At 51.8% G+C, this 115,343-nt stretch carries 105 protein-coding genes, 1 pseudogene and 1 riboswitch (1 of these 107 only partly in view); of the genes and pseudogenes, 19 read left to right on the plus strand and 87 right to left on the minus strand.

Annotation, left to right across the window (positions count from 1 at the left end; all coding sequences use genetic code 11):
* Together P0X86_RS19175 and P0X86_RS19180 are read right to left on the minus strand one after the other, a co-directional pair.
* Positions 1–168 carry the 5' end (the start) of a hypothetical protein gene (locus P0X86_RS19175; RefSeq protein WP_090908544.1) on the minus strand. It extends 483 nt beyond the left edge of the window, so the window shows 168 of its 651 coding nt (coding positions 1–168); it begins with the start codon at positions 166–168; its stop codon lies beyond the left edge, outside the window.
* A 367-nt stretch (positions 169–535) separates the two neighbouring features.
* Positions 536–937 carry a NusG domain II-containing protein gene (locus P0X86_RS19180; protein WP_096774234.1) on the minus strand — a complete coding sequence of 134 codons (402 nt, stop codon included), beginning with the start codon at positions 935–937 and terminating at the stop codon, positions 536–538.
* A gap of 168 nt (positions 938–1,105) precedes the next feature.
* Between P0X86_RS19180 and P0X86_RS19185 the strand changes: the two genes are divergently transcribed.
* Entirely contained in the window at positions 1,106–1,468 is a 363-nt protein-coding gene (locus tag P0X86_RS19185) for a helix-turn-helix domain-containing protein (RefSeq protein WP_192571484.1), read from the plus strand.
* A gap of 39 nt (positions 1,469–1,507) precedes the next feature.
* Here the strand turns inward: P0X86_RS19185 and P0X86_RS19190 are convergent, their stop codons facing one another.
* From P0X86_RS19190 to P0X86_RS19225, 8 genes are all read right to left on the minus strand, one after another.
* A complete protein-coding gene (locus P0X86_RS19190; protein WP_213579014.1) occupies positions 1,508–1,978 on the minus strand; it encodes a hypothetical protein in 471 nt (156 codons plus the stop codon).
* A gap of 14 nt (positions 1,979–1,992) precedes the next feature.
* The gene (locus tag P0X86_RS19195) at positions 1,993–2,532 is read right to left on the minus strand and encodes a redoxin family protein (protein ID WP_277746222.1); all 540 of its coding nucleotides are present in this window, start codon (positions 2,530–2,532) and stop codon (positions 1,993–1,995) included.
* An 11-nt stretch (positions 2,533–2,543) separates the two neighbouring features.
* Positions 2,544–3,071 carry a MauE/DoxX family redox-associated membrane protein gene (locus P0X86_RS19200; protein WP_277746223.1) on the minus strand — a complete coding sequence of 176 codons (528 nt, stop codon included), beginning with the start codon at positions 3,069–3,071 and terminating at the stop codon, positions 2,544–2,546.
* A 27-nt stretch (positions 3,072–3,098) separates the two neighbouring features.
* Complete coding sequence (locus tag P0X86_RS19205; RefSeq protein ID WP_277749064.1) at positions 3,099–3,731, minus strand: hypothetical protein; 633 nt, start codon at positions 3,729–3,731, stop codon at positions 3,099–3,101.
* Between the two features lie 230 nt (positions 3,732–3,961).
* Positions 3,962–4,561, minus strand: a complete 600-nt coding sequence (locus P0X86_RS19210; RefSeq protein ID WP_277746224.1) for a GNAT family N-acetyltransferase — start codon at positions 4,559–4,561, stop codon at positions 3,962–3,964.
* A 15-nt stretch (positions 4,562–4,576) separates the two neighbouring features.
* Positions 4,577–5,257, minus strand: coding sequence for a DUF6320 domain-containing protein (locus tag P0X86_RS19215; protein ID WP_192571480.1), 681 nt, complete (start codon positions 5,255–5,257; stop codon positions 4,577–4,579).
* Positions 5,254–6,525 carry an alcohol acetyltransferase gene (locus tag P0X86_RS19220; RefSeq protein WP_277746225.1) on the minus strand — a complete coding sequence of 424 codons (1,272 nt, stop codon included), beginning with the start codon at positions 6,523–6,525 and terminating at the stop codon, positions 5,254–5,256. The genes P0X86_RS19215 and P0X86_RS19220 overlap by 4 nt, the downstream gene beginning before the upstream one ends.
* Positions 6,526–6,603: 78 nt before the next feature.
* Positions 6,604–7,248, minus strand: coding sequence for a YkoP family protein (locus P0X86_RS19225; RefSeq protein WP_481858152.1), 645 nt, complete (start codon positions 7,246–7,248; stop codon positions 6,604–6,606).
* A gap of 351 nt (positions 7,249–7,599) precedes the next feature.
* Between P0X86_RS19225 and P0X86_RS19230 the strand changes: the two genes are divergently transcribed.
* Entirely contained in the window at positions 7,600–9,996 is a 2,397-nt protein-coding gene (locus P0X86_RS19230; protein ID WP_277746226.1) for an Ig-like domain-containing protein, read from the plus strand.
* 362 nt (positions 9,997–10,358) lie between these two features.
* Here the strand turns inward: P0X86_RS19230 and P0X86_RS19235 are convergent, their stop codons facing one another.
* From P0X86_RS19235 to P0X86_RS19285, 11 genes are all read right to left on the minus strand, one after another.
* Positions 10,359–11,822 carry a chitinase gene (locus P0X86_RS19235; protein ID WP_277746227.1) on the minus strand — a complete coding sequence of 488 codons (1,464 nt, stop codon included), beginning with the start codon at positions 11,820–11,822 and terminating at the stop codon, positions 10,359–10,361.
* Between the two features lie 296 nt (positions 11,823–12,118).
* Positions 12,119–12,658, minus strand: coding sequence for a hypothetical protein (locus tag P0X86_RS19240; protein ID WP_277746228.1), 540 nt, complete (start codon positions 12,656–12,658; stop codon positions 12,119–12,121).
* Positions 12,659–12,687: 29 nt separating this feature from the next.
* Positions 12,688–13,245: a hypothetical protein gene (locus P0X86_RS19245; protein WP_277746229.1), complete on the minus strand. Its 558-nt coding sequence runs from the start codon at positions 13,243–13,245 to the stop codon at positions 12,688–12,690.
* 26 nt (positions 13,246–13,271) lie between these two features.
* Entirely contained in the window at positions 13,272–13,799 is a 528-nt protein-coding gene (locus P0X86_RS19250; RefSeq protein WP_277746230.1) for a 2-phosphoglycerate kinase, read from the minus strand.
* Between the two features lie 81 nt (positions 13,800–13,880).
* The gene (locus P0X86_RS19255) at positions 13,881–14,753 is read right to left on the minus strand and encodes a hypothetical protein (RefSeq protein ID WP_277746231.1); all 873 of its coding nucleotides are present in this window, start codon (positions 14,751–14,753) and stop codon (positions 13,881–13,883) included.
* 66 nt (positions 14,754–14,819) lie between these two features.
* Positions 14,820–15,416, minus strand: coding sequence for an HAD-IA family hydrolase (locus P0X86_RS19260; RefSeq protein ID WP_277746232.1), 597 nt, complete (start codon positions 15,414–15,416; stop codon positions 14,820–14,822).
* 159 nt (positions 15,417–15,575) lie between these two features.
* The gene (locus tag P0X86_RS19265; RefSeq protein ID WP_192571471.1) at positions 15,576–16,340 is read right to left on the minus strand and encodes an SDR family NAD(P)-dependent oxidoreductase; all 765 of its coding nucleotides are present in this window, start codon (positions 16,338–16,340) and stop codon (positions 15,576–15,578) included.
* Between the two features lie 172 nt (positions 16,341–16,512).
* Positions 16,513–17,331, minus strand: coding sequence for an SPL family radical SAM protein (locus P0X86_RS19270; protein WP_213579025.1), 819 nt, complete (start codon positions 17,329–17,331; stop codon positions 16,513–16,515).
* Between the two features lie 84 nt (positions 17,332–17,415).
* Positions 17,416–18,129, minus strand: a complete 714-nt coding sequence (locus P0X86_RS19275) for a 2OG-Fe(II) oxygenase (RefSeq protein WP_192571469.1) — start codon at positions 18,127–18,129, stop codon at positions 17,416–17,418.
* Positions 18,122–18,667 (minus strand): methylated-DNA--[protein]-cysteine S-methyltransferase, encoded by a 546-nt coding sequence (locus P0X86_RS19280; protein ID WP_277746233.1) that lies wholly within the window; start codon positions 18,665–18,667, stop codon positions 18,122–18,124. Before P0X86_RS19280 ends, P0X86_RS19275 begins: the two co-directional genes overlap by 8 nt.
* Positions 18,657–19,250 (minus strand): bifunctional transcriptional activator/DNA repair enzyme AdaA, encoded by a 594-nt coding sequence (locus tag P0X86_RS19285; RefSeq protein WP_192571467.1) that lies wholly within the window; start codon positions 19,248–19,250, stop codon positions 18,657–18,659. The genes P0X86_RS19280 and P0X86_RS19285 overlap by 11 nt, the downstream gene beginning before the upstream one ends.
* A 147-nt stretch (positions 19,251–19,397) precedes the next feature.
* Here P0X86_RS19285 and P0X86_RS19290 point away from each other — a divergent pair, with 147 nt between their 5' ends.
* Positions 19,398–20,384, plus strand: a complete 987-nt coding sequence (locus P0X86_RS19290) for a DNA-3-methyladenine glycosylase family protein (RefSeq protein WP_481858153.1) — start codon at positions 19,398–19,400, stop codon at positions 20,382–20,384.
* Between the two features lie 96 nt (positions 20,385–20,480).
* Here P0X86_RS19290 and P0X86_RS19295 read toward each other — a convergent pair whose 3' ends face one another.
* The 27 genes from P0X86_RS19295 to P0X86_RS19425 form a co-directional block, all read right to left on the minus strand.
* Complete coding sequence (locus tag P0X86_RS19295; protein WP_096774253.1) at positions 20,481–20,954, minus strand: DUF3574 domain-containing protein; 474 nt, start codon at positions 20,952–20,954, stop codon at positions 20,481–20,483.
* A gap of 225 nt (positions 20,955–21,179) precedes the next feature.
* Positions 21,180–22,226, minus strand: coding sequence for an ATP synthase beta subunit C-terminal domain-containing protein (locus P0X86_RS19300; RefSeq protein WP_277746234.1), 1,047 nt, complete (start codon positions 22,224–22,226; stop codon positions 21,180–21,182).
* The gene (locus P0X86_RS19305; RefSeq protein ID WP_277746235.1) at positions 22,214–23,002 is read right to left on the minus strand and encodes an alpha/beta fold hydrolase; all 789 of its coding nucleotides are present in this window, start codon (positions 23,000–23,002) and stop codon (positions 22,214–22,216) included. The genes P0X86_RS19300 and P0X86_RS19305 overlap by 13 nt, the downstream gene beginning before the upstream one ends.
* A gap of 56 nt (positions 23,003–23,058) precedes the next feature.
* Positions 23,059–24,015 (minus strand): acetamidase/formamidase family protein, encoded by a 957-nt coding sequence (locus tag P0X86_RS19310; RefSeq protein ID WP_192572609.1) that lies wholly within the window; start codon positions 24,013–24,015, stop codon positions 23,059–23,061.
* Between the two features lie 409 nt (positions 24,016–24,424).
* Complete coding sequence (locus P0X86_RS19315; RefSeq protein WP_277746236.1) at positions 24,425–25,438, minus strand: LacI family DNA-binding transcriptional regulator; 1,014 nt, start codon at positions 25,436–25,438, stop codon at positions 24,425–24,427.
* Between the two features lie 98 nt (positions 25,439–25,536).
* Entirely contained in the window at positions 25,537–26,619 is a 1,083-nt protein-coding gene (locus tag P0X86_RS19320; RefSeq protein WP_145037917.1) for a glycoside hydrolase family 172 protein, read from the minus strand.
* 14 nt (positions 26,620–26,633) lie between these two features.
* Complete coding sequence (locus tag P0X86_RS19325; RefSeq protein WP_277746237.1) at positions 26,634–28,652, minus strand: glycoside hydrolase family protein; 2,019 nt, start codon at positions 28,650–28,652, stop codon at positions 26,634–26,636.
* Between the two features lie 160 nt (positions 28,653–28,812).
* A complete protein-coding gene (locus tag P0X86_RS19330; RefSeq protein WP_277746238.1) occupies positions 28,813–31,038 on the minus strand; it encodes a DUF6259 domain-containing protein in 2,226 nt (741 codons plus the stop codon).
* A gap of 29 nt (positions 31,039–31,067) precedes the next feature.
* On the minus strand, positions 31,068–31,895 hold the full coding sequence (locus tag P0X86_RS19335) for a carbohydrate ABC transporter permease (RefSeq protein WP_277746239.1): 828 nt from the start codon (positions 31,893–31,895) through the stop codon (positions 31,068–31,070).
* Positions 31,896–31,912: 17 nt separating this feature from the next.
* Positions 31,913–32,800, minus strand: coding sequence for a carbohydrate ABC transporter permease (locus P0X86_RS19340; protein WP_277746240.1), 888 nt, complete (start codon positions 32,798–32,800; stop codon positions 31,913–31,915).
* Between the two features lie 84 nt (positions 32,801–32,884).
* On the minus strand, positions 32,885–34,285 hold the full coding sequence (locus P0X86_RS19345; protein ID WP_228468889.1) for an ABC transporter substrate-binding protein: 1,401 nt from the start codon (positions 34,283–34,285) through the stop codon (positions 32,885–32,887).
* Between the two features lie 75 nt (positions 34,286–34,360).
* On the minus strand, positions 34,361–35,476 hold the full coding sequence (locus tag P0X86_RS19350; RefSeq protein WP_277746241.1) for a glycoside hydrolase family 183 protein: 1,116 nt from the start codon (positions 35,474–35,476) through the stop codon (positions 34,361–34,363).
* A gap of 53 nt (positions 35,477–35,529) precedes the next feature.
* Entirely contained in the window at positions 35,530–36,639 is a 1,110-nt protein-coding gene (locus tag P0X86_RS19355; protein ID WP_277746242.1) for a glycoside hydrolase family 172 protein, read from the minus strand.
* A gap of 159 nt (positions 36,640–36,798) precedes the next feature.
* A complete protein-coding gene (locus P0X86_RS19360) occupies positions 36,799–38,499 on the minus strand; it encodes a ribulokinase (protein ID WP_277746243.1) in 1,701 nt (566 codons plus the stop codon).
* Between the two features lie 12 nt (positions 38,500–38,511).
* Positions 38,512–40,308, minus strand: coding sequence for an L-fucose isomerase (locus tag P0X86_RS19365; protein ID WP_277746244.1), 1,797 nt, complete (start codon positions 40,306–40,308; stop codon positions 38,512–38,514).
* A 41-nt stretch (positions 40,309–40,349) separates the two neighbouring features.
* The gene (locus P0X86_RS19370) at positions 40,350–41,357 is read right to left on the minus strand and encodes a LacI family DNA-binding transcriptional regulator (RefSeq protein ID WP_277746245.1); all 1,008 of its coding nucleotides are present in this window, start codon (positions 41,355–41,357) and stop codon (positions 40,350–40,352) included.
* A 233-nt stretch (positions 41,358–41,590) separates the two neighbouring features.
* Positions 41,591–42,223 carry a ThuA domain-containing protein gene (locus tag P0X86_RS19375; RefSeq protein ID WP_096774259.1) on the minus strand — a complete coding sequence of 211 codons (633 nt, stop codon included), beginning with the start codon at positions 42,221–42,223 and terminating at the stop codon, positions 41,591–41,593.
* Positions 42,224–42,250: 27 nt separating this feature from the next.
* On the minus strand, positions 42,251–42,973 hold the full coding sequence (locus P0X86_RS19380; protein WP_277746246.1) for an SDR family NAD(P)-dependent oxidoreductase: 723 nt from the start codon (positions 42,971–42,973) through the stop codon (positions 42,251–42,253).
* A 162-nt stretch (positions 42,974–43,135) separates the two neighbouring features.
* On the minus strand, positions 43,136–43,966 hold the full coding sequence (locus P0X86_RS19385) for a phosphotransferase family protein (RefSeq protein WP_277746247.1): 831 nt from the start codon (positions 43,964–43,966) through the stop codon (positions 43,136–43,138).
* An 82-nt stretch (positions 43,967–44,048) separates the two neighbouring features.
* On the minus strand, positions 44,049–44,612 hold the full coding sequence (locus P0X86_RS19390) for a histidine phosphatase family protein (RefSeq protein ID WP_277746248.1): 564 nt from the start codon (positions 44,610–44,612) through the stop codon (positions 44,049–44,051).
* 241 nt (positions 44,613–44,853) lie between these two features.
* On the minus strand, positions 44,854–45,255 hold the full coding sequence (locus P0X86_RS33175; protein ID WP_347177509.1) for a hypothetical protein: 402 nt from the start codon (positions 45,253–45,255) through the stop codon (positions 44,854–44,856).
* A 24-nt stretch (positions 45,256–45,279) separates the two neighbouring features.
* Positions 45,280–45,630: a VOC family protein gene (locus P0X86_RS19400; RefSeq protein WP_015736006.1), complete on the minus strand. Its 351-nt coding sequence runs from the start codon at positions 45,628–45,630 to the stop codon at positions 45,280–45,282.
* Positions 45,631–45,869: 239 nt separating this feature from the next.
* Positions 45,870–46,277, minus strand: a complete 408-nt coding sequence (locus P0X86_RS19405) for a DUF6220 domain-containing protein (protein WP_192571453.1) — start codon at positions 46,275–46,277, stop codon at positions 45,870–45,872.
* 14 nt (positions 46,278–46,291) lie between these two features.
* Positions 46,292–47,014, minus strand: coding sequence for a VOC family protein (locus P0X86_RS19410; RefSeq protein ID WP_192571452.1), 723 nt, complete (start codon positions 47,012–47,014; stop codon positions 46,292–46,294).
* Positions 47,011–47,445 (minus strand): sigma-70 family RNA polymerase sigma factor family protein, encoded by a 435-nt coding sequence (locus P0X86_RS19415; RefSeq protein WP_192571451.1) that lies wholly within the window; start codon positions 47,443–47,445, stop codon positions 47,011–47,013. Before P0X86_RS19415 ends, P0X86_RS19410 begins: the two co-directional genes overlap by 4 nt.
* Positions 47,433–47,531, minus strand: coding sequence for an NAD(P)-binding protein (locus P0X86_RS19420; protein WP_481858155.1), 99 nt, complete (start codon positions 47,529–47,531; stop codon positions 47,433–47,435). The genes P0X86_RS19415 and P0X86_RS19420 overlap by 13 nt, the downstream gene beginning before the upstream one ends.
* 394 nt (positions 47,532–47,925) lie before the next feature.
* Positions 47,926–49,806, minus strand: a complete 1,881-nt coding sequence (locus tag P0X86_RS19425) for a beta-L-arabinofuranosidase domain-containing protein (protein WP_192571450.1) — start codon at positions 49,804–49,806, stop codon at positions 47,926–47,928.
* A gap of 166 nt (positions 49,807–49,972) precedes the next feature.
* On the opposite strand from P0X86_RS19425, the gene P0X86_RS19430 reads away from it, so the two are divergent.
* A complete protein-coding gene (locus P0X86_RS19430; RefSeq protein WP_277746249.1) occupies positions 49,973–50,863 on the plus strand; it encodes a helix-turn-helix transcriptional regulator in 891 nt (296 codons plus the stop codon).
* Positions 50,864–50,896: 33 nt separating this feature from the next.
* Here the strand turns inward: P0X86_RS19430 and P0X86_RS19435 are convergent, their stop codons facing one another.
* From P0X86_RS19435 to P0X86_RS19445, 3 genes are all read right to left on the minus strand, one after another.
* A complete protein-coding gene (locus P0X86_RS19435; protein WP_192571448.1) occupies positions 50,897–51,691 on the minus strand; it encodes an SDR family NAD(P)-dependent oxidoreductase in 795 nt (264 codons plus the stop codon).
* A gap of 119 nt (positions 51,692–51,810) precedes the next feature.
* Positions 51,811–52,656, minus strand: a complete 846-nt coding sequence (locus P0X86_RS19440; RefSeq protein WP_096774266.1) for an aldo/keto reductase — start codon at positions 52,654–52,656, stop codon at positions 51,811–51,813.
* Between the two features lie 111 nt (positions 52,657–52,767).
* Positions 52,768–53,991 (minus strand): MFS transporter, encoded by a 1,224-nt coding sequence (locus P0X86_RS19445; RefSeq protein ID WP_096774267.1) that lies wholly within the window; start codon positions 53,989–53,991, stop codon positions 52,768–52,770.
* Between the two features lie 192 nt (positions 53,992–54,183).
* Between P0X86_RS19445 and P0X86_RS19450 the strand changes: the two genes are divergently transcribed.
* Entirely contained in the window at positions 54,184–54,582 is a 399-nt protein-coding gene (locus P0X86_RS19450; protein ID WP_096774268.1) for a winged helix-turn-helix transcriptional regulator, read from the plus strand.
* A gap of 284 nt (positions 54,583–54,866) precedes the next feature.
* Complete coding sequence (locus P0X86_RS19455) at positions 54,867–55,493, plus strand: dihydrofolate reductase family protein (RefSeq protein WP_096774269.1); 627 nt, start codon at positions 54,867–54,869, stop codon at positions 55,491–55,493.
* A 155-nt stretch (positions 55,494–55,648) separates the two neighbouring features.
* Here the strand turns inward: P0X86_RS19455 and P0X86_RS19460 are convergent, their stop codons facing one another.
* From P0X86_RS19460 to P0X86_RS19475, 4 genes are all read right to left on the minus strand, one after another.
* Positions 55,649–56,647 carry an ABC transporter substrate-binding protein gene (locus tag P0X86_RS19460; protein WP_277746250.1) on the minus strand — a complete coding sequence of 333 codons (999 nt, stop codon included), beginning with the start codon at positions 56,645–56,647 and terminating at the stop codon, positions 55,649–55,651.
* A 34-nt stretch (positions 56,648–56,681) separates the two neighbouring features.
* Positions 56,682–58,397 carry an ABC transporter ATP-binding protein gene (locus P0X86_RS19465; protein ID WP_096774271.1) on the minus strand — a complete coding sequence of 572 codons (1,716 nt, stop codon included), beginning with the start codon at positions 58,395–58,397 and terminating at the stop codon, positions 56,682–56,684.
* Positions 58,398–58,487: 90 nt separating this feature from the next.
* Positions 58,488–59,522 (minus strand): FecCD family ABC transporter permease, encoded by a 1,035-nt coding sequence (locus P0X86_RS19470; protein ID WP_096774272.1) that lies wholly within the window; start codon positions 59,520–59,522, stop codon positions 58,488–58,490.
* Positions 59,523–60,578, minus strand: a complete 1,056-nt coding sequence (locus P0X86_RS19475; RefSeq protein ID WP_277749067.1) for a FecCD family ABC transporter permease — start codon at positions 60,576–60,578, stop codon at positions 59,523–59,525.
* A gap of 228 nt (positions 60,579–60,806) precedes the next feature.
* Positions 60,807–60,867: riboswitch (Fluoride riboswitch) on the plus strand.
* 72 nt (positions 60,868–60,939) lie between these two features.
* Here P0X86_RS19475 and P0X86_RS19480 point away from each other — a divergent pair.
* Positions 60,940–62,265 (plus strand): voltage-gated chloride channel family protein, encoded by a 1,326-nt coding sequence (locus P0X86_RS19480; RefSeq protein WP_277746251.1) that lies wholly within the window; start codon positions 60,940–60,942, stop codon positions 62,263–62,265.
* A gap of 17 nt (positions 62,266–62,282) precedes the next feature.
* Here P0X86_RS19480 and P0X86_RS19485 read toward each other — a convergent pair whose 3' ends face one another.
* Genes P0X86_RS19485 through P0X86_RS19495 form a run of 3 tightly spaced genes read right to left on the minus strand, consistent with a single transcriptional unit; the run spans position 62,283 to position 64,221 of the window.
* On the minus strand, positions 62,283–62,966 hold the full coding sequence (locus tag P0X86_RS19485; RefSeq protein ID WP_096774275.1) for a hypothetical protein: 684 nt from the start codon (positions 62,964–62,966) through the stop codon (positions 62,283–62,285).
* A complete protein-coding gene (locus P0X86_RS19490) occupies positions 62,963–63,853 on the minus strand; it encodes an ABC transporter ATP-binding protein (protein ID WP_096774276.1) in 891 nt (296 codons plus the stop codon). Before P0X86_RS19490 ends, P0X86_RS19485 begins: the two co-directional genes overlap by 4 nt.
* Positions 63,853–64,221: a GntR family transcriptional regulator gene (locus tag P0X86_RS19495; RefSeq protein ID WP_009591066.1), complete on the minus strand. Its 369-nt coding sequence runs from the start codon at positions 64,219–64,221 to the stop codon at positions 63,853–63,855. Before P0X86_RS19495 ends, P0X86_RS19490 begins: the two co-directional genes overlap by 1 nt.
* Before the next feature lie 232 nt (positions 64,222–64,453).
* Here P0X86_RS19495 and P0X86_RS19500 point away from each other — a divergent pair, with 232 nt between their 5' ends.
* From P0X86_RS19500 to P0X86_RS19510, 3 genes are all read left to right on the plus strand, one after another.
* The gene (locus tag P0X86_RS19500; RefSeq protein WP_192571444.1) at positions 64,454–65,587 is read left to right on the plus strand and encodes a phosphodiester glycosidase family protein; all 1,134 of its coding nucleotides are present in this window, start codon (positions 64,454–64,456) and stop codon (positions 65,585–65,587) included.
* A gap of 340 nt (positions 65,588–65,927) precedes the next feature.
* Entirely contained in the window at positions 65,928–67,916 is a 1,989-nt protein-coding gene (locus P0X86_RS19505; RefSeq protein ID WP_277746252.1) for a restriction endonuclease fold toxin, read from the plus strand.
* Between the two features lie 19 nt (positions 67,917–67,935).
* Entirely contained in the window at positions 67,936–68,337 is a 402-nt protein-coding gene (locus P0X86_RS19510) for an immunity 7 family protein (protein ID WP_096774279.1), read from the plus strand.
* Between the two features lie 169 nt (positions 68,338–68,506).
* On the opposite strand, the pseudogene P0X86_RS19515 reads toward P0X86_RS19510, so the two are convergent.
* The 4 genes and pseudogenes from P0X86_RS19515 to pxpB all read right to left on the minus strand — a co-directional run bounded on the left by P0X86_RS19515 (position 68,507) and on the right by pxpB (position 71,702).
* Positions 68,507–69,144: pseudogene (locus P0X86_RS19515) on the minus strand (pyroglutamyl-peptidase I).
* 65 nt (positions 69,145–69,209) lie between these two features.
* Positions 69,210–69,971, minus strand: coding sequence for a LamB/YcsF family protein (locus P0X86_RS19520; protein WP_277746253.1), 762 nt, complete (start codon positions 69,969–69,971; stop codon positions 69,210–69,212).
* 7 nt (positions 69,972–69,978) lie between these two features.
* Positions 69,979–70,986: a 5-oxoprolinase subunit C family protein gene (locus P0X86_RS19525; RefSeq protein WP_277746254.1), complete on the minus strand. Its 1,008-nt coding sequence runs from the start codon at positions 70,984–70,986 to the stop codon at positions 69,979–69,981.
* A complete protein-coding gene (gene pxpB / locus P0X86_RS19530; protein ID WP_277746255.1) occupies positions 70,983–71,702 on the minus strand; it encodes a 5-oxoprolinase subunit PxpB in 720 nt (239 codons plus the stop codon). The genes P0X86_RS19525 and pxpB overlap by 4 nt, the downstream gene beginning before the upstream one ends.
* 238 nt (positions 71,703–71,940) lie before the next feature.
* On the opposite strand from pxpB, the gene P0X86_RS19535 reads away from it, so the two are divergent.
* A complete protein-coding gene (locus P0X86_RS19535) occupies positions 71,941–72,117 on the plus strand; it encodes a hypothetical protein (RefSeq protein WP_009591058.1) in 177 nt (58 codons plus the stop codon).
* A gap of 124 nt (positions 72,118–72,241) precedes the next feature.
* On the opposite strand, the gene P0X86_RS19540 is transcribed toward P0X86_RS19535, so the two are convergent.
* The 6 genes from P0X86_RS19540 to P0X86_RS19565 form a co-directional block, all read right to left on the minus strand.
* Entirely contained in the window at positions 72,242–73,453 is a 1,212-nt protein-coding gene (locus P0X86_RS19540; RefSeq protein ID WP_277746256.1) for a VWA domain-containing protein, read from the minus strand.
* A 3-nt stretch (positions 73,454–73,456) separates the two neighbouring features.
* Positions 73,457–75,811: a DUF5682 family protein gene (locus tag P0X86_RS19545; protein ID WP_277746257.1), complete on the minus strand. Its 2,355-nt coding sequence runs from the start codon at positions 75,809–75,811 to the stop codon at positions 73,457–73,459.
* Positions 75,808–76,911, minus strand: a complete 1,104-nt coding sequence (locus P0X86_RS19550; protein WP_009591055.1) for an ATP-binding protein — start codon at positions 76,909–76,911, stop codon at positions 75,808–75,810. Before P0X86_RS19550 ends, P0X86_RS19545 begins: the two co-directional genes overlap by 4 nt.
* A gap of 18 nt (positions 76,912–76,929) precedes the next feature.
* Positions 76,930–78,786: a HEAT repeat domain-containing protein gene (locus P0X86_RS19555; protein WP_277746258.1), complete on the minus strand. Its 1,857-nt coding sequence runs from the start codon at positions 78,784–78,786 to the stop codon at positions 76,930–76,932.
* A 27-nt stretch (positions 78,787–78,813) separates the two neighbouring features.
* The gene (locus P0X86_RS19560; RefSeq protein ID WP_277746259.1) at positions 78,814–80,244 is read right to left on the minus strand and encodes an SWIM zinc finger family protein; all 1,431 of its coding nucleotides are present in this window, start codon (positions 80,242–80,244) and stop codon (positions 78,814–78,816) included.
* A gap of 311 nt (positions 80,245–80,555) precedes the next feature.
* On the minus strand, positions 80,556–81,287 hold the full coding sequence (locus P0X86_RS19565; protein WP_277746260.1) for a metallophosphoesterase family protein: 732 nt from the start codon (positions 81,285–81,287) through the stop codon (positions 80,556–80,558).
* A 481-nt stretch (positions 81,288–81,768) separates the two neighbouring features.
* On the opposite strand from P0X86_RS19565, the gene P0X86_RS19570 reads away from it, so the two are divergent.
* The 3 genes from P0X86_RS19570 to P0X86_RS19580 all read left to right on the plus strand — a co-directional run bounded on the left by P0X86_RS19570 (position 81,769) and on the right by P0X86_RS19580 (position 84,905).
* Positions 81,769–83,025: an extracellular solute-binding protein gene (locus P0X86_RS19570; protein ID WP_192571434.1), complete on the plus strand. Its 1,257-nt coding sequence runs from the start codon at positions 81,769–81,771 to the stop codon at positions 83,023–83,025.
* Between the two features lie 81 nt (positions 83,026–83,106).
* Positions 83,107–84,066 carry a carbohydrate ABC transporter permease gene (locus P0X86_RS19575; protein ID WP_015736035.1) on the plus strand — a complete coding sequence of 320 codons (960 nt, stop codon included), beginning with the start codon at positions 83,107–83,109 and terminating at the stop codon, positions 84,064–84,066.
* Between the two features lie 17 nt (positions 84,067–84,083).
* Positions 84,084–84,905 carry a carbohydrate ABC transporter permease gene (locus tag P0X86_RS19580; protein WP_009591051.1) on the plus strand — a complete coding sequence of 274 codons (822 nt, stop codon included), beginning with the start codon at positions 84,084–84,086 and terminating at the stop codon, positions 84,903–84,905.
* 74 nt (positions 84,906–84,979) lie between these two features.
* Here the strand turns inward: P0X86_RS19580 and P0X86_RS19585 are convergent, their stop codons facing one another.
* Entirely contained in the window at positions 84,980–86,572 is a 1,593-nt protein-coding gene (locus P0X86_RS19585; protein ID WP_192571433.1) for an MDR family MFS transporter, read from the minus strand.
* 207 nt (positions 86,573–86,779) lie between these two features.
* Between P0X86_RS19585 and P0X86_RS19590 the strand changes: the two genes are divergently transcribed.
* Positions 86,780–87,163 (plus strand): MerR family transcriptional regulator, encoded by a 384-nt coding sequence (locus P0X86_RS19590; protein WP_009591074.1) that lies wholly within the window; start codon positions 86,780–86,782, stop codon positions 87,161–87,163.
* 39 nt (positions 87,164–87,202) lie between these two features.
* On the plus strand, positions 87,203–88,432 hold the full coding sequence (locus P0X86_RS19595; RefSeq protein ID WP_277746261.1) for an aminopeptidase: 1,230 nt from the start codon (positions 87,203–87,205) through the stop codon (positions 88,430–88,432).
* 152 nt (positions 88,433–88,584) lie between these two features.
* Here the strand turns inward: P0X86_RS19595 and P0X86_RS19600 are convergent, their stop codons facing one another.
* From P0X86_RS19600 to P0X86_RS19645, 10 genes are all read right to left on the minus strand, one after another.
* Entirely contained in the window at positions 88,585–93,795 is a 5,211-nt protein-coding gene (locus P0X86_RS19600) for an S-layer homology domain-containing protein (protein ID WP_277746262.1), read from the minus strand.
* A gap of 780 nt (positions 93,796–94,575) precedes the next feature.
* Positions 94,576–95,148, minus strand: a complete 573-nt coding sequence (locus tag P0X86_RS19605; protein WP_096774295.1) for a DUF1697 domain-containing protein — start codon at positions 95,146–95,148, stop codon at positions 94,576–94,578.
* Positions 95,145–96,542 (minus strand): protoporphyrinogen oxidase, encoded by a 1,398-nt coding sequence (locus P0X86_RS19610; RefSeq protein ID WP_277746263.1) that lies wholly within the window; start codon positions 96,540–96,542, stop codon positions 95,145–95,147. Before P0X86_RS19610 ends, P0X86_RS19605 begins: the two co-directional genes overlap by 4 nt.
* 533 nt (positions 96,543–97,075) lie before the next feature.
* Positions 97,076–97,819, minus strand: coding sequence for a GTP pyrophosphokinase (locus P0X86_RS19615; protein WP_277746264.1), 744 nt, complete (start codon positions 97,817–97,819; stop codon positions 97,076–97,078).
* Between the two features lie 250 nt (positions 97,820–98,069).
* Positions 98,070–99,809 (minus strand): RNA polymerase sigma factor, encoded by a 1,740-nt coding sequence (locus P0X86_RS19620; protein WP_277746265.1) that lies wholly within the window; start codon positions 99,807–99,809, stop codon positions 98,070–98,072.
* A gap of 174 nt (positions 99,810–99,983) precedes the next feature.
* Entirely contained in the window at positions 99,984–101,354 is a 1,371-nt protein-coding gene (locus tag P0X86_RS19625; RefSeq protein WP_277746266.1) for an LLM class flavin-dependent oxidoreductase, read from the minus strand.
* A 48-nt stretch (positions 101,355–101,402) separates the two neighbouring features.
* Positions 101,403–102,212 carry an ABC transporter permease gene (locus tag P0X86_RS19630; protein ID WP_277746267.1) on the minus strand — a complete coding sequence of 270 codons (810 nt, stop codon included), beginning with the start codon at positions 102,210–102,212 and terminating at the stop codon, positions 101,403–101,405.
* On the minus strand, positions 102,209–102,961 hold the full coding sequence (locus tag P0X86_RS19635) for an ABC transporter permease (RefSeq protein ID WP_481858308.1): 753 nt from the start codon (positions 102,959–102,961) through the stop codon (positions 102,209–102,211). The genes P0X86_RS19630 and P0X86_RS19635 overlap by 4 nt, the downstream gene beginning before the upstream one ends.
* A gap of 147 nt (positions 102,962–103,108) precedes the next feature.
* The gene (locus tag P0X86_RS19640) at positions 103,109–104,128 is read right to left on the minus strand and encodes an aliphatic sulfonate ABC transporter substrate-binding protein (RefSeq protein ID WP_277746268.1); all 1,020 of its coding nucleotides are present in this window, start codon (positions 104,126–104,128) and stop codon (positions 103,109–103,111) included.
* A gap of 65 nt (positions 104,129–104,193) precedes the next feature.
* Complete coding sequence (locus P0X86_RS19645; protein WP_096774302.1) at positions 104,194–104,970, minus strand: ABC transporter ATP-binding protein; 777 nt, start codon at positions 104,968–104,970, stop codon at positions 104,194–104,196.
* Positions 104,971–105,350: 380 nt separating this feature from the next.
* On the opposite strand from P0X86_RS19645, the gene P0X86_RS19650 reads away from it, so the two are divergent.
* Both P0X86_RS19650 and P0X86_RS19655 read left to right on the plus strand, forming a co-directional pair.
* Positions 105,351–105,923, plus strand: a complete 573-nt coding sequence (locus P0X86_RS19650; protein WP_277746269.1) for a thymidine kinase — start codon at positions 105,351–105,353, stop codon at positions 105,921–105,923.
* 48 nt (positions 105,924–105,971) lie between these two features.
* Entirely contained in the window at positions 105,972–106,184 is a 213-nt protein-coding gene (locus P0X86_RS19655) for a hypothetical protein (RefSeq protein ID WP_009592426.1), read from the plus strand.
* Positions 106,185–106,286: 102 nt separating this feature from the next.
* Here P0X86_RS19655 and P0X86_RS19660 read toward each other — a convergent pair whose 3' ends face one another.
* Entirely contained in the window at positions 106,287–107,153 is an 867-nt protein-coding gene (locus P0X86_RS19660; RefSeq protein WP_009592439.1) for a YitT family protein, read from the minus strand.
* A 335-nt stretch (positions 107,154–107,488) separates the two neighbouring features.
* On the opposite strand from P0X86_RS19660, the gene P0X86_RS19665 reads away from it, so the two are divergent.
* Complete coding sequence (locus P0X86_RS19665) at positions 107,489–108,142, plus strand: TVP38/TMEM64 family protein (protein ID WP_213579069.1); 654 nt, start codon at positions 107,489–107,491, stop codon at positions 108,140–108,142.
* A gap of 87 nt (positions 108,143–108,229) precedes the next feature.
* Here the strand turns inward: P0X86_RS19665 and P0X86_RS19670 are convergent, their stop codons facing one another.
* The 7 genes from P0X86_RS19670 to P0X86_RS19700 form a co-directional block, all read right to left on the minus strand.
* A complete protein-coding gene (locus P0X86_RS19670; RefSeq protein ID WP_277746270.1) occupies positions 108,230–109,111 on the minus strand; it encodes a GNAT family N-acetyltransferase in 882 nt (293 codons plus the stop codon).
* A 196-nt stretch (positions 109,112–109,307) separates the two neighbouring features.
* Entirely contained in the window at positions 109,308–109,703 is a 396-nt protein-coding gene (gene mnhG, locus P0X86_RS19675) for a monovalent cation/H(+) antiporter subunit G (protein ID WP_015736053.1), read from the minus strand.
* The gene (locus P0X86_RS19680) at positions 109,687–109,980 is read right to left on the minus strand and encodes a Na(+)/H(+) antiporter subunit F1 (RefSeq protein WP_036661249.1); all 294 of its coding nucleotides are present in this window, start codon (positions 109,978–109,980) and stop codon (positions 109,687–109,689) included. The genes mnhG and P0X86_RS19680 overlap by 17 nt, the downstream gene beginning before the upstream one ends.
* Entirely contained in the window at positions 109,977–110,456 is a 480-nt protein-coding gene (locus P0X86_RS19685) for a Na+/H+ antiporter subunit E (protein WP_015736054.1), read from the minus strand. Before P0X86_RS19685 ends, P0X86_RS19680 begins: the two co-directional genes overlap by 4 nt.
* 5 nt (positions 110,457–110,461) lie before the next feature.
* Entirely contained in the window at positions 110,462–111,943 is a 1,482-nt protein-coding gene (locus tag P0X86_RS19690; protein WP_277746271.1) for a Na+/H+ antiporter subunit D, read from the minus strand.
* Entirely contained in the window at positions 111,936–112,274 is a 339-nt protein-coding gene (locus tag P0X86_RS19695) for a Na(+)/H(+) antiporter subunit C (protein ID WP_096774307.1), read from the minus strand. The genes P0X86_RS19690 and P0X86_RS19695 overlap by 8 nt, the downstream gene beginning before the upstream one ends.
* Positions 112,275–112,276: 2 nt before the next feature.
* Positions 112,277–115,135: a Na+/H+ antiporter subunit A gene (locus P0X86_RS19700; RefSeq protein ID WP_277746272.1), complete on the minus strand. Its 2,859-nt coding sequence runs from the start codon at positions 115,133–115,135 to the stop codon at positions 112,277–112,279.
* Positions 115,136–115,343: the final 208 nt, after the last annotated feature.

Consider the following 115,343-nt stretch of genomic DNA (forward strand, 5'->3'; position numbering starts at 1 on the left):
GTGTTCCGACGGATGGCATATGGTCACATGCTTCTCGTTGAATAGATCGCATTGATAATAGGTGCAGCTGTAATCCTTCGCCAATTTTTCGGCAATCGTCGACTTGCCCGAGCAGGGGGAGCCTCCGATCCAGTATACATGGGAGTAGTCTTTTTTCTCGCTCTGCATCGTATCACGCCCCTCTGTCGCCATCACTTCTTAACTCGTTTCGAATGTCCAGCAACACGTTCCAAATTGCCCTCAAATATACCACAACGAACAAAAAGCCCACAACTAGTATCAGTGCGACCAGCTCCATGTTAACTCCCCACCTTTACTCTGCGACTGGGCATCCCGTCGACCTAAGATCTACGGATCTTATGCCCCGGAAGCATGTGGTTACGCAACTTTATCCCTTCATTTATTATAACTGTCTTTTCTGCGACAAAGTTACGCTATCCTTGCATTCATACCAGATGTCCTAAACAACAAAAAGAACCGGTTCAAAACCCGGTTCTTTCATTTAAGCCTATGATACTTACTCTTCTCCCTGAGCCTAGCTCACCACGGCATCCAGTTCGGACTCGTTCCGTTCATGCTCAGGTACCAGCACCTCTACCACCACTCTGGTCGGCACACAAATAATCTGTTGATAAGGTTCCGAGATAAAACCCATGTCCAGCGCGATTCGCTTCGGAGCATCCGAATATATCATCTGGATCCCGTAGTCATAAACTTTCAATGTATTGTGTCCAAACTTGGTCTTAATGTCGATGATGCGTTCGTCCCCGTTCAGCGGGACGGTTTCGTATTCTTTGCCATTCACCGTGATCAGCGCCTGAAGCTGACCCTGCTGATATTCCACGTGACTATGCTTCCACCATTGCAGCCCCGTGAAGGATCCAAGGATCAGGATGATGGCGAACAAAATCATATCCCCGCGTCTTATTCTGGACAAGGTGCTCCCTCCCGACGTGCAAAGTCTTCGGAACCCAAGTATGAACGATGCTCGAAGCCGTGGAAATGAGTTTTGTCACATTCGCTATCCGGGTTAAACGGCTGCCCGGTTTTATGAATTGATGACTGTTTTGCTCCAGCAAAATATTCAGGACGGCCAATCGCGACCTTGGCACAAACCTTTGAAAACGTCCTTCACTATGTAGACGAGCATTACATGGATCCTGATTTGACGGTAAAACAGCTGGCGCACATGGCTCGATTATCTTCGACCTGGCGTTTCACGCCTATATTCCAGGAACTCACAGGGAAGAAACCATTGCATTACGTAACCGATTTGCGTATTAACCGTGTCAAAGAACTTCTGCTACGGAAAAATGAGCCGATGCGATCCATTGCTCAAGAAGTGGGATACACGGATGAGTACTGCTTCAGTCGCCGTTTCCGCCAGATCACGGGGATGTCGGCTTATCGACAGGGCTGTACCAAACACGAGGGTTTCAGCCGACGGAACCTGTCCGTACGGTTCTGAGCGACGGGATGGGTATTCTATGCATGCCTCATTCTTCGATCAATACATTTCCGTTGAACGGCATGCACAGATTACATACCGCCCATAGACTCTGGCCCCCTGGTAACACCAGTCCCGTCCGACATAAGGATGTACGTATTGCGAGATGCAATCCTGACACTTGGCCCGATGTCCCACCGGATCGCTTGTATACCACCACCCGGAAGGATAAGGACATAAGCCCTTGCAATCGTTGATCACCGTCTTTGGCGTGCAAATGATATAATCGGACGGGCAGGAGGCATCTGCGCCGCAGCCCGTGCAATATTGTCCGTGCGGAGGTCTGCAAGGCCCCGCGGCAAACGCTTGTTTGAGGATATCGTCATCGTTGGGCCGTACCAACACTTTGGCGAGCGCCTCGGCCGTCCTTTGCGCGACTTTATTCAGGATCGTCTTGCGGTTCATTTTCCGGGTAACCCGGCTGATCAGCACCTGCGTCTCTTCGTCCTTGCTCTCCGGCTTCCTCCACATGCTCTCACCTCGTCTTAGGAAACTCTTGATGCTTTCGCATACGCTTCAAGCTGTTCCCGGCTGTTGACCAGACCCTTATGCCGGATGATGCCGTTTGTATCCACCGCATAGGCGTAAGGCGTGACCTGTACATCCAAGTGATTTGCGAACTCCGAGCTTACGATCAGCACCTCATCGTCATATGCTATTTTGCGGACATAATCCGAAGCCAAATCCGCGGACGAAAATAACAGCAGGATCGGTTTCACGTTATTCATCATGGCGATCCGCTGAAAATCCGGCAGGATCTCGGCGCATTCCTTGCACGTCGGTGATCCGAACAGCATGAGGGATGGCGTGCCAATCAGCTCGCTGGTGGACCACTCGGCTCCTTGCAAGGTTGTCGTTGTGGCTCCGGGCATTTTGTTGCCGACCGGGATACCGGACTGATTCACTCCTCTTGCGGTGCCCATTACCATAATCCCGAGCTGCCGGAACAGGACCAAATTCAGAATCACCAAAGGCACGACCAAAATCCACAGTATGGCATATGAGATCCAGAAGAACGTGTTCATCGCGGCCTCCTCTACCTTCTTTTTATCTTTGAAATATGCGGTGCGGCAATTCCGCGGTATATTCGGATCGCGTGTAAGGCATCCGGAACCCCTACTACAACAAACAGCGCAAGCAGTAATATCATGCCTTCCATAAGCAGACCCGTTACTGTGAACGACGGATGAAACGCAAGCCTTGCGTTATAGCTGCAAACCAGTCCCGCAAAGCCCATCGCCAGATTAAACCCAATCAACGGAAACCCCAGCCTGGAGCTGATCTGAGGCCCGAAGCAGCCGCAGTCCACCCTTCCTTTTATTCGGATGAAATAAGCCACGCCCAGTCCTTGAATGAAATAGAGCAAGGAAATGCCCAGGAAGCTGATCAACGACGGAAAGCTGTATACCAAGGTCACCGTCAAAATTTGCAGAAGAATGAGCAGCACATGCAGCCCGGCTCCCCCGGGGAATGGATCCGGATCACCGAAGGCACGGCCCCAGGCATAACTTGCCACCGACAATAGCATGGGAAGCGTAACGAATATCGCGAGAACATCGTACATGGACCTGTATGCTCCTTTTTGGCATCATCAGCTGATGATGCAGATGATGGCTCCAATTATCAGCAGCATGGAAGCCGTCAGCCGCACCGCCGTCAGCAGCGTGAAGCTGTATACTCTTCTTTTAAGCATGCGGTATACGATGGACCGCATCAGCGGAAGGCTGAACAAGGTGCCTCGAACCATTCCAAACGTCGCGCCTGCCAGCAGGCTCAACCACCATGGAGCCGCAAACAAGGAAACCACGATGTAGGCATGAAAGAGGACGCCCACTTGCAGCGTGATGAAACCCAAGCCCAGAATCAGGCCCCATAACGCCGCGGATCGATACCCTGCAGCCTTGATCCATTCCGAGGGAACGATGAAATTGCCGGAGGGCAGGATTCCCGATTTTTGAATCAACTCCAAGACCAGAAACACGACCAACAGCACAACGATGACGTAGTTTTGATATAAGCCCGCGGGGGTTAATTTCAGCACATAATTGATGCCCCCGACCGCAAGCCCCGTTACGGCGCCGCCAAGGGTACAGGTCACGATATAGACCAGCGCATATTTGAATTTACTGACCTTCGTGCTGTCCAGGCTGCCTAGCACGTTCAGTCCGCAAGTGGTATCCACGCTGGCCATTGCGGCACCGACCGCAAACATAAAGAGCAGCATCGTTAACAAGCCAGGCCACCTCCCCACAATCCCGTTACATGAATCCTTAACACTTCATCTTATGAACGATAGCCTGTCGATTATTTGCACGAATCTCCGATGGCTTGGGCATATTTGCCCGTGGCAATCTTATCCAGAAAAAAGATACCGTCCACGGATGATCTCCGTGGACGGTTTTTTCTGTAAGCTATTCACTTTTTCTAATTAAAACCAAAACATAACACGCTTGCCTAACCGCGTGGAGCCGATTTGGTCCACTCCATATAAATCCGGTCGTTGAAGCCTTTCTCATCCGAATCCTCGGATATACGCTTAAACTCCCGAAATCCTAATTTCTGATATAATCGAAGCGCGGTTTGGTTGCTGTCCGTCACTTCCAGAACGTAACGCCTGTATGGCAGCTCCGTCATGACGTGTTTCATCAAAGCGGTTGATACGCCTTTGCCGCGTGCTTTTTCGGTTGTGGCCACGCATTCGATATATCCGGTCTCGTCATCATAGGGCAATGCCGGGTTGAATTCGTCCTTCATGACGTTATATGCAAGCTCTCCCGTCTTGTCTCCAAAAGCATCCTGAAGCGGGGCTAACGCGACCGGCATGGCCCGCTGCCCATTATGGGAACAAGCCAAGATTCCGACTATGATTCCCTGGACCTCCGCCACATAAAACACCTCCGGGCTGAACAACGTCCGGAAGGCGTTCTCCAGCATGTTCCGGTCTCGGGTGAAATAAGACAACTCCTTATAATACCCGTTAACAAACACCTCGGCCACTTCGCCGCGAACATCGCGTTCGTAATCGGCCATGCTTCTAACCGTGATCGCGCACATCGTGATTACCTCCTGTCAAAAATGTAGTCTACGCTTCATTTCCTTGCGGAATCCCTTGTCTGCAATCAGGCACATCCCGCCGAATGTCAGCAAGGCGTACACCGCCGCAGCTACGGCTGTCCATAATACATGCGACATGCCAACGGCATACAGCAATAAGGGAACGATACCAAGAAGGATCAGAGTTAATAAGTAACCTGCGAACTCCCGCCAGCCCATTTTTCGCGAACAGCATATAACGGTAATGAGCAAGGTTGCCGCCATCATCAGGAACGGAATGACATAGCCGGTCGACCAGTAAGACGTTCCCGACGCCACGTTGATCCACAGCAGCATACCGGACAGCCCGAGCAGCTGAACGATAATTTTGCCGCCGAGATGCGACCCGGACATCAGGGTATGCCTGATGGACAGCCACGCATACAACACGCAGGGTATGAGAGTTAAACTCCACCATACCTCGCGATTTCCAAGTAGGTTAATCAGGACGGATATCACCATGACGGATACCGCAAGAAAGGTAAGCCACTTGGATACAAGACTGCTGCTCGCATGCTGCTCCTCCGCAGCCTCATAGACGGGATACCATGAATTACTTACGAGGTACTTATCATCTTTACCTTGCACATTCCTGCGGCATAAGGGACACGCTTGATGCGCCGGATCTACGGATACGCCACAGTTTTCGCATCTCATGCGCCCATCCCCCAATCATTGCTGACAATCGTAATGTCCAAATCGCTTAGGCTGGCAAGCTGGCGAAAAAAGCGCATGATCACATCGCTTTCGACGATATTTCGCGCAAACGTGATGGTGAGCTGATCGTTGATCGAGCTGACGGCACAGTTCATGGGACTTTTGGCTGTGGGATACATCGTGGTTTCCATCGCCTCGATTTGCGAGGCCATGCTAGCTGGAATGTCGACTCGACCTAGGTTGGTAAGCGTAAGCGTTTTGGCTTCTTCCCCGAAATGGTCAAAGCCGTAACGGATTGCCAGATCCTTTAATTTCAGCGGCGTGAATCGGGAAAACAGGTTTTTTTCGTACTTCATGCTGCCGGCCATCGCTTGGCTTAAATAAGACTTGGTCGTTTTCTCTTTCATCTGTGCATGAACGATTTCGAGCACCTGCTCGAATGTCATGCCTTCCTTTAGTTGCACGCCAATGTTGATGACCGCAAAAAAGTTGCGGAGGCTGCTGGAAGGGAACATTTTTCGCAGGTTCACCGGCATGCTGATCACGACCGGACGGTTATCCTTATTGAAAGGCAGTGTGGTATCGTAAACCGCCATAATCAAAATTGCCGTCAGGTAAGCGGTAAGGGTTGCTCCCTTCTGCTTGGCTGCCGCATTCAGCCGCGATGCGTGAACCATCCCGTGTATGACGTTGTGTCCATAAGGCGAGAAACGGGTGCCCGGAATTTGAAGTGCATCCGGCATCCTGGCGTCGGGAGTGGCCGAAGTATAATGCGCTTGAAAGCTATCTTGAGCTTCAGCATATCGGGCAAATGAAGCGGGCGGCAGAATCAGGCCTTCCTTGTCCTCCACGTCCTCGCCGAGCAGAGATAAATACTGGAATACCAAGGTTTTGAGGAACTCCAATGCCCCTCCTCCGTCAGTTAGAGCATGAAAAATTTCCACGCTGATCTTGCTGCCGTAATACAGAACCCTTACCAAGCTTCCGTTCTCATGCGAAAGAGTAACGGGGGCACAGGGATAGGCGGATTCCGGCTCCACCGTCAAGCGTGTCTCCTTCTCCCGCAGAAATTTCCAGAACAGTCCATTTCTTAGCTCGACATTGAGTAGAGGAAATCTCTTAATCACGCTATCGAGCGCCTCTTGCAAAACCGATGGTTTCACCCGGCTTGTCAGCATCATCGACAGCCGGTAGGTGGATGAGTTCTCCCTCCCCGCAACCGCGGGGAACAGCTTTCCCGCGTGGTCAAGTTTATACCATTCTTCCATGTACGTTCTCCCCGTTTCTTCATGTTCTCCCGTTTAAACAGCATACCGGTCTACTATATGGATATATCGCCCTTATACTCAACCTTCTACCGCAGCCGATACGAAGACCGCGTTCCCCTCTTCATGTGGCTGTCTCCGATCTCCCATCGAAAATCGCTTCCTTAAAGAGGATCGGGTATGAATCAACTTCATCGGTACGAGCAATTCGGTTCTTCGATCGATGCGGCTCTTCCCCTCCGGGTGCATCACGGACAACAGCATGCGCAGATAGGAAGTGGTCAGCTTCTGGAACAGATCCGGTTTCATTGCTTGATGCTCAAAACCAAGTCCATGCGTTAATCCCCGGTGAAGCAGCGTAATCCCGACCAATGCGTTAACCTCGCTGAACTCGGACTGGCTTTCGTAAGCCCGGCTAATCTGCTGCATGGATTTTCTTCCAAGTCTCGCAATCTTCAGGGCCGCGCGGTCCGGCCCTTCTGCTCGAATGAGCTTCAGCACCGTCTCATTATCCAAATGAAGCTCGCCTACCAGATCCCCATCCTGAATGACCGTGGAATCCTCGCAGACGATGCACTCCCCCCGATGCTTCTTGATCATGACCGTGCATATGCCAAAGCGCGAGATATGCGAGCTGTGGAATCTGGAAATAAAGCTGAAGAAGCGCTCCCATATCATCCATGTGCTCTGCATGATGGTTTTAAATGATTTTTGCAGCAGATCCAACACCCCATTTTTTGATGAATATTACATTCCATCATTAGTCAGGAAAAAATCGTTACTCACATCTTAATGGAGATCTGCGCAGGTTCACACCGCCTCAGGTATAGAGTTTTACTCGGTCTCCAGGCGGAGGTCCATTTCAAACTGCTCTTGTCGATTGAATGGACGCCCATTCGAACACAACAAAAATAACCTGACACATGCCAGGCATCGGTTCTAATCGATCTTTTTCGTAATATTTAAAAAGTAAGCGCTTTAAATTTGCGCAGCATGGTATTTTTAGGCTCTTCCGATCATGATGGCTGCCGTTGAGTCCATTTGGTTTACATCAAAACTGACAAGGATGTGACTAAGATGATGCTTTCACATTTACGAAGGTGCGGGCTTTTGTTTCTGGCGGCCGTTCTGTTTACTACACTCTGCGTTCCATTGCCGCAGGTTAAAGCGGCAGCGTTCATTACGATTGACTCCCATCAGGACGGGCAAGCAATACAGCTAGGCGTAACGGAGTTATTCGGAACCTATTCCGGGGTGTATGAGCTTCAACTCATCGTGAACGGTGAGTTCATGGCGGATGTTCAGATGGAGGATCCAAACGGCGATGACAGCGGGAACTGGTCCTATAAACTCGACACAAGCCGACTTGACGGCCCCGTCGAAATGGTCCTGAAAGGCAATGACGCGATAACGCGTTATGGCATCTGGTCTCCTTGGATTCACTTGAACATCGATAATCCTGCAGCTGATACACCGGAAGTGGAGATTACCAGCCCAACCGAGTCTACGCTGCAGCGCAACAAAATGAAAATCAACATATCCGCAGAAGGGAAGAATCCGATTGCGCTGGTTGAGCTCCGCATCGACGGCGGCGACTGGCTGCAGGTTTCCCCTGCCAAGAACGGATATCAATATACATTGGATCTACGACAATCCCCTCGCCAGGTTCACAGTCTGGAGGCAAGGGCAACCGATTCACGCGGCAATACAGGTTATAGTCTGACGGTCTATGCAAGAACCGGGGGACAGACGTCGGCTCAGCAAGATCAGGATTTCGCTGCGGTTACGAATACCGTTTATATGTCGGATGATCATATCAACCCACATCTCGCTAATGTAATGGGTGATGTTTACAATCCCTCGGCGACGAATCCTGAGACGGTGACCAGCAGCACGTATGACCCGGAACCGCTGCCGGATCAGGATCGTGCGATCTGGATCTGGGAGAATGCCTCCTATCCTCTGGTCCTGAATCCGAATTCCCGAGCCGTTCTCTCTTCTATGGCGAAGGATGTTACGACTTTTCATCAACGTCCCATCACGACCCTCTATTTGGCTGTGGGGCAATATAATGGAGCAAAAATGTTGGAGGATTACCGGAGCGAAGTCCAACAGTTCGTCGAGTGGGCTCACGCCGAGGGTTTTTATGTTCAAGCTTTAATCGCCGGAGGCACCGTACCGCCTTACTTCGGAGCCTACAGCCGATATCAAACACACGCCGTGCGGGAATTTGAGCAAATCCTGAATTACAACCTGGCTTCCGGCGAATCCGCTCGCTTCGACGGCGTGAACGTGGATACGGAGCCGTATATCCTGCCGGACTTCAAAACCGCAAAGCCCTCCGTCCAGATTCAGTATCTGGATATGCTGCAGCTGCTCATGGAACGCAAACAAGCATCGGGACTCACCTTGTCGGTTGGCGCAGCGATCCCGAGATGGTATGACACTTCGGCCGATGCGAGCAATATCCCGTGGAACGGGCAAACCAAGTGGCTGTCTGAACACATTCAGGATACCGCCGATTACATCTCGATCATGAATTACCGCGATCAGGCGGATGGCAGTGCAGGCATTATCGCGCAAGCGCTGAATGAGCTGGCCTACGCCAATCTGATCGGCAAGCCGAAGTCGGTTGTGATCGGTGTCGAGACCAAAGACATCGCGGATGGCGGGGATCCCGAAACCATCAGCTTCCATGAAGAAGGACGAATTTATATGGAGTCGGAGTTAAACAAGGTGTACGACGCTGTTCAGAATGACCCGGCGTTTGGAGGCATTGCCCTCCACCATTACTCCTCAATCTTGGATTTTCCAAGCGAATGGGGACCTGGCGGCTATACCTGGCAGCCTCCTGCGGACCATGAACCGCCAAGCGCGGTCAGCGGAGCAGCAGCTATAGCATTTGATTATCAACGGATCAATATAACCTACGATATGGCTATGGATAACAGTGCCGTAAATGCATACCGGATCTATCGTGGGACCGAAGCCGGCTTTGAGATTGGATCCGCTACTTACGCCGGAACCTCGAAAGGACTTTCTTATAAAGATACAGGGCTGCTGCCGGACACCACCTATTATTACAAAATCACTGCAGTTGATATCAGCGGCAATGAAGGAGCTCCCAGTTTGGCTGCATCCGCATCAACGATGCCGTCTGCGATGAAACCGATGGTGATCGACCAGATGAACATCACTTACACCGCCGGCATCGCCAAAGTCACTTTTAAGATGGTTGATATGGAGACAAGAATGCCTGTTGCGGCCAAGATCAGCGGACGATTCACCCATATGGCAGGCAAATACGTTACGGCCGCAACGAGTGCGGAAGGCATATTCCAATCGCAGTCCGAGCTCGTCACCGTATCCCGCGGCGAGATCGGCTTCCTGCCGAGGCGAATCATGGGGGACTCCTACTACTGGGCAAGTGCTTATGACCAACTCCCGTATCCAACGGTGATATGGGAGCCGTGAAACTCAGTTTGTATTTCAAAGCTATATTCAGATAGAAGATGCGCCCTGGCTTTAGGCCGGGGCGTATTGCTGTTATTGCACTGTCTGCTTCATTTCTTTACTAGGCAATGCAGCACTACGCATGCGGATCATGCTTCCGATCCCTGTTGCCCCCAGATTTCTTATGATCCTATTATATGGTTGAAATCCGGGGACAAAGGGGACCTCTCTGCTTCTCCAGCATGATTCCGCCTGCTCCGTTGAGGCTAGATATCCATACAGAAACCTCTCTGTGATCATGATGGTTTGAGACCACCACTCATCTAGGAGAGGTTTCCTTATTTTATATAAAATCTACTTAAGTTGTACAAATATCATGCGTATTAAGGAAGGGTGTTTAGGAATGGTTTCACCGTTTTGGCAAGCGCGTAATTCGTAGTCGCATCCCAGTTAATGGACCACGTCATTGCTCCCCGTATATCAGGGTATTTAGCCACAGGCTTATAACTTCCACAGTTGTTTCCGGTTGCTAGACAATTCAGGGCATTATTTACGACCGCTGGAGAAACATATCCACCTCCGGCAGCTGAAGAGGTAGCAGGTACTCCTATTCCCAATTGGGAAGGCGATACCCACTGCAGCGTTAAGTCCGAAAGAGCCGTCAGGAAATCAACCGTGCCTTGGGAATAGCATTTCCCGTCGCGTCCTAACATGCATCCAGAATTATAATACTGGACGTTAATTACGGTTGTCATATCCTTCAGATTGTTATATAGCTGCATGTAAGAAGTGTTTGGATTCTGCATGTCTATCGTTTGGGGAGCCATCGTCAGAACAAAATCATTTCCTACTTTTTGTTTTAGTTGGCGGATCGCATTGGTTACATTAGGTACATTCATGCCATGCTCCAGATCAATGTCTATCCCGTCAAGCCCATATTGAGTGATGATTCCGTACATGCTGTTCACAAAGTTCGCTACATTCGGGGAAGGATTATTCAAATTAATGTTCCCTAATTCCCCTCCAATGGATATGATGACCTTCTTACCTTGAGCGCGTTTAGCCTGAATATCCGCGATTAGTTCGGCACTGGTGTACCCGCCAAGAGCTGCGGATAGTGCGGAATCAACGTTGAAAGTGACACCACCAGGGTTAGCAGGATCCATCTCGGCAAACGCTAAAACAATGATGTCGTACTGATCCGGTATATCTCTAACTTTCAATTTGCTGGCACCATTGACAAAGTTCTGCCAGTACCCTGTCAATATATGTTTCGTCGGCTGGGGACCCCCTCCCGTTCCATCTGAAGTGGTGGCATTGACGATCGCACTGGCAGGAGAAAGGTTCCCGGCAGCATCCTTTGCCATGACCTTAAAAGAATATGTCGTGTTCGGTGAGAGACCCGTTATTGTCGCTGTCGTTCCTGTAACAGAGATGGCAAGGGATGTTCCTCGGTATACATCATATCCTGCCACACCTACATTGTCCGTAGATGCTTGCCAGGATAAAGTAACGGTTGAAGAGGTGATTGCGCTTACTATTACATTCGTAGGAGTTGTCGGAGCTACTGTATCATTACTTCCACCACCTTGAACAAACTGCCACAATGCAGGAACATTGGGTGGTTCCCATCCGGGTAATGAGGTATGAGATTGAATAGCTTTATACGCCTTCCCGTCGTACGTCACGTTGTCGTTAACGACATAAGATACATTGGGTGCCCAAGCGCCCCGTTCTGCTGCAGAAACTTCAAGGGGAAAAAAGTTCATAATCATAGACATGACGACCATTAAAGGCAATAACATCACTCTCGATTTGTCCGGCAATCTGGATAAATCCCTTTTCATCCATTAATCCCTCCTCAATCATTGATAATTAAACGTTAGCCTATCTTGATGTAAGCCGGCATCACCTCCTTGATGAAAACTATCTTGTTAATTTTTAAAACCATGTCGATGCATTGTTCTTACTCAATTTTGATTTTTTTACGTATTTTGTAAGTTGATTGATATGTAAAAAATTTACTTTATATGTTAATCATTATCAATAGCTCAAAAGGATCAATTTGGTGAAAAGAAAAACCACAAGTCGAGTTTTAATCGAATTGTGGTCAGAACATTTCATTTTTTCAATTTCATCCAATCTAGGATTTCATAAAAGGACCGAGTGCCCGATCGTCCCAAACCTGCACTTCAATATACCGCTCGGGTCCATGACGACCGTCTTTGTTCCAATCTTGAGGCCAGCCAAACTCGTCTACAAGTTGAAGGATTTCGTTTTTTACATATACCTTTCCTCTATAAGGCTTGTCGTCTTGATACCGCATGGTCGGAAATAAGTCGCCATAAGTGAAACTCATCATTTCGGGTTGCATATCATCCAGCAGAATCCTGATTACTTTTCCATTCGGATACCATTCCATAATCCATTCGCAAGATCCAAGCGTCATGTAATGCGGATATTCTTTTGTTGGTTTGCCGCCTTTGGCCGTGAATAGAGCTCTCGCTCGTGCTTCCAGATCACGACGGATGGTCATATAATCATCCGCACGTTGACTCGCAAACCAATTATTATTTTGTTTGAGCCTCCTCTGTACCTGCAACGCTTCTTCGATGGATAGCGAGGATAGATTTTGAAAGGGTCCTGTTGCCGCATCATAATAATGATATAGATATAAATCCATGGCGACTGTCCTTTCTTCGTCAACCTATGTTATGGTTTGTTCCAAAACCCAGGGTCTCCCGTTTCATATATTTTCTCGCCTTCTTCGTTGAACCCTCGTATGGTGATCGGTGAGTTCAAGCTATCGTCCATAACTGCATACCACATGGTATTTGACTGATCCTTTATTATGGTGGCAGCTTGATTTTCTTCACTTAACAGAACAATTTGGCTAATCTTCGGATTATTAACGATTCCATACAACAAATGAACATTTTCCGACTGCGATTCTTTTCCGTACCAGCTTAATTGATTCTCAATATCCTGCTGATCTTTACCGAGATACGTATTTATTTTAAAACCTCTCGGGGTTTCTCTTAATGTTGCAACACCCAATTCACTGCGAATCGTGGTGAAAAACACGAGGGCTCGATTTCGGTCCATATGTACATGCAATATCTTACTGAAGTCTGGCTCCAACTCATGTAGAGCTTTATCGATTTGGTTATAGACGTTACCCTTCCTCAATGACCCAACAAAGAAAGCCGAAATGCCGATTATAATAACCACAATGGAGATCACAGCTATTTTTTTGTTAGATAATCGCATCTTAACCTCCTTTGAGAGAACTTTGCTTACTGCTGTTCATACTCGAGTTTCTTCTTCTCACGATCTATGTAGGCATATACATTAGCGATTTCTTCTTCATAGTTCTCTCGAATTTCAAAATAAGGGACATTCGATGACGCACACTTTTCACGGAATACATCATGCTCATGAGTATAGTCGGCAACAGTTCTCTCTTCAGGATACATTCGCGCTTCGATAGCATTGCGGTGTTGAACGATGTTGGATTGGAAATTCTGCCGGATGTACGAGGTGGAGAATCCTAAGAACACGGAAATGATGTGTTGCGAATAGGACGGCTCAAAATCTTGCAGATGATGAGGCAAAATGTAACAGCCTTCAATGATTAGATTTTGCTTGTTTTCGATGTTTGTCATGATGATCCCTTTGATGATCGGCCATAATTGTGCACCGATATGCTCGGTTGAATCCACCGGCGTGAAACCGCAGTTCATGTCGGCTCTGTACAAGCCCATTTTCAAATGATCGATGGACAGATAAGGCACGTGATACTTTTCAAGTAATTGTTGAGCCATATATGTCTTTCCCGTGCAGCTGTTTCCGCTGATTAATATGATCATTTACATGGCGTCCTCCCTGCATGCTTGATGCTTCGTTCAAATCTCTGGAATGATTTCATGAAGTGTGCTACTCATCGAAAAATCGTAAGACTTCGTTGTTAATTCAAGTATTCTCGACTCATAAATGCAGCCCATCGCTCTCAGTTCATTTATTAAAAACTCATTTAGGTCGTACGTGTGGGTCAACAAGATGCCCGCTTCTTGAAGATCTGCAATGCAGGCCAGTTTATTCTCTAAGCAAGCCTCTTGAAAAAACTCCCGCACTTTATTGTTCAATACATCATATTTATCATATTCCTCTACATTAAAGGTTGGTCCTAACTCACGCGCAGTCATTCGTTTTACGCCGATTCCGTTTATGGTTTGCACAACTTCTTTGGAACGCTCCCTCAGCATGTTCTGACGGTAAGAAACCGGTTCTATCTTTTGGATTCCCAACTCATGAATAAGTTTGGCTTCTACGGCTGGTAAATGAGGGTGCGTTTCAACAGCACTCGGTTCTTGACTTGGTTCATTAACCGTGGAAAACATATTTATCATACATTTATAGGTTAAAAATAAACCCAGGTAATCCCTTATGTTTCTCGCAATTAGAGTGACATGAAACTCCTCTGATGGTAAAGCTTGGACAAACACGACAGGGGCATCCTCGAGATCAGTCACCGATCCAAAATCGGTCAAAAATCCGAAATGCTCGCCTCCAAAAGCGGTAAAGGCAAATGGAATTACATCCAACGGATGGCCGCTGTATGCAAATTCGGCGTCTTGATTGTTAAGATCATAATCCATATAGATTTCCAGAATATCGTCCAGTTCCACCTCGAGATCATGTACGATTTGCTCATTCATTTCTTTCAACTTGAGCAGCGTTGCGGGTATAGGGTACTTTTGATTCCCTCGTCCAAACATTTAGAATTCCTCACTTTTCATTGACTAAATTTCCGATATCATTTTTTCCAGTGGTTCTCGGCTGACTTACAAGACGTTTGTCACCAACATAGGTCCCACTTGTTCTATCCATTTATGCTCTTGATCGGCCAGCAAGGTTTTCCATCCAAGGTCGATAGCCGGTTTCAGGTTCTTTTCCTGATCATCAACATAAACAACCGTCAGTTCTGAACGTTCGAATTGTTTCACAACATGTTTATAAATTTGCAGATCAGGTTTCCTCAAACCGACTTGATTCGAAATGGTAATGCTCCTAGCATAAGGTTCTACTTTTTCTAATATCGGCTCCAGCCATTCCTTGCAATGATTGCTTAGTACATGGATATCCGCGATTTCGCTCCATTGCGCCAAGTGATTTAATCCAGGAAGCGGCTGCAACGTTTGAGTTATTAACTCCCTGGCTTCCTCTTTGTTGATTTGCTTCATTCGCAGGCTCATCCATCCCCAAAACTCATCTTCCTTCATCTTTCCTGTCCATAAGTCTCTACGAACCTCATCAAATTTTACCCTGATATCTTGAAACGAGATTTCGGAGCCCTCCGCTAATGTAAGCCAAAAAGCAGATGAAAAATTACTCACCAATACGCCTGCTAAATCCAATACCAGTTGTGGTTTTGCCGTCATTGTCTCGTCTCCTTCTATCTTACTGAATTCCTGAGATCTATGTATTCGTGTTTACAAGGGACTGCTACTTAACACCTCCACGAACTTCGCCTATCCTTAATCGCAATGCGAATCCGAAGTTCGTGGACGTTTCACACTTTCAATCCATGGGTCGAACCGCTAAATCCCCACCATCACATTGCCGCCGCATACCGGAATATAAGCCCCTGTGATAAATGATGACAAATCCGAGGCCAGGAATGCCACGGCATTGGCAATCTCCTGGTCCGTTCCGCGGCGTTTCAGCGGCACGGAGGCTTCGTAGGAGGCGCTATGCTCGGTACCGTTCTCCCGATCGCGGTCGCTGATCGTCCAGCCGGGCGCGACTTGATTGACGGTGATCCCATGCTCGCCGATTTCTTTCGCGAGTACGCGGTATACGCCGTCCATGCCGCGCTTGCCTGCTACGTAGGCGGATTGACTCGGGAAGTTCTGGATCGAACATTCGGTATTGATGCCGATGAAGCGGCCGCTCTTTCGCTCGATCATGGCAGGCACGAAGGCTTTTGCCAGGTAGACGCTTTGCATGACGCAGGATTGGAACTGGCTCTCGTAATCTTCCGGAGCTTGCTCCAAGACAGACGTCCATTGATAGGATTCCACGGCATTCGCAACGATGATATGAGGCAGCATGCCAAAGTGTTCAAGCACTGCATCCCGCATGGCATTCACGGATGCTTGATCCGTCACGTCGGCTTGCACCGTGTACGCGCGTCTGCCCATCGACTCCACCTCGCGCTGAAGCTCTTCCGCTTTGGCTAAGCTTCCCCGATAATGGATAACCACATCTGCGCCGCATTCCGCCAAGGTTCGGACCATGACCCGGCCCAATTGACCCGCAGCACCGGTGACTAACGCAATTTGATCCGTCAAATCCAACTTCATTGTTCATTCGCTCCTCTACGTTTGACTGGTGATTTTCGCCTATCATACCATAATCATCTACTGCTGGGCATGATAAAAAGACCGGAAACTATCTCCCGGTCCTCACCTTTAAACTCTTTCATTTAACATCTTACACAGCAAGCGCTCATCTGCTAGACGAGCCATCTAACGTTTAAGGTTCAAAACCCTTCTGACTGACAAATAGCTGCTCTTGCGGAAACGCCCTGCTGAATCGATCGTAGACCACCTGATAGGCGGCGGGATCATACCATTCTTCCAGATCAAGCTTCTCGTACAACGCCTGAACGGGCAGCCGTTTCGTACGTTTGCCTCCGCTGCCGTCCCCCATGAAATAATCGTCGATGCACACGCGATTGACGAGCGGTCTGAGGATCTGAGGAAATGCCTCCGTGCTTGGAAGGACGGGAGCAATCGCTGCTTGCGTTGGTATTCCTGCGTCTCTTAGCAGCTCAAGGCTTTTCAATCTGGCTTGGATCGGCGGAGCGGAAGGCGTAAAATGCTTGCGAATATCCTCTCGATCGGTCTCGACCGTCATGCTTACCCGCACGCGTGCTCCTAACTGCTGCAGCAAATCGATATCCCGTCGGACCAGCGGACTGCGCGTCTGCACCAGCAGGAAATCCGGCGGCTCGCTAACCATGGCCTCCAGCAAGGCACGGGTCACTTCTTCCTTGGCCTCAATCGGCTGATAGGGATCGGTACTGGATGACATGAAGATCGTGACGGGCCCCTTGGACTTGGCACGCTTCAGTTCTTTACGCAGAATGGCAGCAGATTCGAGCTTAACGTCAACCCAACTTCCCCATTCCTGATTTCGGAATATCGAAACCGGCATTTGCCGGACGTAGCAGTAGGAGCAAGCGAAGGTACATCCTGTATACGGATTCAAGGTATGGCTGTATCCATTCAGGAAACCGGTTCCTTTATTGAGCAGGGTCTTCGGCGTTTTATAAAGCACTTCATGTTTCACCTGGGACACCTCATTCCTATACTTTCTTCTATTATACGACTTCCCTCCTTTCATTACGAATGAGTGAATGCGCATCCAGCTCCTTTACTTCGCGTCATGAAAAATAATCCCCAGGCTGTATCTTGTCCCCGACGTGACCGTGCTGACGCCATGCCGGAGCGTAGTCCGGTAATATCCCCTTGTTCCCTGCACCGGACGATGGTTGGTCGGAAAGATCAGTCCCGCTCCCTGATCCAAGGCGATCGCATGTCCCCGGCTCTGTGCCCGCGGCCGCTGCTCCACCAGCAGAAACTCCCCGCCCGTGTAATGGACTTCCTTCTCATTCAGCACAAAGACCGCTTGGAACGGAAAGAACTCATCACCGTACAAATCCTGATGCAGGCAATTATATCCGCCTTCTTCATATTTTAAAATCAGCGGCGTTGACCGCTCCTGACCTTGGGCATGACACATCCCCAGAAACTCATCCAGACTTGCCGGATACTTCTCTTCATGCCCTAGCCGGTTCAACCAGCGGTTCGCCGTCAGCGCAAGTTCAGGATACAAGCCTTCCCGAAGCTGCTGCAGCGTTTCGGGAAGCGGCGCCTGATAATATTTGTACTCCCCCAGTCCGAACCGGTGCCTGGCCATTTGGATCGTGCTGCGAAAACGCTGCTCTTCCGTATACGTGCCTATGATCTCTGCGCATTCCTCGGGCAAGAGCAGCTTGGGAATGACCGCATATCCCTGTTCATCCAAAGCTGCCTGTACGGCAGGCCAATCCAGATTCTTTATGCGCTGCAACAAAGGATTAGGCATACTCCTTCGTCTCCCTCACGGAGACGTTCATTCGCTCCAATTGCAGCAATCTTGTCTTCATTTCAAGACCCCCGCGATATCCCGTCAATGCGCCGCTTTTGCCGATTACCCGATGACAAGGCACGGTGATAAGCAGCGGGTTCGCCCCGATAGCCGCACCAACAGCACGCACAGCCGCCGGCTTGCCGATCTGATGCGCAATGTCAGAGTACGTGAAGGTTTGCCCATACGGGATCTGGCACAGCGCATTCCATACCGCCATCTGGAAATCGGTACCCTTGTAATCCATTGCGAACTCAAACCGTTCCCGTTTCCCCTGAAAATAGTCCGCCAGCTCGGCGGCATATGGCTGCATGCCCTCATCATTCTGGAATAGTTCACAGCCAGGAAATTTCGCGTTCACCCATTCCTCCAGATCTTTGAACGGTTTATCCGGTGATCCGATATAACATAAACCTTGCGGCGTGGCCGCGATATCTATGTTCCAGTCATCATGCCGCAATCGTGTCCAGCTAATGATCGAATGATTAGATTTCATGATTATGCACCTCCGCACTCGTATTGTTCATATATTGCCCTCGATAGCTTAGGGGGGTCATTCCCGTCTTTTTCTTAAACAGCGTGATAAAATAAGCCGTGTTCTCTATGCCCACTTGATGGCCGACATCCGAAATAGCCAGGCTGGTATTCGCAAGAAGCTCTTTGGCCTTGCCGATCCGGTAATCCTGAATGTATTCCATCGGAGTCTGCCCTTTGACCCGCTTAAAAATCCGGTGCAGATGGTACGGACTGCCGTGGCTTACATCCGCCAAGACATCCAGCGTCAAATGATCCGTATAATGCGCATCGATATACTCGGCAACGAGTTCGATCCATTCGTGGTCCGGCAGGCGCTCGCCGGTCGGCTTGCACCTTTTGCATGGCCGGAAGCGTTCGGCCCTCGCTTCATCCGCCGATCGAAACACGCGCACATTTTCAAATTTCGGGGGCCTGGATTTGCAGGATGGCCTGCAGAAGATTTTCGTCGTCTGCACCGCGTAGAAAAATTGGCCGTCACTGTCCTTGTCATTGTCGATAATGGCTTTCCACTGGGCTTCGGTCGGTTGTATCCGGTTTGCCACGTTTCCTCACCTCCGCTAACATTATAACCACAGGAAGATCCGGTTGTACGCTTTTTGGAATATAAGAGCAAGATAACAAAATTATGAGGTCCGCGTTTATGGTACAACTAGTATAGAGTAGATCAGGAACGAAAGGAAACGATGATCATGCATGAACCGGACCACAATCGCGGCGACAAGCCGTATACCATGGAACAACAACAACGGCTTCCCAAGGACAGCTGGGAGGATCATATCCATACGCTAAAGCTATTCGTGCCGAAGGAATTCAGCTTTCAGGAGAACCTCAATTATTTGCAAAGATCGCCGAATGAATGTCTCTTTACGATTCGGAACGACAGCATCTACCGGGCGATCCCGCTTGAAGATGACGTTGCCGTGATCGAAGTCAGCGCCAGGAATCAAGAGCAAGCGATCCTGGTTCGATTTTTGGGAAATACCACCCCGACCGAACCAAGCAAGCGGGCGGAGGTAGCCATTTATGTCCGGGACTGGTTCGATCTAAACACCGATTTAGTGCCGTTCTATTCGATGGCCGAGACCGATCCCCTGCTCAGTCAAGCCGTACAGTCCTTCTACGGGCTTCGCAACATGGGCATTCCGGATCTGTTCGAGGCTTTATGCTGGGGCATTCTGGGACAGCAGATTAACCTGGCTTACGCGTATACGCTAAAAAGGCGTTTCGTCGAGGCCTTCGGCAGACGCATCGAGTGTGAAGACGAGGTTTACTGGATGTTTCCAAGGCCTGAGGACATCGCGCCGCTGCGTGTTGAAGATCTTGGTGGACTTCGGATGACCGTGAAAAAATGCGAGTATCTCCTCGGAGTAGCTGAGCTTATGACGGATGGAAAATTAACGAAAGAACTGCTGCTGGAAGCTGGCAGCTTAAAGAAAGCGGAGAAACAACTGGTCGGCATCCGCGGCATCGGACCGTGGACGGCCAATTATGTGCTGATGCGCTGTTTGCGAATGCCGGCGGCTTTTCCCATCGATGATGTGGGACTGCATAATGCCATCAAACATCTGCTGGGCCTAGAGGCGAAACCGACGAAGAGGGAGATTCTGGAGCTGTCCGCAGGATGGGCGAACTGGGAATCTTACGCCACTTTTTATCTGTGGAGGTTTCTCTACTAACAAGTCCACACATAATAAAGAGGACGTCTCCCTCTTCTGCCATACAACAGACAGCTGGGAGACCTCCCCTATGATCACTTCATGGATCGGAGACTGCTATTCAATGAAATACAGTTTACCGTCAACCTCAAGCGAAATGGCAGATTGCGAAAGATCCTCCTTGAGTTTCTTCGCATAGTCTACCACTTGATTGAGCGAATCCTTGTCGAGTTTCTCGGCAAAAGCGTACACGATGGTTACTTTTTCCTTGATCAAGGTTTTGTTGTTATCCACCCAAGCCCCTTCGCCCGGTATTGCCGTTGCCCCGCCAAACCAGCCGGACAGCTTCGTCAACGCTTGATCGACAAACTTTTGGTGAGCCGCATCCGTGATGGGAATATCCCCCTTTACGGTGGAAGGCACGTAAATCTTCACGACGTGATCCAAGTGGAACTGATTGTTCAGGGCGCTCTGCGTAATGGCCGTTGCCGTCGGATTGCCCTCTGCGCTAAAAGACTGCTGAACCGGTACTACGATAAGCGTTAACAATAATGCCGCTGCAAATGCGATTAGCCAACCTTTTCTTTTCATGTCCATTTCTCCCTTATGTATAGTTTCGTGTCCGTACGGAATCAGCAGAGTTTCAGTTGTTAAATACACTTCTTGCCATCTGTACGGTACAAACTAGCACATATTATATACTGACCTTTGCGTATCAGCTATGGGACGTACGGATTATATTATGCAAAATCATGTAAAAAAGCCGATATTCCCGATGAACAAACTTAGGGAATTCAGCTTTGGTCAACTAACTTCTTATTTTATCGTCCCGATCCAGGATAAACTCTCCACCGTTCGATGATCCATGCTGCCGTTCAATATGGCTTGCACGTCATGCAGCGCCTCTTGCAAGTGGACCCGCTCGCCTGGCAGTCCGGTATAAGCTTCAGCAACGTAAAAAGGCTGCGTTAGATAAGCTTCGAGCCGTTCTCCCCGCTCATAAACCTCCATTTCGGATGACGGAATGGCCTCCAATCCTCGTACTTGAACCAGCGAACGCAGCTCCCGATAGCGGCGAAGCAGCTTCTGGGCCCGCTGTTGGACCACTAAGTGAGCCTGATCCAGATGAACGCCTTCTAATACGGAAGAGGTGGAATATAAGGGGTTCACGGCAGGAAACAGATGTCTTGCCGCCAGATCGGCATCGAAATACCACAGCGTCTCCAGCGGCCCGTAAGGCATGTCTTCATCAACAACCGCACCTTTGAGGTCCACAAGAAAAGTCGTGATCTGCTGCATGCCTTCCTGTTGAAAACGTTCCTGAAGATCATAGATTTTGCCGGTTAAGACATGCTCCCGATCCGCGGCAAACACAATTTCTTTATCGGTATTCGCATGCGATACGATAGAATGGATTTCTTCTATTGAAGAAGCAACCCGCTCTACGTCATTCAGCATATCCTGCAGCTCCGGGTAGTTCCCTTCCGGCTTCAGCAGAATCGTCATATACCCTTCCTGCTTGAAGTGATGAAACAACTCCCCGAGCAGCACCAGCTGCCCCATACCGGGACGAGCTACCAGCCCGACGGTGCCGCCTTTTGCCAGAGGAGCGAATAGATCAAGAGGCTTAATGCCCGTTTCGATCATCTCCACGCTTTCCCCGCGCAGGATCAGTTCGTCAAGGCTGCATTTCGCCAAGGCTGCCAGCGCGGCTATGGTGCGAACTTCCGCCCGGCCTACGGGTATTTTTCCCGTACATAGATTGGAAACCGTGGCGGGCCGCAATCCGACGGATTTGGCCGCGCTGGTCAGGTTCGGAACCCTTTGTCTTAAAAGTGATACATTCAGCTTCAGATTGTCCAAGTCCGTACACCCTTCTTGTGATAGTTTATTGATTTCTTCTTAATCTCTCTCAGAAAAGAGTCTGCGGTGCGAACAAACTCGTCCGCATCCGGTTCGAAAATATTATGATCATGCTGCTCGAATTCCACGATTCGTGCCTGCGGCAGCGATAGCTTATATTGTTCCACTGCTTCTAATGATAACCCGGGATGCGGTTTTGCGCCACGTATAATGAGAACAGGGCATGTGAATCGGGACAGGTCGCTCCAAAATTCTACCTTCGCGGAATCCTTCTGCAGGGCTTGCAGGGCCGATGGTTTCATCCGGTCGAATAGCTTCTTCCCTCTCCAAGGCGGCAGCGTTGCAAAGAAATCCACCCATCCCGCTGGCAGCTGGGTATGTATCGCCGGATAGTCTCCGATGATCAGACCTTCAATGCGTTTCGGGTTCCGAATGGCATAACCTAATTGATAGGCTACCCCTCGTGAGTACCCCATGAGTACGAACTGTTCCAGTTCAAGATGGCGAATGGCCGCATCCAGATCGCTGATATGATCCTCGAGCGTGTATCCCGAATCAGGAGAATCACTTCGGCCACGGCCTCGGAGCGTAATGACAACGATATGCCTGGGCGACAGCGTTACCATTTTTTCCATAATATCGATATAATCCTCGGCCGACTCGGAAAGCCCCGGGATGATAACCAGTGAGCTTTGTTCATTTCTAAGTTCCCGATGTACCTCCGTCACATGAATATGTACCCCATGGTTATTGACCATCGTTTCGTATAACTGCATGCATGAGCCCTCCTATAAAATCGACATTAAAAAAAGCCAACACTTGGTGCATTCGTTCACCTCAACGCGCCAAAAGGCAAAAATGCATGCACGCCCTTCAGGATATTCACGATCTGGGTTACTCTCAGATCCACCGTCAAGGTGGCGTATGCGTACGCCTCCGTTCTCGAAATGGAATAAAGCTCTGTCATGAGATCCAGCATCCCGCTCAAGGCCATCCACATCGCTTCGTCCAGGTCCTCGTGGAATCCCATCGTCAGCCAACCGGTACTCGTCTTTGCTCTGGGCATCTTAATGGGCATGTCGTCACGGACATGAAAGGTTAGGCTCACCTTCTCCATGGGACATTCCAAAGCGGGACCGCTAACTTCGCCGTCGCCTTGAGCCGCATGTCCATCCCCTGTTGAGAACAGCCCGCCATCTACCGGAATCGGCAGATACAAGGTGCTCCCGGCGGTTAATTCTTTGCAATCGAGATTTCCTCCATAAGGGCGCGGCACAAAAGTCGTATGCTGACCTTCTTCCTCCGGCGGCATGCCCATAATCCCCATGAATGGCTTCAGTCCGACGCTGTACTTGAAATTTTCGAACTGACTCCTGCCAGTCATTGTTTTGGCATCCAATTCAAAGTCCAATGTCATTTCCTGGGTATCGGTCATGCCCAGCTTCTCGTTCCAATAGCTTGGAAACCCTCCGGCAGAGGTCCAACCCCACGGCCCGGGAACGACCTCGTTGATCTGAATCTCCAAGGTAAGCCCCGGTTTAGCCCCTTGGATATGCACGGGACCCAATAAGGCATGCCCGAACTGCTTCTCCACCCGCTCCGGCGCACGCTCCGTAAACTTCGATCTCGGCGCTCCCGGAGCAGAGCGCTTCGCAAGTCCCCATCCCGCATCCAAGGTTCGATACACCACGGTATCCCCGGACTGAATATATAGGGCCGGTTCCAGCTCCTTGCTAAAAAATCCGTGAAGCGTGTGAATATCCGGTTGAAGACTATGGATTGTTGACATCCGTTTCTCTCCCTTCACAACAACCATGATTCGATTGGACTTTTTCAATGTGAACCTCCTTGTTACTTTATAGAGTATTTTAAATTACTTTAATAGTCAATCAATTTTACTCTGAAGAGTAATAATTATTACCCTTACAGCGAACACCTCCGCTTCTCAGTTCGCTATGATCCTACAAATCCTTGATCCACGACAAAGTCCCCAACCCGATCACGCAAGCGCGAAGGTTGGGGACTTCCCCACCAAAGATCATTTCCTTACAACAAAAAAAAAGAACCGTTCTCTTGGCAGTTGTACTGCTAGGAACGGTTCAACACCATATTCAACGCAAGCATGCTAGTTCATGATGGAGCCTTTATCATGACGTTCATGTTCATTCGGAAACAACCCATTATACTCCATCCTCGCTTCATATCTTTACGCTGGAATCGCGCACGACCATCTGCGGCATCAATTTCACGGCCCGCTCCTCCCTCGGAATTCCCATTATGCGATCCATCAGGATCTGGGCCGCTTTGCGGCCGATTTCCTCCTGCTGCAAAGCAACGGACGTCAGCTTGGGATATATGCGGGAGGCAATGTCCAGATTATCCATGCCCACAACGGCAACGTCATGGGGAATTTTTAATCCGGCTTCTTCGCAAGCTTTCATGACGCCGATCGCCATTAGATCGTTCGCGGCAACGATGCCCTCCGGGTGGTCGGGCCCTTGCAGCCACGCTTTCGCCATCGCATAACCGCCGCTTTCCGTATAGTCGGATTCGGCGATAAAACGAGGAATCAAGGGGATTCCTGCCTCCAGCATGGCATCCCGATACCCGCAGAACCGCTCATGGCCGGTCTGCTCGCTGAGATTACCGCCGACATAGGCGATGCTGCGCAGGCCTTGCTTGATCAGATGCTCCGTGCTTTGCTTGATTCCGTCATACGTATCCACATATACGTAGTCAAAGCGGTCGCTGCCATCCGGCGACACGTATTTATTCGTCAGCACGACCGGAGCCTGCAGCGCATTGATAGCCCCGATATTTTCTTCTCCAAAATCGAAAGACACCATGATCATGCCGTCGGCGACGTTTTCCCGAAGCGTCTGGATCGCCTTCATCTCCTCCTGGAGCCTGTGCTTGGTGTAGAACAGAATCATCAGGTAATCATGCTCCTCCAGCACCTGATTGATGCCGTTGATCATATCGAAATAGAAAGGGTTGCATATATCCGGAACGGCAAAAATGATTTTATTGGTTTGCCTCATTTTCAGCATCTTCGCTGCATGATCGGGCGCATAGTTCATTTCTTGGGCAGCCGCCAGAATTTTGCTCTTCGTCTTGGGACTGCAGTAACCTCTCCCCGACAAGGCTCTGGACACCGTGGAAGGAGATACGCCTACCCGATCTGCAATGGTATAAATTGTATGTTTGTCCATCCTATCCTCCATTAACGACCATGAAACCGACAAGCAGATGCAAAAGGGTCCATGGCTTCACACTATCACCATACCGGAAGCTAAGCAATAGCGCCTGCTTATATAACCTCCCGCTCATCGTTATCCGGTAGTTCCGGGAATGGCGCATGGGGCTCCGCCTGATACCAGAACGCCGTCGATGCAATATCGCTCTGCTGCGGCAGGTATCTGCCTCCTGACCTCCAGCCGAGGTCCTGGATCGTGACGCGAAGATCGCTTTGGAAGCGGATCGGATCCATGACATGCCATCGATACATGCCGAAGCGCTGCTGGCTGCGATATAATCCGTCCGGCTTCAGCACTTGGTGCATCCCCAGATAAGGCGTCGAGTAGGTTCGGTACGTACCGATCGGCTGTTCCCAGTTCCAAGCTCCGCCGAAATAATCCTCCGTTCCCGTACCGCAGATGGTCGGGTAATCCTGGTCCCCGTCCATATAAAACTTGATCTCCCCTTCGCCCCACCAGCCGCTGTTGTTCACCTGCCAGGCTAGGTAAGTCCCTACATAGTGCCCCTGTCCCTTCACGCCATCCAGGATCGTGTAAACGTCCTTATAAGGAACGGGATTCGTTCTCCGCCACTGTGCATGAAAATAAGCCTCTTCTTCGGGGATGTCCGTCAGGGTATAGTCGATTTGGTAGTAAAGGACCGCCTTTTCCGGCGCGCGATTCTCCATCGTCAATCGGGCTTGCTTGCGAAACGGCATCTGCCAGTAGCTGTTCATGCCGCCGGCCGGATTGACGGCAACCGGAATCGAATTGACATCGCTACGTTCACCCCACCCGTTACAGAACAAATCGCCCACCGGAACCTCAACCGAAGGGTCCTGCTCTTCGTCCCAATACATGCGGATAATCATATTGCGCCACAGCGACGGATGACAGGTCAGCCAAATATGCTGAATGGCCCCAGGGCCTTGAATGTCACCCATAGTAAAGGTTTCTCCCGGCATAATCTCCACGGAAGGAGACACCTTCCAGCCCGCGCCCAGATCCCTGGAAGCCGCTGCACCCGTGCCGTCCGTCGCCATGCCCCCTTTTCCTTTCTCGCCGGTAAAATTCTCCGCGCTGATGGATCTCGTCTGCGCATTAGACAGCTTGGATAAGTTTCCGAGATGCATGTTGAGCCCGTTAAAGTTCATCATCCGTAATCGCTCCTTTAGTGTGTGATATCGTATCCGTACCGGTCTTTCAACGTCTGACCCAGATGGGCCTTGATCCGCAGGTAAGCTTCGGCGGCCGCGCCGTTCCCCCAATCAAAAATGGTGAAAGTCCCCATGCCCCGCCCGTCCTCACCTACATCGCCGTCATGACCGTAATTCTCCATCATGAAGCCGTAATCCTTCTCGTTAAAGAAAGGATACGCCCGTTCCCACTGCTGTTTTGTTTTTATATTCTCGGGGCAATACATCATGGCAAAAGAGGCCTGCAATGCGGCAACACCGCGTTCAATATATTCCGGCTGGTCCAATTCCACGCCATATTGAAGGATCAGCTCTGCAAACAGGCTTTGCCTCGCATCATTCCACTCCCCGTCGCAGTTCATGACGCCGAATCCGCCCAATACGTCAACATACAGATAGGGAGGCTGCCAGGAGGCTTGCGTCATCAGCATTTCATCCAGCACACGTGTGCCGAGTGTCAGATATCGCATCTCGCCGGTCGTCTTGTACATCTGAAATAAGGCCTCCGCCGTCCAGAACATGGAGAAATTGCACTGCTTGAACATGTTATTCCTAACCACCTTGCAGCCGGGGAGCTCTTCGCGGCCATAGGAGCAGCAGGACCAATACGTCTCGAAATCCTCCCATCTGCCGGACGGTACGATCTCGTTGACGACAACCTCCAGCGCCTTTACTGCCGTTTCCAAATATCTGGGATCCGGCCGCATGTCGTGCAGCTTCAGCAAAAACGTGACGGAGAGCGACGTCTCCGGAGACTCTCGAAGAATATCCAGCGGCGCTAACGTCTCTTGGTCAAGCCAGGCCGGAAAATAGCCCTTCTCGTCCTGAAGAGCCAGAAGCGCATCCGCATAGCGTACGGCGTATTCCATGAGCCTTGGATCCGGCTCGATTTCATCATGCCAGCGAAGCATGAGCAGCGCCGTCCAGCTCATATCCAGCACATGGTAAGGCGCTTCCGCGATCGAGCCCCAAGGATCGGCCGGATTGCGATTGGAATTCCCCCAGAAGGCATGGCCCCAACTACCTGACCGGTTAACTTCCTGTCCCTCCACCATCACCCGCTTCATCTCCGTCGCAATAACGGCGGGAAAGAACCCGCTTCGCTGCGGAGCAGCAAGAGCCAGCTCTTTCATGAGCCTGGCCTTGCGAACCAGTTCCGGATCATCCTGATTCTTACCGTAACGATAGAGGCCTTGCGCCGAACGAAGGGAGCTGAACCACGCTTGGTTCCAGATCGATCGGCTTTCCCGTTCGTTCGGAACGCCAGGATAATTCGGGCTTTGACTCACGTCGGCAATGAATACGGGAGCCCCGACCTTCAGTCCGTTCCATTCGAATTCCTGCCACACCGTATCTTTCCAATGGCGAAAAGCCCAGTCGTACGCATGTTTTACATAGTGTTCGAGAGGAGCTCTGTCATGGATGCCCTGACGGAGTCGGGAGTGACCCCATCGCTCCCATAAAAATTGCAGCACCGGCCGCCAGGGGTTCAATGCAGCTTGATCATCCTCCAACGTCATGAGGTAGAAGCCGATGCAGAACGTTCCGGGCGAATAAGCAGCACCCTCCACCTTCTCAAACAGCACGTGATCACTCACACGGGTCCGGCTCATTCCCAAGACGAATTGGTTGTTCGGAGCATCCAGATCCAAGTACCAACGAGCGTCCGCATCCTTCGCGATCAGATCCAGATCCGGTATCAGTGTGAGCAGTCTGGTGCCGTCATGAGCAATGAGGGCAGGCGACCGAAAGCAGTGCTGATCCATCACATGCCGGGAAGTCGGCGTTATATGAGGAGCCCAGTGAAAATACGGCTGGAACGCAGGCTCCAGGCGCAGCTGCCAATCATCCTGTCGAATCTCCTGATCCAGCTCAAATGTCATTATGCAGTGATAAGTGCCTTTATCGATTTGTTTAAGACTCAGCTTGGGAGCTGCACTCCCTAATTGGTCATAATCCCACCGCTTTACATAAGCGTCCGGTAATTGTGCCATAAGTCCTCCATTCTGCTCGTTTTCCGGCAAGAAATCCCCCGCCAGCGACACGTCGTCCATTCTTTAACAGGCTGAAATCGTCAATCTGATCCAATTGTCCGACGTCGCCGCCCCAATTTCTATCATCCTCCGCCTCAGAAAACCGCGTCATTGTGCCAAGTTAAGGCGAAGTCAGTTCCAACATTGCTATGCTTCGTGCCGGCAGCTTAAGCAAACGCAATCCGCCTTGTTCCATGGAGCAATCAATGGCCGGCTCTCCCGCTTTCGTGTACAGCTGCCCGGTCACGGTCGTCTTTCCGAAGTCTTCCGGACGGAGCTCGATGCTTATTGTCTGCTCCTCTCCGGTCACATTCGCAAAGAACAAGCCGACATCCCCTTGATCATTCTGCCATGCCGAGTGGATAACGGCGTCTGTCAGCAGTTCTCCCGAGTTGTTATATTCCGGCGTATCCTTGCCGTGGTTGTAATGAAACCATTTCATCGGCGTCATAGGAACGTCGAAGGAGAGCGGCCGAAGCATCGTGCCATACGACCAATACGGCTTCGCGGCACCGATTCGCAGCCGTGCATACAGAGCCAAGTAATCGGCCCTGTTCGCCGAGAAGGCATACCCGCGCGGTTCAAACGGATAATAATGCTCCTCCGCGGTATTTTCGTTGCCGTCCAGCGCCTCCATCGGACTGTACTCGTAATTCAATTCGTACAGGCCGCCCCAGAGATACGTGCGTGCTACCGTAAAATAGTAAAGCTCTCCGATTTCCTCGGTCAGCTTGCCCCAGCCGTCCAATCTCAGCGCGCCGTACTCGTGATATACGTAAGTAAACATCGGGATGAGATAGGCCGCACCTGTTTTAAGCAGCTCCCGGATCGGCCATCCTTCGAGCGGCGCCGCCGGCTGCCCCCCTGCCCGGGCTTGATAGTAGTCGATCAGATCCAGCATCGTTTCATTCATCATCTCGGTACCCATGGGGATATAGCGCCCGGCTGTTTCGCACATGGCCGCCTTCGTATCGGCAAAGTTCCGCCGGTAAGCCTCCTCAATGATGCTGCCGGCTCCGACCGGATGACCGTGGCTGTCATCCATGCAGATCTTCAGAATGTTGTTGGCGGAGATATCGTAGTAGATCGAATCGATGTCATCGCTCTGCTGCAGTGCCGTATCCCGCCTCACATGAAAATCGTGGGTGTACGGATGCGCCGGACAAAGGAACGGAAAGCGGTAAGCATCCACGCTTTTTTTCAGCTCGGGAAACTTCTGCTCGGCTGCTCTGCCAAGCTCTCCGTCGGCTCCGTCAAAATGATAAAGGTAATCGAATTCGAACGGAGCGAAGCGATGGCCCAGCTTTCGGATCAGAGCGATGTTTTCTGGGTTGAAGCGGGTCGGAAACCAATCATCATATCCCCCCGGCACGCCGCTGCCGAAGGTTTGCGGCCGATGCGTCCAATCGGGGCCCAGGATGTGGAGCATCGGCGTTCCGATGCTGTCGTTGTATTGTTGTATCCATGCCGTGCGATCCGATCCCGCATTGATACCGAAGGTTGCCGCGCCCATATCCTCATGCAGCCATGGACCGCCTTCCTTCGCAGCCCTCTCCGAAAGCTTGCCGCGTCTACACCACTTCTGTTGCACGGCCCAGCACTTGTACCGGTCAGCAGCTTCGTACCAGCCGCTTCCTGACAGAATCGACACTTGCACCGGATAATGCGGCTTGTTCCCCTTGCCGGGTCCCATATCACTGCAGCCATGGATCACGGAGGCTTCCAGCAAGCCGTTCCCGTTCTTGAAGAAATTGAGCCATTTCGGATGGCCCTCGCCGTCCAGGGCAGCGAGTTGCAGCCCGCCCCTGTCTTTGCCGTAATAGGCAAAAAACTGCATCGTTGCCCCGGAGAAGCTCTCCGGATACGGCATGAAACGAAATCCGATTCCGTCCGTTTCAAATACCTTCATCGGGTTGTTGACCTCAAAGCCGGTTGCAAAGGAATGGGCGATATAATCCTCCTCGCCGTGCTCCGTGATCGTGGTCAAATTCGGAATAACCGGATATTCCAGGCTCAGCAATCGGATTCCCGAATGGTTCTCTGCTGCGCATCGGAATTCAATGCAATCCGCTTCTTCTGCGAGCTTTACGGAAGCCGTGACGATCATACCTTGCTGCGTGTCCCAGCTCAACTGAACCTGATCTGTCCCGTCTTCCGTATTTTCCCTGCTCCATCCGAAGTTCTGAAAGGAGCTGCTGAAACCCGCGTCCGTCTCCAAGCGAAATGGATCCGCCGTGCCCGTATCCGCGATAAGCCCGATTCCTCTAACGTTATCGCGAATGCCTCGAACCGTGCCGTCAATCTCGCTGATTTCCAGCCGGATATGCCTGTTCTCAAGTATAATCATGTCCCACCTCCACCTGTTGGCTTAGAATGTTACTTCAAACCGGAGATTTTGATTCCTGAAATGATGTGCTTCTGGAAGAAGAGGAACAAGATAATGGTCGGCAGGCAGGAAAGCGCCGATCCGGCCATCAACATGCCCATTTCGGTTGCCCGTTCGGAACGGAAGGTGTATAAATATTGCATGATTTGAAAGAGCTCCGGGTTGGTGATCGTCATCGTCGGCCATACGAAGGAGTTCCAATAGGCCAAATAGGAACCTATGCCCACGATGACGAAGACCGGAAACGACATTGGAATGAAGATATGCGTAAAAATCTTGATCCTTCCTGCTCCGTCAATCAGCGCCGCCTCTTCAAGCGCCATCGGAATATTCAAGTAGAATTGGCGGATGAAGAACATATGACCCGCGGAAGCAATGCCGGGCAATACGAGCACCGCCAGCGTATCGAGCATTCCCATCTCATTCACCACAATGAAGGAGGTCAGCAGAATGGCCATGCCTGGAATGAACATGGTGACGATGACATAAACCCACAGCATCGTCTTGAACCTGAATTCCAGCCTGGCGAAGACGTAAGCCGAGGTGGCGTTCACGGCCAAGCTCAGCGCCGCGAAGAGAACGGCGCCCCCGAATGTGACCAGCATCGATTGAATGAAGGTCGCGTCGCTCAGAATATCCGTGTAATTCTGAACCATCCATTTCTTCGGGAAGAAACGGAACGGCGTTGCAAGCACCTCCGCCTTATCTTTGAAACCGGCAATGATGACCCAGAGCAGCGGGAACAGCGCCATGATCGTCACCAGTCCGGTCAAGAGCGTCATCAATGTTTTTTGGACACCGTTTAACGATTTCATCATGTTATCCTCCTGCCTTCTTATCCGTCGATCGCTTTTTCCGAATTCAGTACTCTGAAGATAATGGCCGAAATACTGCCAAGGACCACAAACAACAGCAGCGATGCCGCGATGGAGTTCCCGACCATGACGTCGTTTCGGAAGTGGTTCAGGATGTAGAGGTTCGGCGTCGTGGTCTCGCTGAGCGGGCCGCCGCCCGTCATGACGAGGGACAGCTCGAACTGGGAGATTTGCGCCGTAAATCCGGTTACGAGCAGATACAGGATCACATTGCGCATGAGCGGAATCGTGATGTACCACATGCGAACGAAGATGCCCGCCCCCTCGAGTTCGGCAGCCTCATAGTAACTTTTTGGGATATCGTGGAGGCCTGCCAGCATGATGAGCGTCGTGAGTCCGAAGCCCAGCCACACGGCTGGAGCCGCGATGCTCGGCAGCGCCGTTGCCACGTCGGCAAGCCAGGCTTTCGGCTCCGATCCGAACAGCCCGATGATGTAATTGGCCAGGCCTCCGGCATAATCGAAGATGAAGACAAAGATGACCGACGCCACGATTCCGGAAATAATGGTGGGAATGTAGACGGAAGTCTTAACAACGCTTGCGAAACCGGAGCCCAGATTTTTAATGATGTTCGCGAACAGAAACGAGAGAATCAGCATCGTCGGAACGACCATCAGCGCGAACTTAAGCCCTACCCAGATGGATTGGAGAAAGAGGTCATCGGTCAGCACCATATAGAAATTCTGCAAGCCCACAAAGGTGGAATCCTGATAGAAACTCCAATTATAGAAGCTCACCCGCAGTGCATAGAAGAACGGAATGATGACAAAGACGGTCAGCAGGATGACGATGGGAGCGAGCAGCATGTAAGCCACGCCGTTGTCCTGCCGATAATTTTTCTTGAACATGTAGCGTCACCACCATTGGCCAAGGATGAAGCAGCCATCCGAAAATAACATTTCGAAAACCGGATTTCCGGACGGCTGCCAACACTATTTTTTCGGATTCGTACCGGCAAGCTTATTCTTCGCGATGAAATCGTTAATGTCTTTCTCTGCCTTCGCCAGCGCCTTATCCACCGAAGTACCCTTCATGGCGGACTCGATGGACGTGGCGAGCGCGAAGCTGATGTCCCACGGATAAACCGGCTCAGCCTGCGAATGCGGAATGATCCGCTCGGATACGAGTGCACGCCATTCATCCTTGGATGCATCCGGATCGGATTTCATCGCTTCGTCCACGGATTTGCGCGGGGAGAACTTGGAGAACTGGGACGTCTTGAAAAAATCGATCATGATGTTCGGGTCGCCTGCGAGCAAATAGGAGATGAAATCGGCCGATTCCTGCGGATGCTCGGATTTGCCGTCCACCGCCAGCGACCAGCCGCCGAGCGTTGCCGTCGGCTTCGTCAAATCGCCGTCCATCGATGCCATCGGCGCAATCCCTACCTTATCCACCATGTCTTTATAGGTGTTGCGAAGCTGACCGATCGCCCAGGAACCGCAAATCTGGATGGCGATCTTGCCTTCGCCGAAAGGCTTGATGTCCGCATATCCGGCCAACGCCTGCTTCGGCATGACGCCGGACTGGTACGCTTTTTGGTAAAAGTCCAAAACGGCCTTGTAACCGTCATTGTTCACGTCCGCTTGGGACCAGTCCTCCGTAACCGCCAGATGACCTGCCCCGTTATACTGCAGCCCCCAGCTCGACCAGCCCAGATCCGGCGCAGTTTGCGCAATCGATAAGCCGAACACGCCTTTCTTGGTCAGCTTCTGGGCCGCATCCAGAAGCTCAGCCCATGTTTTCGGCGGCTGATTGGGGTCAAGCCCGGCTTCCTGGAACATATCCTTCCGATAGAACATCACGGCAGACGGCTCAACCAGCTTCGGATATGCATAGTACTGACCGTTAACGGATACGAAGTCCTTCATGTTGTCGTACAAATCATCGAAGGCTGAAGGCTCCATTAAATCGTTCAGGGCCATCAGTTGACCCGTTTTTGCCGCATTGGCCACATTGCCGTAGTTGATCGTTCGGATGTCCGGTGCCTTGCCTGCGGCCTGCGCTGCTTTCATCTTCTGGTCCCAGGCGTCGGCCGGAACGATGGTCAGCTTCACTTCAACCTCGCTCTGGGATTTATTGAACTCGCCGACCCATTTCTTGAACCAGGCATCGGTGGTATCCTCGAATTTTTGCGCCCAGAAATCGATCACAACCTTGCCGCTGGCTTCATTCCCGTTGTTTGCGCTTTCATTTTCCGGTGGATTGCTTAAAGCTCCTCCTCCGGGACCGCCAGATCGTCCGCCGCAGCCCGTAACGAGCATCGCCAGAACAAGAACAACGGAGAACAGAACAGGCCAGGATTTGAAGCCGATGGTATTTTTCTGCATCATGAACCCTCCTTATAATGGATCAAACTATTTAAACGCTGGTCCGCATTTAAACCGATCATTCTTGGAATCCGCGCCTCATTTTTCGAGCGAAGCCTTAAACCAGAAAACATTGTAGGGATCCCATAAAGACAATGTGAAATAGATCGTCTGTCCGTCATTCTCCGTATACCGATCGTTCATATAGGGCCCGTATAGCCCCGGATAATCCTCGGCTCGGACCAAATCCAGGGGCTCGCCCCATGGCCCCCAAGGCGTCATGCCTTCACGTATGACAACCCCTTGGCCTTCCTTCAAATAGGTCATCAGCCAGCGTTCCAGATAAGAATTCCACACTACGGACAGCTCGCCGACGGTGTCATCCACCACATACCTGGCATCCTTCATATCCGCGCTCCACCTGGGACTGCCGTCATCGTTCAATCCGCTGTAATATCGGTACTCGGACATATTCTCGATGTGCTCCTCGCCCACCTTCATAAGCTGAACGCCGCCAAAGCGGCCCGAAGGAATCCCCCAAAAATAAATATCCGAACCGCCTGCTTCATTCTCCACCTTATAGGGGCTAACCTGGATGAAATTGCTGTCTCCCGGCCAACGGAGCCGGTCCTGCAGCTCCCAGGTTTCACCGTTATCGGTCGATTTGGCCACGCTGCTGTAATTGGCGTCCCACTTCCCCGGATCGCCCCAATGGTTGACCGACATGTAGTGCAAATACAAGGCGCCGCCTGCCGCAATGCCATGGGTCGGAATTTTCGTCATTTCTTCGTAATCGATTTTGGCGGAAGGCAGCAGTTCCTTCGCCGTGCCGAATTCATCCGTGATCATTCCCTCGAATGCGATACCGTCAGCCGGATGAGCGTCCGTTGTATAGGCTATCGTATTGGAGCGCCAATAGCTTCCCCCTCCGCCTGTCTGATCAGTCGCCCTCTCGCCGAACGTATCCCCGAACACGAAGTAAGTTCGTTCCCCGTCATTCATCATGGAACCCAGATCGGTGCCGTACACGGCGTATTGATCGGTACGATTGGGGGAGGATTCCCCGGTTAATTGCGAAACCTGCTCCACGCCGGTCATGCCTTTTAATAAAAAGCTTTTGTCTGTCGCATCAAGCAGAGGATTCACCTTGCCGCCCCCCGCGCAGCCGCATAACAGCAAAATCATGCCTGCGAAGAGGGCATTTTTCCATTTCAAGCTCATCTCCCCTTTCGATCTGATTGTGGATTCCTATATTCCACCCGTGAACATCAGGGATTGTTATGACCGAATATCTGATTCAAACTAGCAGGATTGAGCGGCTTCGTATCCGGCATTGGCAAGCGTTTATCCACCTTTGGCAGCTTCGGGAAAGAACGATGGGGTTCCGCCTGGTACCAGTACGCCGTCGAGGAAATATCGTCGCTCCGATGATTGTTATGACCGTGCTCAATCGTGACCTTGATGCTGCTATCGAACATGATCGGATCCAGGATATGATACCGGTACGTGGAGATTTTTCCGCTCCAGTTCGGGCCGCCGCCCATAATGATGCCATGATACGGGGTGCACACTTCCTGCTGCGGACACCAGGCCGTATTGAAATAATCCTCCATGCCCGTGCCGTGCAGAGTCGGAGGCCATGGCTCCCCATCGATGAAAATCATGTCGTCTCCTTCGCCGTACCAGTTCCATTCCCGCGTATCGCGGAGGTTATGGACATTGAAGTTGCAGCCGATGTAATGGCCCTTCCCAACCGCGTCCAAAATGACATAGTTGCCGCTGCCTGTGGTATTCTTGCCGCCGAATTCGTAGAAAGCGTTATCCACCCCGTGATCCGCGATCCCGTCGGTCGGATTTTCCCGGTGCCACTGGGCATGGAATCGCAGCTCCTCCTCGGGCAGCTTATCGTACGATTCATAGTCCACATAGAAATAAAATTTAATCGGATGCTCCGCTTCGCTCTCGATCGTTATACGAGCGCCATTCCCATACGGCATGCGAAAAAAGCTGTTGAATGCTTTGCCGTCCTCGGGACTCATCATCAACGCCGCTGACGTATAATTTTTGGTGAGGCCGTGCCCCATTCCGAAAAAATCGCCAATCGGCGCTTCCACGCTGGGCTCGGTCTCCTGGTCCCAGTACATGCGGAGTACGATTTTGCGCGGCAGATACAATTCCTCGGCAGGGGCGTCGGTCGCCATGGTCATCCAAATATGGGTGATGGCACCCGCTCCCGGAATGCTGCAAATTTCGGTCAGGTCGCCCGGCTGGATGGAGAAGTAATCCTTATTCCCTCCCGAACGGTCGTAGCTGGATTCCCTTTTTCTTTTTCCGGATCGCTTGCGGCTGAGTGAAAATAACGCTGTTTGATTGTCCATGGATGATCGCTCCTTATAAGTTGATGGCGTAGGTAAAAAGTGCTTCTTAAAACGATTTGCCAACAATGTGACATCGATTGCAGAATGGGTGGTTAAGGAATGCAGGCCATGCTACCAACACGACAGCCTGCATTCCTTATGTGAGTCATAACCCGTTGTCTATCCTCGGGCCGTATCCGTTGATCCTTCAGAGTTAAAACTGCTTCTTAACGCTTTCAGCCGTTTCAACACCCCATTTTCGTCCCTGCCCAAATAATCATGAAGTCCTTTATACTCCTTGTATAACAGGTCATACATTCGGACGTTAGCTTCAATCGGCTTGAATGTTTCTTCCCGAACGCGGGCCATCGCCTCCGAAGCTTCCACGATGCTGCCATATCCTCCCTGATCTTTGCCTGCCGCAACCGCACCGAACATGGCAGCGCCAAAAGCGGCCGTCTGGACGGTATCCGCGATCTTGATCTCTTTGCCAGTAACGTCGGCATAAATCTGCATCAGCAGTCGGTTGCGCTGCGGCAATCCGCCGCAAGCATAAAGCTCCTGAACTTCAATGCCGCTATCGGTAAACGCCTCGATAATAGCCCGGGTACCAAAGGCTGTGGCTTCGAGCAGGGCCCGATAAATCTCCTCCGGCTTGGTCTGCAAGGTGAAACCAAGCATGACGCCGCTAAGATCGGCATCCATCAGCACGGAACGGCTTCCGTTCCACCAGTCCAGGGCAAGCAGTCCGCTTTGTCCAGGCGCGTATCGGGCCGCTTCCTTCTCGAGCCACTCATGAACGCCAAGCCGCTCTTCTGCAGCCTTAAGCCTAACGTATTCCGGAACTGCCTCATCCACATACCAGGCGAATATATCGCCAACGGCCGATTGTCCTGCCTCATACCCGTAATAACCGGGAATGATCCCATCCTCGACGACGCCGCAAATGCCTTCGCCGGTCACTTCTTTGTCGCTTAAAATCAAGTGACAAGTAGAGGTTCCCATAGCGAGTACCAGCTTCCCCGGTGTTACGACGCTGACGGCCGGTACCATCGCATGGGCATCGATGTTGGCTACGGCTACCGCGGTTCCCGGCAGAAGCCCCGTCATCGCCGCCATACTTTCGGTTAATCCGCCTGCTTTCGAACCCAGGGGCTTGATCGCTCCTCTCAGCTTCGTCTCGACGAGATTTCCGAACCTCGGATCGAGCGAATGCAGGAACGCCTTGGACGGATAACCCTCCCGTTTATGCCAATTGGCTTTATAACCGGCGGTGCAGCTGCTTCGCGCGAGCTGGCCGGTCAATTGCATGACCACCCAATCGGCAGCTTCCATGAACAACACGGACCGTTCATATAATTCGGGAGCTTCCCTCAGAATCTGCAAACACTTTGCAAGCATCCACTCGGAGGACAGCTTTCCTCCATAACGCGCAAGAAATTTCTCGCCCCGCGAAGCTGCGGCTGCATTGATCAGGTTCGCTTCTTCCTGCGCCGCATGATGCTTCCACAGCTTCACCCAGCTGTGCGGATGGTCCCTCCATTCCTCCGTCATACAGAGCGGGGTGCCGCCTGCATCCAGCGGCATCATCGTACATGCCGTAAAATCGATGCCAATGCCGATGACTTGATCAGCCGATATCGCTGCATCCGACAGCACGCGGGGGATCGATTGCCTAAGAACCTCCAAGTAATCCTCCGGATGCTGCAGCGCCCAATCCGGCTTCAGCTTCAAACCCGAATGGACCAGCACCTCGTCCATGACTCCATGCGCGTAAGGCGTCACATGGGTCGCTACTTCCTGGCCCGTCGTGATATCGACAAGCAGGGCCCTGCCCGATTCCGTACCGAAATCAACCCCGATGGTGTATAACTGCTTCATATCATCTGCCTCCTATTTGTACAAAGGACCATAAGACGCGCATGCCCGGTAATCGGCAGAAACCGGCTCCAGCCCGCCGAAAGCGGTCCAAGCGCTTGGTCGGAAGATCCGCTCCTCCGACACGTTGTGCATGCATACCGGAATGCGGAGCATCGACGCCAAAGTAATCAAATCTCCGCCGATATGGCCGTAACTCATGGCGGCATGGTTGGATCCCCAATTACTCATAACGGTGTAAACATCCTTGAACAGTCCCTCGCCGGTAAGGTTCGGGACGAACCAGGTCGTCGGCCAAGTGGGGTCGCTTCGCTGGTCCAATACATCGTGCACGGCCTCCGGGAGCTCCACGGTTATTCCCTCCGCGATGTGAAGGACCGGTCCGACACCCGCGACCATATTGATTCTGGCGATCGTTGCCGGCATGCCTCCCCGGGTCGTGAAGTCCGTGGAGAATCCCCCGCCGCGGAAGAAATCAATAGCCGGACACCACTTGACTGCATCCAGACAATCCTGAACTTCCTCCTGCGTGATATCCCAGAACGGCTTCATGGCCGGCTTGCCGTCTTTCGATTGCCTTCCCGTTCCGTCTAGTGCTGCCGGTCCTGAATTGATCAGGTGGATCACGCCGTTGGCCGCAATGCCCTCCAGCTCGTATCCCGTCACTCGCTTCACGGCATCCGGACTCCAATATGTACGAACGTCTGCAAACACCTGGGCCGCATTCGTCAGGAGATGACCGAACAGCATCGTGATTCCATTCAGATTGTCATTCTCCGTTGCGACGATATACGGCTCCCTCAGACCGTTCCAATCAAAAGAGGAATTCAATATCGCCTCCATGAAATCCCCCGTCGGGAAGTAATCCGTCCAGGCACGCTGTCCTTGGAATCCTGCAGCCAGTGCATGTCGGCCGAGCGCTTCTTCTCCATATCCCATGGCCGCCAGCTTCGGATTGCCTACCATCAAATCGCGTGCAATCAGCGCCATCTTCGCGACGGTTTCCCAATCCTGTTCCTTCTGTTCTTCGGACCGCTTTAAATGCTCCGGATTAACGTCCGTTCCCGGCTTGCAATTCTGTTTAATCCAGGCCAGTGCCCGCTCATATTCGTCATGATCGTAAATTTCCAGCTCGATCCGCCTTACGAATTCGGTCATATCCACATATTCGTTGCGCATCCCCAGATACCTCTGAAAAAAGTTTTCGTCGACGATGCAGCCCGCGATGCCCATGGATACGGTGCCCATCGATAAGTAGGAGGTCCCCTTCATGGTCGCTACGGCAAGGCCTGCCTTGGCAAATTGCAGAAGCTTCTCCTGAACATACGCCGTTATTTCGGTATCCCCGATATCCTGTACATCGCGTCCATAGATGGAGAAGGCCGGCAGACCCTTCTGATTATGCGCTCCCAGCGCCGCCGCCAGATATACGGCCCCGGGACGTTCCGTCCCGTTGAAACCCCAAATTGCTTTTGGCCTGGTCGGGTGGGTATCCATCGTTTCCGTCGGATAGCACCAGGATGGTGTCACCGAAATGGTAAGACCTACATTCTCCCTGGCAAATTTCTCTTCGGTTCGTGCGGCCTCAGCTACCCCTCCGATACAGGTGTCGGCAATCACGCATTCCACTGGAAGCCCGTTGCTGTGCCTTAGCCGTTCGGTGAGCAAGCGAGCGGTTCGTTTCGCCATATCCATGGTGACATCCTCTAACGATTCCCGGATACCACCCCGCCGGCCATCCACGATAGGGCGAATGCCGATTTTAGGCAATTCGTTCTGCAATCGATTGCAGATGTTTGATTGATTATGCATCTCCATCATCCTCTCTGTTTTTAGAGCGGCGGCATGTACGATCAGTTCAACTGTTTGACTTCATTGCTGTATATTTCATAAGCCGGTGGATCCTGCCGGGCTTCTTCCCGTATTCGGCTTAGAAGGATTTCTCCGGCCTTGATTCCCATATCGTAGGGATGCTGCTCCATGTAGTAGAGTCCCGATTCCTTGAGTAAAGGCCCGGCTTCCACCTCGCCGAAAGAAGCAACTGCCATGTCGGCAGGAATTTTCAGGCCGCTGCGCACAATCTCGAGCAGGACGCCCAGGCTCATGCGGTTATTCAGGGAAATGATAGCGGTTGGCCTGCGTTCCGCGTTCAGAAATTGCTGAACTGCCCGGATTCCGTCCTCCGTGGAAAAATCTCCGTTATACACCAGGGGGCTCTCGTTCAGCCCAAATGCCTTCATCGCGTTCATGACGCCTTCGAGACGTTCCCTCCCCGTGCTTGATCTCGTTGGCCCGTTAACTACGCCGATAGCCGTATGTCCTTCCTCCAGCAGCTTCCGGGTTAGACGCGAGGCTCCCTCGGTATTGTCCTCGGCTACCAGATCGAGCATCGATCCTGTTTCCGGCGAGTCCAGCTTCCTGTCCACGAGCACGATCGGCATGTTGGAATCCGCGATCTGCTTGATCGCCGGGTCGTTCCCGCCCGACGTTGCCAATACGACGGCATCCACGCGCTTTTCCTGCAGAAGCTTTAGCAATCGTCTCTCCTTCTCCGGGTTCTCGTCCGAGCTGCAAAATATTAACTGAAAGCCCTCTTTACCTACAATATCCTCAATGCCTCGGGATATGCCCATGAAATAGGGATTTGAAATATCGGGCACGATCACGCCGATCATGTACGTGCGGTCCTGCTTCAGGCTTCGGGCTATGGCGCTCGGACGATAATTCAACCGGTTCACGGCCGCCATCACCCGCTCTTTAATTTCATCGCTTACATAATCGCTGTTGTTAAGCACTCTTGAAACGGTTGCCGTAGATACTTCTGCTGCCGCTGCTACTTGTTTAATCGTTGCTTTTGCCAATCATCGTTCACCTCAAAATATCATCCTGATTCCTGTATGTAATCGATTACGTAAACGATTACATACACAGATTACAAGAAGGGACATGCTGCTGTCAACCCTCTTTTTAGATTTTTCCGGAAAACCAGATCCGGGCGGAACGAATGCGTTTGGCACCAGGAACTATTCCGCGCAAATTAAAAATCACCGCCTTCGAGAGCCGTGATAGAATGCCTATGATGCATGCCGATTTTCTAGTCTACGCACTTCCGGGCAGCCCATAGTCCGCTCTCCCGAATCAGATGACGCACGGATTCTATCCGAAAAGACGGCGAATGATGACCTGGCATCAGATATACCACCCGGCCGGAGCCGTATGGATGTGCCCACGCCGCAGGCCAGCGCTGGCCGTCATGCTCGTATTCCGCAAAGACAACCGTTGTTTCATGCGGACTCAATTCGAACCGGTAGGGTTCTTCATCGATCGTAAAATCGGTTAAGCTCTCCACGATCGGATGGCTCCCCGATTGATATCGAACGGGCAGCGACGTATATGCCGGATGTCCCGTAAATCGCCCGCCGATTAACTTTTCCAGCTCCGTACTCCGCTGCAGCGAGATGCCGTTGTGGATAACTAAGAGCCCCCCGCCGTTGCGCACATAGGATATAAGCGCTTGTACCTGCTCTTCAGGTATCTCCCCATCCGAAAACTCTGCGTACGATATGAACAGATCATATCCCTCCAGCTTATCCTTTTGCAGTACGGCGTAATCATCCGTGCATTCCACGTCCATCGCAGGTTCGAAAATGGTTTGCAGTTCGCGGTCAATCTGCGTAAACGGATGATATTTCGCTCCCTCGTATTGTCCCAGCGCAATGGCTTTCATTGATTTGCAGTCTCCTCTCCCGCCCTTTCACCAGGGCCACACTTGTCCTTCATAATCCAGAAAAATCGGCTGTTCGCCAGCGTATGCCTTATGGTCCATCACAAGTTTCATGATGCGATCGGCAGACTCGTCCGGCGGCACGGCCGCTTCTTGATTCAGTTCGCCGCTCATGTAGGATTGCAGCCACCCGGGATAGAACACCATGACCTGTCCTCCATCGGCTGACAGATGCTGATGCAGTATCGAGGATTGCATATTGAGCGCGGATTTCGACATACAGTAGCCGTACATCTCCTTGCGTTTATTTCTGCTGACGCTGCCGGCTTCGGAAGAGATATTGACCACGAGCTTGTTGTTTCCTTGGAGCAGCAGATCGATAAGTGCATGACTTACCCGAAGAGGTCCGAGGGTATTGACGTTGTAGATTTGGGCCATGTCGGCAAAATCCAGTTCGCCCTGAATGTTCGCCAGATCGGACCGTTTCGTGATGCCGGCATTGTTTATGAGCAGATCCAGATGCGGCGCCTTATCCCGGATCAGCTTGGCTGCCTGCTGCACGCTGGCATCGTCGCCGATATCAAGCGGAATCAGTTCCAGCTGGTCCGGATAATCCTCCAGCAATCGATCCAGCGCGTCCCAATCCTCCATATAGCGTCCGGCAAACACGGTGTATCCGTTTTCAAGAAGCCATTTCGCCAAGCTCAATCCTAAACCCCGATCGGCTCCCGTGACGCAAGCGATTGTTTCCAATGGGCATCAACTCTCCTTTATCCATTAAATGCGGTGCAACCGACATACGGGAGTTTCCCCAAATGCCATTCCTGCGTAATCTCTTCTAATGCTCTTTAGCAAACGTTTAAGCATAACCTGATACTGCTGCACATTTCTGCGTGATATTCATCTAGGAGTGCTTTAGAGCAATTGGTCGTTTAAATATTCGTTTTTCGACAATATGGACCTAAACCTTGAGATGGTACGATGACCGATAGGTACATCATTCGCCTTAAACAGCATGATTCCTCTTAAACAGGCTATGGCTTCAAACAATTCAAGCTCTTGTTCTTCGTAACGATACTCGGCACAACATGCGGTACGATAGATGGCGGCTTGCTTTTCGCTTGCAAATACCCACATTACGATAATCGACCAAGCAACATCATATCTGGGATCCCCCCGTTGAGCATTTGTCCAATCGATCACCGTCAGATTGTCTTTAGTCTCAAGAATATTGCCCAGGTGGTAATCGCCATGGATCAAACATGACTGTTTCATATCCGCACGCTGAAGAAGCTCTTCCAGAAGAACCCGGATATCGGGGTGGTTCTCGATGCGAGGAAAGAAATAATCAATGAACTCATATCGGGGTAACCGGTCACCAATAAAATCTTCAAGCGGGAGCTTATGTATATCCGCTAAAATCTTCACCAGCTTCGTTAGTTTACGCTGATCGACCGTTTGCACGGGCGTTCCGTCATAACTGGTCAGCAATGTTGAATCGCCATTTCGGTCCGTTCCCCAGCCCACGGGCTCAGAGACCGAACATCCATGCGTGAATAAAGCATTCAAAATCTGATATTGAGCGTGTACATTCGGCTTGGACGCTTTGTTCCACACTTTCAGTACGTAGTCTGCCGTTGGCGCGGCGATTTTCATTACCTCTGCCTCCAGCCCCGAATCCAAGGAGACGGTATGAAATGAACCTTCATGCTCGAGCAAAACTTCAAGGGTATTGCTTTTCTCCACCCAATTGATTTCCCGCAATGGGTTTCCGATGTTCATCACAGCCTTTCAAGGGATGTTAGCTTAGCGCTTACTGTCCAACAGCTTACAAGTTCAATCGGTATAACCCAGCCTCCCCGAGAAAATCTTTCCTGGTCAATCCTTTTTCTCCAAGCAATATCCGATAATTCGTTATCGTACCATCATGTGAAATAAAGAATATTTTTTTATAACTTTCCCCGATCCACTCTAACAACCGCGCAGCATATCGTTCGAAAATATCTTGTTCGATCCTATTGATCCCTTCTTTCCAGCAATCCAAATTGAAATCAAGAATTTCAATATCTCCATACAGATGGGTAATTTCCGTTTTAGAAAGGATGTGATCGCAAGCTAAAAAAGGAAGTTCGGGGTTCTGAGGAAACATTCTCGGACCAACCAATGGAGAAATAATGAAGTCCATGCCATTTTTTATAATCATTGCCGTCTCAATTGTACGTTTAGTGGGACTTACAAGAACTAAATCATCAGGATCCATTTTAATTTCATTTCGTAGCTGCGTTACTTGAAATTTGCCGTACTCTGTAAGACTAGGATGCAGCGTATTCAACCGATTCGGATAATCGTTGAGATGTTCTCCATGACCGTGCCGAATAAATGTGAATTCCATCCGCCCTCCTAAGATCAAATCCCATATTAGGTATTCTATGATTTTATTGAGTAATCCTGCCCGTTAACTTAATGCTAGGTGCAGTGAAATATAGCTAAACGCTTATCTAACCGGTTCATGAATTGCAGAGAGTTTAAAAAAGGCAGCCGATCACAAATGATCAGCTGCCTTCTTATTTTGATAGAGCTATCGATTCCCGTGAACTTAGATCAATGAATCACATTTGTAGCCTTAGTGCAGCCTACCCATTATTCCGCGAATCTCCCTTTGCTTCATTATGGTGCGGAATTAATTCATATAAGGCACGAACGTCACAACCGATGGAATCGGCGATCGATACGGCAATTTTGAGTGGCATCACTCTTTTGTTCTCAATAAAGTCGTATACTCGTTCCGGTTTAATAAGCAAGTCTTTTGCCAACCATTCCGCTGACTTCCCGGATTCCACCAATCGTTCATTCAGTAAGCAACGTCCTAGTTCAAATTTCAAGAAATTATGACCTCCCATATAAGATTTACTTAACCTTAAGCGTTGTCCGTTGCCAGCATGAATATACTTCATAAAGGGGCCCGTAACGATGAAGTTCTCCATACGTCTGCCCATTGGTTGGACGAGTTCCATTTCCGGGCTATCGCTGCCCATGCAACGATTTGCTCCATTTATTATTTAAAGATGGATAAGAATATTGATAAGTTTCCCGAATGGGTCCCTAACAAAAAAACGCCGAACCCCCCATGGCTCCTCGGTTGGTCCATACTCAATTGGAATTCCTGCTTCTTTTATCCGAGTTAACGCTTCATCAAGATCATCAACCTCAATCGACAGATCAGGCACAGGTGCTCCGGAGCCTCCCTCTGATAGGAAACTAACCTGAGTGCCCATTTTCTCATGCGAACCGTATGTTGCAATAAATCCCATATCCATTAGTTGATCAAGTCCAAGTACTTCCCCGTAAAAATACGAAGCTTTGGAAATGTCCTGCGTCGCAACATTTGTAACAATTCGTTTGACCTTCATTTTTCATCCTCCTAAAGTTTTGATATCAAATTTTTACTCAACAATGGTCCCGTTCGAGGAACAACCTCATCCTTATACTCTCAGAATACCATAGTTTTACTTTTATACAATTATATATAAATTCGTTTTCACACTATTCATAAAGACGATTGGGAAACAGGTATATATACGTGACTTCGTGTTTTCCAGCTTTTGCTTTACCATTGTTTATGGCAAATCTATAGGCTTCTTTCTCTCATCTATCCTTTCGTCATCTCCCTCATAATCAACAACGCGTTCAAGAATAAGCCCAGCGAGATGACGGGATGTGCCGCTGCCGCAAATCCGATTTTTTCCGAAAAGACAGCCGTCGCGAAGATCAAAAGGATTAGGCCGATCAGCACCAAACTCTTAACTTTCATGCCCTTGGGCAGTCTCGCCGGAAAAGACAATATAAACAACAATACGGGGATAGGCGCGAAGTACATGGCGAAATTACCATGCATCCCCCATTGAGACGAATCCACGAACAGCGCGAATCCAGCCAAGAACACCTGTAACGCGATGCAGATCGCAAAAAGCACGTTCAATATACTAAAACCTAGCCGCGCATATTGAGCGGCAGCCGGCAGCGAAGAGCGGGTAGCGGTTATTTTTTGTACTTCCATCGTTAATTCCTCCCTTAGACTAACCTTTCGGACACCGCACGAATGGTGTATGGGTACGGATCCAACTGAAACTCCCCTTCTTTGGAATCGAGAATCGTCATTCCGATAGGATGAACTTCCGGAATCTTCATCGAAGGATACCAGCCGATGGCCATATCCCCCAGGATGAACATTCCGTACTCGTCACCGAGCATCTGAAACGTCTTTCCGTCCCCGATATAACGCGTGACGTCAAATCGAGAATCTAGGCGCTGAACGGCCTCGGATACGCTTCCGCGGAGCGGAAAGCCGATCTCGCTGACATTCAGAATGGATTCATGATCGAAAGGCTCTGATAAGGCATTATCCATTCGATGCCGCGCAATGAACTCCACCAGATTCCCCGAAGGATCCTCGAAATAGAAGGCATGCGCATCCGTTCCTTCGAAATAGGCGATATCTTCGTTTGCCTGGATTCCAGCGAACGGAAGCGGTGCAGCGGAAAGCACCTGACAGCCTTTGGCCAGGAGCCAGCTTTTCGCTTCGCGAATTTGGTTCTCGGGGATGTTCATTGCCAAATGGTAGGACGGCCGTACCCCTTCCTCCTCCTCGCGAACGAAAGTCAACCTCGTTTCACCGGCAACGATCGTGATGGAATGTTCCGTCATATCTGCTAGAGCAAATCCAAGTCTTTCTGTGTAGAACTCCTTCAGTTCGGCTAACCGGGCGGTTCTCAGTTCCAATTCGATGATTCTCATCTCACTACCTCCTCCAGATATTTGAGTTTGTCAGGATTTGCAACTGTATAAATGGAACGAATCCGACTGTTCGAAGCCTCAAACGAGTAAACGTAAGCAACGCGTCCGCCGATCATCATGACGATTCCCGGGCTTCCGTTGACCGTAGTGATGATATAGGAATAATGGCTGTCGGGACGCCCGAACCAATCCATCCATTGCATAAAAAACGGAATGACTCGCGTCGCTCCGACGACGGGCTGCTTCGCGGCCGGCGCTTTGCCGCCTCCATCTGTATAATGGACGGCGTCAGGAGTCGAACTCGCTGCACTCCCGTTACCATGCTCAACAGCATTGACTTTCCTGCCTGTAATCAAGACTACGCCTAGCCGACGTGCTTCCGAACACATCTCCTCGATCAGGGCTCCCCAGCCTTTCTTCAAATAGTACACGCCAGCGATACGCCGACGCGTTTTCCTCCTCTTGCTAAATAATGAGCTGCGGTCAGTCCGGCAATACCTCCACCCACAATGGCCACATCATGCTTTGCAATCCATCGAAGAAACCTCCTTCATGCGTTGTCATTAAACAAGACAGGAAGGAGGCTGATTATGTGACAAAATGAAAACAGCGATCTAAAAATAGCCCGTATAGTGCACCCCACAATGGTCGTCTATCTTGATTCGATTCTCCGCACTGGCTGTAAAGGCTAAATATTGGCCCGGCCCGCAATGGATACATATCCCGCATTCATGAATACCTGCGGTGCTTACCGCTTGTTCGCATTGTTCATGCACTACGGAACAAGGGTTGCGACATCTTTCAGAGGTAATCGCAATATTTCTGCTCATTCCTTTTGGTGATTTGGACATAGATCCGTACAACAAAAAAACCGCGATATCCGCGGTTTTCGAATGTGTTAACATACCTGCTTAATTCTTAGCGATTCTGGTCCGATCCCCGATCAGAGGGAATTCTCCGATCCGAAGCTTCGCGCTTCCGTACGGAACCAGCTCCAATTCCGTAACGGGCTGGCCGTCCGTGTTCGGATGCAGCGGTGGGTTTCCGGCGTTGTTGCCTTCCATTTTCCAATCCCGGATCAGCTGGCCCTTCACCTTCACCCGTACAGGCGCATCGGCAGCCAGGAACGGTTGACGAACCACCTCCCGCTCCAGCACCTCGAACGACGTATCGGCCATCAGTCCGTATTTCCATGGGGAAGCAGGATAGAGCTCCCAATCGTGGAACATCTCACGCTGCCGGATCATCTGCCAATTCTCCTTCACGGGCAGCACGTACACCAGCGGTCCTCTTGTAATGCTGGTTGCGTACATGCTGCGTGAATCGGTCTTCACTTCCATAGGCAGGTACAGTTCCAGCAGATCGCCGTTCTGCCAGGTCTGCACGATCTCGGCATAACCGGACTCTGCCTGAATTGTCATTTCGCGCCCGTTCAAGGTAATGACGGGATGGTCGCACCAGGCCGGGATGCGCAGCGATATCCGGAATGATTCCGCGCGTTCAAGCGACAGATGGATTTGAATGCGATCCTTGAATGGATATTCGCCGGTGACCGCAATCTCAGCGGACACGCCCTGGCGGCCAACCGTTGTTCTAACCGTGCAGGGAGCATAGGAAACGGCAACTAACCCGTCCTCCTGGTCCTTCATCCACAGGTGCGAGGCCAGCTTGGGCCAGCCCTGATGCATATTGGCCGTGCAGCACCCGAAATTCGGCTCCAGACCGAATACGTTGGCATCGGGACTGTTGCTCCAAGCCCGCGGAGCGACGTTGCAGATCATTTGGTTGACCTGCTGATCATACTGATGTGAGGTCCAGTCCGCAGAGATGGCGGCAGGCAGCGCATTAAACGCGACCTTCTCCAAAATATCCCCGAAGCGTCCCTCCCCGAAAATGCGCGTCAGCTGCTCCATCGAAAACATATACTCGACGACGGCACACAATTCAACCCCTTGGCTCGGATGGGTGCCGGACAACCACTCGTCTCCCGAGAACATGCCGTGCGCTTGCCCGTGGTACGTCATCAAGGAATCGATGCCCCGGTGTACGCTTTCCCGCTCCACGGGATTTCCGTGTAATTCATACAGCACGCCCGGCGTTTTGATGCCCATCGCCACGTTCACGACATGGGTTGTCCAATCCCACTCTTCAACCTTGCGCCAGAATGGAAAATCATGAAAAATACCGCTCCAGTCCGTGGTTTGTTCCGCGATCGTATCCGCAAGCCGCAGCAGGAAAGGCTGCGCCGTTCGTTTATGCAGCCACACGATGCACAGCAGCATCTCGGCCCCCCTGGTTTTGGCCCAGCCCCGCAGCGGCTGTTCCTCAATGACCGAATGGACGTAAGTAAAGAACTTGGTCAGAAACGGAATGATGCGTTCGTCGCCCGTTGCTTCCTCATGCTGCATCATCACTTTCAGCATGATCATGTAATGCCACCAATCCTGATCCTTATCGATATCCTGATTCACGGAGGTGATGCGCGCCGGACCGAACATGCCGTTCTCCTGCTGGCTGGCAAGCGACCACTCGACCCATCGATTCGCTTTAGCGATCAAAGACTCGTCCTCCAGCAAATAAGCTAAAGGAAGCAAACCGTCGACATAATAAGGTCCCCGCTCCCAGCTCTCTCCCTGGCCGCCAAGCCATCCGTTGTCTGCTCCGACGTCCTTCCACTGTTCCTCCAGATGTCCCGTAAACCCGCTTGCTTGAATCTCCAGCTGATCCTTAAGCCAGCCGGCCGGCTTAATCGCTCTAAGCGGCAAACTGTTAAAAGCCGTCTGATGCAGCATCGACTTCCACGCTCCTTGTTCTGTCTTATAGGTGCTTACTCAGGTAGAAATATATCATCTCAACCGGCGTTTCCCTATACACAGAAACAACATCTTTTTATCCGATTACAACATCATGATGGATTGAATCCGGAGCAACAAAACGATTATCATGGAGAAAAGCTAGTTGGAGAAGGAGGACCGGCCGGAGATGATTTTCCAGTTTACGGCTCCGCCATTGCCGCATTATATGATTTGCGGAGAAGATACCTACCAGGAGGGAGATCGACATCCGGATCGGTATAACATCGGTGTCTTTGATCTGATTCTCGTGACCAGAGGGGAGTTATTCCTGGAAGAGAACGGAATATCTTACAGCGTAAAGGCAGGGTATCACCTGATTCTAAGACCCGATGCCGCACACCGTACGTACCTGCCCTGTCAGGAGGAAACCCATTTTTATTGGCTGCATTTTCAGACGGTCGCACCGTGGGTTGAAGCGGAAGAACGGATCCCGTTTGCCTTATCGCAATCGGATCACCCTTATGTGCAGTTCGATAATTTCTCTTTCTATATTCCCAAGTACGGAGAACTGTCTTCGAAAGAGCAGGCCGCACGTCTGATTGAACAGCTGCAGCTGCTTCAGCAATCGCCATCTTCCGCGGCACGCTGGAAACAGCAGCAGCTGATGCATGAGCTGCTGCTGCTGTTCCAAGCCGAAGAAGAAGGAATCCAGCAGATGCATCCTCATTATGCCATTGCCGAACGAACGGCCATCTATTTAAGAGCACATTACAAAGAGCCGGTCAGCTACCAGCAATTGTCCGATGCCATGCACTTTCACCAGAATTATATTTCCATTTGCATGAAAAAAACGTTCGGCTGCACGCCCCTGGAGTTTCTGACGCGGCATCGGATCGAGCAAGCAAAACGCTTGCTGATCCACACCAACGAGCCGATCGGACGCATAGCCGAGGAATCCGGGTTCGGCTCGTTTCCGTATTTCATTCGCTGCTTTGTTCGTTATACCGGGTTTAAACCCAACTCTTTCAGGCTAAAGTACCGTTCATCCCGATAGCATGCCATCGAATGCGTTTGGCCATGGGCTTGCTCAGAATACGCTTCGTACCAAGCCGCCGTCAATCCGGAGTGCCGAACCGTTGATCGCGGAGGATTTGGGACTGCTCAGGTAGGCGACGAAATCGGCAATTTCCTCCGGACGAATCAGCCGCTGAATAATGGAAGTCGGCCGATTTTCCTTCATAAACCGCTGTTCGGCTTCTTCGATGGTAAGATTCTCATCGGGATACAGCGTATCCAGCATCGTTTCGACGCCTTCCGTAAGGGTGGAGCCGGGCATAACGGTATTCACCGTGACGCGGGTTCCTGTCGTCAATTCGGCCAAGCTCCGGGAAAGGGACAGCTGCATCGTCTTCGTTGCGCTGTAATGCGCCATCTCCTGGGAAGGCATGACGGCTGCTTCGCTCGCGATAAAAATAATTCGGCCTTCATTGCGGCTGATCATGTTCTGCAAATAGTGTCGGGTTAAACGGACGCCGCTCATAATATTCGTCTCGAAGAACCTGAACCAATCCGCATCCGAAATATCGAAAAATTCGGCAGGCTCGAAGATGCCTAAATTGTTGATCAGAATATCAACGACCGGGGCGGCTTCCCTGACCTGATGGCAGCCCTCCTCGGTTCCGAGATCCGCCACGGCATAACGCAGCTCGGCATCCGGATGGACGGCGCGAATGTCATGGATCGTCTGCTTCACCTTATCCTCGTGTCTTCCATTGATAATGACCGACGCTCCTTCGGCTGCCAGCGACATGGCGATCGCTTTGCCGATGCCCGATGTCGAGCCTGTGACCAATGCGACTTTACCCTGTAAATCCAAGTTCATGATCCTCGCTCCTTTTCGTTATGTAGGAATGGACCCTCCCGATCCCCACCAGGGTGGAGAAGCTCAGGAGAGTCGCACTATTCATTACACTTATATGCTTGCGGTAAACGCCGATTTTTTTAGAAATCAAAATTGTCCGGGTCCGGTCCCACACGGTGATCCTGATTCAAGCTGTCGATGCGCTGCATATCCTCCATGGACAATTCAAAATCAAATAGATCGGAGTTCTCGGTGATCCGATGCTCTTTGGTCGATTTCGGAATCGTCACCACCCCGTTCTGTAGATCCCAACGAAGAATGATCTGCGCGATGGATTTATGATGCTTCTTCGCGATGATCTGAAGGTCCTCCTGATCCAGCAGCTGACCCTGCATTAAGGGAGACCAAGCTTCTAGCTGAATACCGTTCGCCTGGCAGTACGCCTGCAATTCTTTTTGCGTTAATCGGGGATGATATTCCACCTGGTTCACCATCGGTTTGATGTCGGTTTCCTTCATTAACTTCTCCAAATGATGGATTTGGAAATTGCTCACGCCGATGGCTTTTACGCGCCCTTGCTTGTACAACGTTTCGAGCGCCTTCCACGCCTCTATATATTTCCCTTCAACCGGCCAGTGTATAAGGTATAAGTCCAAATACTCCAATCCCAGCTTTCGCAAGCTTTCCTCATAAGCCTTCAAAGTCGATTCGTAACCCAGGTCGGCATTCCACACCTTGGATGTGACGAACAGATCTTCTCTTTTTAATCCGGCAGCTGCCAAGCCTTCGCGAATGCCCTGTCCGACACCTTCTTCATTTCCGTATATGGCGGCGGTGTCCACGCTCCGATAGCCGTGCTGAATGGCCGTACGAACGGCATTCACCAGCTCCGGTCCTTCTTCAACTTTAAATACGCCTAGTCCAAACCAAGGCATGTTAACGCCATTATATAAAGTGGTTGTATCTTGTAAGTGTTTTGCTGTCATGTTGATAAACCTCCGAATTTTTTTGGATTGTGAAAAAAATTGATGTACCTATTGTGCAGTATCTCCCATGATCCGCTCCGCCATCACCTCCCTTCATCCTAAATTGTTGTTTCATGCCGCTGGCATATCCGGCTTATCCGATTTATCCGGATTTTCCGAATCCTTTCGTTCCAGCTTCAAGCTCCATCCGGTGAGCACGACCGCACCGGCCACCATCAGGGATCCGATCCACGCCGTATGAATCAGGCCCATGGAATTCGTGATCAAGCCGCCTAAAAAAGCGCCGATGGCGATACCGGCATTAAATGCGGCAATGTTCAGCGCGGACGCCATATTCACGGCTCCGGGCGCAAAGCGCTCGGCCAGCATCACAACGTAAACCTGCAAACCCGGCACGTTCATGAACGCCAGGAATCCCATAAGAATAATCGTGATGAGTCCCGCCGTTTGAAACGGTGCGGTAAACGTAAGTGTAACCAGCACCAAGGCTTGGGCTATAAACATGTAGAGCAGGGCTTTCAGCGGGTTGCGATTGGCCGCTTTCCCGCCGATCACGTTACCGACTGCAATGGCTATCCCATAGACAAGCAGGATGACGGCCACCGTATTTTCATTGAAGCCTGTTATATCCTGAAGCAATGGGGATAAATAAGTGAAGACAACAAAGGTCCCGCCATAACCGAGAGCCGTAATCAGAAGCATGAGCAGCAGTCTTCCGTTCGTCATCAATTTAGCCTGGTCGCGGAATGAAGTGCGTTCTCCTTTAGGCAGGTCCGAAGGGACCAGGATACTATTCGCAATCAACGCAACGATGCCGACCGCCACAATCGCGACAAAAGCAAGCCTCCAGCCCAACTGCTGACCGATAAACGTTCCGAGCGGAACGCCGGTGACCGTGGCTACGGTAAGGCCCGTGAACATAATGGAGATCGCCGATGCCCTGCGGTTCTCAGGCACCACGCTTGCGGCGATAATCGAGCCGATCGACATGAATACGCCATGTGAAAAGGCCGACAGGACCCGTGCCGCAAGCAGGACGCCAATGGAAGCTGAGCTCGCTGCCAAGCTGTTACCGATAATAAAAATGATCATAATCCAGAGCAGCAAAGTTTTCCTGGACATTCTGGACGTGAGCGACGTGAGAATCGGCGCACCGAAGGTAACGCCCAGCGCATACATCGACACGGTTAATCCGGCTGTCGTCACGGAGATATTCATATCCTCCGCAATCAACGGCAGCAGCCCTACGCTGATGAATTCCGTTGTTCCGATGGCGAAGGCACTGACGGCAAGCGCTATAAGCGCAAGCAAACTTCTTTTTTTATCTATAATCATGATGTTCCTATTTCCCCCTATCCTATTCTCTTGCTTGTATATTGTAAAAATATGACGTATGGTGTAATCCAGCCGGCAAATGCTATTATGATTCATATCATCACTTGTGTGAAGAACGTACTTTTTTGTAATGTAGGTACCTGACAGTACCCTAGGCACTTTTTGGTACCTATCAAGAATAGGAGGCTCCATATGCAAACGAAGAAATACAATATAGCCGTCGAAGCAACATTGGAAGTGATCGGGGGCAAGTGGAAATGCGTGATCCTCTGCCATCTGACCCATGGCCGTAAACGGACCAACGAGCTGAAGCGCCTCATGCCGCACATCACCCAAAAAATGCTGACGCAGCAGCTGCGAGAGCTCGAGGAAGATGGCGTAATCAATCGCATCATTCATAATCAAGTGCCGCCTAAAGTGGAATATGAGCTCAGCGAGTACGGCAGAAGTTTGAGCGGAATTCTGGATATGCTCTGTGCATGGGGCGAAAAACATATTACGAAAGTATACGGGGACAAATTCAGCGTGCTTGAGGACAGCATCCTGAACGATAAGCTGAAAGCCGTGGACGAGCCGGCGGATGCACGCTAAATCCGGATCGCATGCCGCGATTTTAACGTGATCTTGTGATTGATTGAGCTAACACCAAGTAAATTTCTTGTCTCCTTAACAGTAATAAACCAAGGGCAAGGACCGCCTGCGCGGACCTTGCCCTTGTTACATCCTGCACCCCTGTTTTTTTGCGTCACCTTGAATTTAGCAAATGATAAGAAATTTAATCATAACGCGGGTGCTATACTGATCCTGGAAAACCGTTTTCTGATACAACAGAAAGCTTTCCATAAAGATAATTCAGATGAAAGGTGTACCGATCTATGTCACAAGTTATCGCTGAAATGTCGATGTCATTGGACGGATTTATCACAGGTCCGAACCATAGCGCCCGCTTGCCCCTTGGCAAAGGCGGCGAGCGGCTTCATGAATGGATTTATGAACTCACGAGCTGGCGTGAAATGCATGGCCTGACCGGGGGCCGGTTTAACCGGGACGCGGAGCTGATAGCCGAATCCAATCGCAGAACCGGCGCTGTCGTTCTTGGCCGCACGATGTTTGATCATGGACAACCTTTTTGGGGAGATACGCCCCCTTTTCATATGCCGGTATTTATTCTGACTCATGAAGAACGGCAGGCAGAAACGAAGGATGGCGGTACGACTTATACCTTTGTCACGGATGGGATCGAACGGGCATTGGAACTAGCAAAAGCTGCGGCGGGGAACAAAGACGTCAAAATCGCCGGAGGAGCCAACGTCATACAACAATATATGGGAGCAGGCCTGCTGGATGAGCTCTTGATCACGCTGGTGCCGATCCTTCTAGGCAACGGTCAGAAATTGTTCGAACATCTCCCCTCCGATATCGAATTCGTTCGTACAACCGTCATCGAATCTCCCGGGGTTACGCATCTGAGGTACCGTCTTATTCACCGCGCCAATGCTTGATGGTTTCTGCATGGCTTGCGTTTCGTCATTTCCACGGCCAATGCAAATGGCAGCCCTCTTCCTCAGGGTCTGCCATTTCGCTGCTGCTTGAAGAGAGGATCAACGTCACCTCCATGCCGCCCGCATTTCTATCCGTGGAGCACCGATACCGCGGTTTATTTCGTTTTCTCCTTCTCTTTTTGGCTAACGATCATGTCCGTCACTTCCTCGGCCTGAGCCAGGACCGCAATGGGATCAAACGGCCAGAATCGCTTGGCATCCAGATAAAACACGCGATCCTGCTTCACCGCTTCAATCGAAGTCCACACCTTATCCTTCTTATCCATCTCGGCCCCGTTGGACTCATCAAAGAAAATATAATCGCCTGCATAATCTTTGAGCACTTCCAAGGAAACCTCCTTGTAAGTCACGTTGGCATCAATCAATTCCTTTTGGATCGCTGCCGGAGGCGTTAGCTGGAGTTCCTTATAGATGGCCAAGCCCCCGCGATAAATGCCGTCACCGTAGAGGTAGAAGGTTTTGCCGAATGCGCCGAAGATCGAGAACGTCTCACCTTCTTCCAACACACCGTTCACTTTTGTGCGCAGCGCTTCAATTTTTTCATCAAAACCGGCAAGCCATTCTTTTGCTTCTTCTTCCTTGCCAAGGATTGCGCCGAGCCCCTCTACTTCTTCGTGCACGCCTCGATAGGTTTCATAAGGAAGAATGACGGTCGGTGCGATTTTGGACAATTTCTCGTATAGCTCCGGGTCCGAGTTTGCGCTGATAATCAGATCGGGGTTAAGTTCCACTATCTTCTCCGCAGAGCTTTCCCCGGTGTTCTCTATGCCATCGATCTGGTCCTGGATATGGACGTTCTCCAAATCCTTCGCGGTGGCGCCTACCGGCTTTTCTCCGAGCAGCAGCAGTGTTGGCAAGTAGGCATCCACTACAATTCGCTGAGGATCCGTCGGAATTTCGATGTCTCCGTTAATTGTCGGCACCTTTTTGGTTGTTGGGGCTGAGGCTTCGGTCTTCAGAGTATCCTTCCCTGTTGCTGTTTCGCCTGCGGAACCGGCTTGATTCGCCGTATTTCCATTTGCGCCGCATGCCGAGATGAAGATCGAGCATAAGACAAGGATGGTGAGCATGACGCGTAATTTTGACTTGAACATATTTTACAGCCTCCTAATTATGGTGTTGGTTGAATCAAGCCCCGAATTGAGCTCGATGCAAACGGCTGTATATGCCGTGCGCCGCGAGCAGATCCTCATGGGCTCCTTGTTCGGCGATGCCTTTGTCCGCAACGACCACGATGCGATCCGCGTTCTTGATGGTTGCGAGCCGGTGGGCAATCACCAGCGTCGTTCGTCCTTCCGAGAGCTCGGCAAGCGCCTGTTGAATCGCCGCTTCGGTTTCCGCATCAAGCGCGGACGTCGCCTCGTCGAGAATGAGGATCGGCGGGTTCTTGAGGAACATCCGGGCTATCGACAGTCGCTGCTTCTGTCCGCCGGACAGCTTCACGCCCCGCTCGCCAATCAAGGTGTCCAGCCCATCCGGAAGCGAAGCAACCAGCTCTTCAAGCTGGGCGCGGCCCACCGCTTTCATGATGTCGCTGTCGTCAGCATCTAACCTGCCATAGGCGATATTTTCGCGGATGCTGCCATCAAACAGGAACACGTCCTGCTGGACGATGCCAATATGGGAACGAAGGGATTGCAGCGTCATGTCGCGAATATCGATCCCGTCTATCGTTATCTTTCCGGCTTCCGTGTCATAGAAACGAGGCAGCAATGAGCACAACGTGGTCTTGCCCGCTCCGGACGGCCCTACAAGCGCGACAGTTTCGCCTGCGCGAATAGACAAATGGACATCCTCCAGGACGTGGTCTTTGTTCTCGTACCCGAAGGTTACGCCATGAAAGGCAATGTCACCACGCACATGGCCGACCGGCTTGGCACCCGGCATATCCGCGACGTCGGGTTCGCTTTCCAGAAGCTCCAAATACCGCTTAAAGCCGGCGATTCCCTTCGGATACATCTCAATGACCGCATTGATTTGTTTAATCGGACCGAGGAACACGTTAGACAGCATGACAAAAGCGATAAATTCCCCGTTGGTCATCCGGCCCTCAATCACGAACCAGGTGCCGCATACCAGCACGAACAGCGAAATGAATTTCATCAGGATAAAGCTGATCGACGAGTTCCAGGCCATGATGCGGTAAGCAATCAGCTTCGTCACGCGAAAGCGGTTGTTGTTCTCGGCGAAACGCGCGATTTCATGCTCCTCATTCGAGAAGGCTTGAACCACGCGGATCCCGCTGACGTTGTTCTCCACGCGTGCATTGTAATCGGCAATATCGGAGAACATGCGCTTGAACGCCGCCGACATTTTCCCGCTGAAATACAGCGATAAATAGATCATCAAAGGAACGATCACAAACGTCATCACGGCAAGCTGCCAGTTGATCCCGAGCATGATGCCCAGCGCTCCGGCAAGCGTCATGACGGCGATGAACAGGTCTTCCGGACCATGGTGGGCAATCTCCCCGATATCCATCAGGTCGTTGGTCATTCTCGAGACAAGATGTCCCGTCTTGTTGTTGTCAAAAAAACGGAAGGATTGCTTCTGAACCCGATCGAACAGCTTTTTGCGCATATCCGTTTCAATGTTGATGCCGAGTTTATGACCCCAATACGTAACTACGTAATGCAGGAAAGAACTGACGACATAAATGCCGAGAAGCCCTAGGCAAGCGTATAAAATCCACTTCCAGTTCCCGCTTGGCAGCAAGTCGTCGATCACGCGGTTGACGGCTACCGGGAATATCAATTCCAGCAAAGCGGCAAAGATAGCGCAGCAAAAATCCAATATGAATAGCCCTTTATAAGGCTTGTAATAGGAAAAAAATCGGCGCAGCATAAGGACCTCCTTAAATCCGTAATGGCGTTAAAAAATATGCAAGCCCTTACCCGTCGCAAGATTGCGCTAGATCCCAGCGATCTTGGGCAGCTAAGCTTTTGTCCTGGAAAGCAGGTACAGGAAGTACGGAGCGCCAATCACGGCAACCACGATCCCGGTCGGAATCTCGGACGGTTGAATGATCCAGCGGCCCAAAGTGTCGGCAGTGATGACCAGCAAGGCTCCGACTAGCGCCGTTACCGGAAGCAGCATTTGATGCTTCGCACCGACCAATCGCCTGGCCAGATGCGGCGCTATAAGCCCGACGAATCCGATGCCGCCGCTCACCGCGACGCAGGAGGCAGCCAGTCCGACCGCCGCTGCCAGCAGCTTCAATTGCTCCCTTGTAACGGAGGCTCCCAGTCCGGTCGCCGTCGGCTCTCCAAGATTGAGAACGTTCATCACCTGCGCTTTGTACATCACGAAGGGCAGCAGCACAAGCATCCATGGGAGCAATGCCAGGACGAACTTCCAGCTCGAGCCCCAGATGCTGCCTGCTAGCCAGGTGGCAACAAACTGATATTTTTCCGGGCTTAAACGCAGCGTCAGCACGATCATAGCCGCACTGATGCCGGCCGCTACGGCGATTCCCGTCAACAGAAGGCCCGTCGGCTTAAAGCCCTGATTCTTCTTGTAAGCCAGTACGCATATCAATGCGGCGGTGCCGCCCGCTCCAATCAGGGCGAGTACCGGCAGCAGAAAGACCGGGGCAGCCGCCGTGCTCGGGAAAAATGAAATGAACAGCATAACCATTAATCCGGCTCCCGCATTGATCCCCAAAATGCCGGGGTCCGCCAGCTCATTACGGGAAATGCCCTGCATAACGCAGCCGGATATCGCCAACCCGGCACCAATCAGAAGCGAAATGACGATCCGCGGCAAGCGGAATTCGAACAGCACCAGCTCCTGCTTGTCCGTCCCGCCGCCAAACAAGGTTTTTATGACCTCAAGCGGCGATAAGCGAATGACCCCCGTGTTCATGCTGATCAGAAATACCAGAATGATTAATGCACCCAGGACAGATAGCGTCATAATCTTGCGCTTCCTGCCTTTACGCTCGTGCATGGTATGGGTAACGGCATCCATCTACAGCTCCCTCCTTTCTTTGCGTGCCAAGTAAAGGAAGAAGGGCACTCCGATCAGTGCGATGATCGAGCCCACAGGCGTCTCGTATGGGGGATTCACCATTCTTGCCGCCAGGTCGGCTATGACGACCAGCAAGCTTCCCAGTACGGCCGAGCAGGGAATGATGAGCCGGTAGTCGACGCCGACAAGCTTCCGGGTAAGGTGCGGAATCATCAGACCGACGAAGCCTACCGCACCGACAACCGAGACGGCAGCACCCGCCAGCACCAGCACGATTACCGTTCCGCCCAGCTTGACAAGTCCCGTTCGCTGACCGAGTCCCTTGGCAATATCGTCGCCGAGGCTGAGCATGGTAATGGAACGCGACAATGCAATAGCGCCCAATATAGCAGCAGCTATCCAAGGCAGCATAATTTTCAGATGAACCCACTTAATCCCCGCGGTACCGCCGGCATACCAGAACGCCATGTCCTGTCCGACCTGAAAATACAATGCGATGCCTTCGCTCAGCGCGCTTAGCAGAGCGCTCAGCGCCGCACCCGCCAGTACGAGACGAACCGGTGTGAGACCGCCTTTGGCCATGGAACTGACTCCGTACACGAGCACGGCACCCAGGCCAGCCCCCAGGTACGAGAACAGAATCAGGTACATATACGGCAATCCCGGAAAAAATGCAAAGCAGATCGCAATGACAAATCCGGCTCCCGCATTTAATCCGAGCAGACCCGAATCAGCGAGCGGATTTCGGGTCATGCCCTGCATGATCGCACCCGATACGGCAAAGCAGGCACCCACCATCGCTCCGCCGAGGACCCTCGGCAGCCGAAGCTCCTGAATAATCTGATGCTCCGTCACATCGGGATTAAAGAAGAACACCGCTTCCCATACGTTTCGCAGATCGATGTCGGCCGCGCCGAGCGATATGGATAAAGCTATGCCAAGCACCAATGCTGCCACGCCCCCGGTAAGAATCAGGGTCGCAGCCCATGGGCGCCCTTTGATATTGGCGTGGGTCTTGGCATCCGTAATACTTGGATTGGACGTGTTTGATGACATCATTTTCCCCTCAATTTTATGATATTGATTATCATTATCATTGGTAACTATAAAATAGACACCTTTCTTCGTCCATGGACAATTTGAATTTCTCCTTGGAAAAAAGTCCATGTCCAAGTCAAGCACTTTTTTCCAGGTCTATCGCAGCAATCCGAATTAAGCGTTCATTTAAACCCTGATTTGTTGTCTGTTGACATATAAGCCGCCGGTCCATTACAATAAATGCTAATTGAATGAGGCGATGGAGTTCGCCATAACCGCTTCCATAGCTAATGACTCCTACCAGAGGTCGCTTTCCTGGTAGGAGTCTGTTTGTGTATAGGGGGGTTAGCGGCGAATCTATAGAAACGGGTGAGCTTGCATGAAGAAAAAATGGATTGAAAGCGCCGGGAAACGGTCATTGGCCTTGTTATCCGGTTACTTCATCAAATGGGTCGTTCTGGGAAGCCTCGTGGGATTGATGACGGGCAGTGCCTCCGCCTTCTTTCTCTACAGTCTGGACTACGTAACCTCCCTTCGCTTGGGAAATCCATGGCTGTTATACCTTCTTCCCTTGGGAGGTGCCGCAGTCAGCTTCCTTTATTACAAGTTCGGCAAGAGCAGTGCCAAGGGAAATAATCTTATTTTGGAACAAATTCATGGCGGAACCGAAAGCATTCCATTGCGAATGGCGCCGTTGGTGCTGATCGGTACTTTAATCACCCATCTATTCGGGGGGTCGGCAGGTCGTGAAGGCACCGCCGTTCAGATGGGGGGCAGCTTGTCGGAGTGGCTCGGCAAACTTATCCGCGTAACGCCGGCGGATCGAAAAATACTGTTGATCTGCGGAATCAGCGGCGGTTTCGGATCGATCTTCGGCACGCCGCTGGCCGGCACGCTGTTCGGGCTTGAAGTCCTTGCCATCGGGCTGGTCTCGCATCAGGCTCTCCTGCCTGCATTCGCGGCCAGTATGGTCGGAAACCTGACCGCTACCTCTTTATGGGGCGTCAGCCATCTGCATTATCCGATAGGAGATATTCCGGCATTGGGTTTTATGGTGATCATGAAGGTCGTCTTCGCCTCATTGCTATTCGGTCTGACAAGCCGGCTGTTCAGTGAGCTAACCCATTCGCTCAAGCGGTGGTACGGTTATGTTTTTCACAATCCGATGGTCAAAAGCGCTGCAGGAGGCGTCATCATCATTGGGCTGGTCTACCTGCTCGGAACCCGCGATTATCTGGGGCTGGGCATCCCGCTGATTGAAGCGGCCTTCGCTGGCGAAGTTTCGCCTTTTGCTTTTCTGGGCAAAATTATCTTTACCTCGCTGACGCTCGGAGCAGGGTTCCAGGGAGGCGAAGTCACCCCGTTATTTGCTATCGGGGCAACGCTGGGCAGCGCATTGTCGGAGTGGATCGGATTGCATGCCCCTTTCTTGGCTGCTTTAGGTTTCATCGCGGTATTTTGCGGAGCGACAAACACCCCGATTGCTTGCTTTATTATGGGAATCGAGCTGTTCGGCGGTGAAGGCGCGGTGTATATGTTTATGGCCTGCGTCATCAGCTACCTCTTTTCCGGTCACTCCGGCATATACACATCGCAACTTATAGGCACTTCCAAACACCCGCAGCTTTCGTACCCGCCGGGCACGAGCCTTGCCGGATCGAAGGCGTTTAACCAACGCAAAGACAACAAAAAGACGTCCGAGTAATCGGACGTCTTTTGCCTTTACACCGAGCTTTTACGAATCGAGCGGTAGCTGGAGAGTGCGAGGATAACCGAGATGGGAATGAGCCACAGGGACAATTCAAAGGCAGTGTATCTGACAACCCAGTCAATCACTTGCCCCCACCAGCCGTAGTGGGTGACCAGAACGCTGGCCCCCGACAACAGAATGAAATAGGCCGCGAACATAACAAAGGTCTTGATGCCGCGATGACGAAGATAGAACACGCCGATTCCTATCCCGATAAAGGCAAAGGTAAGCAGCAAAATGAAATAAATGATGAATTGTTCGAATAACGTGCCGTCATTCAAATACGGCAGTTTGAAGAACGATAACCGTTCTCCCCAAGAGCTCGTTAAGCTTTCTATTTCGGCTAATGCCAATAATATAATCGACGTTAAGACGCTGTACGATACCACCATCAGAACAGAGCCCAGATAGAAGTCCGTTCTTCGAATGCTGAATCCGAGGGAGAAGGGAAACAGCTGGAGCACCGATACCAGAGCCGCGATAAACACATAGATAAAGATCGTTGCCAAACCCCCGGCATAGATCGCTTCACCATTAACCATTACGCTAATAATGTAATTGACCAGAAAGCTGAATGCCGTGATGGCCCAGGGCAAGTAAAACCAGGATAGTTTCTGTCTCGAATAAATATGGATTACGCCAGGAATTCCGTTCATGGTTGGACCCCCACCTTTTCGCGCTTAGTTAAATATACGATCAATTGTTGAAGGGAAACGGGGGTTGTTTCCAAGCCCAATTCCTCCGCCTCTTTTTGCAGCCTCGTTGTCGCGCTTCCCATCACCGTGACGGACAACATGGAAGCGAACGATTCCCGATGTATCACTTCGTGCCCTTGAATAAACGATTCAACCGTTCCGGAAGGACCGACGATCTTAAACGCACGCCCCCGCAAGTCATCCGTAGTATCATCAAGTAAGATTCGGCCGGAATCAATGACGATAATATGCTCCAGCAATCTGCTGACCTCATCAATCAAATGCGTGGACAGAATAATCGTGCGCGGATGATTCGTGTAATCCTCGATCAGATGATCATAGAACAGCTCCCTGGCCACGGCGTCCAGTCCAAGATAAGGTTCATCAAAGATCGTTATGGGCGCGCGGCTGGCGAGTCCGACGATGATGCCTACCGATGAGAGCATGCCGCGGGACAATCTCTTTACGAGTCGTTTCATAGGCAGCCGGAAAACCTCGATCAGTTTATTCGCATATGCCGCATCCCAATTCGGATAAACGTTGGCGGCAATTCCCATAACGTCCTTGACCGTAAAGATATCCGGATATTTCTGGCCTTCCTTAATGAAGCATACCTGCCGGATCACCTTATGATTTTCGTATGGATGTTCTCCGAATACGCGAATCTCCCCTTGGCTCGGGAACAGCTGCGCCGTTATCATCTGCATGATGGTCGTTTTGCCCGCGCCGTTCCTGCCCAGCAATCCATAGATCTTATTCGCCTCGATGGTAAAGCTTACATTATCGACAGCCGTCGCATCCTTGTATGCCTTGCTCAAATTCTTAACTTCGATCACGGTTTGGCTCATCAGTCTTGCTCCCCTCTGCGAATCATTTCCGACAATTGATCTTTGGTAATCCCAAGTTTGGCCGCTTCCTTAACCATGGCGACCACATACTGTTCATAAAACTCCGTCTTGCGCTTCTCCATCAGCAGTTCACGAGCTCCAGAAGCTACAAACATGCCAATCCCCCGTTTCTTGTACAAAATTCCTTGATCGACCAGCAGATTAACCCCTTTGGCAGCTGTAGCCGGATTGATCTGGTAAAAGGCTGCAAACTGATTCGTTGATGGAACCTGCGTTTCCTCAGGCAGTCGTGCTTCGATGATGTCGTCTTCAATTTTGTCGGCAATTTGCATGAATATCGGTCTGCTGTCATCAATCTGAAATGCCATTTACCTCACCAACTTTCGTTTATAACCTCGTTACATAATTGGTTAGTTACTCATGTAATTAACCATATAAGAGATGAGCTTCTTTGTCAATGGGTGATCGGAATTTTTTTACAACGCCGTGCCATGAACATGGACTTTTGTCCTAAACAAATAGTCCCTGCAAGCCGATAAAATATAGGCACTAATACTACGCCCAATACAGATATAGAGACAAAGGAGCTTGAGAGGAAACATGAAAAGAATCATTGCAATCGTTGTACTGGCCATGCTGACGGTCATCACGCCGCTTTATGCCGCATCCGCCCCCAAAAATTTGGCCTACGTGGACAAGAACAGCCAATCCTTCATCTCGGTCGGGGTACTCAAGACCTATGACGGTGTAAAGGTAGCTTATACAGCTGCAGAGAAGAAACTCAACATCACACGAGACGATACAGCCCTCACGCTGTACCTGGGCAGTCGGAATGCTTATGTAAACGGCAAAAAGGTGCAGGCAAAAGCAGCCCCGTTCTCCGAGAACGGCACCACATATGTACCGCTGCAATTTGTCAGCCAGCATCTTGGCCTTAAGCTGTCCTGGAGCAATAACAGATCCACCCTGAACATTACGGACGGCAGCGTGTCAAACACCCTTCCCGTTCTTTCGGGGAACATGATGACCGGTTCATCCAAGGCCGTGACGTCGGCCAGAAAAACATTTAAAGTAGGAGCGCGTTCCTTCAGCGCCCAGGTCGTCACCGTTTCGCTGCTCCATCCGAAGGTGGAGCTGGACGTTGTTTTGGCAGGCAATAAAGCAGGCAAAGTCGAAGACTTGCGGAGCATAGCGAAGCGCAGCAATGCCGTGGTTGCCATCAACGGGACGTTCTTTGACGCCTATACTTCGGGAGCGTACAAAGCACCGTACGGTTATTTGGTCAGCAAAGGCAATATTTTTCACAAGGCCTCGGGAGATAACCGGACGATCTTCACCTATGACAGCAACAATCTGGCGACGATGATGCCGGGACTCGACTTCAAATCCGTATATGAAACAGGCCGTATGGAAGGAGCACTTCAAGCGGGTCCGCGTCTGTTGACCAATGGCAAGGTGACGCTGGACGTCAAGAAGGAAGGATTCAAGGATCCGAAGATACTGACGGGCGGCGGTGCGCGAAGCGCGCTCGGCATCACGAAGGACCACAAGCTGATTTTGTTGACGACAGGCGGCGCTACCATTCCCCAACTGGCGGAAATCATGAAGCAGGCAGGTGCCTACCAAGCGATGAATCTAGATGGCGGGGCCTCCAGCGGATTGTATTATAACGGCTCTTACTTAACGACGCCAGGCCGTCAGATCAGCAATGCCATCGTCGTAAAATATAAATAATGAACCCTCTCCTCTGGTTAACCGGATCTTCCGCCGGCCGCCAGAGGAGTTTTATTTTATGAGCAGCACTACCTCCGTCTCGAACCGCATATGCTGATCAAAGAAATGTTTCACTATGAGGACCATTTGTGTAAATATATAGCAAACTGTCTATCGGGAGCCATGGGAAAGTTTGTGGTTGATTCAGCGGGGGGTGAATTCCATTACATCGTCAATAGCGGTTATTCGGACGAGAGTCAGGGACACCATGGAACGGATATACGGGGTCTTGAGGGAATGGATCGGAAAATATCCTATCCTTTCCAAGATATATCACTTATTTTCCTGGATTTCCTTGGCGGTGCTCGTTGTAAGTCTGGTTCTGATCGAAGAATCGCGTACCATGCTTGTTCAATATTTATGGTCCTTCTACGTGCTGTTTCAATTTTGGCTGTTAAGCCGGAGCAAAACGGTCGCCTGGAAGCAGGTCAGCTTATTTGTTCTCTCGGGCGTTCTCTTGGTCATTCCCTTGACCAACGGTACCATGCAGGGTCTGCATATGATATTCGGAGGACGGACGACCGACACATGGTCATTTGCCGTCATGACCCCCATCATCGAGGAAATTTACAAGCTGCTGCCGCTGGCAGTATATTTGTTTTTTTCAAGAAGAGCCACTTCATTGAGCCTCGGCGATTACGTATTATTGGGCGCTGCTCCCGGCATTGGCTTTCAATTTATGGAGGAGCTGTCTAGACGGCTGGTCCAAAGCAATTACGGAGTTTCTTTTCTTGGCGGCAAAACGCTGCATTGGGAGTTCTTCGATTGGTTTCCCGGCTACTTCGAGGAAAGCTTTATTCCTACCATGATGAATGTTACGCATCCTGTACATAGTGCCATGATCGCGCTCGGCATCGGCCTCGCTTTTCGTTTCTCCAAACGCCTCACACGCTGGGCCTACGCTTTTCCGGCGATCCTGCTGCTCTGGGCTATCCTGAATCACGCGGCCTGGAATGGCCAGAATCGGCTGCCGGATTGGATACTTGCCCTTCATGAGTGGACCGGGGAGGGCTACCGAACCGAAGGATTCTTCCTGACCCTGCTTGTTCTCGGCTTGTTCATCGACTACTGGGACCTGCATCGAATACGCGACCGACTGCCTGTGCTTAAGGGGGAAGCCCTCATCAATCCGTTAACGGAGTTTTGGCAGATGACGCGGGCTTTGTTTACGGACCGGAAACGCCTGGGCTACTTGATCGGTTTCTACCGTGAGCGGCGCGAGCTCGGATACTCGCTGCTGTACGGCAATCTCGAAGCCGCGGGCCAAAGGGATCAGGTCCAGGACAATGTAAGAAAGTATTCTGCCGTTCTGGGAGCCATCGGAATCCTCATGCTAGCTGCCGGGATCCTAGCCAGCGTTGGCGATTTCATGACGGCAGCGGACTCCTCCTGCTTTGCGTGCCTGTTCGACTCCCTCCAGAATTGGTGGGATCGGCTTAGCGGCTGGGAACAAGCGGGCATCATACTGGGCGCCTTTGCCTTGTCCCTGCTGTTTGTCAGCTTCTGGCCGGCACTCGGCATTGCCATGACAGGTGCCGGCATTGCCGCAGGGGGACACGAAATCGCTGGATACATCCGCGATCCGAAGAAGCTGCTTTCTCCTCAAAATGCGGCCGCTGCCGTGTTAGCCGTGATCCTCAGCCGGATCCCGGTCGGCAAAGGCCTCACGTGGCTGTCCAATAAACTGGGCCCGCGGGCAAGAAGATGGTTGGATTCGCTCACCGATAAATTCGGCTCGAAGACGCGCGAAAAGCCGGATGGGCCCCATGAACAACCGCGAGAGAATCCAAGGAAGCCTGACGATGACCATGAGCATAATAAGCCGGACGAAGACAAACCGAATCAAGATAAACCGGATAACGAAAAGCCCGATGAAGATAAGCCGAGTGACAAACCCGATAACGAAAAGCCGGACGAATCAAACGACACCCCCCAAGAGGCACCGAGATATTCCGGGGAGCTGCAGAAGGTCAACAAGCCGGACGCGGCCGCCGATGCGCTGGCGGAGCGGCTTGGCGGAGAATCAAGGATGAAGTTTGATTCCGATCCCATCGGCCGGGAATTCGACGCGATTAGCGATGAATACATCGCCCAGACCAAGCCTGCCCTTCAGCAGGTGAACAAAAAGGTGCGCGATCAAATGAAAGCGACCTTCGAAGCTGCCGAGCAAACCGGCAGAAAGGTCTATTATCATTTTGAAGGGGAGCCTGCCCAATCGGTTATTGACAAACTGCATGAATACAGCCAAAGATATGGAATAGAAGTCCACATCGATACCGATCCATTATAACGACAAGGAGTGAGCTTTCATGTACGAATTTCACGGCTGGGCTACCATTCAAGAGAGTCCTGCGGAAGCGGATGCCGGGCAGCTCGATATGATCATTCAAAAAATACAGCTTAAAATTACCGAATTCGCTTGGGGCAGCGGCTTGTTATCCTTAAATGCGGCCAACGGCTCATATTATCTTCATGTCGGCGGGTTTACCAACCGCAAGGGAGCCGAAGCTGCCGAGATTGTAGCGTTGTACCAATTGATTGGCGAAATCGCTCCCGGTTCATACGGTTTGCTGTACACCCGGGACGATGAGAACTTGGAAGGCTACGATAACGAGTTCCGGGTTCAAGTGCTGGCACGCGGACAATTACAGGAGCAGCGCGACGCGTTCCTCTCTCCTTGCGTGCCGGTGATCGAAGATCAAGTCGACTAACGACGATATCCGCAGGGTCCTTGCTTCGAATCTATGCGTTTCGTTGTCTTAAAAAATCCCGCATCCCTTCATGCCATGTTTCCATGGAAGACGGGGTGCGGGATTTCTGGTTTATCTGAATATGGCCTGGTTCGATGTAACACTTGTCGAACGAGCTTTTAAAAAGCCCTTAAGCACGTCCATTCAATTCATCGATCGTTGCTTGAACGATGATCCGCAGGCCCTTCAGCATCGTTTCATGCGATAGGGTCGGCAGGGACGGCTTCTCCACGGCCATCTCCGTCGAAGCCGGAAAATGCACGAAGCCGGCAATAGCAGACCGTTGCTCGCGCCGGATTTCATTCAGAATCGCATACATCGTATTGTTGCAAATATACGTTCCGGCTGTATTGGATACCGCTGCCGGTATCCCTGCTTCCTTCAGCCGGTCGACCATCAAACGGATCGGAAGGGTTGAGAATAATCCGTCCGGTCCGTCAACGTCTATAGGCTCGTCTTGCGGCCGTGCACCCCGGTTATCCGTCATCGTCGAATCCGGCGGTATGTCCTTGATGTTAATCGCGATCCGTTCCGGCGTAATGGCGGTCCGCCCCCCGCCACACCGCAAGCGATGACCGCATCGGGTTCGCATGCTTTCATCTCCTGCAGCAGAATGTCCGCGCATTCGTCGTAATGCACGGGAAGAAGCAGCGTACGGATCTCGGCCCCAGGAAAGACCTCTTGCCGGATCTCCTCAACCAGTCTCTCCGTAGGATTGACGGAACTCCCGCCAAAGGGCTCAAAGCCTGAAATTAATATTTTTAACATATGGCATATCTCCTGTACTCGTTATGTAAGCAAGCCTGGGTCATTCGTAAATATTTAACTGATCATTACGATTGGATCGCTTGTACGTTGACGCCCTCGGCTTCAAGCCGGGATCGCAAGGTGGTGGCGAATAGCGATGCGTGCGCACCGTCTCCATGTATGCAAACGGTGTCCGCTGTTATCGGGATCAGCTTGCCGGTTAAGGATACCACCACGTTTTCCTTAACCATCCTCACCACCTGCGCGACGGAAGCTTCGGGATCGGTGATGACGGCATCCGGCCGATTCCTCGGCGTGAGGGAGCCGTCGTCCTGGTACGTTCGATCCGCAAACACTTCACTGGCCGTTCGAAGCCCTGCTGCTTCCCCTGCCGCGATCAGCTCGCTGCCTGCCAATCCAAACAGAATGAGGGTCGGATCGATTTGTTTGATGGCGGAGGCAATCGCGTCTGCCAGGGGCCTGGAGGCTGCAGCCATATTATAAAGGGCTCCGTGCGGCTTTACATGCTGAAGCCCGGCCCCTTCCTGTATCGCAAAAGCCAACAAGGCCCCCACCTGATAGGTGACCATGTCATAAGCCTCAACGGGCGTAATGTCCATCCTTCTTCTTCCGAAACCGGCCAAATCGGGCAAGCCCGGATGCGCGCCGATGGCGGCGCCGCTCTCGACCGCCTGACGCACCGTTGCCCGCATGACGGCCGGATCGCCTGCATGGAATCCGCAAGCGATGTTAGCCGAGGTGATGCTTCGAAGCAGCTCCTTATCGTTGCCCAGCTTGTAAGCTCCGTAGCTCTCTCCCATATCGCAGTTCAGGTCCACTCGAACCATGGCGAAATCACCACTCCTTTAATTTATGCTTGATCATCGCTTCCATCATTCGAAGCTCCCGGGCGCGGGCCGCGTATAGCCGTTCCGCTTCCGCCAAGGAAATTTCCGCAAAACGGATGCTGGCGCCTGGCGGCAGCTGGGCGATCAGCGGAATATCGACCGAAGCCACCTGCGCGATTTTGGGATAGCCGCCAAGCGTCTGCCGATCCGCCATCAGAATAATCGGCTGGCCATCGGAGGGAACCTGTACCGTTCCCAAAGCAACCGGCTCGGATATGTATTCCTTTGCTTGCCTTAATGTCAGCGGCGGACCGGACAATCGGTAGCCCATACGATCCGATTGCGGAGTAACGGTGAACCGATCCCGGAACAACGCTCGCTGGCTGTCGTCGTCAAAATCATCGAATTGACGTCCGTTCAGCACGCGCACCACCGCATCTTGCCCGGTGAAGTCATACCCTGAAGCAGAAACGGACCATTTCGCGGTGAGAAAGCCGCCGGAATCATCAACATGAAGGTTTCGTTCAGACGAATCCACCGGAAGCCGGGAAGGATGGGCATGCAGCGTATCCCCTTGCTTGAGTGCTCTTCCCTCATATCCGCCGATACCTGCCCTTAAATACGTGCTGAGGCTGCCCATGACCGGCGGGACATCAAATCCGCCGGATACGGACATATAAGCGCGGCACCCCGCTGCCGGCTGTTGAAAGCTCAGCACACGCCCCGCTTTGACCAGCACCGGGCGCCACATGGGCACCTTTACGCCATCGATTAGCGGCGATAAATCCCCGCCTGTAAGGGCAATCCAACAATTGTCGTGAAATTCAACGGCCAATCCTGACCATGTGATCTCCAGAACGGCGTGTTCACCCTCATTGCCGACAAGTCGGTTGGCAAGCCGATAGGCATAGTCGTCCATGGCTCCAGCCGTAATGATACCGTACCTGCCGTAACCCCGTCTCCCTGAATCCTGAAGAGTCGCCAGCAGACCCGGCTTGATGACGGTCATGCTCATAGTCTCACTTCCCTTAACCGCTCGTATTCCTCGGCTTGAATGGGCCGGAACCGAATATACTGCCCGCTTTTCAACAGCGTTGGCGGCTCGGCGCCGGGACGAAACAATGCGAGCGGCGTCCGGCCGATAATCTGCCAGCCGCCCGGCGTTTCAATGGGATAGATGCCGGTTTGCGTCCCGGCGATTCCAACGGAACCGGCCGGTATTCGCAGCCTGGGCGTCTTTCTCCTCTGGGTTGCGATTTGCTCCGGGATTCCTCCTACATACGGAAACCCGGGGGCGAAACCGATGGCGTAGATCAAGTAATCCTGCCCGGAATGAATCTTGACGACATCCATGGGCGACAGATGATTCTTCCGGGCCACCTCGTCCAAATCCGGCCCATATTCGCCTCCGTAACAAACCGGAATATCGACAACCTCGTAAGGCCTCCGGTTCTCGTCTGCCGTGTTCGCATCCATCCGCTGTTCCAGCATCGAGCATACATATGCAAATACCGTATCGAATCCGTCAGGCTTTTCGATCTTATGAAAATCGTAGTAAACCGCGATGCTCGTAAACGACGGGATACATTCGATCCAGCCCATAAATGGCTCCCGTTCCAATCGCCTCGTCATATCTGTGACCTGACGATGCACCTTCTCGCTCACGAAGTCCGCAAATTGAATGAGGACGGCCGAATCCCCAAGGGGGTAGAGCGTATAGGACTTGCTCATCGTACATCCTCCGTTCTGTATGTACTGCCTGATATCCGTCTATCCTAACAGGATTATCCCTATGATAGCAGAGAAACAGGCATTCGTTGAATACGAAATTCTATAATCATCGATGAACATGAGAAACGGGCAGCTCCGTGCCGAACATGCCGCCGGATGCAATTGTTGCCCTTTTTGCATAAAATTTAGGCATCCTTGGCAAAATACAGAAGTCGTACTAGCATAAGGAGGTGCCACAATGAGCGAACAAAACCGCAACAGCAACGAACCGACAAAAGCGGAAGTCCAGACTACGAAATTGAACAAAATGCCGGTTCCAGGTGAATTTGACACCGAGTTTTCTGCCGAAGAAGCAGCCGAGGTGTTTGAACAGCAGCAGCCTAACGCGGGTCAAAACACCGAAAACCAATCATAATAACATGCAGAAGACCTCACGTATGATCCGTTGTTTACGGGATCACGGTGAGGTCTTTTTTAGTCGGTCATCTAACAAGCGAACCGGATTTGCGGTTTAAAGCACCCCCGCCTTGGTTCAGCGTTTATATCCCTTTGGTGCCAATCCGCTTTGCGAGTTCCGCCAAATCCTGCCCTTTGAGGGCGCCCTCCACCAGCTGCGGAAGAAGCGCAGGAGTGCATGCGAAGCAAGGAGTGCCGTCCCGGGACAGCTGTTTGGCTGCCTGCTCGTCATAGAAGGGTTTACCCTCGTCGGATAAAGCGAGAAGACACATCGTCTTGACCCCCGCTTCCCGCAATTCGCGCATGCGCCGGATCAGTCCGGCCTGATTGCCGCCTTCATAGAGGTCTGAAATGATGATGAACAGCGTCTTTTTCGGCTCCTCGATAAACTGCTCGCAATAAGCGACCGATTTATGAATATCCGTCCCGCCTCCGAGCTGGATCCCGAACAGCATATCCACCGGGTCATGGGCACACTGCTCGGTCAGATCAACGACTTCCGTATCGAAAACCACCACGCGGGTGTCCAGCGAGGGAATGCTGGCAAATATGGATCCTACAACCGAAGCCCAGATCACGGATTCCGCCATGGAACCGCTTTGGTCGATATCCACGATGACGGTCCATTCTTTGCTCCGTTTGGCTCTGTCAAAATAGTAAAAACGCTCCGGCACGATCTGTTTGCGGTCCGCATCATAGTTTTTCAGATTGCGCTGTATCGTCCGCTTCCAGTCGATCCCGCTGAGCGAAGGGAGCGGCGTATGCTGCCTGCGGTTCAAGGCCCCGGTCACCGCCCGGCGGATATCCTCGTGAAGGCGCTGAACCAGCTCATCCACAACCGCCTTCACCAGTTGGCGTGCCGTTTCCTTCGTTTTCTCGTGGATTTTCCCCTTCAGGGACAGCAGCGTGCCGACCAGCTGTATATCCGGCTTGACCGTAGCCAGCACCTCGGGCTCAAAAAGCAGCTGCTTCCAGCCTTTTCGTTCCATGGCATCATTCTGGATGATGGACACCACGTCTTCCGGAAAAAAGGAGCGGACGTCACCCAGCCACTGCGCGAGCCGAGGGGCCGACTTCCCCTGTCCGGCTCCCCGCTGTCCCGAGGGCGCGCTGCCTGCATCCGTCCCGCCGTCCGTATTATCGTATATTGCAGCAAGCGCGCGGTCCATGATGCGTTCTTCCTCCGACAGCTGAATGCTCCCGCCGGGGCTGAAGCCCGCGAGCTGAGGCTCTGCCGACTGGCCCAGAATGAGCCGCCATCGCGATACTTGGTTGGATTCTTGCATACTGCTCATAGCCTAAAAATCCTCAAAATCAAAATCATTCAATTCGTCCAGCATTTTTGCTTCTTCCTCCTTCAAGTCACCGGTCAAAATCTCGGCGGCCTGCTCTGCGTTCACGCCCCAAAGTTCGCCAAGCAGCTCGGCTATCATCGTCTTTTCCTTGGGAGAGAAGCTGCTGAACGCCCTGCGCAGAAAAACAAGGGCGCGCGCGAACTCCTCATCGTCCAGGGACAGGATGTATTCATTCAGCTGCTCCCACAAGCTTAACCGTGATAGCAGGGCATAACGGTTCCGCATCGATAAGCCCTCGAACCATCCAGCCCCCAAATCGGCCGGAATGCCGGGGGAGAGTCTGCGCGAAACTTCTTCGGCGCACTGCTGCGCGGAAATCGCGTTCCGCTCCATTAAGACCGCGCAGGCATACCCCGACAGACGGGCATTGAGATCATCCCTTTCCGACAAATGCCGAAGCTCTTGCAGCCAAAGTTCCTCGTCTACCTGCTCGGCATGCTCCATCGCAACGCTGTTCAGCTCATTCATAGCGGTGATCATCGAGCCGGACACCTCATCGCTGCACTGGCTGCCATCAAGCAGAAACAAGCAAGCGCGCATAAACAGCTGCTGAAGCAGCGGCACTAACGGCTCCGTATCCATTCGCCGGACCCCGCCATAACGGATCATCACGGATAACGACCGGGAAGCGGCCGCGATCTGTACGACATCACGGCTGTCCACAGCCAGCTTCTGCAGGGTCTGCCTGCCTGCTTCCATCTGGTGAATCATCCCGCACTCATAGGCGATTCGGATAAGCGAAGAGGCTTCGGCAATCGAGCTGCAGTCCGCCAGCTTCTGTTGGAGCATATAAGCGGCGGCTACTTCTACCGTCTCTCCCAGCAGCGTGGACTCCACGACCTGGATTTCAACCTCAGGCGTCCATTTCACAACCCAGTGCTCCGCCCACGCCGCCTGCTCCTGCCCGCTCGGCCTCGCGCTGACGAAGTCAATCCCCAGCAGCTTCAAGCGGTGAAACAAGAAGGAACGGTTCAAATCCAGATAGGCGGATTCTTTCGAAGCAACCCTCCGGTTTTCGCGCAAATCCAGAATTACATCGTTGGCCACAACCGATTTATATTTCTCCAGCTTCAACCTTTTGAGCTGGCGGTTCAGGTCGTCCTGGATCGGCGTCTGGCTGACGCCTTCGGCCAGCTCGCCGATCGCCGTGCCGATATCCGTTCGGGCAAGCTCCTCTGCCACGACGGCAAGCTCACCGCGCCCAAGCAGCGTCTGGGCCGCATCCCGCAAATCCCGCAAGGTGGGGATGCCGCCCCCATGGAGCGCGGCGAGCGACTCCGCCAGCCGGACGGCTTCGATCACTTCTGCCGTAGACCGGTGGGTCCCTTTCTTTCTCATCGAGCCCGCCACCAAGGATAAATACTGATGCGGCAATTCCGTAAGCGCGCCCTTCAGCATCCGTTCCCACATCATTTCAAAATAATGGGGAGCCGCATTTCCTGCGCCATAGCCGGAAATAGACGACAGTTTATAGTAAGAGTATGGCATCAGGGTCAGTTTGGTTGCCCGGGAAGGCAGCTGAGTTAATTCCTCGTCGCTCATCGGGTTAGACAAATCGCTAAGGGCAGGGGCATGGTATGCCCCGCAGACGACTACAATGCGTTCGGGCTCATGCCCCGCCGCAATCGCTTCAACAATCTGACGGCGCATGTAAGACTCCCGAACGGCATTGTAGGCGTACTCCACTGTATCCTCAAGCCGTTCTCTCTCCTCCGAAAGCTCTCGCATATGCCCGGAAAAAGCCGTTATGGATTGCCGGTAAGACCCCGCGTTTAAATTATGTTCATAACTCCGCTCCCAGTACATATCGTAATCGTATTCGCCAGCAAGCTCGGCTATCCGCTCATATACGGATTTTCCGGCCGGCAGGCTATCATCCGACGGCTCTGCTGCACCTGAAACGCTTCCCGGCTTCCCGGCTTCGGACTCTTCCCCGCCAGAACCGCCTACCGGGCTGCGGCGGAGCTCCTGAAGGCATACGGCAGAGGACGACGGCAGATCGATAAATGCGGCGTAGGCTCCATGCTTCTGCGCCCATTTCATCGCCTGATATTCCGGAGAATATACCGCAAAAGGCCAAAGTACGGTTTGTACCGGCACTTCTTCGGTAAATGCCAATATGGCAACCGGCGGCTTTGTCGTGGCATGGACCAGATGCCGGATTTCCCCGCTAGCGTCAGACGGTCCTTCAATGAGGACGGCGGTGGGATCGATCTCATCCAGAAAATCTACTAAATGCTTCGCACCGGCGGGTGACAAATGCCGAACGCCAAAAACATGGATGCCGGCGGCATTCACTTGTTTATCTCCTTACATGCTTGATATAAGCCCCGCCACTCGGCACCGCGCTTTTTCATCACGTTGTCGAGATATTCCTTCCACACGAGCCGGTCCTTATCATCATCCTTCACGATCGCGCCTTGAAGTCCTGCTGCCAAATCCTCGTCGGTGAGCTCCCCGCTGCCAAAGCTGGCTGCCAGCGCCATGCTGTTGGTCAGGAGCGAAATCGCTTCAGCCGTCGAGATTACCCCGGCAGGAGACTTCACTTTTTCCTTTTTATCCAGGGTCATGCCGCTGCGCAGCTCGCGAAAGATGGTAACTACCTTAAGCAGTGCTTCATCTGCAGGAGCAGCAGCCTGAAGATCGTAAGAGGAAGCAATCTCCGACACCCGTTTCTTCACGATTTCGATTTCGGTTTCCAGATCCGCAGGAGCCGGAAGCACGATGATGTTGAAACGGCGCTTCAGCGCGGTCGACATCTCATTGACCCCGCGGTCTCTCGTATTCGCTGTAGCGATAATCGAGAAGCCTTTTCGGGCATTCATTTCTTTTCCGAGTTCAGGCACCGATATCGTCTTTTCGGACAAAATGGAGATGAGGGCATCCTGTACCTCCGAGGCGCAGCGGGAAATCTCTTCGAACCGGGCGATCCCGCCCGCTTCCATCGCCCGCATGATCGGGCTCTGCACCAGCGCTTCGGGGGTAGGGCCTTGGGCAAGCAGCATGGCGTAGTTCCAGGAATACCGCACGTGTTCCTCGCTTGTTCCAGCCGTGCCCTGTACGACCAATCCGGAATTTCCATAGATTGCTGCCGCCAGATTTTCGGACAGCCAGGATTTGGCCGTGCCCGGTTCCCCGATCAATAACAGGGCGCGGTCGGTTACCAGGGTAGCGACCGCCATCTCGATCAGTCGTTGGTTTCCGATATATTTAGGCGTGATTTCCGTCTTGCCGGCCTTGCCGCCAACGATGAATTTGAGTACGGATTGAGGGGACATCTGCCATCCGGCAGGAATTTTCCCGGTATCCTCCTTGCGCAGCGCTTCCAGCTCATGACGAAACAGTATTTCCGCGGGCTGACGCATGATATCTTCCAATTGCTCTTGACCTGCTCCCATGGTTCCACTCCTTAATATTTATTGTTCTTTCATCTTGCGAAGGATATATCGAAGCTGATCCTCGGCGTTGTCCTTGTAGTTGCCCAGGACCGCATGAACGCGGTCATGATAATCTGCAGGCAACCGGCACAGCTGCGAGAATGTAAAAGGCTCGATCATGTAGCAGTCCTGATTGCGCTTATCCTCAAGAGCGGCCACAACAGCTTCAAACAGCTCTTCATCCTTTATGCCGGTACGAACAAGACCCATAATAATCAGATTGGCAAACCGGTTGCGGAATTCCGGCGAATTCTGCAGCTTTGCCAGCAAATACGATTCGGCTTTCCGATGTCCCCGGCGGGCGAACGCGCTGACCAGCGCCAGCTCATCCTGCTCGATCAACAACTCCAGCCATCTGTCATCCCAGCACGCCAGCAGCTGCTCTTGCGGGAGCATCTCCACGTAATACGTGTAGCTCTCCTTGCCCGCAAACGGCATTACTTCCTCATAAGGCTTATACTGCCTGGTGATTACCAGATCAGATAGGGTATCCAAAAGCTTTTTCCGCTCTTTGGCCGCGTTGCTGAGCGGCGACGAGGCGAAGCCTTGCAACAGAACGTCCTTGTATTGTTCATATACGCGTTCAGGCGGCAGCACGCGCGTTGCTTTTTGGAATACCTCGCGGACATAAGAGCCGCTGTGTCTATATTGCTCTATATCATTCTCCGCATTTTGGCGCAGCAGTTCCCTGGCTTCCCCGGAATCCATGCGATTCATGTAGATAACCGCTTCATTCATCAGATAGGTCCATCCCAGAGACTTGATGTATAAGGCATATTGCTGAAGCACGTTCCGGTACAGCTCCTCGAGCTCCGGATTTTGTTTGTCGTGCAGGGCCCACAAACAGCGTTTCACCTTGATCCAGCTTTCTTCCAGCTTTTGCTTGTCGCCCAGGGATTCGGAAACCGATTGAAGCTCCGCCGACAAGTCTCGTACAAGCCAATTCGTCAACAGGGCGGAACGGCATCTGCCTAAGGCAGGATTCACCAGCTCTTTGTCTTTTCCTTGAGCGGCTTCATACAACCGCCCCACGGCTTGATCGGAACCGTTCTCGGCCAGCGCGCCGTAGGCCGCCTCGCGGATGACCTTCTTCTTGCTCCTGCTCCATTCCATCAGATCCGCTTCAAACTCTTCGTACGGCGCAAGCAATTTGATCGCCATGCACCGCACCTCGTCGCTACCGATCTCGGCCGCTTGGCGGATCAGCTCCAGCGCTTCCTTCCCGCCTGCTGCCGCCATCACCTTCAGCTTGCGTGATTCCGGCTTTCCGCCCGCCGGATTAAAGCTTTCCATCAGAAACGGAACGATTTCCGGGCCGTACGCCGGCAGTATCTCATTGGCCGCGAGCTCGCCAATCTCGACGTAGGGGTCATTCAACGCTTCGATTGCAAGGTATACCAGACGGAAATCTTGGAACACCCCTTCCTTCCACGCTTCCTCTATGATCTCGTAACGGCCGCTGCCCGTCGTGGTCAGGGCGGTCTGTACTGCTGAAAGCTTGCGGTAGGATAAATGAGATGACAGCGAAACCGGATGATGGTCTGCCTGAAACAGTTCTCCCTCGGGTGCTGTCGTTCCTTGCGTATGCAGCACGGAGCTCAGCAGCTGGTTTAAATCCTGAAGCAGCTGTGCGGACTGGTTTTCCTTCCCGGAATCCGGCTCGATCAAGGCCAGGATTCCTTCGCCCAATCGTTTGAACACGGGAGCGCGTTCTCCCAGTTGTTGAAACTGCGGCAGCAGCCGCTTCAGGCGGAAATCGCCTGCCGCGAGCTCGCTGCCGGCGATATATAAACGCCTAACCTCTTGGTTAAGCTCCTGCAGTAATGCCGTACTCATGTTCGCTTTCCTCCTTCGTTACCCTGCTTAGTACAATAGCCGGATGATTTCGTTCGTCGTAATGATGCTTAGCGGCTGTGCCCAGAGACGGCCCGTCGCAAGGTTGTGCTCAAACATAACCAGCATGGATACGCCGCTCAGCTTCTCCTCCGGCAAATACCGCAGCATCGGCACGGTTGGTTCCATATACACATCGGCCAGCCCGATCGACTGCCCGGATTCATCCGTAATGGCATATTGCCCTTCAGCGTTCCGGCCGATCCCGGATACATGCAGCAGCATGACGGGGTTGCTGTCGCTAAGCGGATTCTTGAGCTGGTTCTTCACCTTTTTAACGGCTTCAGCATAAGAACCTGCCGCATGGTTGCGAATCCATTCCAGATCCTCTTCCGTTACCGGACTTGAGGTCATTTCTTCAAAGCGAACACGCCGGTTCATATCTCCCGGGTAGCGATACAGTACAGGGACATGGGCTTTATCAAAGAAGCTGTCTTCTTCCCGCATCAGCTTGGCGGCTTTATAAGGACGGTATTGGATCGTTCGGTGGATTTCGCCGCTGTCCTTCTGGATCCAATATCCGGTATCCACATGCTCCAGCAGCGCATCGTCGGCATAACTCAGAAATGAAAGCTGCACCAGCTCTGCTCCTTCGCTCACTAACCCATAGCTCTGCAGCTCGGTCAGCTGCCATGCATGCCCCAGCCATTCCTCTATCGTCGACTCGTGGTCCAGCCTCATATCCGGATCCTCAAGTTTTGTGGTCAGGTACTGTCTGCCCTTCTTGATCATTGCGTTCATGACGGCAAGCTGCCCCACCGCATATGTATAAGCTTTCTCCTGGTCTTCGGATGACAGAACCAGCGCCAGGCGGCGGAGTTCCGTCTGAGCACCCGATAAGTAATAATTGCCCATCTGCTTCACATGTTCCTGGATCCGCTTATGTTCTTTTTTGTCCAATGTCCCGAGTCCGTTACGGATCAACGAGTGTATAAGCTTTTCCAGAACGTCCAGGCCTTCCAGCTGCGCATGGAGTTTCTTTTTTAACGCCGATTTGTTAACCTTCTTCGGTTTGGGTGCTGCTCCTTCGGCTGCTTCTTTGAGCTTGCGCTCTTCCCGCTTCTCCGCCTTCTCCCGCTTGGCGGCCAAATCCTCCGGCACCTCGGCGGGGGTGAACGACGCTCCGCCTGCATAAGCATATAGCAGTCCAAGCACATGCTTGCACGGAAACTGCCGGCTCGGGCAGGTGCACCGCATGACCGGCTTCTCCGGCACCGCAAAATCGGCGGACGGCAAGTAATCGGAACTTCCGCTGCCGGCACAGGTGCCGAACAACACGGCTTGATCCTCGGAATGATGCAGCTGTAAGAAACGTCCTTTTTTTACCAGACCTTGCCCGTTCTTAATGGCCGCGCTATTCGGTGCCTGCGAATCGATCCATGTCTCTGTAATCTCAACCAAACTTATACCCTCCTAAATCAAATCGCTGCGTTCAAAAACAGCAATAATATCCATTACGTTTAATCATATCGAATCTTCGCCCTGCTCCCTACCCTTCTAAAGACCTATTTAAGAACACCCATTCCTATTTAATCCATCATCCTCCTCCTTAAATGGAACATATTGTAATACTATGCTGCCGTTAAAATAAAAAAAGAGCCGGCTTAGCCGGTTCTTCGAAATTTGCTATCACCCAGGAGTAGACGAACGCGCGCAATGCGGACTTAAAGATCGCCTCCGGCGTTCGCTTATCCCTTTTGTCTCCGATGCCGTTAGTCTTTTCGCGCTTGATACCGCCCTGTTCGAATCTCGAGAATATACGATTCAGGGTGGGGCATGCCGGACTCCAACGCATCCTGCACGGCTTGCTCGATCGGATACGGCACACGGATGCATTGAATGTTTAACGGCGCGGGATCTTCGCTTCCATAGACTCCCTCCAGAATGACGTAAGACGCCTCGGGCAATTCAAGAGGATTGCCGACGCTGCCGGTATTAAACAGCGTTCTCCCGTCCAGATGCTGGTGATAGGCATTATGGATATCGCCGTAACCGGCGACGTCCGCGATTCTCGGGCTGCCGCACAGCGGGGAGCTGTGAAACAAGGTAGCCCGCTTCTCCTGGTCATCCCAGGGCTGGATCCGTTCGTACACGCTTCGCGGCGAAGCATGAAACAGCCGGACCCATTTACCGCTCATCATGAATTCTATGACATAAGGGAGGCCGGCAAGATATTGCAGCCTCTCGCTTCCGAGTCTATGCTGATGCCATAGCAGCGACGGATCATCGGTCTCATTGCCAATAAAGTCGTCCCAATTCCCCTTAATGACCTGCTGGCAATGGGTTCGTACCATATCCACCGCCACATCGCCGTGCGGGCCCTTGCCGATCAAGTCGCCCAGGCAATAGATGGTTTCTATTCCGCGGCGTTGGATATCCCTAAGAACTGCCTCCAGTGCAGGGATATTTCCGTGTATGTCGGAGATTAATGCAAATTGCGCCATCAGCCGGCCTCCAAACTTCGTTTATTTCGGTTTGCTATGGTTATGGCGGTGTTGCTTTTCGTATATTCATCCTATGTCTCTTTTTAGCCAGGGATGAAGCGGTTCAGCGATTCACGCCGTGCCCCAAAATCAGGTCTTTGGATTTACCAATCCAGCACTTCATTTTCCATACAATATTAACTTATAATGAAAATAGTTTGAAGCTATTCTATAAGAAAGTCAAAGGAAGGAGGTTTTGCGGTTCCATGCATTGCCGTCCGGAATCGTTCGGGCACGCGATGCGTGTTTCAACTACATCGGCAGTACATAACGTGCATTGGAAGGAGGCAATTATACGCCGGAACGTGCCAAATCCTTATTTTGGACGTTTTAATTTTTAGTCTATTGTATTAAGGTAATCATATATTTTTACTCACGCAAGCTTGGTAACTGAATAAGATTTAAGCATCACCGACTTCACCACGTTAGGAGGCTGACGATAGTGAATACACGCAGGATGGTTAGCTTAGGGTTACTGATTCTTGTCTTGATCATCAGCGGTTGTACGGGAAATGCTTCAACCGAAAAAACGAAAACGCTTACACTTTGGTATTGGAACCGAAGCCTGGACGATGAGCTGATTAAGTCTGTTGAAAAGGAGTTTCCGGGTATCCGCATCGACGCGCAAAAAATCGGAGGCGACTTCAAATCGAAATTAAAAACAACGCTGGCCGCCGGCTCCGGAGGGCCGGACATCGTCGCATTTAACGACTGGGTGGCGGAGCTGTTTACGAGTTCGGATCGCTTCTACGATCTGTATGAGCTTGGCGCCAAAGAAATCGAACCGGATTTCCTGGATTGGAAATGGAAGCTCGGCGTTACGCCGGAAGGCGCCATGATCGCCCTGCCGATCGATACGGGGCCAACGGCTTTATACTACAGAGCGGATTTGTTCGAGGAAGCCGGACTTCCGACCGAACCGGAAGATGTCCACGAGCAGCTCGGCTCCTGGGTTCAATATTTCGAGGCGGGACAGAAGCTGCAGGAGCATTTTGATCAAAAAGTGAAAATGCTCGATAACATCACGAACATTTATACCCAAATCAACGCCCAATCCGATCGCATCTATTTTGCCGAGGATGGAACGTTCATCGGCGAGTCTGCGGAATCCTCGATGAAAACGGCCTGGGATACGGCGGTAAAGGCCTCCCAAATGAAGCTGAGCGCCAACGTCAACACTTCTTCCTCAGAGTGGAATGCCGCCATGAACAACGGGCGGGTCGCTTCCTTTGTCGGTGCGGTCTGGATGAAGGAAATACTCATGCAGGCGGCGCCGGACACCACCGGCAAATGGAGGGTAGCCCGTGCACCTGGCGGTGACGGCAACAACGGCGGTTCCTTCCTTGCCATTATGAAGACAAGTAAATATCCGCAGGAAGCATTTGATGTCATGAAATACATTCAGAACCCGGAAAATCAGGTTCAGTCCTTTAAGAAGATCAACCTCTTCCCTTCCGCCAAGGACGCGCTGGATGCACCCGTCATGAAGGAACCCGAAGAATTTTTCGGAAATCAGGCGACCGGCGAGGTGTTCTCGGAATCTGCACGAAACGTTAAGCCGGCTTATTTCGGCGGGAAGTTCGCGAATGTCAACGGCATTGTCAATCGAGAGCTGTCCTCGGTTGCCCTTCAGGGCAAAAATCCCGATAAAGCCTGGGCCGACGCGCTGGCCAGGGTCAAAAAAGAACTGCTGCGCTGACCAAGGTTCTTGTTTTGCGAGGTATGGCTTTCCGATTGTTAGGAGTACTTAAATACCAACCGCTACAGGAGGTACAGTACGATGGATAATCCAATGCTGAATCGCACGCCCGTGGAACAGAAGCCTGTTCCCAAGCATCCGAAATCCCAAGACCGACTGTCTGCACAGATCTGGAAGCACCGCAAAGAATATTTGGCGATATCCCCTTTTTACATTCTATTTGCCATCTTCGGGCTGTTCCCGATCGCCTTTTCCATGTTCCTGTCCTTTCAAAAATGGGACGGCATCGGCGAGATGACCTATAACGGTCTCAATAACTATCAATTCATGCTGACCGATCCGGAATTTTGGAGAGCCGTCGGCAATACACTGCTGATCTGGATTTACTCCACGATACCGATGCTGTTCATCGCGCTAGTCGTGGCTTTCCTGCTAAATGCATCGTTCGTCCGTTTCCGCACCTTCTTTCGCATCGGTTATTTCCTGCCCAACGTCACCTCGCTTGTTGCGGTTGCCATCGTGTTCGGCACGGTCTTCTCGAACAACTACGGTCTCCTCAACTATATGTTGTCCTTGCTCGGCCTCAACTCCGTCGAATGGTTGAATAAGACGTGGGGCATTCAGCTAGCCATTTCGGTCATGGTTATATGGAGATGGGCGGGATATAACGCCATCATCTATCTTGCCGGGCTGCAGAGCATCCCGACGGTTCTGTACGAGGCAGCCAAGATCGACGGAGCCACCGGCATTCAATCCTTTTTCAGAATCACCATTCCCAATCTAAGGCCCATCATTCTCTTTACGGTCATTACGTCAACCATCGGCGGCATGCAGATCTTCACCGAGCCGCAAGTGCTGGTCGGCAATGACGGCGGCGTAAGCGGCGGCGGGATGACCATCGTCCTCTACCTGTACCGCGAAGCCTTCGTGAACAACTATTTCGGATATGGCGCTGCCGTCGGCTGGGGCATGTTCCTGCTCATCGCCCTCTTTTCCATCGTGAACTGGAAAATGGTGCAGGGCAGTCCTTCCAATGACTGAAAATGGGGGTGAATCGTATGTTCAAATGGAAATCCATTCTGCTGCACATCGGGTTGATCGCCGGATTGATCTTATCCATTTTTCCCTTCTACTGGCTGCTTGTGATGGCGACGCGCACCACTTCGGATATCTACAGCTTTCCTCCGAAACTATGGTTCGGTCCGCACTTGCTGGATAACGTCTCGAGGGTGCTGAGCAGCATCGACTTCTTCGGCGCCTTCTGGAATACCCTGTTCGTCGCTTCCGCTTGTACGCTGCTGGTCTTATTCTTCGATTCCCTGGCCGGATTCACGTTCGCCAAATTCCAGTTCCCGGGCAAAAAATGGCTGTTTGTGCTGCTGCTTGCCACCATGATGGCGCCCGCACAATTATCCTTGGTGCCTTCGTTTGTCATTATGGCAGAATTCGGATGGGTGGGCACCTACAAGGCCCTGATCATTCCGGGAATGGTCAACGCCTTCGGAATCTTCTGGATCAGGCAGTATGCACAGGAATCGGTGCCTTCGGAGCTTCTCGATGCCGGTAAAATCGACGGCTGCGGTTTCTTCCGCCTCTATTGGAACATATCGCTGCCGATTCTGCGGCCCGCTTTATCGTTCTTGGCCGCCTTCACGTTCATCGGGGTATGGAACGACTATCTGTGGCCGCTCATCATTCTAAATGATGAGAACAAGTTCACCTTGCAGGTTGCGTTATCATCATTAAACGGAATATATACCACCGACTATTCGATGGTCATTGCCGGCACGCTGCTCGCCGTCATCCCGCTGATCGTCATGTTCTTGTTCATCAGCAAGCAATTCATTTCCGATATCGCCGCAGGCGCGATTAAGAGTTAACGGCAAAGGAGCTGCCTCCAGGTGTTATGCCTGACAGGCAGCTCCTTTCTATATTCCGGTCCAAGACGTACGCGCTACGGCACCATGACCAGCTGTTCATTTTCTTTCGTCCCTGCCTCTTCTGCTGAATCGGCTGTCTCCTCCCTTTTCAGTTCTGCCGTTTCATCCAGCTTTTTGCGTCCCATTAAGGCTGCTGCCAGAAGCGCTAACGCTGCAGGAACGATAGCCCAGGCAAACGTAGCCGCGATGGAGGAAGCGAGCGTGTCCGAGATCGGCTTGAGCAGGTCGGACGGAATCCATGATCTCGTCTCCGGTGCCAATAAGATGTGAGGATCCTTAAGATCGAATCCTTCAGGAAGCCCACCGGTGTTCATCACGTCCGATCCCGATGTTAAGGAACCGGTGAAGGATCGGCTCTGGATCAACCCGAACACCGTAATGCCAATGGTCATTCCAAGCGACCGCGTGAAATTGAAGGTCGAGCTCGCCATCCCGCGCTGTTTATAGGATAAGCCATGCATGACCGCCGTTCCCAGCACGGAGAACGATCCGCCGATGCCAAGCCCGATCAGAACCATGTACAGGGTAACGATGAACCTGCTGGATTCCGCGGTTAACGTCGAAGCGAGCACCATCCCTCCCGTAAACAGGATCAGCGTCGGGATCATGATGCTGCGATACGAGATTTTACTCATCAGAAAACCGCTGACCGTCGCCGTGACGACCGAGCCCACCATCATCGGCAGCAGGACCAGCCCCGAGTTCGTGGCGCTTCCGCCGAGCACGCCTTGAATGAAAATCGGAATGTAAACGGAAGCCACGATGAAGGATCCTCCGCTAAACAAGCCGCACAGCACGCTTGAGGTATAGAGTTTATTCTTGAATAAATGAAACGAGATGATCGGCTCCTCCGCCCTTCTCTCGGCAAGCACGAAGAGCACAAGCATGACGGCGGCAGCGCCAAACAAAGCCAGGATGACCCAGGAATCCCATGCCCATTGCTTCCCTCCAAGCTCAAGCGCGAACATGAAACAGATCACGCCCGCAAGGAGCGTGGTTGCTCCCTTCCAATCGATCGGCTGTTTGGAACGTTCATGCGATTCCTTATAGAATACCGTCACCATCAGGAAGGCCACGATGCCGATCGGCAAATTAATATAGAATATCCATTGCCAGGTAATATGATCTGTAATATAAGCGCCGGCGAGCGGCCCGAAAATGCTGGATAATCCAAAGACGGCTCCGAACAAACCGGTGAGCTTTCCGCGCTTCTCCAGCGGCACGGTGTCGAACATGATCGCGAATGCAATCGGGATAAGCGCTCCGCCCCCTACGCCTTGCACGGCCCGATACAGCGCCAGCTCCGTGATGGAGCTTGCCGTACCGCACAGCACGGAGCCCAGCATGAATACAATCATCCCGAACACAAAGAATTTTTTGCGTCCATACATATCGGACAGTTTGCCGAAGATCGGCATCCCCGCAAGCTCGGCAACCATATACGCGGAGGTCACCCATACGAAATGATCAAGTCCTCCGAGCTCCCCGACGATGTTTCCCATGGCGGTCGCTACGATCGTATTGTCCATGGAGGCCATCAAGATGCCGAGCAGCAGGCCGGCAAGCACGATGGGCAGTTTGTTGTTGTTGGCTGTTTGTGTCTTCAAGTTCTCATACACTCCTTCTAAGTAGGTTTCCTTAGTACTGCAGTCATTGTAAATCGAAAAGTATGACAGGTGACTGTCACACTTTTGTCCCCGTTTCCGTTATTTTTTATCAAACGCTCTTATTCAAGCAGCCTAATGGCTTTATGTTCGCATGCAGGGTAGCGTATAATCGGTTTATCTTAGCTCATGCCAAGGAGGTCATGTGATATGAAGATCAGTGAATTATCGCAGCGCAGCCAGGTCAGCGCACGCTCGATCCGGCATTATGAACAAAAAGGCCTGCTGGAAGCCGATAGACTCGATAATGATTACCGCCATTTTAACGCGTCCGCCATCGAACGGGTCAAAATGATCCAATTGTACTTAAAGCTGGGCTTGACCACGGATCAAATTCGCGTATTGTTTCGCGGTGAAGTCGCTTCGCCGGACGATTATGAATATTGCGAGGAAATGCTCTCCTTTTATGAGGACAAATTAAGCAGCGTGGACAGTCAGATTGCAGCGCTCCATGAATTGAAACACCTGCTGGAAAGGCAAATCTCCCGGACCCTTGGCAAAAAGAAGAGTCAGCAGCAGCCCTCCGCAACGTGATAGAATGAAGTGTACATCTGAAATGGAGGATATCTACATATGGACAATTTCGAGAAAAATCTGGAGAAATACGCGGAGCTGGTCGTGAAGGTTGGCGTAAACGTTCAACCGGGCCAAGTGCTGATCGTCAATGCTCCAATCGAAACCGTAGAGTTGACACGCCGCATCGTGGCCAAAGCATATGATGCAGGCGCCAAATATGTGCAAGTCGACTGGGAAGACGAAAAAATCACCCGAATTCGCTATGAGAAGGCACCGGAAGACTCCTTCCATTATTATCCGCAGTGGCAGGCCGACGCCATGCAGCAGCTCGCTGAAGGCGGAGGAGCCATTCTGCGCATTAAGGTTCCGGATCCCGAGCTGTTCCGCGGCATTGATTCGGTAAAAGTATCTACAGCCGTTAAGGCTGCTGCCATGGCTAACGAAAAATATCAGGTATACGTCCGTAACAATAAAATCAGCTGGTCGCTCATTAAGGCGCCTACCCGAGCCTGGGCCAATAAAGTATTCCCGGACCTCCCCGAAGAAGAGCGCATCCAAGCGATGTGGGATGCCGTATTCCTGATGAATCGGGTAGGCAGCGAAGATCCGGTAGCCGCGTGGCGGGATCATATCGCCGGACTGAAGCTGCGCCAGAACCACATGAATGCCAAACGCTACAAGAGTTTCCACTATCGTGCGCCGGGAACGGATCTGCGCGTCGACATGCCGGAAGGTTACCTTTGGCTCGGCGGCGGTGACGAGAATGAGGCCGGGGTGTATTTCGTAGCGAATATGCCCACCGAAGAAATCTATACAATGCCTCATCGCACGGGCGTGAACGGGACCGTATCCAGTACCCTTCCGCTGAATCTGAACGGCCGCCTGGTGGAAGGCATAAAGCTCACGTTCAAGGACGGCAAGGTTGTTGCATATGAAGCCGAATCCGGACGGGAGCATCTCACGACGCTGCTGGAAACGGACGAGGGCGCCTCGTATCTTGGAGAGATGGCACTCGTGCCGCATGATTCGCCGATCTCGCAGCTAAACCGAGTCTTCTATAACACCGGCATCGATGAGAACGCCTCCTGCCACTTTGCGCTGGGAAGCGCCTATCCCGTGAATATCGAAGGCGGCACCAAGATGAGCAAGGAAGAACTGCTGGCTCGCGGAGCCAATGTCAGTCTGACGCATGTCGATTTCATGATCGGTTCCGCTGAACTGGACATTGACGGCGTGCTGGCGGACGGTACGATTGAACCCGTATTCCGCGGTGGACGGTGGGTCTAAAGTTCGTTTGGGTAAATTGGGGTTCCTTAGCGTGCCGTTTGGCGTCATATGACCAGGGGCAACCCTTTAAGCCTACAACTGTAAAAAAGGCGGACACTGGAGCAATTGCTCCATGTCCGCCTTTTTCTATGTTCTACATTCGTATGGTTACTTTACTCTGCATGCTCCAGCATCCGAAGTATCATCATGACCGCTTCCGCACGGGTCGCAGATTCCTGAGGTGCAAACCGGTTACCCGAACGTCCGTTCACGATGCCGGCCTCGGCCGCGGCTGCGATTTCCTTCTCCGCCCAAGCCGGAATATTCTGCTGATCGCGGAAGTCCGTTCCGGCACCTGGCTGGGTAAGGCCTAGGTAGCGTACGATCATCACCGCCATTTCCGCACGGTTAACGGATTCGTTCGGTTTGAATGTCCCGTCTTGATATCCTTTCACGATGCTTTCGGATACGGCCCATTGAATCGCTTCAAGCGCCCAGGATCCGATGGAGGAGCTGTCTTTGAAGCTCAGTTTCTCAGATCCCGCTTGACCTTTCAGTGCTTTTGCCATCATCACCATAAATTCGGCACGCGTGACCTGACGGTCCGGTTTGAAGGTCTGATCCGGATAGCCGCCAACGATGCCGAGCGAAACCGCCTGCTCAATCGCGGATGAAGCCCAATGTCCGCCGATGTCGGTTAACAGCACCGGCTGGGGTTCCGGCTTCGGTTCTTCTGTCCCTGCTTTCGCCTTACGGTGTATGGTTAATTGATAGGTTTTGGTCGCACCGTTCTCGGCCCGAACCACCAGCTTCAGGACGTTATCCCCTTCCTTCAGCTTGATGACCTGATCATTCTTCAGAGGCTCTCCTTCCAGAAGGACAGCGGCCTTGCCATGCGCAGCCCCAACGCGGAGCTGCACGGATTCCGCATCCGTTTCAAGCCGGTACTCCGTCGTGCTTTCGTTGAACGCAGGGGTTAATGCAGCCGCTACGCCGCCAATGATGACTTCCAGCGCTTTTAATTGATTGTTTCCGGACAAGGGGACTCCACCGCCAGAGGATTCCGATCCCGATGACGGAGGATTCTCGGATGAAGGGATCACCGAAGCGTTATAGGCGCGGATCGCGGCTTGCAGTGCGGTCATTGCGTCCTTGACATCCTTCGCAGTTGCATGATCCTGCTGCGCTATGGCGCTGGCGTTTGCAATCGCGTCACGGAGCGCTGACCTTGCGCCTGCCGGATACTGCCCTGGCGATGAGCCTTCCCGTGTTTCGTCGAGCCTTTGCTGCGCCGAGGCGATTAATCCGATTAACTCGCTCTTGTCCACTCCTGCAGCCGAAGTCGTGACCGAGTTATGGAGTCCCAGGCTCTCGCCGGCAGCGTTATAAGCTTTGACGGTAAAATGATAACGCGTATCCGGCGTAAGCCCGGCTGCGGTATGCGAATACACATCGCTGGTCACGGTCACCACCGGTTCCTCCCGGCCTTTCATATATACGCGATATCCTTCCACGCCATCGCTTGCAGCCGCCTCCGGCCAGCTCATGGTTACACGGTTCGATGTGATCTCCGAAAATTCCAACTCCCCGGGCGTCCATACCGGCGCACCCGGAACGTCTACAGCACTCGTGATCACCGTTAAGATCTCGCTTGGTGGCGATTCCGCTCCATGCTGATCCGAGGCGGTTACTTTGAATTCGTACGGCGTATCCGGCGTAAGCCCTGTCGCTTCGTATACGCTGTCCGTAACGGTGGCCACTTGCTGTCCGTCCTGATACACATGATAGCTCACGACTTGCTGGTCCGGACGGTTCACAGGATCCCAGCCGATTTGAACCGAGGACGACGTGACCTGAAGTGCTTTCAGATTGGTTGGGGCCGCGAGACCCCCTTCATCCGTTGTGAACGTCCATACGTCCGATACCGTTCTTCCCCCGAATTCATCTTGGGCAACGGCATACCAGGAATAGGTTCCGTTGGATTGCAGTCCTGCCCACGGCTGAGTAACTTCCGTGCCGCTCGCTGCCTTTTGCGGCGTACCGATGGCCTCTCCTCTCAGATGATTCACCTGGATCGAATCGGTGGCTACCCGCTTCAGTTTCGGCTCAAGATCCAGGTTCATCGTAAATTCATCCACGCCCGGATTCGTATAATAATTGTACTTATCCAAGTAAGGAGAGTACGTATTCACGTAAATCTGATTGCTTTCCTTATCAAAATGCAGCAGTCTCAAATATCCGCTGCCGCCGTCCGCATGTCCTTGATAGTCCGCCAGCATCTGATACACGGTTCGGTCCGTATTGCCGTCACCGTCATCGTCCAATTCGTTCTTAAGCAGGCTGGCTCCCGTGTAATGGCCGCTCAGTACGGCAACCACGTTCCGATTAGGGACGACTACTTCCTTGTACAACTTGTTGCCTACGCCGGAACGCGTTCCGTTCGCGAGCATGTAATCATGGAAATTCAGGAATGCGATACGATCCGGATATTCAGCGAGAACCTCGTTCATCCACTTGATATCCTCGTCTTCGACGCCCCATCCCATATACATCATGATGAAGTCGTTGCCTTCGACGGAGACCAGATCGTAATGTCCCCGGTTGTTCTTGTAGGAGCCTCCGTAATAGGGCTGATCCTTATAACGGTCTTCCCCGAAATATTGACCGTAGGTCGTGTAATCCCAATCGTAGCTGCCCACGTCATGATTCCCGGCAAGCACGCCGTGCGGCAGCTTGGCATCCTCCAGCATGTTCATGTAAGCATCGGCACGTTTCCATTGGTATTCGGCTGTTGGATCATTCACGATATCACCGGTATGGAACAAATATTTGATGTTCATCTCATCGATGGAATCAACGATCCATTCGAACTGCTTTTGCTGAATATGCGGATAGAGCTCCGTCAAGAACTGCGTATCGGATACCCATACAAAGGTGTAATCATAATCCCCTCGGGAAGGAATTTCATCCTGTACGATCACATCGACTTTATTATTCTGTACATAGTCTGCTGCCGTCAGTTCGCCTCGAAGCGTAAAATCATCTTCAGACTGGGCAATATGCTTGGTTATTTCCGTCCATTTGCTCAGCTTGTGGTTCCACGCATACATCGTGACCTTGCGGCCGGACACCGTGTGTCCTTCCCAAGCGACTTCGACGCTGTCGCCGGGCTCGACGGCATGCTCCAGCTCTGCCTCGAACCGGATGTAAGGGAATTGAGACGTTGAATCTACGGTGACATATTCATCGTTGGATTCGGATATCCGCTTCAATTCCTCTTCGGTCAGCACAGTTTCGCCCGCAGGGAATCTATCCTTTGGCGGTTCTTCGTCCGAAGCGTTCTTGGACAATTTCACCCGATCCCCGCTTAAAGCATGATACGAATAAGCCTGATGGAAGGAGACCTCGAGCTCGTCATCCGATGGATCGCTGACTTGAACCTTCAGCTCCGGCGACAGCCCGGTGCCGCTCTCCTTATCTGCCGGCGACACCAACACAGGTTTATTCGGATGCTCCTGAGCCGTGTTAAACGTCACGGTTTGTTCCGAGCGGTTACCGATCTTGTCCACTGCGCGAATTTCCAGCTTATGATCGCCTGGTTCAAGCTCAGCCGAGGAAGTATTGTACGGCAACTGGATGGCGCGTCCATCGAGCGTAACCTCGACCCGGTCCACGCCCGATACGCGATCCGTGACGGTCACATCGATCGGGATGCCGCCCTTGTAACTCTTGCCCTCTTCAACGGTTGCGCTAATTTCCGGTCCGTGGTTATCTACCAGAACATCGGCAGCTGCTTCAGACTTACCTTTGACCTTCAACTGAATGGAATGCGTTCCGTCCGAGACGGCCGAGGTATCCCATGCGTAGGACAATGCATTTACTTTTTCGGCAGGAATGTCGAATTGAAAAGCTACGAAAGGCAGGAAACGTCCATCGTCGCCAAGGTCATGGATCCGTGCGGGATCGCTGTATTGCGGATCCCGGATTTCCGTTCCGTCTCCCAGGAGCAGCCGCACGTTGCGCGCATTGAAATCATCCATATTGCCCGTCGGCTTGTCGTCTTCGAAGTAGGTCTTCTCGTTATCGCCGGCCCGAAGGGTAATTTCGTTCGATCCGCTTGTCAGCCACTGCGGTTCGATCGGGACCACGATGGTTTGATAACCGTCAATGTTCGCCTCCGTCTCGAAAAGAACCTCCTTGCCGATGGTTACCGTGTTGATCCCATCGTCAATGCCGTCGCCTTCAAATATAAAATAGGCGGAATGCTCCATGGCGGGAGTGCCTTGAACCGGCGTTCCGTCCACTTGAAGCTCCAAACCGGAAGGCCCAGCCCCATCAGCTGCACCCCGAATATACGTGATGCCCGTAACCGTTTGTTGATCTTTAACGTTCAGTCTCGCGCTTGCACCGCTGCCCGTGAGATCAACCTCATATTTAGGGCTCTCCACTTTCTTAAACGTGTTGGACACCGTGAAGAAATACTCCAGCTTGGCATGTCCCAGCAGCTCCAGATAAGGTATCGTATGATGATAGCCTTGCTGTCCTTCCTGAAGCTGTACGACCTTGTAATCGTTCTGTCCGTCGACACGATACGATAACGCGAGCGATGTCACCATGCGGTCATCGTGCGCTTCTGCGGCGATTTCCAGATTGTCTCCCGGCTCCACGTTCGTGGTGGTCGTCCGATTGACAACGGACGGCTCCTTGGTCACGTCGATATGTACCGGCTCCGCGGGCACTTCCGAATGCGCGAGCGAACCCGGCGTAGCCTTATGCTCCAGCTGGGAGATCCGCTGCATTTTTAGACTGCCGTCTTCGGGATATTTATAGAAGATTCCCTGATCGGGACCGTTATGAACTTCACCGTCGTTGTAAAACGCGGACACGACCGGGCGGCCGGTGTTCGTTACGACCACGAGCTCCCGCATGCGCGAATTGGACATGCCGCCTGAGAATATTTTGACGACATCGGTGTTTTCGTTCAGGTTGGTACCGTAATTATGATTAAAATCAGCAATCGTGGATTTGCTGTTCTGACCGTTTATGATCCAGAAGACCAGCGTGCCTCCGGATGGAATGGTCACCTCGTCGGGTACATGAGCCCACAGGGTGTCGCTCTCCAAGTAACGGTAGCGTATCTTATAATTGCTGAAATCGATGGCTTGATCGGAATTGTTGTAAACCTCGATAAATTCGTAACCGTCGGCGGTTCCTACGTTCGTGGAATCAGGCACAAGCTCGGTGATCAGCAGCTCGGGCACTGGGTTAAGCGCAGTGGGTGTCTGGGCGGAAGCTTGTCCTGCGAGAGCAGTAAACGAGGCAGACATAACGATACAAAGAATCAAGAAACAGGAAATACATCGTTTAAGGACGATCTTAGACATGGAAAACCTCCTAGAAATGATTTTTTGAGCAATCAATTCAGTTTCCCAATTCTCCAGGTCTCCATGGGATCTCCAAATTATAATTAAAGCGTTTTCAACATAAAATCCCTCGCGATTTCAACTTAGGCTTTTCCCCTTGAGGGGTCCTTTTCCTCTTCACCTCCCAAGATCAATAATTGCATATTCCGATCGTTTTTTAAACCACTTTATGTAAAATTTGATAAATGATATAAAGGTCCCGATATTCGCTGAACCTCTAGTACAATAGGACAACTTAACGCCGCGCCTTTCTGTCCATGGCATATGGCTCATCCGTTTCTCAAGGTACATATTTCGGGATCCAACAACCTCTATTGTTCGATACTTCAGCACTATGAACGACTTATTTTCAATTCATCTTTGAGCAACAACTCCCGCTCCGGCGTATCTTACATACTGTAACTATTGCTTAATCCGCACAAAAAAAAAGACCCCGCGAATGATATCGCAGGATCCTTATCAGTGGGAAGCGATTTTATTATTCATTATGCAGCAATTTTCCAATTGCTAGGGTGCCTTACCTGAAAAGAATCGAAGAAACTTCGCTCTCCTTCTCCTTTTGCGAGTGTTCATGGCGAATCAACTGCCTTTCGGAATGACATGATGTTCTTCCGTCCGTCGATGACAATACCACTTCCCACTTGTTCTATATTTACCCGGTCCACGGGAAGTGAAACACGCCGGCCCAAATTTCCTTCGAAATCGGATGCCGCAAATGCCTCCTCCGTCACCTTGAATCCACTATAGCGGCTGTTCATTTTGCATCGTTCGGGACAGCTCTACCAGCTTGTTCATGGTTTTCCAATTCCGCATCGTCATCGGTACGCCGAACTTTGCCATTTGCGCCGCCAGCTTGGAATTCCGAACGCTTTCCTTAAACAGCAAATAGATTTCTTCTCCGATCGCTTCAAAAGTTTCTTTATCGTTCACGTAGAGCCTCAATCTCTCAACGTCATCGGGAGTCGGTGCTTCCGGCAGCATGGCAACATAAAGACTCTCAAACTCCGATGCTGCCTCCGCCGCACGTATCGTTTCTTCCGAAAAAGGACAATGCCGGACGATGCCCTCGATTTCCTGCGAGGTTCTGAGTATCACGGTTATCGGGAAGCCGAACGCTTCTTGTATTCCTTGCTCCATTTGGACCTGCAGCGTTTCCTTGGAATCCGCAGATTCGAAGAGCACGTTTCCGCTCTGAATGTATGTTTGCACGCGGGCTAGGCCCATGCCTTCAAGCATTTTTCTTAAATCGGCCATTTTGATTTTATTGTGTCCGCCGACGTTGATTCCTCGAAGCAAAGCGATATAGATGGTCATTTGAGCATCCTTTCCATGATCATACCTGCCGTCTTCTCGCCGTTCGCGATGCAGTCCGGGATCCCCACGCCATAATATGAGCAGCCGGCAAGCATCACGTTAGGATAAAGGTCTTCCATTGCGAGCTCCAGCGACTCCACGACCTGCCTGTGCTTCAGATGATAGTTCGGCATATTCTCATGCCATTTGGTAACTTCGCAGGACACGGGTTCAGCCTCTAAACCTAAGCTCTGACGGATATCCTCCATCCCGACATGCTTCAATTCTTCGTCCGACAATCGGATTAATTGGTCATAATACGGATTGGAGCTTTTGTAGAACAATCGCATCAATAGCCGATTATTCTCGGAGGTGTGCTCCCATTTCCGGCTCGTCCAGGTGCATGCGTCACACTTCAGCTTCGTCCCCTTGGCCGTAATGAATCCCGTGCCGTCGTAAGGAAGCTCTTCATCTCGAATATCATAGGCCAGATACACGCTGATGAGCGACTTCGTATACAATTGGTCAAAATCCTCGTGAAGCCGCGGATCTTCCAGCAGCTCCTTCGCGCTTGATCCCAGCGTGCTTATTACAACAAAATCCGCTTCCATCTGTTCGCCGTTCGCCAGCATCAATCGATAGCCGTTAGGCGTTCTCTCCAGCCTCTCAGCGGCAACGCCCTTGCAGATCTTCGCGCCTGCTTCTGTCAGGCTCCGTTCCAGTGCGTCAATCAAAACCGAGACACCGTCTTTGAAGGAAATAAATTTCTTATTGCCTGTGCCAAGGAACTTCTGTTTATTCTCGGCCAAACCGCCCATGATGCTGCCGTAGGTATTTTTGTACTCCAGCAAATAGGGGAATGTGGACGCAATGGTCAGGTCATGGAGATCCCCGGAATAGACGCCCGATATGACCGGAGCGATCTGGTTCTGAACGATTTCCTTCCCTAGAAAGGACTCAAGGAATTCACCCAGGGAATCATGCTTGGTGAACGTCTCATTCGGCGTGTAATAGTCCTTGAGCGCCTCCACCTTCCCCTCCGCGGATACCAGCCCGCTTTCGGCCAAGGATTTCAAGCTAAGCGGTATGCCGAATACGCTCTCCTCGGGGATTTTTTTTAGGCCGTCGTTTGTATATATGAAAGAAGTCCCCGTGGCATTGTACACAACCTGGTCCGTTATCTGAAGCTCCTCCAGAAGCGGCGCCACATTCGTTTTCCGGGATACGATCGAATCCGCTCCGGTTTCCATAATAAATTCACCGTTCTGGACGGTTCGGATTTTGCCTCCCAGCACATCGCTTGCCTCAACCAGCACCAAGTCCATGTCCCGTCGATGATGTTTCAGCTCTTTTTGCAGATAATATAAGGTCGAAAGTCCGGTAATGCCGCCGCCGATGACTACGGTAGTTGTCACTGTACATACACCTCTATTATGTAGGTTCATATCACTAATATATAATGTTACGTTACCATTGTATCCAATTCCTAAGTATACCATAGTGACCGTTCATTCGTTGGGGGCCATTCCCTCAATATTGTGAACAGAACCGTTCACACAGCCACCGGTTTCCCGGACATCGCCCCTGAACAATCCATACATTGTGCGTGCTGCCCTCATTATCCAGGTGTTGGGATGGTTGTCGACAGCAAAAAACTCCGCGAGATCACTCGCAGAGTTTTTTTCGTGGGAAGCGGTTATATCCTTTTTGACGCTATCATTCCATTGCTTTAATAGCTTAAGGTGTACGCCGGAATAATTCAGGCTGTGTCGTCCTTATTCCTTGTTTCGTTGTACATGGGTATCAAATCCTTTCGGTAATTCCGACTTAACGTCTTGTTATCCGTCTGGTGTTGATGTGTTTCCACTTCCCACTTAGGATATATATACCCGGTGCATGGGCGATGAAACAGGTCAGGCATTCCTTTTTTGCGCCGCCCGGGTACGTCTTAATTATCCTCCGTCAATACTTCGAGCAAGCCCGCCGGGAGCTCATACTTGCGGTTGTTGATCTGGATGCTTTTTAATTCCTCCAGCAGCGAATCGTCGCTTTCCGAATCCTTTATGGCCTGCACTTCGCGGTGCAATTGCTCCATCTGACGGTCCAGCGCGTTGGCGGTATCCGCCGCCTTTTTAAGCTCTTCGAGCAGGTGCTGGGGAACCGACTTATTATATTTGTAAAAGATTTTATGCTCCAGACTCGCCCAGAAATCCATGGCAATCGTTCGAATCTGGACTTCAACGCATACCTTCTCCACCCGGTCAGAGAAAAAGACGGGCACTTCCACTAACAGATGCAAGCTTTGGTATCCGTTCGGCTTCGGATTCTTGATGTAGTCCTTGACGTTCAGGACCGTTAAATCGCTTTGATTCTGTAACATGTCGCTGATTTTGTAGATGTCGGTAATGAATGAACAGGTGATTCGTAAACCCGCAATGTCCTTAATGTTATCTTCTATGGAACTAAGCGATATGTTTCCGCCCTTGCGAAGCAGCTTCTTCATGATGCTCTCCGGCGATTTCAGGCGGGATTTCGTATGCTCGATCGGGCTATAGTCATGAAGAGCCTGAAACTCTTCTTTTAATATCTCCATCTTGGTTTCGATCTCATCTAAGGCGAATTTGTATTTCATCATGAATCGGGTAATTTCGTTCCGAATGATTTTGAGCTGTTCGATTTGCAAAGAATTCATGGGATACTTCCTTTCGATTGTGTGATTCAGAGCCGTGACGACTCGAGTAGTAAATAAAAACAAAACGCGTTGCTAACATTCTAGAAGTTCTGTCCCTCTTTAAATAGTAGTTGATATTGAGGTGCGACTGCAACTTTAGTGCAATAACGTCAAAAAGACGCCGCAACTACAAACGTCGCAGGCGTCTTTATCTTATGCGTATTCATTCCAAGCATTGCGTCAAGAATTAAGCCGCTAGATCAATCTGGATTCAGGAGGACAATGCAGCAAACATCTGGCTCAATTTCGCAGCAGCTTCGATCTCCAAGGCTTTAATTTCATCTACCAGCGATATCGCCGTTGCTGCTTGTTCTGCCGAATTAGGCTCGCCCCCCTGCGGAAATGGAAACATTCCATGCAGGACGCTGAACTTCTTGCAGATCTCCGTATACAGCCTGGCCGCATCTTCGAACGATGTCGTCAGATCCGGCCCGTCTTTCGGCCAGGCTGTCACCAGTTCCTTGAAGAACTCGGCGGCATAGTACCGTGCGTCCCGCAGCACTTCGATATTGTAAGCATGACCATTCGGCTCTATTTCACGACCATGCAGCGATTCTATCCAAGCATCGTAGGCCGCAATTCCCTTCACAGCCGTCGGCACCGCGTTTTCCTCCCCTTCATATAACGCGGTGGCGGTTTCCAGTGCCAGTCGCAGCTGCTGCCGAAGCGTCAAATCCACGGAACCCTCAATCGCCAGGACGAATATTTCTTCCAAGACACTCTTGCCTAGATTTTCGTATGGCAGCGTATCAACTCTTCCGCACTCCTCCGCATATAAGGTTCTCGTCTCGTCATCGTACCCGTACAGCGTTCCGAACTCCGGAAAGAAAATATCCCAGGCCAGGACGGGATATCCGCGATCCAATGAGGCATGGATCAAATCAAGGGCTCTTGGCAGCTCTTGATGAATGCTGCGTTTATTCATCGCTCCCTTTTCCATAAGGGCAGGATCCAGCAGATTGGCGTTTGTCCCGATGCCGTCCGACATGCCGTCGACGAATTTGGAATGGAAGCCGATATTATGAAGGCCGCGGGATAAAGATTCGCCGAAAAAATAGGCGGTCGGGCCCGCGATATGGACATCATTCGGTATGATATTGATCCGGAATGCATGCCCCGTCAGCCCCATGACCATCGGAAGCGATAGCTTGCGGTCTGTAAACTGAAGCATTTTGTACGTGGCATCCGCTGCGGATGTCCAGGTTTTGGTTTCTTTCATCGGTCCTTCGTAAGGCAATATGTTCTTCTTCATAATTCCCAGGTCCCTTCTCGTCTTAATATAAGAGTCAACGGTAACGCGGATTTTTTCTTGGATCACTTTTTTCCGTGATCTCGAAATAATCTGGTACACATTGGCCGAAGAGAGCTGAAACAAGTCGGCAATTTCCTGCGGGGACAGCTGATCGAAAAAATGGGATTCGAAAATAAGCCTTTCGCGCGGCTTCAGGCATTGAATGATGCCGGTTAAAGCACGCAGCGTTTCCTGCTGCACGATGCGCTCCTCCGGTACGTTAAAACCCGAGGCCGCTTCGCATGCGGAATGGTTGAGCCTGCCCAGAATGCTGTCCAGATCGTTCCATTGCTCCAGACTCCCCGAACCGTTAACTCTTCCCATGCCTTCTAGCTCGGTGAAAGTCTGCTCTTTGCACGCGGAGCTCCCTTTAAGGCGGGTATAGGCCTGATTCCGGACGATGCGGTGCATCCATGGAAGGAAGCGCCGGGCATCCACCAATTTGCCAAGATGCATGAATGCTCGGATCAGGGCATCTTGCACCACGTCTTCTGCTAAGTAGGACTCCCGCGTTATCGCTCTGGCATAGCCATACACCTTGGAGCGATGGCGCCGAACAAGCTCCCCGAATGCTTCCCGTTCCCCTGCCTGCGAGTATTTCACCAGCTCGTCATCTTCCATCTCATCCCATTGAATCGCACTGTCTGCTGTCGTTTCCAATTGCTCGAACCCTCTTTCGTATCGTTGACTACTTATATGACTTGAGAAGATCGTCATTTCTGACAATATCACCCGAGAAATAGTATAGCTTTTTTTGCATTTGAAGCGACAAAAAAAACGTCCCAAGCTGACCTGCACCCTCGGTCGCTTGGAACGTTCTCCGGCTTTTCACGCTTATATGGCATCTGCGGTGGCCTGTTGAGCCTCCCGGCGAAAATGTCCCGGTTCAGGACGCGTTAGGCCCAGATGCTCCCTCAGTGTATTGCCGCTGTATTCGGAACGGAACAGGCCCCGTTCTTGCAGCACCGGGATAACCGCATCCACGAACTCGTCCAGATCTCCCGGCAGCACCGGAGGCATGATATTAAATCCGTCGCAGGCATAACCTTCGAACCAATCCTGCATCATGTCGGCCAGCTGCTCGGGTGTCCCGACAAATGGCATATGACCTCTTGTGGTCAGTATCTTCCTCCCTAACTCTAAGATCGAAAGATTATCCTGATAAGCCATGTCCATATATAACTGGACCCGGCTTTTCATGCCGTTGGATGCGGCCACGGGGTCCGGGATGTTTCTTGGCAGCGGCTGGTCCAGCGGATAACCGCTCAGGTCGTAATTCAGGAACCCGGACAGAACGGCGATCGCCGAAGCTGGCGGAATCAATTCCAGCAGCTCGTGCGCTTTACGCCGTGCCTCCTCCTCGGTTGAGCCGATGACAGGCGACAGGCCCGGCATGATTTTCAGGCTTCCGCTTGCTCTACCATAATGGGACAGCTTCGAGTGCACGCTGGCGTAAAACGCCTGCGCTGCCTTCTTGGACTGCTGTGCCGTAAAGATGACCTCGCCATATTGGGCGGCAAAGTCCTGTCCCGGACCGGAAGAACCGGCCTGTATCAGGACGGGGTAGCCTTGCGGCGGCCTCGGAACGTTCAGCGGGCCTTTCGTGGAATACCATTGCCCATTAAAGTCCACGGGACGCACCTTCGCTCCATCGGCAAATTTCCCGGACTCCCGATCCAGCACAAGGGCATCGTCTTCCCAGCTGTCCCATAACCGGGTAACCGCTTCAACAAACTCGCGTGCCATTTCGTAACGCAAGCCATGCTCCGGGTGCTCCGGCTTGCCGTAATTGTGGGCTTCGATGTCAAGCTGGGACGTCACGATATTCCAGCCCGCTCTTCCCCCGCTGATCCAATCGAGAGAAGCAAATTTCCGAGCCACGTTATACGGCTCATTGTACGTTGTGGAGACCGTGGCGGTCAGCCCCAGTTTGTCCGTCACGGCGGAGAGTGCGGATAACAGCGTTAACGGGTCCAGCATGCCGGAAGCGGAATTTTCGACCTGGGTCACGTACAGCAAATCGGCAAAAAACATCATGTCGAACTTTCCCCGCTCTGCCGTGGCTGCCAGCTGCTTATACAGCTCAATTCCAAACATGCCCTCCACGTCCGAGGTTGGATGACGCCATCCGGCGTGATGATGTCCTGCATAATAGATAAACGCTCCCAGGTGCATCTGATGATCTCTGCGGTTGGTTGTCCCCATCTTCGTACCACTCCAATTCATATAAAATTGTCAGCCAACCATCCTTGATCAGCCCTTATATGTCTCTCTCCAGCCCAGCAGCCTGGATTCCAGCCGGCGTACAACGGAATCGGAGAGCTTGCCCACGACCGCAAAAATAACAATGCCTACAAACACAATGTCCGTTTGGGAATAGGCTCGGGCGTCTTGAATCATGTATCCGATGCCCGTGCTGGTCCCCATCATCTCCGCTACGACCAGCACAAGCCAGGAAACGCCGAGCGACAGGCGGATGCCAAGCAAGATGTTCGGCAGTGCAGCCGGTACGATCAACCGGATCAGCAGCTGCAGCTTTGAATATTGAAAGATCCTCGATACTTCATATAGCTTTGCATCCACGCTGCGAATGCCAAGGAAGGTATTTACATAGATCGGGAAAAAGGCTCCGAGGGAGATCATGAGAATCTTCGAGAATTCCCCGATGCCGAACCATAGAATAAACAGCGGAATCAGCGATAATAACGGTACGGTACGCAGCATTTGAAATGAAGGGTCCAGCGTACGCTCCGCCATTTTGCCAAGCCCCGTGGACAATCCTAGAGCCAGCCCCGTCAAGCCGCCCAGCAAAAAGCCCGATAGCGCTCGAAGAAGACTGATCCGAAAATGCTCCCACAGCTCGCCGTTGGCCCCCAAACTCGCGAATTGCTTGGCTATCGTAAGCGGAGTAGGCAGCAGGGACGCCGAAATCCAGCCAAATCCGCCGGCTGCCTGCCATAAAGCCAAGATCGCTGCGGGCACAAGCCAGGCATGGAGGGGCTTTGGAATGGCCTTCAGCCAGTCCCGCCCCCCTGTTTCTGAAGTGTCTGCATGACTTCTCATGACGGGTCGCCTCCCTTATAGCTGTCCTGCCAACGCAGAAGTCTGCCTTCGAGCCCTTTGACGAGGGAATCCGACAGCTTCCCGACGAGCGCAAACACTATAATTCCGACGAAGACCACCGTGGTCCAGGAGAAGGAACGCGCATCATTGATGATATAACCGATGCCGGAACTGGAACCCATCAGCTCCGCCACAACCAGGCCAAGCCATGCAACCCCGATCGAGAGGCGTATGCCGAGGAAAATATGGGGCAGCGAAGCGGGAACGATCAGCCTGCGGATCATATCCCAACGGCTGAATTGCAGGACGCGGGCTACGTCAAACAGCCTGTTGTCCACGGAGCGGATGCCGAGGAATGTGTTCACGTAGAGCGGAAAGAACGAGCCCTTGGCAATAAGCAGGATTTTCGAGGTTTCCCCGAATCCGAACCATAGAATGAACAGCGGCGCAATGGCCAGATGGGGAAGCGTCCGCAGCATTTGCAAGGTAGGATCGACAAGCCGCTCGGCCTTGTACGAGAAACCAACCCATATCCCCGCGGCCAAACCGAGGCTGCCGCCGAGCAGTAACCCGAGCAGCGCTCGCCAGGATGAGATGCCCAAATGCCGAATCAGCTCGCCGGAGCTTGTTAAATGAACGAATTCCCTCCAGATATCGAGCGGAGTCGGAAGCAGGATCGGATTGAGCCAACCCATGGCCCCAGCCGCCTGCCACGCGATGATGATAAAGAGCGGAACAAGCCAGCCGATCCGGTAAGTTTAAACAGGAACCTGCGGTCAATCCGCTTAGGACGGAGACGGGTTTCGACGGGGTCGGCGGTCACGACAACCGCCCCTTTGCTGATCCCTTCCGGGAGCATAAGCGCTACCTCCTTTCAATTTCAGATGATGTGCCGCTTATTGGGTTGCAGCCTCAATGTACTGATTATCAAACACCTCTTTGACCTGGATTTTTTTGCGGATCGTTTTTTGCTCGAATTGGAAGTCGGCGGTTTTCTGCTGCTCCGCGATGATGTCATCCGTTACGGGAATGTTGATCGACCTTGAACGGTCAAACGTGCCTTGAATGACTTCCTGCGGGATGCCGCGCTCATCGGCGTAACGTTTAATCGCCTCCGCTTCGTTTTCTTTCTCCCAGGCGAGAGACTTGTTCAGCACGGTCAGATAGAGCGTGACCAAATCCGGATATTGATCGGCAAAATCCTTCCGCACGATATTGAACGAAGGCGACAGGACGCCAAGCTGCTCGCCGTCCGCCAGCACGTTGCCTTTGCCTGTCAGCGTGTTCAAGGTAATGTACGGGTCCCAGGTTGCCCAAGCATCGACGCCTCCCGATTCGAATGCAGGCTGGGCTTCGTCGGGCTGAAGCTGAATGATTTCGATGTCAGATACCTTGAGTCCTTGATCCGCCAATCCCCGGTACAAAAAGTTAAAGGCATTGCTCCCTTTGGTTACCGCTACCTTCTTTCCCTTCAGATCACTGAGGGTCTGCGCAGTGCTATCCGGCGGCACGATGATGGCCACATTCTTCTGGCCGTGCAAGCTCTGGGAGATGACCTTAAACGGAATATCGGCCGCCTGGGCGGCGATAATCGGCATATTGCCGAGTCCCGCAAAGTCCAGACGATTCGAAGCCATCGCTTCGGTCATGGGAGGGCCGCTCTGAAACTCTGCCCACTCCACCTTGACGCCTAGCTTGCCGAACTCCTCCTCGAACCATCTCTCCTCGCGCGCCTTGCCGAACAAACCGCCGCTTCCCTGGACCCCGAGCCGTACGGTCAAATCTGTGTATTTGCCGTCTGCTCCCTTCTTGACGGCTTCAGCCGCGGGCTGGCTGTTTGCCCCGGCGCAGCCGGATGCGAAGACGGAAAGGATAAGCAATAGCATAATGGCGACGTTCTTTTTCTTTGTATTCATGATCAGATTCTCTCCCCCTGTTCTCTATCGTTCATTTGGTTTGACGCTCGACAACCCTGGACCGATTAAATTCCTGCACCGGTATCGAACTCCGGTTCTTCCACTTTCTCGAACTCTCGCAGCACTTTGGTTCGCAACTCCTGGAAGGAGGATCCGGTCCGTTTCCGCGGGAACGGCAGATCGATCGGCAGGATGGAACGAATATGGCCCGGTCTCGGGTTCATAATGACGACCCGCTCGCCAAGAAACACAGCCTCATCCAGATCATGGGTAACAAATAGCATGGTCGTGCGGTTATTTTGCCAGATGTCCAGCAGCACCTCCTGCATATGGGAGCGAGTGAACGCATCCAGCGCGCCAAAAGGTTCATCCAGCAGCAGCACGTCCGGATTCCGCAGCAGTGCCCTGGCGATGGCTACCCGCTGGGCCATCCCTCCCGACAGCTCCCTGGGATATGCCTTCTCGAAGCCTTTCAGCCGAACGAGCTCAATGAATTCATCCACCTTTTTCCGGACGTCCTTCTGCTTCAGCGATAAATTGCCTGCGATATTCTTTTCCACCGTCAGCCATGGAAACAAGCGCGGCTCTTGAAATATAAACCCCTTCTCGATGCTTGGACCCGATATCGGCTTGTCATTCAGCAGGACGCTTCCCTCGTACGACGTATCCAGGCCCGCAACGATTTTGAGCAAGGTGCTCTTCCCGCAACCGCTCGGTCCGATCAATGTGATAAATTCCCCTTTACGAACCCGCAAGTCAATGCCTTTCAGCGCCGTAACATTCCCTGTCGGGGCTTGAAAAATTTTGTTTACCTGTTCAATAATCAATGTGTCTGCTGACATTTTCCTCACCATCCCCTATTATAATTATTCACACCTGTTTACTTGGTTAAAAGGTGAAAAAAAAGAGATATCACGCTGATCAAAGTACGCTCAACCGTCGTACTTGTTCCTTTGCGTGATATCTCCAGTTATCTGGTCGATAATCTTGGTATTCATTTGGTATGCCGTTATATTACAACTGCTGGTAATGGTTGTCAAACCTTTTTTTCGTTCCCTGGTAACAGGTTTGTCAGAATATATTCAACACCAGCAATGGACAAATACCGCCCAATAATGCGACAATATACTCTGCATGTCATATCTTATATAGTAAGAATAACGAAATTTGCACCATTGCGCTTATAAAAGCAACATTGCACCTATAGGAAGGGAACGAAAGCATGGCTCAATTATTTTTCAAGTACGGCTCCATGAACAGTGGTAAATCCATCGAGATTTTGAAAGTCGCCCATAACTACGAAGAACAGAACAAACCGGTGCTTCTCTTTACGTCCGCTCTCGATGACCGGGATGCCGTCGGTTATGTATCGTCGCGAATCGGCCTGCGCCGTGAAGCGATACCTATATCCGATACGACCGATATCTACGGGATCGTGAAGGATCATCAGCCTAAGTCCTACTGCGTTCTTGTTGACGAATGCCAGTTCCTGTCCAAGGACAGCATCCTCCAGCTCGTTCGAATCGTCGATGAGCTTAACGTGCCTGTCATGGGCTTCGGACTAAAGAACGACTTCCGCAACGAGCTGTTTGAAGGCAGCCGCTGGATGCTGATTTACGCCGATAAAATCGAGGAAATGAAGACGATCTGCTGGTTCTGCGAGCGCAAAGCGATCATGAACCTTCGCGTCATCGACGGCAAGCCCGTCTATGCCGGCGAACAGATCCTGATCGGCGGGAATGATACCTACTTCCCTGTCTGCCGCAAATGCCATACCAATCCCCCTTTAGCATAGGACGTTATCGCAATCAAACCACCTTTTTACGTTAGGAGTTGGTCATCCATGCCGATCGTCAGACCGTTATTGACCGACCAGGACTTTCAAGAAGTCATGGAGCAGCAGATCCGTATACGCATCTTCAAGGATAATCATTTGATTGATTCCGGGAGTCTTGTCATCCGTTTCACCGACGATACCGTCATTACGCAATCCAGCGTCAGTTCGCTCGGCTATCACAAACGGGACGAATGCGAGTTTTTTGAAGTACGGAAGTGATCGGCGGATTGCCGATCACGAAAACAGCGGCCCTCTGCAGAACTTATCTGCAGAGGGCCGCTTCGTTAATCAGCGTATCAAGACGATAGCTTAAACGTATCCCTAATGAATATCGGACTTTGCCATGCTTCCGCCCAGCACGTCCGCGACATTTTGAATCGAAATAAATGCGTTCTTGTCTATCTCCTGCACCACGGTCTTCAGCTTCGCAATCTCCAGCCTGGTGATGACGCAATAAATCATCTGCGTGTCCTCTTTCGAATATCCGCCCTTAGCATAGATCATGGTCGTGCTGCGTCCCAGACGCTGCATGATGGCACTCGAAATTTCCTCATATTCGTTGGATATAATCGTAACGGATTTGGACTCGTCCAAGCCCTCTACCACAATATCCATCACTTTTGCCGCTATGTAGTATGAGAAGATCGAATACATCGCCGAATCTGCACCGAATACAAACCCTGCGGTAATGAATATGAAAACGTTGATGATCATGATGATCTGACCGACCGGCATTCGCAGCTTCTTGGACAGCAGGATGGCTACGATCTCCGTCCCGTCAAGCGCACCGCCGTAACGGATGACAAGACCGACCCCGAGGCCCAGAACCAATCCGCCGAATAATACCGCCAAAATCTTCTCGTTCGTGAACGGATCTACATGATGCAGGAAGGTTGTCGCCACCGACAGCACCACGATCCCGTACAGCGTGGAAAACGCAAACGTTTTGCCAATCTGCTTATAACCGATAAACAGAAACGGTAAGTTGATGATAAACAGGAATACCCCCAATTTGATGGGCGTAATCGATGATAATACGATGGAAATACCGGTAATTCCACCATCGATGATTTCGTTGGGCACCAGGAAGATCTCAAGCGCCACGGCCATCAGAATTGCACCGACGGTGATAAAGATGAACCGTTTCAGAATTTCGCCGACTGTCAGTTTTTTGTGATTTTTGACCATGCCATTCTCCTTTTGTATCATTTTTCACACGATAAAGCCTGTCGAAGAACCATTGTATTAAAAAAAGGAATGGCGTGTCAATGTTGACACACCATGTCACATGGATCTTTCAGACCATGGTCGGGCTCCCCGGACATAAGGAGTACAGTCCCGCCCCATCAACCTTTCGATCTATTCCTGACCCATCGCTGCGGGGCATGACCGAATCGACTGGAACAGGGTGGCCAATACTTGCAATTTATAATATTGAATCCGGTTATGCTATAATATATTCCATCCGCGATCGACGAGAAAATACATAATTTTACCCCAGGCAGGGAGAGGATTTACTTATCATGTTGGAATGGCTTCAGAACGTGTGGACCCATATGAAAGAAATTGACATGGATCAAGTGCAGGGATGGCTGCAGCAGTACTCGCGGCTGGGTCCCATTCCGGGTATTTTGCTTCCATTTATAGAGGCGTTTCTCCCCTTTCTGCCCCTCATCGTCCTGGTGATGGGAAACTCCGCAGCCTATGGCTTATGGTGGGGATTCCTGCTGTCCTGGATCGGCGTTTGCCTTGGATCCGTCACGGTGTTTTGGATCGTTCGCAAGCTGGGAGGCAAACTGGGATTGCTTATACAAAAAAGAATGCCGGGATCCCAGCGTTTCTTCCATTGGATTGAAGAAAAGGGCTTTACGCCGATCTTCATTCTGTACTGCTTTCCCTTTACGCCTTCCTCGCTGATCAATATCGCATCCGGCATCAGCACGGTATCGGCTACAACGTTCACGATCGCCGTTATGGCAGGCAAATCCGTGATGATCTTCATGGTGGCATTCATCGGACATGACTGGCAGGCCTTTATCCAGCAGCCTTGGCGCATTCTTATCGCGGCCGTCGTCCTCTGGCTATTGTGGCTGGCCGGCAAAAAGATGGAAAACCGTTACCATCACGATGATCAGCCCGGAAGCGTCGTCATCAGCAGTAAAAAGAAGAAGCGTTAGATGTTTAACAAGAAGACCCGCCGGTCCCGATTGCTGGGGTGGCGGGTCTTGTTAATTATGAGCGTGTTATGTTGGAAATCATCATGTTCACTCCAATACGTATGACGCCAGTTTATGTACCGTCTCAAAGCCCGCACGATGATACAGCTGGAGCGCCCCTGCATTGTCCTGGTCCACGCATAGCGAGATTTCTTCCAGCTGCAGGACCTGGAACAAATAATGGAGCGCTTGATCAAGCAGGATCCGGCCATAGCCTTTGCGCCGGAAATGCTCGGATACCGCGATGTACTCTATATTTCCTTCCTGAAATTCAGGGTCTCCCTCCACATACACATACCCGGCAAAACGGCCTTCTTCCGTAAGTATGAAGAGCCGGTGATCCTCATCCAGCTTCCGCAAAATAGACTCCGAGCTGAGATAGGTATTCGGGAAGGCCTTGCCATGCAGATCCGCGAACTCATCCCAATACTCGGGCGTGATATCTTGCAATCCAGACGCGGCATTCGTTAACAAGGTGGATTTTTGGATTCTCAGCACATGATGCACACCTGTCTTTCTTCCCCCTTTGTCCTCCATAAACCTCGCAGCGGACAGATGAGCTGCATTATAAAATCCGAAATAGCGTGTTACATCGCCATTCAGCTTCGTTGTTCCTTCAATCCATAGCTCCTTCGCCAATCGATGCCAAGTCTCGCCTTGTGCATCGATAAAAGGTCCCCATATCTCAGCAGTTCCCTCTTCTTCGTCCACATCGAATCCCAATGCGCCTACTATCTGATCTTGATCATAGATCACGGTAAATCGCTGGCTGCTCAGCCGGCCATTTTCCGAAAAATCTTCCAGCAGCGTGCTATAAATCTCCCCTTCCTGTTCGCCGCAATATCCGACATGATGATGACGATCCCCGTTCATTCGGGCAAGAAAGGAAGACAGCTCTCTTAATTTCGTTTGATCTGTATTCAATACCATCTGTACACATTCTCCTTGTTCAGGATCAGCTTTCCTAGCGTGATATCCCATCACTCCGCGAACCCGTTTTGGTCAATTTTACCACGAAATGATATTCGTGAGCCAGGCATGCAATCCAGAAATGGGCTTCCCATATGCTTGGAAAGCCCATCTCATCTTCTCCATTATTCATCGGGAACTTGTTTACGGTTTGCGGTCATCCTTTCTCGGAATGTTCGGCCTTCCGGGAATCGCGCATGCGTTCACGTTCGCGCTTGAGAGCAGGCTTCAGGTCATCATGAACGCTTTTCTCCCACATGGATACCCCAGACCGGTAAGCCGCCCTCCCGTTCAAGTGGCCGGCAACCGGACCCGTAATGAAAACGAACACGATCCCCAGCAGCAGCTTCGCGCTGACATGCTCCAAGTAAAAGGTGAAATATAGAAATGCGCCCGCAAGAATAAAGAGGACGCCAAGGGTAGCGCTCTTCGTGGCTGCGTGGGATCTCATGTACACATCCGGCAGGCGAATCAGGCCGAATGCGCTCAATGCGCCGAGTAAAGCTCCGAGCAGCACCATCAGCGCAATCAGAAACTCACCGATCTGACTCATCGTTTGTGCGTTCAATGACGTCACCCCTTTCGATATATCTGGCGAGTGCGGTTGTTCCGATAAACGTTAGAATTCCGATCAGCAATATGATGTCGAAATAGACCGTTGTGCGGAAGAGCATGCACAGCACAGCGATCATGGACAACAGGATGATTCCGATCGTATCCAGCGACATGATCCGGTCGTTCATGGAGGGTCCCTTGATCAAGCGATACAAGCAGCCCAGGATGGCAAGCGACAAAATCACCAGCGAAGCAATCAGCATGCTCTGGGTCATGTGCGGGTCACCTCCTTGATCGCCCGTTCGAAGGTACCGCGAATCTGATTCGACAGCTCTTCGACGTCCTCGATATCCATCGCATGAATATAAAGCGTCTGACCCTCGCGCGACACTTCCAGGGTAAGCGTTCCTGGCGTCAAGCAGATCAGGCACGATAGCACCGTGATCTCCCAATCGGATTTCAGCTCCGTGGAGTAAGCGAAGATGCCGGGACGAACGTTCAGCTTCGGTCTTATGATCTGACCGATGACCGTGACGCTCGATTTAAACAGTTCGCTTAGAAACAAGAGCAGCAGCATCAGGATGGACCACAGCTTGCGCAAATAGAAGTCGTTCGGCCAGAAGCGCCGCAGCATATAAATGAGCAAGATGCCGATCAGGTATCCAACAATGAATTGCTGGGGAGACCAGTTATTGTTCAGGAACATCCAGACAATGGCAATGATGATATTTAACAGGATTTGATGGCCCATATCCACTACTCCTTTAATACGGCATGAATGTATAGTGACGGATCGGATAATACGGCGCTTGCTTGGGAGGTATAGGAATATACCCATTCTGAACCGACCCCCAGGACAATCACTATGATCGCAAGCCCGATCGCTCCCGCATATGCGGTCCGATGGATTCTGACCGGCCGCGATTCATTAGGCCCTGGGAATTCGCCCCAGAATGCTCCCATAAACACTTTGATCAGGGAGTAGAGCACCGCCAGGCTTGATGCCAGCGCCAATCCCGTTAGCGCATAATGCCCCTCGCTCAGTCCGCCGCGAACGATAAGGACTTTGCCAAGAAATCCGCTAAGCGGCGGGATGCCGACCAGCGCCAGCGCCACGATGAAGAACATCCACCCTACCAGGGGATGGCGCTTCATCAGGCCGCCCATATCGCTCAGCTTACTCGCGCCCGCGCTCGCCATGATGATACCGCCCAGAATAAACAGCAGCGCCTTAGCGATCATATCATGCATCAAATAGAACACGGCTCCGTTTAAGGAATCCGAGGAGGCCACCGCCGCACCAAAGGCGATGAAGCCCACGCTAATGATGATGTTGTAATTCAGGATGCGTCCGAGATCCTTATACGCAACCGCGCCCAAGCTGCCCAGAACGAGCGTGGCCGCAGCCATCCAGCCGATGACGGCGTGAATGTTACCGGTATCGTGATGGAAAATCAGCGTAAAGGTTCGGATAATCGCATATAACCCGACCTTCGTCAGCAGTGCGCCGAACAGAGCCGTTACGGCCGCCGGAGGTGCGCTGTAGGAACCGGGCAGCCAGAAGAACAGGAACAAGCCTGCCTTCAGTGCGAATACGATCAGGAACAAAAGGCCAATGACCGACAAGATTCCGTCCTGCTGTACTTCTGCCACACGCAGGGACAGATGCGCCATGTTCAGCGTGCCGACCGTGCCGTATAAATAAGCTACGGCTGCAACAAACAAGGTGGATGAAATAATGTTAATCAGCATGTACTTCAAGGTTTCTCTCAGTTGTCGCTTGGTGCCGCCCAGCACGATCAGCGCATAGGAAGCGATCAGCATGACCTCAAAGCAGACAAACAGGTTGAACAGATCCCCCGTCAGAAACGATCCGATCACGCCGGCCAGCAGAAATTGAAAAAAGGGATAGAAGTAATGCTTCTCTCTCTCTTCCCCGATGCTCCGAAAAGCATAGAACAGGCAGGCTCCCGCAACGATCAGCGTCGTAAGCACCAGCAGTGCGGCCAGCATGTCCGCCACGAACACGATCCCGTACGGCGGCTGCCATCCGCCCATATGAAGCGTCTGGATGCCTTCGTTACTCACCTGGTTGACGATGAACAGGGCACAAAGCAGGTTGATTAGAATACTAACCGCGCTGATCCACCGCTGCGCGCGGACGTATTTGGAACAGAAAATAAGCATGACGGCCGTAACCAAAGGAATCAGGAGCGGAAGCACAATCACGTTATTCATCGTCCATCCCCCTTAACTCCTCCATGTTGTCCGTGCCCAACCGTTGATATGCTTTATAAGCCAGTACGAAAAAGAACGACGTGACGCCAAAGCTGATGACGATGGACGTCAAAATCAATGCTTGCGGAACCGGATCAACGTAAGAGGAGGCCTCCTCGCCAAGCAGCGGCGCAGCCCCGGTCTTCAGCCTTGACATGGTCAGCAGCAGCAGATGGACGCCGTGGGTTAACAGCGACGTGCCAAGAATGATCCGCAGCAGGCTCTTGGATAAGATCTGGTAGATCCCAACCGCGAAAATAATTCCGATGGCAAGCGACATATATAGTTCCATGGTCAGTTATCCCTCCCGATCGAATTGATGATGGTCATCGTCACGCCGACTACGGCCAAATAAACGCCGAGGTCGAAGAGAACCGCAGTAGCCAGCTCCGTTTTCCCGAGCAGCGGCAGGTTGAAATAACCGAAGGAATGACTTAAGAACGGTGCGTTAAAAGCAAAGGAGCCGATCCCTGTAAGCAGGGCGATGGCAAGTCCCGCCGCCGTAACCTTTCGGAACTCGAAAGGCACGATCTTGCGGGTCATATCCATGCCGAAAGCCATGGATAACAGAACCAGTGCCGCAGAGGTCATCAGTCCTCCGATAAATCCGCCGCCCGGCTCATGGTGTCCCGAGTTGAACAGGAACCAGGAGAAGGTTACCACGATAAAGATAACCACCTTGGATACGGTTCGAAGAATGACATCATTGCTGTCGGGCAGATATGCCCCTTCATAACGATCCCGCTCTCCCAGAATCCCTTCTCCCAAATCGATTTTGATCAAGGCATAAATTCCAAGGGATGCAATGCCCAGAACCGTAATTTCAAGCAGGGTATCAAAGCCGCGGAAATCCACCAGAATGACGTTGACGATATTTTTGCCGCCGGCGGAGCGATAGCTCTCTTGAATGAAGTAATCCGCAATGGAGTCGAAAGTCCTGCCGCTGCTCGCAGCCAGGGCGATCAAGGTTACGACAGCACCGACGCCTGCCGAAATAAGCAGATTTCTCCATTTCAAGCTCATCGGCACCTTCTCCCGCTTCAGCTTCGGCAAATGATAGAAACAGAGCAGGAACAGCATCACGGATACCGTCTCGACGACCATCTGGGTCAGCGCCAAATCCGGCGCCCGGAACAGGACGAAGAACAGAGTCACCATGTAACCGGCAGCACCGGTCAATATGATCGCCATCAGTCGCGTCCGGACGAACGGCAGCGCGATGACCGGAATGACCAGGCCGAGTATGGCGACGGCCTCATAGAAGGACATCGGCGCGTAAGCGGTCCTATCAAACCCGATATTGTCGATCAGCAGAAGCCCCCCGCCAAGAACGGCTATAAAAAACACGAAGATATACATCACGTAATGACGGAGAGAGCCTGTCATATAGGTTGAGGTCAGCGCTTCGCCGCCTCTTTCGAGAACGCGCAATCCCCCGTCATACAGTTTGTTCCATGTCCATCGCTTCATCAGCGATGTATTCAATATTCGAGCTCTGCCGTGAAGCTTATACAGCACGGTACCGAGAACAATGATGCCGATGGTCATGAAAATCTCCGTCGTCCAGCCGTGCCACATTTCGATGTGTACGTGAAAACGATCCTCCGCCCCGAGCAGCCCTGGATGAATCGCGGCCATCGCCGGTTCGATGAGCGTTTGGGACAACAGGTTCGGAAACAAACCGAACACGATGGCGAGCGATGCCAGAATGACCGGTGGAATCAGCATTCCCAGCGGGGCTTCGTGCGGCTTCTTCTCCAGCTTTTCAGGCTGGAAGCGTCCGGTAAAGGTTTTGAAGACCAGGATCATGCTGTACAGGAACGTAAACACGCTGGCAATCCAGGCGACGACCGGGATCAGTATGCCCCAGGTCTCTGCATTCCAGAAATTCATGTCAGAGGCCTGAAGGACTGCCGTAAAGAACATCTCTTTACTCAAGAATCCGTTGAACGGAGGCAGCCCGGCCATGGAAAACGCCCCTATGACCGCCACGGTAAACGTAATCGGCATGAGCGACATCAGCCCGCCGAGCTTCCGCAGATCCCGGGTGCCCGTCTCATGATCCACGATGCCGACGACCATAAACAAGGCGCCTTTGAATATGGCATGATTCATCAGATGAAAGATGGCCGCCGTCGTCGCTTTCGCGTAGAGCAGCGTGTCCACGCCGCCTCCATAATAAGCGGCGGCGGAGCCCAGACCGAGCAAGCTCATGATCAGCCCCAATTGGCTGATGGTGGAGAATGCCAGCAGCGCTTTTAGATCCGTCTGCTTGATCGCGCGGATCGAAGCGTAAATCAGCGTGGTCAAGCCCGTTATCGCTACGATCCAGAACCAGGATGCCTGCCCGGCAAACACCGGACTAAACCTGGCCACCAAATAGATCCCGGCCTTCACCATGGTCGCGGAGTGCAGATAAGCACTTACCGGAGTCGGTGCTTCCATCGCATCCGGCAGCCAAATATGGAACGGAAACTGCGCGGACTTGGTGAAGGCCCCGAGCAGGATCAGAATCATGGCCGGAATAAACATCGCATTTCCGGCAATGCTCCCCACATCGGCGACGATCTCCCGTACGCTAAAGGTGCCCGTCATGACATAAAGCAGGATAAACCCCGCGAACATGGCAAGTCCGCCGAATACGGTGATGAGCATGGATTTTAAGGCTCCGTATCTGGAGCGGTCCCGATGATGCCAGAATGCAATCAGCAGGAAGGACGAGATACTGGTCAGTTCCCAGAAGCCGTACAGCACCATCAAATTATCGGAGAGCACGACGCCCAGCATGGCGCCCATGAACAGTAGCAGGTACACATAGAATCTGTGGACCGCTTCCTTGTTTTTATCCATATAAAAGATAGAGTACAGGACAACGAGTGAACCAATGCCGGATATTAATAGTGCAAAAATCAAGCTTAATCCATCCAAATAAACGGTAAAGTTTATTCCCGCGCTTGGAATCCATTCCAGGACGGCTTGGAGCTGTTCACCTCCCTGAATGGTTGGGATAACTCCCAAAAAATAGGCGAACAGGGCAATCGGGACCGGCAAAACCACCCATCCGGTGTGGACGCGGCCGATGAGCTTGTAGGTCAGCATAACCACAAGCGCTACGATAAAAGGTGCCAAAACGGCGATGTGCAGCAAAGACAAAGTCTACTCCTCCTATAGTCCGATTTTTCCTTCATTAGTAGTATTTCCCCATAATTTAGGCATAAGTCCAAAAAAACACAAAAAGAGCCCGCTGTTGGCAGGCTCCTCCAGGTAAAACCATATGGTATTTTTTCGAATCACACTGAAAATCAGTATATCTTGAGATCAAAGCTTTGTCAAAGGGTATGTCGGGGAATGAAGTGGAGGC

It is taken from the genome of Paenibacillus sp. BR1-192 (assembly GCF_029542445.1).
In the GTDB taxonomy this organism is placed as follows: Bacteria; Bacillota; Bacilli; order Paenibacillales; family Paenibacillaceae; genus Paenibacillus_AQ; species Paenibacillus_AQ lautus_A.

What these genes read in the sequence shown, in the direction of transcription:
- P0X86_RS19190 (WP_213579014.1), bottom strand. Translation starts at nt 1,978, where the DNA reads ATGTGGAGGAAGCCGGAGAGCAAGGACGAAGAGACGCAGGTGCTGATC.
- P0X86_RS19195 (WP_277746222.1), bottom strand. Translation starts at nt 2,532, where the DNA reads ATGAACACGTTCTTCTGGATCTCATATGCCATACTGTGGATTTTGGTC.
- P0X86_RS19200 (WP_277746223.1), bottom strand. Translation starts at nt 3,071, where the DNA reads ATGTACGATGTTCTCGCGATATTCGTTACGCTTCCCATGCTATTGTCG.
- P0X86_RS19205 (WP_277749064.1), bottom strand. Translation starts at nt 3,731, where the DNA reads ATGCTGCTCTTTATGTTTGCGGTCGGTGCCGCAATGGCCAGCGTGGAT.
- P0X86_RS19210 (WP_277746224.1), bottom strand. Translation starts at nt 4,561, where the DNA reads ATGTGCGCGATCACGGTTAGAAGCATGGCCGATTACGAACGCGATGTT.
- P0X86_RS19215 (WP_192571480.1), bottom strand. Translation starts at nt 5,257, where the DNA reads ATGAGATGCGAAAACTGTGGCGTATCCGTAGATCCGGCGCATCAAGCG.
- P0X86_RS19220 (WP_277746225.1), bottom strand. Translation starts at nt 6,525, where the DNA reads ATGGAAGAATGGTATAAACTTGACCACGCGGGAAAGCTGTTCCCCGCG.
- P0X86_RS19230 (WP_277746226.1), top strand. Translation starts at nt 7,600, where the DNA reads ATGATGCTTTCACATTTACGAAGGTGCGGGCTTTTGTTTCTGGCGGCC.
- P0X86_RS19235 (WP_277746227.1), bottom strand. Translation starts at nt 11,822, where the DNA reads ATGAAAAGGGATTTATCCAGATTGCCGGACAAATCGAGAGTGATGTTA.
- P0X86_RS19240 (WP_277746228.1), bottom strand. Translation starts at nt 12,658, where the DNA reads ATGGATTTATATCTATATCATTATTATGATGCGGCAACAGGACCCTTT.
- P0X86_RS19245 (WP_277746229.1), bottom strand. Translation starts at nt 13,245, where the DNA reads ATGCGATTATCTAACAAAAAAATAGCTGTGATCTCCATTGTGGTTATT.
- P0X86_RS19250 (WP_277746230.1), bottom strand. Translation starts at nt 13,799, where the DNA reads ATGGCTCAACAATTACTTGAAAAGTATCACGTGCCTTATCTGTCCATC.
- P0X86_RS19255 (WP_277746231.1), bottom strand. Translation starts at nt 14,753, where the DNA reads ATGTTTGGACGAGGGAATCAAAAGTACCCTATACCCGCAACGCTGCTC.
- P0X86_RS19260 (WP_277746232.1), bottom strand. Translation starts at nt 15,416, where the DNA reads ATGACGGCAAAACCACAACTGGTATTGGATTTAGCAGGCGTATTGGTG.
- P0X86_RS19265 (WP_192571471.1), bottom strand. Translation starts at nt 16,340, where the DNA reads ATGAAGTTGGATTTGACGGATCAAATTGCGTTAGTCACCGGTGCTGCG.
- P0X86_RS19275 (WP_192571469.1), bottom strand. Translation starts at nt 18,129, where the DNA reads ATGCCTAATCCTTTGTTGCAGCGCATAAAGAATCTGGATTGGCCTGCC.
- P0X86_RS19280 (WP_277746233.1), bottom strand. Translation starts at nt 18,667, where the DNA reads ATGAAATCTAATCATTCGATCATTAGCTGGACACGATTGCGGCATGAT.
- P0X86_RS19290 (WP_481858153.1), top strand. Translation starts at nt 19,398, where the DNA reads ATGCATGAACCGGACCACAATCGCGGCGACAAGCCGTATACCATGGAA.
- P0X86_RS19295 (WP_096774253.1), bottom strand. Translation starts at nt 20,954, where the DNA reads ATGAAAAGAAAAGGTTGGCTAATCGCATTTGCAGCGGCATTATTGTTA.
- P0X86_RS19305 (WP_277746235.1), bottom strand. Translation starts at nt 23,002, where the DNA reads ATGCAGTTATACGAAACGATGGTCAATAACCATGGGGTACATATTCAT.
- P0X86_RS19310 (WP_192572609.1), bottom strand. Translation starts at nt 24,015, where the DNA reads ATGTCAACAATCCATAGTCTTCAACCGGATATTCACACGCTTCACGGA.
- P0X86_RS19315 (WP_277746236.1), bottom strand. Translation starts at nt 25,438, where the DNA reads ATGGACAAACATACAATTTATACCATTGCAGATCGGGTAGGCGTATCT.
- P0X86_RS19320 (WP_145037917.1), bottom strand. Translation starts at nt 26,619, where the DNA reads ATGATGAACTTTAACGGGCTCAACATGCATCTCGGAAACTTATCCAAG.
- P0X86_RS19325 (WP_277746237.1), bottom strand. Translation starts at nt 28,652, where the DNA reads ATGGCACAATTACCGGACGCTTATGTAAAGCGGTGGGATTATGACCAA.
- P0X86_RS19330 (WP_277746238.1), bottom strand. Translation starts at nt 31,038, where the DNA reads ATGATTATACTTGAGAACAGGCATATCCGGCTGGAAATCAGCGAGATT.
- P0X86_RS19335 (WP_277746239.1), bottom strand. Translation starts at nt 31,895, where the DNA reads ATGATGAAATCGTTAAACGGTGTCCAAAAAACATTGATGACGCTCTTG.
- P0X86_RS19340 (WP_277746240.1), bottom strand. Translation starts at nt 32,800, where the DNA reads ATGTTCAAGAAAAATTATCGGCAGGACAACGGCGTGGCTTACATGCTG.
- P0X86_RS19345 (WP_228468889.1), bottom strand. Translation starts at nt 34,285, where the DNA reads ATGATGCAGAAAAATACCATCGGCTTCAAATCCTGGCCTGTTCTGTTC.
- P0X86_RS19355 (WP_277746242.1), bottom strand. Translation starts at nt 36,639, where the DNA reads ATGGACAATCAAACAGCGTTATTTTCACTCAGCCGCAAGCGATCCGGA.
- P0X86_RS19360 (WP_277746243.1), bottom strand. Translation starts at nt 38,499, where the DNA reads ATGAAGCAGTTATACACCATCGGGGTTGATTTCGGTACGGAATCGGGC.
- P0X86_RS19365 (WP_277746244.1), bottom strand. Translation starts at nt 40,308, where the DNA reads ATGCATAATCAATCAAACATCTGCAATCGATTGCAGAACGAATTGCCT.
- P0X86_RS19375 (WP_096774259.1), bottom strand. Translation starts at nt 42,223, where the DNA reads ATGAAAGCCATTGCGCTGGGACAATACGAGGGAGCGAAATATCATCCG.
- P0X86_RS19390 (WP_277746248.1), bottom strand. Translation starts at nt 44,612, where the DNA reads ATGGAATTCACATTTATTCGGCACGGTCATGGAGAACATCTCAACGAT.
- P0X86_RS33175 (WP_347177509.1), bottom strand. Translation starts at nt 45,255, where the DNA reads ATGGGCAGCGATAGCCCGGAAATGGAACTCGTCCAACCAATGGGCAGA.
- P0X86_RS19400 (WP_015736006.1), bottom strand. Translation starts at nt 45,630, where the DNA reads ATGAAGGTCAAACGAATTGTTACAAATGTTGCGACGCAGGACATTTCC.
- P0X86_RS19405 (WP_192571453.1), bottom strand. Translation starts at nt 46,277, where the DNA reads ATGGAAGTACAAAAAATAACCGCTACCCGCTCTTCGCTGCCGGCTGCC.
- P0X86_RS19410 (WP_192571452.1), bottom strand. Translation starts at nt 47,014, where the DNA reads ATGAGAATCATCGAATTGGAACTGAGAACCGCCCGGTTAGCCGAACTG.
- P0X86_RS19425 (WP_192571450.1), bottom strand. Translation starts at nt 49,806, where the DNA reads ATGCTGCATCAGACGGCTTTTAACAGTTTGCCGCTTAGAGCGATTAAG.
- P0X86_RS19435 (WP_192571448.1), bottom strand. Translation starts at nt 51,691, where the DNA reads ATGAACTTGGATTTACAGGGTAAAGTCGCATTGGTCACAGGCTCGACA.
- P0X86_RS19440 (WP_096774266.1), bottom strand. Translation starts at nt 52,656, where the DNA reads ATGACAGCAAAACACTTACAAGATACAACCACTTTATATAATGGCGTT.
- P0X86_RS19445 (WP_096774267.1), bottom strand. Translation starts at nt 53,991, where the DNA reads ATGATTATAGATAAAAAAAGAAGTTTGCTTGCGCTTATAGCGCTTGCC.
- P0X86_RS19450 (WP_096774268.1), top strand. Translation starts at nt 54,184, where the DNA reads ATGCAAACGAAGAAATACAATATAGCCGTCGAAGCAACATTGGAAGTG.
- P0X86_RS19455 (WP_096774269.1), top strand. Translation starts at nt 54,867, where the DNA reads ATGTCACAAGTTATCGCTGAAATGTCGATGTCATTGGACGGATTTATC.
- P0X86_RS19460 (WP_277746250.1), bottom strand. Translation starts at nt 56,647, where the DNA reads ATGTTCAAGTCAAAATTACGCGTCATGCTCACCATCCTTGTCTTATGC.
- P0X86_RS19465 (WP_096774271.1), bottom strand. Translation starts at nt 58,397, where the DNA reads ATGCTGCGCCGATTTTTTTCCTATTACAAGCCTTATAAAGGGCTATTC.
- P0X86_RS19470 (WP_096774272.1), bottom strand. Translation starts at nt 59,522, where the DNA reads ATGGATGCCGTTACCCATACCATGCACGAGCGTAAAGGCAGGAAGCGC.
- P0X86_RS19475 (WP_277749067.1), bottom strand. Translation starts at nt 60,578, where the DNA reads ATGTCATCAAACACGTCCAATCCAAGTATTACGGATGCCAAGACCCAC.
- P0X86_RS19480 (WP_277746251.1), top strand. Translation starts at nt 60,940, where the DNA reads ATGAAGAAAAAATGGATTGAAAGCGCCGGGAAACGGTCATTGGCCTTG.
- P0X86_RS19485 (WP_096774275.1), bottom strand. Translation starts at nt 62,966, where the DNA reads ATGAACGGAATTCCTGGCGTAATCCATATTTATTCGAGACAGAAACTA.
- P0X86_RS19490 (WP_096774276.1), bottom strand. Translation starts at nt 63,853, where the DNA reads ATGAGCCAAACCGTGATCGAAGTTAAGAATTTGAGCAAGGCATACAAG.
- P0X86_RS19495 (WP_009591066.1), bottom strand. Translation starts at nt 64,221, where the DNA reads ATGGCATTTCAGATTGATGACAGCAGACCGATATTCATGCAAATTGCC.
- P0X86_RS19500 (WP_192571444.1), top strand. Translation starts at nt 64,454, where the DNA reads ATGAAAAGAATCATTGCAATCGTTGTACTGGCCATGCTGACGGTCATC.
- P0X86_RS19510 (WP_096774279.1), top strand. Translation starts at nt 67,936, where the DNA reads ATGTACGAATTTCACGGCTGGGCTACCATTCAAGAGAGTCCTGCGGAA.
- P0X86_RS19520 (WP_277746253.1), bottom strand. Translation starts at nt 69,971, where the DNA reads ATGGTTCGAGTGGACCTGAACTGCGATATGGGAGAGAGCTACGGAGCT.
- P0X86_RS19525 (WP_277746254.1), bottom strand. Translation starts at nt 70,986, where the DNA reads ATGAGCATGACCGTCATCAAGCCGGGTCTGCTGGCGACTCTTCAGGAT.
- pxpB (WP_277746255.1), bottom strand. Translation starts at nt 71,702, where the DNA reads ATGAGCAAGTCCTATACGCTCTACCCCCTTGGGGATTCGGCCGTCCTC.
- P0X86_RS19535 (WP_009591058.1), top strand. Translation starts at nt 71,941, where the DNA reads ATGAGCGAACAAAACCGCAACAGCAACGAACCGACAAAAGCGGAAGTC.
- P0X86_RS19540 (WP_277746256.1), bottom strand. Translation starts at nt 73,453, where the DNA reads ATGAGCAGTATGCAAGAATCCAACCAAGTATCGCGATGGCGGCTCATT.
- P0X86_RS19550 (WP_009591055.1), bottom strand. Translation starts at nt 76,911, where the DNA reads ATGGGAGCAGGTCAAGAGCAATTGGAAGATATCATGCGTCAGCCCGCG.
- P0X86_RS19555 (WP_277746258.1), bottom strand. Translation starts at nt 78,786, where the DNA reads ATGAGTACGGCATTACTGCAGGAGCTTAACCAAGAGGTTAGGCGTTTA.
- P0X86_RS19565 (WP_277746260.1), bottom strand. Translation starts at nt 81,287, where the DNA reads ATGGCGCAATTTGCATTAATCTCCGACATACACGGAAATATCCCTGCA.
- P0X86_RS19575 (WP_015736035.1), top strand. Translation starts at nt 83,107, where the DNA reads ATGGATAATCCAATGCTGAATCGCACGCCCGTGGAACAGAAGCCTGTT.
- P0X86_RS19580 (WP_009591051.1), top strand. Translation starts at nt 84,084, where the DNA reads ATGTTCAAATGGAAATCCATTCTGCTGCACATCGGGTTGATCGCCGGA.
- P0X86_RS19590 (WP_009591074.1), top strand. Translation starts at nt 86,780, where the DNA reads ATGAAGATCAGTGAATTATCGCAGCGCAGCCAGGTCAGCGCACGCTCG.
- P0X86_RS19595 (WP_277746261.1), top strand. Translation starts at nt 87,203, where the DNA reads ATGGACAATTTCGAGAAAAATCTGGAGAAATACGCGGAGCTGGTCGTG.
- P0X86_RS19600 (WP_277746262.1), bottom strand. Translation starts at nt 93,795, where the DNA reads ATGTCTAAGATCGTCCTTAAACGATGTATTTCCTGTTTCTTGATTCTT.
- P0X86_RS19605 (WP_096774295.1), bottom strand. Translation starts at nt 95,148, where the DNA reads ATGACCATCTATATCGCTTTGCTTCGAGGAATCAACGTCGGCGGACAC.
- P0X86_RS19615 (WP_277746264.1), bottom strand. Translation starts at nt 97,819, where the DNA reads ATGAATTCTTTGCAAATCGAACAGCTCAAAATCATTCGGAACGAAATT.
- P0X86_RS19625 (WP_277746266.1), bottom strand. Translation starts at nt 101,354, where the DNA reads ATGGGGACAACCAACCGCAGAGATCATCAGATGCACCTGGGAGCGTTT.
- P0X86_RS19630 (WP_277746267.1), bottom strand. Translation starts at nt 102,212, where the DNA reads ATGAGAAGTCATGCAGACACTTCAGAAACAGGGGGGCGGGACTGGCTG.
- P0X86_RS19640 (WP_277746268.1), bottom strand. Translation starts at nt 104,128, where the DNA reads ATGAATACAAAGAAAAAGAACGTCGCCATTATGCTATTGCTTATCCTT.
- P0X86_RS19645 (WP_096774302.1), bottom strand. Translation starts at nt 104,970, where the DNA reads ATGTCAGCAGACACATTGATTATTGAACAGGTAAACAAAATTTTTCAA.
- P0X86_RS19650 (WP_277746269.1), top strand. Translation starts at nt 105,351, where the DNA reads ATGGCTCAATTATTTTTCAAGTACGGCTCCATGAACAGTGGTAAATCC.
- P0X86_RS19655 (WP_009592426.1), top strand. Translation starts at nt 105,972, where the DNA reads ATGCCGATCGTCAGACCGTTATTGACCGACCAGGACTTTCAAGAAGTC.
- P0X86_RS19660 (WP_009592439.1), bottom strand. Translation starts at nt 107,153, where the DNA reads ATGGTCAAAAATCACAAAAAACTGACAGTCGGCGAAATTCTGAAACGG.
- P0X86_RS19665 (WP_213579069.1), top strand. Translation starts at nt 107,489, where the DNA reads ATGTTGGAATGGCTTCAGAACGTGTGGACCCATATGAAAGAAATTGAC.
- P0X86_RS19670 (WP_277746270.1), bottom strand. Translation starts at nt 109,111, where the DNA reads ATGGTATTGAATACAGATCAAACGAAATTAAGAGAGCTGTCTTCCTTT.
- mnhG (WP_015736053.1), bottom strand. Translation starts at nt 109,703, where the DNA reads ATGAGTCAGATCGGTGAGTTTCTGATTGCGCTGATGGTGCTGCTCGGA.
- P0X86_RS19680 (WP_036661249.1), bottom strand. Translation starts at nt 109,980, where the DNA reads ATGACCCAGAGCATGCTGATTGCTTCGCTGGTGATTTTGTCGCTTGCC.
- P0X86_RS19685 (WP_015736054.1), bottom strand. Translation starts at nt 110,456, where the DNA reads ATGGGCCATCAAATCCTGTTAAATATCATCATTGCCATTGTCTGGATG.
- P0X86_RS19690 (WP_277746271.1), bottom strand. Translation starts at nt 111,943, where the DNA reads ATGAATAACGTGATTGTGCTTCCGCTCCTGATTCCTTTGGTTACGGCC.
- P0X86_RS19695 (WP_096774307.1), bottom strand. Translation starts at nt 112,274, where the DNA reads ATGGAACTATATATGTCGCTTGCCATCGGAATTATTTTCGCGGTTGGG.